Source organism: Kribbella hippodromi, from assembly GCF_039531045.1.
Lineage (GTDB): Bacteria > Actinomycetota > Actinomycetes > Propionibacteriales > Kribbellaceae > Kribbella > Kribbella hippodromi.
Genome location: NZ_BAAAPH010000007.1, coordinates 111,590 through 226,932 on the forward strand (window position 1 = coordinate 111,590; position 115,343 = coordinate 226,932).

Annotated in this window: 100 protein-coding genes and 1 tRNA gene (2 of these 101 running past the window's edge); 54 read left to right on the forward strand and 47 right to left on the reverse strand. The window is 68.2% G+C overall.

What is annotated here, in order from left to right:
- Positions 1–843, forward strand: the 3' portion of a protein-coding gene (locus ABD260_RS12890; protein ID WP_344233687.1) for a hypothetical protein. Its footprint begins 21 nt before the window's first position; the window shows 843 of its 864 coding nt (coding positions 22–864); the start codon falls outside the window, past its left edge; its stop codon occupies positions 841–843.
- A gap of 78 nt (positions 844–921) precedes the next feature.
- On the opposite strand, the gene ABD260_RS12895 is transcribed toward ABD260_RS12890, so the two are convergent.
- Positions 922–1,230, reverse strand: coding sequence for a hypothetical protein (locus tag ABD260_RS12895; protein ID WP_344233688.1), 309 nt, complete (start codon positions 1,228–1,230; stop codon positions 922–924).
- 117 nt (positions 1,231–1,347) lie between these two features.
- Positions 1,348–1,821, reverse strand: coding sequence for a methylated-DNA--[protein]-cysteine S-methyltransferase (locus ABD260_RS12900; RefSeq protein WP_344233689.1), 474 nt, complete (start codon positions 1,819–1,821; stop codon positions 1,348–1,350).
- Between the two features lie 109 nt (positions 1,822–1,930).
- On the opposite strand from ABD260_RS12900, the gene ABD260_RS12905 reads away from it, so the two are divergent.
- The 4 genes from ABD260_RS12905 (at position 1,931) to ABD260_RS12920 (ending at position 6,862) form a co-directional block, all read left to right on the forward strand.
- Positions 1,931–2,656, forward strand: coding sequence for a DUF4328 domain-containing protein (locus ABD260_RS12905; protein WP_344233690.1), 726 nt, complete (start codon positions 1,931–1,933; stop codon positions 2,654–2,656).
- A gap of 208 nt (positions 2,657–2,864) precedes the next feature.
- The gene (locus ABD260_RS12910) at positions 2,865–4,874 is read left to right on the forward strand and encodes a DUF4328 domain-containing protein (RefSeq protein ID WP_344233691.1); all 2,010 of its coding nucleotides are present in this window, start codon (positions 2,865–2,867) and stop codon (positions 4,872–4,874) included.
- Positions 4,875–4,886: 12 nt separating this feature from the next.
- Positions 4,887–5,669 (forward strand): sugar phosphate isomerase/epimerase family protein, encoded by a 783-nt coding sequence (locus tag ABD260_RS12915; RefSeq protein WP_344233692.1) that lies wholly within the window; start codon positions 4,887–4,889, stop codon positions 5,667–5,669.
- A 59-nt stretch (positions 5,670–5,728) separates the two neighbouring features.
- Complete coding sequence (locus ABD260_RS12920; RefSeq protein WP_344233693.1) at positions 5,729–6,862, forward strand: FAD-dependent oxidoreductase; 1,134 nt, start codon at positions 5,729–5,731, stop codon at positions 6,860–6,862.
- Here ABD260_RS12920 and ABD260_RS12925 read toward each other — a convergent pair.
- The gene (locus ABD260_RS12925; protein WP_344233694.1) at positions 6,859–7,854 is read right to left on the reverse strand and encodes a LacI family DNA-binding transcriptional regulator; all 996 of its coding nucleotides are present in this window, start codon (positions 7,852–7,854) and stop codon (positions 6,859–6,861) included. The two genes, ABD260_RS12920 and ABD260_RS12925, sit on opposite strands and share 4 nt — an antisense overlap.
- A gap of 229 nt (positions 7,855–8,083) precedes the next feature.
- Here ABD260_RS12925 and arfA point away from each other — a divergent pair, with 229 nt between their 5' ends.
- The 3 genes from arfA (at position 8,084) to ABD260_RS12945 (ending at position 13,715) form a co-directional block, all read left to right on the forward strand.
- Positions 8,084–9,571: an arabinosylfuranosidase ArfA gene (gene arfA, locus ABD260_RS12930; RefSeq protein WP_344233695.1), complete on the forward strand. Its 1,488-nt coding sequence runs from the start codon at positions 8,084–8,086 to the stop codon at positions 9,569–9,571.
- Between the two features lie 2,304 nt (positions 9,572–11,875).
- Entirely contained in the window at positions 11,876–12,766 is an 891-nt protein-coding gene (locus ABD260_RS12940; RefSeq protein WP_344233697.1) for a glycoside hydrolase family 43 protein, read from the forward strand.
- Positions 12,767–12,827: 61 nt separating this feature from the next.
- Positions 12,828–13,715, forward strand: coding sequence for a hypothetical protein (locus tag ABD260_RS12945; protein ID WP_344233698.1), 888 nt, complete (start codon positions 12,828–12,830; stop codon positions 13,713–13,715).
- Here ABD260_RS12945 and pdxR read toward each other — a convergent pair.
- Positions 13,702–15,069, reverse strand: a complete 1,368-nt coding sequence (gene pdxR, locus ABD260_RS12950) for a MocR-like pyridoxine biosynthesis transcription factor PdxR (RefSeq protein WP_344233699.1) — start codon at positions 15,067–15,069, stop codon at positions 13,702–13,704. The genes ABD260_RS12945 and pdxR overlap by 14 nt on opposite strands.
- A gap of 69 nt (positions 15,070–15,138) precedes the next feature.
- On the opposite strand from pdxR, the gene ABD260_RS12955 reads away from it, so the two are divergent.
- The gene (locus ABD260_RS12955) at positions 15,139–15,819 is read left to right on the forward strand and encodes a pyridoxamine 5'-phosphate oxidase family protein (RefSeq protein ID WP_344233700.1); all 681 of its coding nucleotides are present in this window, start codon (positions 15,139–15,141) and stop codon (positions 15,817–15,819) included.
- A gap of 6 nt (positions 15,820–15,825) precedes the next feature.
- Here ABD260_RS12955 and ABD260_RS12960 read toward each other — a convergent pair whose 3' ends face one another.
- The 4 genes from ABD260_RS12960 to ABD260_RS12975 all read right to left on the reverse strand — a co-directional run bounded on the left by ABD260_RS12960 (position 15,826) and on the right by ABD260_RS12975 (position 18,897).
- The gene (locus ABD260_RS12960) at positions 15,826–16,641 is read right to left on the reverse strand and encodes an ABC transporter permease (protein WP_344233701.1); all 816 of its coding nucleotides are present in this window, start codon (positions 16,639–16,641) and stop codon (positions 15,826–15,828) included.
- Positions 16,638–17,585: an ATP-binding cassette domain-containing protein gene (locus ABD260_RS12965; RefSeq protein WP_344233702.1), complete on the reverse strand. Its 948-nt coding sequence runs from the start codon at positions 17,583–17,585 to the stop codon at positions 16,638–16,640. The genes ABD260_RS12960 and ABD260_RS12965 overlap by 4 nt, the downstream gene beginning before the upstream one ends.
- A 152-nt stretch (positions 17,586–17,737) precedes the next feature.
- Positions 17,738–18,262, reverse strand: a complete 525-nt coding sequence (locus tag ABD260_RS12970) for an EXLDI protein (RefSeq protein WP_344233703.1) — start codon at positions 18,260–18,262, stop codon at positions 17,738–17,740.
- 368 nt (positions 18,263–18,630) lie between these two features.
- Positions 18,631–18,897: a cell division protein CrgA gene (locus ABD260_RS12975; RefSeq protein ID WP_184838736.1), complete on the reverse strand. Its 267-nt coding sequence runs from the start codon at positions 18,895–18,897 to the stop codon at positions 18,631–18,633.
- 100 nt (positions 18,898–18,997) lie between these two features.
- On the opposite strand from ABD260_RS12975, the gene ABD260_RS12980 reads away from it, so the two are divergent.
- Both ABD260_RS12980 and ABD260_RS12985 read left to right on the forward strand, forming a co-directional pair.
- Positions 18,998–19,768: a DUF881 domain-containing protein gene (locus ABD260_RS12980; RefSeq protein ID WP_344233704.1), complete on the forward strand. Its 771-nt coding sequence runs from the start codon at positions 18,998–19,000 to the stop codon at positions 19,766–19,768.
- 17 nt (positions 19,769–19,785) lie between these two features.
- Positions 19,786–20,415 carry an aminodeoxychorismate/anthranilate synthase component II gene (locus ABD260_RS12985; RefSeq protein WP_344233705.1) on the forward strand — a complete coding sequence of 210 codons (630 nt, stop codon included), beginning with the start codon at positions 19,786–19,788 and terminating at the stop codon, positions 20,413–20,415.
- A 128-nt stretch (positions 20,416–20,543) separates the two neighbouring features.
- Here ABD260_RS12985 and pknB read toward each other — a convergent pair whose 3' ends face one another.
- From pknB to ABD260_RS13015, 6 genes are all read right to left on the reverse strand, one after another.
- A complete protein-coding gene (gene pknB / locus ABD260_RS12990; protein WP_344233706.1) occupies positions 20,544–22,391 on the reverse strand; it encodes a Stk1 family PASTA domain-containing Ser/Thr kinase in 1,848 nt (615 codons plus the stop codon).
- A 138-nt stretch (positions 22,392–22,529) separates the two neighbouring features.
- Positions 22,530–23,984, reverse strand: coding sequence for a peptidoglycan D,D-transpeptidase FtsI family protein (locus tag ABD260_RS12995; RefSeq protein ID WP_344233707.1), 1,455 nt, complete (start codon positions 23,982–23,984; stop codon positions 22,530–22,532).
- Complete coding sequence (locus ABD260_RS13000; RefSeq protein ID WP_344233708.1) at positions 23,981–25,378, reverse strand: FtsW/RodA/SpoVE family cell cycle protein; 1,398 nt, start codon at positions 25,376–25,378, stop codon at positions 23,981–23,983. The genes ABD260_RS12995 and ABD260_RS13000 overlap by 4 nt, the downstream gene beginning before the upstream one ends.
- A complete protein-coding gene (locus ABD260_RS13005) occupies positions 25,375–26,781 on the reverse strand; it encodes a protein phosphatase 2C domain-containing protein (RefSeq protein ID WP_344233709.1) in 1,407 nt (468 codons plus the stop codon). The genes ABD260_RS13000 and ABD260_RS13005 overlap by 4 nt, the downstream gene beginning before the upstream one ends.
- A 10-nt stretch (positions 26,782–26,791) precedes the next feature.
- Positions 26,792–27,274, reverse strand: coding sequence for an FHA domain-containing protein FhaB/FipA (locus tag ABD260_RS13010; RefSeq protein WP_344233710.1), 483 nt, complete (start codon positions 27,272–27,274; stop codon positions 26,792–26,794).
- Positions 27,275–27,284: 10 nt separating this feature from the next.
- Positions 27,285–28,127 carry an FHA domain-containing protein gene (locus ABD260_RS13015; protein ID WP_319036585.1) on the reverse strand — a complete coding sequence of 281 codons (843 nt, stop codon included), beginning with the start codon at positions 28,125–28,127 and terminating at the stop codon, positions 27,285–27,287.
- A gap of 180 nt (positions 28,128–28,307) precedes the next feature.
- On the opposite strand from ABD260_RS13015, the gene ABD260_RS13020 reads away from it, so the two are divergent.
- From ABD260_RS13020 to ABD260_RS13055, 7 genes are all read left to right on the forward strand, one after another.
- A tRNA-Leu gene (locus tag ABD260_RS13020) sits at positions 28,308–28,391 on the forward strand.
- A 206-nt stretch (positions 28,392–28,597) separates the two neighbouring features.
- Positions 28,598–30,388 carry a bifunctional metallophosphatase/5'-nucleotidase gene (locus ABD260_RS13025; protein WP_344233711.1) on the forward strand — a complete coding sequence of 597 codons (1,791 nt, stop codon included), beginning with the start codon at positions 28,598–28,600 and terminating at the stop codon, positions 30,386–30,388.
- Positions 30,389–30,456: 68 nt separating this feature from the next.
- Positions 30,457–31,212 (forward strand): ABC transporter ATP-binding protein, encoded by a 756-nt coding sequence (locus tag ABD260_RS13030; RefSeq protein ID WP_344233712.1) that lies wholly within the window; start codon positions 30,457–30,459, stop codon positions 31,210–31,212.
- Positions 31,197–33,038 (forward strand): hypothetical protein, encoded by a 1,842-nt coding sequence (locus ABD260_RS13035; RefSeq protein ID WP_344233713.1) that lies wholly within the window; start codon positions 31,197–31,199, stop codon positions 33,036–33,038. The genes ABD260_RS13030 and ABD260_RS13035 overlap by 16 nt, the downstream gene beginning before the upstream one ends.
- Positions 33,039–33,375: 337 nt before the next feature.
- Positions 33,376–34,353, forward strand: a complete 978-nt coding sequence (locus ABD260_RS13040) for a helix-turn-helix domain-containing protein (RefSeq protein WP_344233714.1) — start codon at positions 33,376–33,378, stop codon at positions 34,351–34,353.
- Positions 34,354–38,147: 3,794 nt separating this feature from the next.
- On the forward strand, positions 38,148–38,927 hold the full coding sequence (locus ABD260_RS13050; protein WP_344233717.1) for a PrsW family intramembrane metalloprotease: 780 nt from the start codon (positions 38,148–38,150) through the stop codon (positions 38,925–38,927).
- Between the two features lie 352 nt (positions 38,928–39,279).
- Positions 39,280–40,407 (forward strand): endonuclease, encoded by a 1,128-nt coding sequence (locus tag ABD260_RS13055; RefSeq protein WP_344233718.1) that lies wholly within the window; start codon positions 39,280–39,282, stop codon positions 40,405–40,407.
- Positions 40,408–40,434: 27 nt separating this feature from the next.
- Here the strand turns inward: ABD260_RS13055 and ABD260_RS13060 are convergent, their stop codons facing one another.
- Positions 40,435–43,068, reverse strand: coding sequence for a hypothetical protein (locus tag ABD260_RS13060; protein WP_344233719.1), 2,634 nt, complete (start codon positions 43,066–43,068; stop codon positions 40,435–40,437).
- A 179-nt stretch (positions 43,069–43,247) separates the two neighbouring features.
- Between ABD260_RS13060 and ABD260_RS13065 the strand changes: the two genes are divergently transcribed.
- The 3 genes from ABD260_RS13065 to ABD260_RS13075 all read left to right on the forward strand — a co-directional run bounded on the left by ABD260_RS13065 (position 43,248) and on the right by ABD260_RS13075 (position 46,246).
- The gene (locus ABD260_RS13065; RefSeq protein ID WP_344233720.1) at positions 43,248–44,309 is read left to right on the forward strand and encodes a hypothetical protein; all 1,062 of its coding nucleotides are present in this window, start codon (positions 43,248–43,250) and stop codon (positions 44,307–44,309) included.
- Between the two features lie 2 nt (positions 44,310–44,311).
- The gene (locus ABD260_RS13070) at positions 44,312–45,349 is read left to right on the forward strand and encodes a hypothetical protein (protein ID WP_344233721.1); all 1,038 of its coding nucleotides are present in this window, start codon (positions 44,312–44,314) and stop codon (positions 45,347–45,349) included.
- A gap of 72 nt (positions 45,350–45,421) precedes the next feature.
- Positions 45,422–46,246 (forward strand): siderophore-interacting protein, encoded by an 825-nt coding sequence (locus ABD260_RS13075; RefSeq protein WP_344233722.1) that lies wholly within the window; start codon positions 45,422–45,424, stop codon positions 46,244–46,246.
- A 28-nt stretch (positions 46,247–46,274) separates the two neighbouring features.
- On the opposite strand, the gene ABD260_RS13080 is transcribed toward ABD260_RS13075, so the two are convergent.
- A complete protein-coding gene (locus tag ABD260_RS13080) occupies positions 46,275–46,985 on the reverse strand; it encodes a hypothetical protein (protein ID WP_344233723.1) in 711 nt (236 codons plus the stop codon).
- A 45-nt stretch (positions 46,986–47,030) separates the two neighbouring features.
- Here ABD260_RS13080 and ABD260_RS13085 point away from each other — a divergent pair, with 45 nt between their 5' ends.
- The 5 genes from ABD260_RS13085 (at position 47,031) to ABD260_RS13105 (ending at position 52,644) form a co-directional block, all read left to right on the forward strand.
- Positions 47,031–47,921, forward strand: coding sequence for an aminoglycoside phosphotransferase family protein (locus tag ABD260_RS13085; protein ID WP_344233724.1), 891 nt, complete (start codon positions 47,031–47,033; stop codon positions 47,919–47,921).
- 12 nt (positions 47,922–47,933) lie between these two features.
- On the forward strand, positions 47,934–48,395 hold the full coding sequence (locus ABD260_RS13090; RefSeq protein ID WP_344233725.1) for a group II truncated hemoglobin: 462 nt from the start codon (positions 47,934–47,936) through the stop codon (positions 48,393–48,395).
- Positions 48,396–48,653: 258 nt separating this feature from the next.
- Positions 48,654–49,724, forward strand: coding sequence for a quaternary amine ABC transporter ATP-binding protein (locus tag ABD260_RS13095; RefSeq protein WP_344233727.1), 1,071 nt, complete (start codon positions 48,654–48,656; stop codon positions 49,722–49,724).
- Entirely contained in the window at positions 49,724–51,694 is a 1,971-nt protein-coding gene (locus ABD260_RS13100) for an ABC transporter permease (protein ID WP_344233728.1), read from the forward strand. Before ABD260_RS13095 ends, ABD260_RS13100 begins: the two co-directional genes overlap by 1 nt.
- Positions 51,691–52,644 carry an ABC transporter substrate-binding protein gene (locus ABD260_RS13105; protein WP_344233729.1) on the forward strand — a complete coding sequence of 318 codons (954 nt, stop codon included), beginning with the start codon at positions 51,691–51,693 and terminating at the stop codon, positions 52,642–52,644. Before ABD260_RS13100 ends, ABD260_RS13105 begins: the two co-directional genes overlap by 4 nt.
- A 55-nt stretch (positions 52,645–52,699) precedes the next feature.
- Here the strand turns inward: ABD260_RS13105 and ABD260_RS13110 are convergent, their stop codons facing one another.
- Positions 52,700–55,534 (reverse strand): AfsR/SARP family transcriptional regulator, encoded by a 2,835-nt coding sequence (locus tag ABD260_RS13110; RefSeq protein WP_344233730.1) that lies wholly within the window; start codon positions 55,532–55,534, stop codon positions 52,700–52,702.
- A gap of 42 nt (positions 55,535–55,576) precedes the next feature.
- Here ABD260_RS13110 and ABD260_RS13115 point away from each other — a divergent pair, with 42 nt between their 5' ends.
- Positions 55,577–56,437 carry an imine reductase family protein gene (locus tag ABD260_RS13115; protein WP_344233731.1) on the forward strand — a complete coding sequence of 287 codons (861 nt, stop codon included), beginning with the start codon at positions 55,577–55,579 and terminating at the stop codon, positions 56,435–56,437.
- A gap of 12 nt (positions 56,438–56,449) precedes the next feature.
- On the opposite strand, the gene ABD260_RS13120 is transcribed toward ABD260_RS13115, so the two are convergent.
- Complete coding sequence (locus ABD260_RS13120; RefSeq protein WP_344233732.1) at positions 56,450–57,613, reverse strand: DUF4185 domain-containing protein; 1,164 nt, start codon at positions 57,611–57,613, stop codon at positions 56,450–56,452.
- Positions 57,614–57,759: 146 nt separating this feature from the next.
- On the opposite strand from ABD260_RS13120, the gene ABD260_RS13125 reads away from it, so the two are divergent.
- Entirely contained in the window at positions 57,760–58,356 is a 597-nt protein-coding gene (locus ABD260_RS13125) for a ParA family protein (protein WP_184838677.1), read from the forward strand.
- 119 nt (positions 58,357–58,475) lie between these two features.
- Here ABD260_RS13125 and ABD260_RS13130 read toward each other — a convergent pair whose 3' ends face one another.
- From ABD260_RS13130 to ABD260_RS13145, 4 genes are read right to left on the reverse strand one after another with little or no spacing between them, the layout of a single operon-like run.
- A complete protein-coding gene (locus tag ABD260_RS13130) occupies positions 58,476–59,675 on the reverse strand; it encodes an ROK family transcriptional regulator (RefSeq protein ID WP_344233733.1) in 1,200 nt (399 codons plus the stop codon).
- A gap of 9 nt (positions 59,676–59,684) precedes the next feature.
- A complete protein-coding gene (locus tag ABD260_RS13135; RefSeq protein ID WP_344233734.1) occupies positions 59,685–60,593 on the reverse strand; it encodes an oxygenase MpaB family protein in 909 nt (302 codons plus the stop codon).
- Between the two features lie 34 nt (positions 60,594–60,627).
- A complete protein-coding gene (locus ABD260_RS13140) occupies positions 60,628–61,161 on the reverse strand; it encodes a GNAT family N-acetyltransferase (protein WP_344233735.1) in 534 nt (177 codons plus the stop codon).
- A gap of 43 nt (positions 61,162–61,204) precedes the next feature.
- Positions 61,205–62,500, reverse strand: a complete 1,296-nt coding sequence (locus ABD260_RS13145; RefSeq protein ID WP_344233736.1) for an NsdA family TPR-like regulatory protein — start codon at positions 62,498–62,500, stop codon at positions 61,205–61,207.
- Positions 62,501–62,729: 229 nt separating this feature from the next.
- On the opposite strand from ABD260_RS13145, the gene ABD260_RS13150 reads away from it, so the two are divergent.
- Positions 62,730–62,903, forward strand: a complete 174-nt coding sequence (locus ABD260_RS13150) for a hypothetical protein (RefSeq protein ID WP_165549662.1) — start codon at positions 62,730–62,732, stop codon at positions 62,901–62,903.
- Between the two features lie 390 nt (positions 62,904–63,293).
- On the opposite strand, the gene ABD260_RS13155 is transcribed toward ABD260_RS13150, so the two are convergent.
- Positions 63,294–63,680, reverse strand: coding sequence for a MarR family winged helix-turn-helix transcriptional regulator (locus ABD260_RS13155; protein WP_344233737.1), 387 nt, complete (start codon positions 63,678–63,680; stop codon positions 63,294–63,296).
- Between the two features lie 34 nt (positions 63,681–63,714).
- Between ABD260_RS13155 and ABD260_RS13160 the strand changes: the two genes are divergently transcribed.
- Positions 63,715–64,155, forward strand: a complete 441-nt coding sequence (locus ABD260_RS13160) for a MarR family winged helix-turn-helix transcriptional regulator (RefSeq protein ID WP_344233738.1) — start codon at positions 63,715–63,717, stop codon at positions 64,153–64,155.
- On the opposite strand, the gene ABD260_RS13165 is transcribed toward ABD260_RS13160, so the two are convergent.
- From ABD260_RS13165 to ABD260_RS13175, 3 genes are all read right to left on the reverse strand, one after another.
- Positions 64,152–65,201, reverse strand: coding sequence for a GNAT family N-acetyltransferase (locus ABD260_RS13165; protein ID WP_344233739.1), 1,050 nt, complete (start codon positions 65,199–65,201; stop codon positions 64,152–64,154). The two genes, ABD260_RS13160 and ABD260_RS13165, sit on opposite strands and share 4 nt — an antisense overlap.
- Positions 65,202–65,220: 19 nt before the next feature.
- Positions 65,221–66,669: an MDR family MFS transporter gene (locus ABD260_RS13170; RefSeq protein ID WP_344233740.1), complete on the reverse strand. Its 1,449-nt coding sequence runs from the start codon at positions 66,667–66,669 to the stop codon at positions 65,221–65,223.
- A gap of 88 nt (positions 66,670–66,757) precedes the next feature.
- Complete coding sequence (locus tag ABD260_RS13175) at positions 66,758–67,882, reverse strand: MFS transporter (protein WP_344233741.1); 1,125 nt, start codon at positions 67,880–67,882, stop codon at positions 66,758–66,760.
- A gap of 54 nt (positions 67,883–67,936) precedes the next feature.
- Here ABD260_RS13175 and ABD260_RS13180 point away from each other — a divergent pair, with 54 nt between their 5' ends.
- Positions 67,937–68,674, forward strand: a complete 738-nt coding sequence (locus ABD260_RS13180) for an AraC family transcriptional regulator (protein WP_344233742.1) — start codon at positions 67,937–67,939, stop codon at positions 68,672–68,674.
- Here the strand turns inward: ABD260_RS13180 and ABD260_RS13185 are convergent.
- Genes ABD260_RS13185 through ABD260_RS13220 form a run of 8 tightly spaced genes read right to left on the reverse strand, consistent with a single transcriptional unit; the run spans position 68,647 to position 79,158 of the window.
- Positions 68,647–69,258, reverse strand: a complete 612-nt coding sequence (locus ABD260_RS13185) for a TetR/AcrR family transcriptional regulator (protein ID WP_344233743.1) — start codon at positions 69,256–69,258, stop codon at positions 68,647–68,649. The two genes, ABD260_RS13180 and ABD260_RS13185, sit on opposite strands and share 28 nt — an antisense overlap.
- 6 nt (positions 69,259–69,264) lie before the next feature.
- A complete protein-coding gene (locus ABD260_RS13190; protein WP_344233744.1) occupies positions 69,265–70,821 on the reverse strand; it encodes an AMP-binding protein in 1,557 nt (518 codons plus the stop codon).
- An 11-nt stretch (positions 70,822–70,832) separates the two neighbouring features.
- A complete protein-coding gene (locus ABD260_RS13195; RefSeq protein ID WP_344233745.1) occupies positions 70,833–71,990 on the reverse strand; it encodes an acyl-CoA dehydrogenase family protein in 1,158 nt (385 codons plus the stop codon).
- On the reverse strand, positions 71,987–73,894 hold the full coding sequence (locus ABD260_RS13200) for an acetyl/propionyl/methylcrotonyl-CoA carboxylase subunit alpha (RefSeq protein ID WP_344233746.1): 1,908 nt from the start codon (positions 73,892–73,894) through the stop codon (positions 71,987–71,989). The genes ABD260_RS13195 and ABD260_RS13200 overlap by 4 nt, the downstream gene beginning before the upstream one ends.
- Before the next feature lie 56 nt (positions 73,895–73,950).
- A complete protein-coding gene (locus tag ABD260_RS13205; RefSeq protein ID WP_344233747.1) occupies positions 73,951–75,504 on the reverse strand; it encodes an acyl-CoA carboxylase subunit beta in 1,554 nt (517 codons plus the stop codon).
- The gene (locus tag ABD260_RS13210) at positions 75,501–76,634 is read right to left on the reverse strand and encodes an acyl-CoA dehydrogenase family protein (RefSeq protein ID WP_344233748.1); all 1,134 of its coding nucleotides are present in this window, start codon (positions 76,632–76,634) and stop codon (positions 75,501–75,503) included. Before ABD260_RS13210 ends, ABD260_RS13205 begins: the two co-directional genes overlap by 4 nt.
- The gene (locus ABD260_RS13215; RefSeq protein WP_344233750.1) at positions 76,631–78,373 is read right to left on the reverse strand and encodes an acyclic terpene utilization AtuA family protein; all 1,743 of its coding nucleotides are present in this window, start codon (positions 78,371–78,373) and stop codon (positions 76,631–76,633) included. The genes ABD260_RS13210 and ABD260_RS13215 overlap by 4 nt, the downstream gene beginning before the upstream one ends.
- Positions 78,370–79,158 carry a TIGR03084 family metal-binding protein gene (locus ABD260_RS13220; RefSeq protein WP_344233751.1) on the reverse strand — a complete coding sequence of 263 codons (789 nt, stop codon included), beginning with the start codon at positions 79,156–79,158 and terminating at the stop codon, positions 78,370–78,372. Before ABD260_RS13220 ends, ABD260_RS13215 begins: the two co-directional genes overlap by 4 nt.
- 240 nt (positions 79,159–79,398) lie before the next feature.
- On the opposite strand from ABD260_RS13220, the gene ABD260_RS13225 reads away from it, so the two are divergent.
- Complete coding sequence (locus ABD260_RS13225) at positions 79,399–80,142, forward strand: GntR family transcriptional regulator (RefSeq protein WP_344233752.1); 744 nt, start codon at positions 79,399–79,401, stop codon at positions 80,140–80,142.
- A 3-nt stretch (positions 80,143–80,145) separates the two neighbouring features.
- On the opposite strand, the gene ABD260_RS13230 is transcribed toward ABD260_RS13225, so the two are convergent.
- Positions 80,146–81,186: a YncE family protein gene (locus tag ABD260_RS13230; RefSeq protein ID WP_344233753.1), complete on the reverse strand. Its 1,041-nt coding sequence runs from the start codon at positions 81,184–81,186 to the stop codon at positions 80,146–80,148.
- Between the two features lie 164 nt (positions 81,187–81,350).
- Positions 81,351–81,920: a polysaccharide deacetylase family protein gene (locus ABD260_RS13235; RefSeq protein WP_344233754.1), complete on the reverse strand. Its 570-nt coding sequence runs from the start codon at positions 81,918–81,920 to the stop codon at positions 81,351–81,353.
- Between the two features lie 22 nt (positions 81,921–81,942).
- Here ABD260_RS13235 and ABD260_RS13240 point away from each other — a divergent pair, with 22 nt between their 5' ends.
- The 3 genes from ABD260_RS13240 (at position 81,943) to ABD260_RS13250 (ending at position 85,631) form a co-directional block, all read left to right on the forward strand.
- The gene (locus tag ABD260_RS13240; RefSeq protein ID WP_344233755.1) at positions 81,943–82,170 is read left to right on the forward strand and encodes a hypothetical protein; all 228 of its coding nucleotides are present in this window, start codon (positions 81,943–81,945) and stop codon (positions 82,168–82,170) included.
- Between the two features lie 80 nt (positions 82,171–82,250).
- On the forward strand, positions 82,251–82,889 hold the full coding sequence (locus ABD260_RS13245) for a hypothetical protein (protein ID WP_344233756.1): 639 nt from the start codon (positions 82,251–82,253) through the stop codon (positions 82,887–82,889).
- 78 nt (positions 82,890–82,967) lie between these two features.
- A complete protein-coding gene (locus ABD260_RS13250; protein ID WP_344233757.1) occupies positions 82,968–85,631 on the forward strand; it encodes a hypothetical protein in 2,664 nt (887 codons plus the stop codon).
- Positions 85,632–85,650: 19 nt separating this feature from the next.
- On the opposite strand, the gene ABD260_RS13255 is transcribed toward ABD260_RS13250, so the two are convergent.
- Positions 85,651–86,847 (reverse strand): RNA-guided endonuclease InsQ/TnpB family protein, encoded by a 1,197-nt coding sequence (locus ABD260_RS13255; protein WP_344233758.1) that lies wholly within the window; start codon positions 86,845–86,847, stop codon positions 85,651–85,653.
- A gap of 101 nt (positions 86,848–86,948) precedes the next feature.
- On the opposite strand from ABD260_RS13255, the gene ABD260_RS13260 reads away from it, so the two are divergent.
- The 6 genes from ABD260_RS13260 to ABD260_RS13285 all read left to right on the forward strand — a co-directional run bounded on the left by ABD260_RS13260 (position 86,949) and on the right by ABD260_RS13285 (position 92,955).
- On the forward strand, positions 86,949–87,836 hold the full coding sequence (locus tag ABD260_RS13260) for an N-acetylglucosamine kinase (protein ID WP_344233759.1): 888 nt from the start codon (positions 86,949–86,951) through the stop codon (positions 87,834–87,836).
- The gene (locus tag ABD260_RS13265; protein WP_344233760.1) at positions 87,833–88,501 is read left to right on the forward strand and encodes an N-acetylmannosamine-6-phosphate 2-epimerase; all 669 of its coding nucleotides are present in this window, start codon (positions 87,833–87,835) and stop codon (positions 88,499–88,501) included. Before ABD260_RS13260 ends, ABD260_RS13265 begins: the two co-directional genes overlap by 4 nt.
- A gap of 114 nt (positions 88,502–88,615) precedes the next feature.
- On the forward strand, positions 88,616–89,986 hold the full coding sequence (gene ngcE / locus ABD260_RS13270) for an N-acetylglucosamine/diacetylchitobiose ABC transporter substrate-binding protein (protein ID WP_344233761.1): 1,371 nt from the start codon (positions 88,616–88,618) through the stop codon (positions 89,984–89,986).
- Positions 89,986–90,876 carry a carbohydrate ABC transporter permease gene (locus ABD260_RS13275; RefSeq protein WP_344233762.1) on the forward strand — a complete coding sequence of 297 codons (891 nt, stop codon included), beginning with the start codon at positions 89,986–89,988 and terminating at the stop codon, positions 90,874–90,876. The genes ngcE and ABD260_RS13275 overlap by 1 nt, the downstream gene beginning before the upstream one ends.
- A gap of 10 nt (positions 90,877–90,886) precedes the next feature.
- Complete coding sequence (locus ABD260_RS13280; RefSeq protein ID WP_344233763.1) at positions 90,887–91,717, forward strand: carbohydrate ABC transporter permease; 831 nt, start codon at positions 90,887–90,889, stop codon at positions 91,715–91,717.
- Positions 91,714–92,955 carry a hypothetical protein gene (locus ABD260_RS13285; RefSeq protein ID WP_344233764.1) on the forward strand — a complete coding sequence of 414 codons (1,242 nt, stop codon included), beginning with the start codon at positions 91,714–91,716 and terminating at the stop codon, positions 92,953–92,955. Before ABD260_RS13280 ends, ABD260_RS13285 begins: the two co-directional genes overlap by 4 nt.
- Before the next feature lie 204 nt (positions 92,956–93,159).
- Here the strand turns inward: ABD260_RS13285 and ABD260_RS13290 are convergent, their stop codons facing one another.
- Positions 93,160–93,831 (reverse strand): hypothetical protein, encoded by a 672-nt coding sequence (locus ABD260_RS13290; RefSeq protein ID WP_344233765.1) that lies wholly within the window; start codon positions 93,829–93,831, stop codon positions 93,160–93,162.
- A 122-nt stretch (positions 93,832–93,953) separates the two neighbouring features.
- Between ABD260_RS13290 and ABD260_RS13295 the strand changes: the two genes are divergently transcribed.
- Positions 93,954–94,994: a phosphotransferase gene (locus ABD260_RS13295; RefSeq protein ID WP_344233766.1), complete on the forward strand. Its 1,041-nt coding sequence runs from the start codon at positions 93,954–93,956 to the stop codon at positions 94,992–94,994.
- 328 nt (positions 94,995–95,322) lie between these two features.
- Here the strand turns inward: ABD260_RS13295 and ABD260_RS13300 are convergent, their stop codons facing one another.
- On the reverse strand, positions 95,323–96,261 hold the full coding sequence (locus ABD260_RS13300) for a LysR family transcriptional regulator (RefSeq protein WP_344233767.1): 939 nt from the start codon (positions 96,259–96,261) through the stop codon (positions 95,323–95,325).
- An 82-nt stretch (positions 96,262–96,343) separates the two neighbouring features.
- On the opposite strand from ABD260_RS13300, the gene ABD260_RS13305 reads away from it, so the two are divergent.
- A complete protein-coding gene (locus tag ABD260_RS13305; protein WP_344233768.1) occupies positions 96,344–97,213 on the forward strand; it encodes a DMT family transporter in 870 nt (289 codons plus the stop codon).
- A gap of 29 nt (positions 97,214–97,242) precedes the next feature.
- On the opposite strand, the gene ABD260_RS13310 is transcribed toward ABD260_RS13305, so the two are convergent.
- Positions 97,243–99,306, reverse strand: a complete 2,064-nt coding sequence (locus tag ABD260_RS13310; protein WP_344233769.1) for a YhgE/Pip family protein — start codon at positions 99,304–99,306, stop codon at positions 97,243–97,245.
- The gene (locus ABD260_RS13315) at positions 99,303–100,007 is read right to left on the reverse strand and encodes a P-loop NTPase family protein (RefSeq protein ID WP_344233770.1); all 705 of its coding nucleotides are present in this window, start codon (positions 100,005–100,007) and stop codon (positions 99,303–99,305) included. Before ABD260_RS13315 ends, ABD260_RS13310 begins: the two co-directional genes overlap by 4 nt.
- 56 nt (positions 100,008–100,063) lie before the next feature.
- Between ABD260_RS13315 and ABD260_RS13320 the strand changes: the two genes are divergently transcribed.
- Positions 100,064–100,693, forward strand: a complete 630-nt coding sequence (locus ABD260_RS13320) for a TetR/AcrR family transcriptional regulator (RefSeq protein ID WP_344233771.1) — start codon at positions 100,064–100,066, stop codon at positions 100,691–100,693.
- Here ABD260_RS13320 and ABD260_RS13325 read toward each other — a convergent pair.
- Entirely contained in the window at positions 100,674–102,206 is a 1,533-nt protein-coding gene (locus tag ABD260_RS13325) for a molybdopterin-dependent oxidoreductase (protein WP_344233772.1), read from the reverse strand. The genes ABD260_RS13320 and ABD260_RS13325 overlap by 20 nt on opposite strands.
- 92 nt (positions 102,207–102,298) lie before the next feature.
- Positions 102,299–102,850, reverse strand: a complete 552-nt coding sequence (locus ABD260_RS13330) for a MarR family winged helix-turn-helix transcriptional regulator (RefSeq protein WP_202887558.1) — start codon at positions 102,848–102,850, stop codon at positions 102,299–102,301.
- A 198-nt stretch (positions 102,851–103,048) separates the two neighbouring features.
- Between ABD260_RS13330 and ABD260_RS13335 the strand changes: the two genes are divergently transcribed.
- From ABD260_RS13335 to ABD260_RS13360, 6 genes are all read left to right on the forward strand, one after another.
- Positions 103,049–104,065, forward strand: a complete 1,017-nt coding sequence (locus ABD260_RS13335; protein ID WP_344233773.1) for an ABC transporter ATP-binding protein — start codon at positions 103,049–103,051, stop codon at positions 104,063–104,065.
- A complete protein-coding gene (locus tag ABD260_RS13340; RefSeq protein ID WP_344233774.1) occupies positions 104,062–104,859 on the forward strand; it encodes an ABC transporter permease in 798 nt (265 codons plus the stop codon). Before ABD260_RS13335 ends, ABD260_RS13340 begins: the two co-directional genes overlap by 4 nt.
- Positions 104,852–105,655, forward strand: a complete 804-nt coding sequence (locus ABD260_RS13345; RefSeq protein ID WP_344233775.1) for an ABC transporter permease — start codon at positions 104,852–104,854, stop codon at positions 105,653–105,655. Before ABD260_RS13340 ends, ABD260_RS13345 begins: the two co-directional genes overlap by 8 nt.
- 131 nt (positions 105,656–105,786) lie before the next feature.
- Positions 105,787–106,599, forward strand: a complete 813-nt coding sequence (locus ABD260_RS13350) for a DUF8175 domain-containg protein (RefSeq protein WP_344233776.1) — start codon at positions 105,787–105,789, stop codon at positions 106,597–106,599.
- On the forward strand, positions 106,599–108,071 hold the full coding sequence (locus ABD260_RS13355; protein WP_344233777.1) for a hypothetical protein: 1,473 nt from the start codon (positions 106,599–106,601) through the stop codon (positions 108,069–108,071). Before ABD260_RS13350 ends, ABD260_RS13355 begins: the two co-directional genes overlap by 1 nt.
- Positions 108,072–108,312: 241 nt before the next feature.
- Positions 108,313–109,104: a metallophosphoesterase family protein gene (locus tag ABD260_RS13360; RefSeq protein ID WP_344233778.1), complete on the forward strand. Its 792-nt coding sequence runs from the start codon at positions 108,313–108,315 to the stop codon at positions 109,102–109,104.
- Between the two features lie 104 nt (positions 109,105–109,208).
- On the opposite strand, the gene ABD260_RS13365 is transcribed toward ABD260_RS13360, so the two are convergent.
- Positions 109,209–109,853, reverse strand: a complete 645-nt coding sequence (locus ABD260_RS13365; RefSeq protein ID WP_344233779.1) for a GNAT family N-acetyltransferase — start codon at positions 109,851–109,853, stop codon at positions 109,209–109,211.
- 370 nt (positions 109,854–110,223) lie between these two features.
- Positions 110,224–110,901: a TetR/AcrR family transcriptional regulator gene (locus ABD260_RS13370; RefSeq protein ID WP_344233780.1), complete on the reverse strand. Its 678-nt coding sequence runs from the start codon at positions 110,899–110,901 to the stop codon at positions 110,224–110,226.
- A gap of 70 nt (positions 110,902–110,971) precedes the next feature.
- On the opposite strand from ABD260_RS13370, the gene ABD260_RS13375 reads away from it, so the two are divergent.
- Together ABD260_RS13375 and ABD260_RS13380 are read left to right on the forward strand one after the other, a co-directional pair.
- Positions 110,972–111,421: a pyridoxamine 5'-phosphate oxidase family protein gene (locus ABD260_RS13375; protein WP_344233781.1), complete on the forward strand. Its 450-nt coding sequence runs from the start codon at positions 110,972–110,974 to the stop codon at positions 111,419–111,421.
- 124 nt (positions 111,422–111,545) lie between these two features.
- On the forward strand, positions 111,546–112,472 hold the full coding sequence (locus ABD260_RS13380; RefSeq protein WP_344233782.1) for a hydroxymethylglutaryl-CoA lyase: 927 nt from the start codon (positions 111,546–111,548) through the stop codon (positions 112,470–112,472).
- Positions 112,473–112,495: 23 nt separating this feature from the next.
- Here ABD260_RS13380 and ABD260_RS13385 read toward each other — a convergent pair whose 3' ends face one another.
- Positions 112,496–113,191 carry an EcsC family protein gene (locus ABD260_RS13385; protein ID WP_344233783.1) on the reverse strand — a complete coding sequence of 232 codons (696 nt, stop codon included), beginning with the start codon at positions 113,189–113,191 and terminating at the stop codon, positions 112,496–112,498.
- Between the two features lie 206 nt (positions 113,192–113,397).
- Between ABD260_RS13385 and aat the strand changes: the two genes are divergently transcribed.
- Positions 113,398–114,063 (forward strand): leucyl/phenylalanyl-tRNA--protein transferase, encoded by a 666-nt coding sequence (gene aat, locus ABD260_RS13390; protein ID WP_344233784.1) that lies wholly within the window; start codon positions 113,398–113,400, stop codon positions 114,061–114,063.
- On the opposite strand, the gene ABD260_RS13395 is transcribed toward aat, so the two are convergent.
- On the reverse strand, positions 114,056–114,778 hold the full coding sequence (locus ABD260_RS13395) for a TetR/AcrR family transcriptional regulator (RefSeq protein ID WP_344233785.1): 723 nt from the start codon (positions 114,776–114,778) through the stop codon (positions 114,056–114,058). The genes aat and ABD260_RS13395 overlap by 8 nt on opposite strands.
- A gap of 226 nt (positions 114,779–115,004) precedes the next feature.
- Here ABD260_RS13395 and ABD260_RS13400 point away from each other — a divergent pair, with 226 nt between their 5' ends.
- Positions 115,005–115,343: the 5' portion of a nitroreductase family deazaflavin-dependent oxidoreductase gene (locus tag ABD260_RS13400; RefSeq protein ID WP_344233895.1), read on the forward strand. Its footprint extends 15 nt past the window's final position; 339 of the gene's 354 nt are visible here — the first part of the coding sequence; the start codon lies at positions 115,005–115,007; its stop codon lies off the right edge, out of view.

The following is a 115,343-nucleotide window of genomic DNA, read 5'->3' on the forward strand; positions in this document are numbered from 1 at the left end:
GGCCGGGTCGAGACCGCGAAGGGTCGGGTCCGGCCGCTTGCCGAGTCGGCGTCGGAGAAACTCGGACCGGCCGTCGGCCAGGTCCGGGAGCACCTCGCGCCGGCCGTGGGCACCGCACGGGAGAAGGTGTCGCCGTACGCCGAGAAGGCCGTCGAGCGGGGCGCGCACCTCGCCCACCAGGCGGTGGGGAAGGCCGGACCGGCGCTCGACGACGCGCTGGCTAAGGTCGGACCGGCCACCGAGCACGCGGCCGAGAAGGCCCGCGAGCGGCTGAACGACGACGTGCTGCCGAAGGTCACCGCGGCGCTGGCGACCCTCGCGGCCGCCGCCGAGCCGGTGGTCGAGGAGACCAGCCGCCGGGGCAAGGCCACCAAGGCCGCGCTCAAGGGTGAGCTGGAGGTGCCGAAGAAGAGCCACAAGCTCCGCAACGTGGTGCTGTTCCTGGGCCTCGGCGCGCTGGCCGCGGCCGCGGTGAAGAAGCTGCTCACCCCGCCGGAGCCGGCCTGGCAGTCGACGCCGACGAGTGGGCGGGACTACAGCTCCGCGCCGGCCTCGTCGACCCGGCCCGCCGACAGCACCGCTTCGTCGAACGGGACCACCACCCCGTCCGCCAACGGCAAGAGCGACGCCAAGCCGTCCGACGCGCCGAAGGCCCAGAGCTCGAATGACCAGAGCTCGAGTGACCAGAGCTCGAAGCCGGAGGCCCCGAAGGCCGACGCGCCCAAGGCCGAGGCCAAGCAGGACAGCGTGGCGGACGCCAAGGCGGCCTCGAACGGTGCCGCGAAGAAGACCACCACCAGGAAGCCGGCGAGCTCGGGCGAGTCCAAGCCCACCGATTCCTGATCTCACCGCAACGGCGAAGGTCCCGGACCCACAGTGGGTTCCGGGACCTTCGTCTGTCTCTGCTCTGAGCTGGTTGATCTAGTTCGCTTCCGGGTGGCCGGGCTTGGTGAGCTGGTAGCGGCCGGCGGACAGCAGCTGGGTGGCGTACCGGTGGGTGATGCACGGGTAGCTGCCGCCACAGCTCAGGCAGACGGCGTCGTTGCGGTGCAGCCACGGGACGACCTTGAACCGCTTGGTCCAGGTCATCGGCTCCCGGTCCGGTGCGTGCGTCCGGAGCGCGGCGCGGGCAGCGCTCTGGATCTCGGGGGCCGACCACTCGTCCGCGCTCTTGTTCATCAGGGCGCTCAGATCGGGGTCGTGGTGGTCAGAGGTGCTGGCATTGTTCATTTGTATGTCTTCCGGCAGGTGGGGAGGACGCTGAATCGCTCGCTTCAAACGGTAGTGCCCTGGTGACCCGCGGCGCGCCGGCGCATGCGCCGCCGAGTGTCAGATCTTCGTCAGGTCTCAGGTCCACAGCGTCTCGAGGCTGATCCGTGCCTCGAGCTCGAGCAGGTGCCGCTTGGTCGGGATGCCGCCGCCGAAGCCGACCATCTTGCCGCCGGCGCCGACCACCCGGTGGCAGGGCACCACGATCGCGATCGGGTTCCGGTTGCAGGCGGTCCCGACGGCGCGGGCGGCCCCGGCGTCGCCGACGATCTTCGCCACCTCGCCGTAGGTCTGCATCTCGCCGTACGGAATCCGGGTCAGCTGCTGCCAGACCGCGCGCTCGAAGGCCGATCCGGTACGGACCGACAGCGGCAGGGTGAACTCCTGCAGCTCGCCCGCGAAGTACGCCTTCAGCTGCTCGGCGGCGTCGGTCAGCAGCGGATCGGCCGCGAGCGCTTGCTCGGTGCCGCCGAAGTGCAGCCGGCAGAGCCCGGTCTCGTCGGCCGCGAGCGTGAGGTCACCGATCGGCGAGTCGACCACGGTCCAGCGCATATACCCATCCTGACCGGTCGCGCCGACAGTTTCTGGCGAAAATACGCCACGGACTGGTACTGACGGCATGTCCTCGCCTGGTCACGCCCAGTTGTGCTAAACGTGATCCATGCCGAGCCGGGCCCCGCAGGTACCGCTGGACCGCTGGTTCAGCTCCGAGCGGGCGATGGGCCTCGGCGCGTCGATCCTGATCGGACTGGTCACGGTCACCACCTGGGCCACCGCATGGTCCGACGGCTACTCGTACCACACGCTGAAGACGTACGGCGACGATCCGGGCCGGCTGGACCGGGCGGATCTGATCTCCGGCCTGCTCGGCATCATCTCCGCGCTCGCACTGCTCTCGGCCGCGGTGGTGTTCATCGTCTGGCTCTGGCGGGTGCGCTGGAACGCGGAGATGTTCTGCCGGGGCGAGCACCGGCACACCCGCGGCTGGGTGATCGGTTGCTGGCTCGTCCCGGTGGTGAACCTCTGGTACCCCAAGCAGGTCGTCGACGATCTGGTCGCGGCCAGCGATCCGCGCACCGATCCGCACACACCGGCCCTCAAGGACATCCCGGGTACGCGGCTGGTCTGGGCCTGGTGGCTGACCTGGGTGGCCGGCCTGGTGACCGGAAACATTGTCCAAAGAGGCGTCCTCGCCGGCGCGTCGCAGCTCGGTGACCTGCGCACGAACGTCATACTGTCCTCCGTCTCGGCGCTGTTCACCACCGGCGCGGCCGTGCTCGCGGTGATCCTGATCCAGCGTGTCGACGAGCTGCAGACCCAGCGTCCCTGGGTGCCGTGGTGGGCGGTCGGGGCACCGCACAACGGCCTCCAACCTCCTGCGCGGTAAACCAAACCGTCACGCGCCGTCCAGTTCTTCGTTACCTCTGGTGATGGGCGTACGAAAAGAACACGTTAAGTCGGCACCCTCCGTACTGGGGCCGGCTGCCCTGGCATACCTACTTCGTGGTATCAATGTGGCTCGGTCACGCGGGGGCAGGACCAGATCGAGACGCCGAACAGACGACGGAGTTCCAGCAACGCGAGGGACGCGACACGTGAGCCACCCGCAGGCATTGATGACTGCTGCCCCCGAGGAAGCCGAAGATTGGCAGCCGCACGCGGCTGAGGAGTTCCAGCAGGTCGGGACGGTCGGGAAGATCGCCATCGGACTACTGGGTGCGTCGACAGTCACGCACCTGCTGTCCACCTGGTCCGACTGGAACACGTACTCGGTGGTGCACCGCTATCTCGGCGGGTTGCCGAACGTCGAGAACGCCGACCTGAACCGGGCCGACGCGATCGCCAAGGTGACCGCGATCCCGAACGTGATCGTGTCGGTCGCCGCCGCGGTCGTCTTCGTCATCTGGCTGTGGCGGGTCCGGGTCAACTCCGAGGTCTTCTGCCAGGCCGACCATCGCCGTGGTCACGGCTGGGTGCTCGCCAGCTGGTTCGTCCCCGGACCGAACCTCTGGTACCCCAAACAGATTGTCGACGACATCTGGCTCGCCAGCGATCCCAAGACTCCCGTGTACAGCGATGACCTGCGCCGGTTCAGGCCGCCGCCCCTCACTTCCGTGTGGTGGGCAGCCTGGATCGGCGCTCTTGCGTTCGACGTGGTGGTCCGCCGGTTCCTGATGTGGATGGAGCCGACCGTCGGGTCGCTGCGCGGGATCGCGCTCGCGGGTCTGGCGTCGCTGCTGCTGACCGTGGTGTCCGCGGTCGCGGCGACGCTGGTGATCCGCAAGATCAACCACATGCAGACCAGCCGCGCGTGGGTGCCGTGGTGGGACCAGGCGCCGAAGCTGAGCGCGGTCCCGTCGTACGAGGTGACCCAGGTGCCGTCGTACGCGAACGACGACACCGACGAGCAGCCGGCCATCTCCGAGCCGATCGCGCCGTCGCTGGGTCTGGTCCGGGAGCCGCAGCTCCAGCTGGCCGGTGGCCCGCAGCAGCAGGCGCCGTCGGACAACCCGTTCGCCCCGCAAGCACCCGCGCCCTCGCCGTACGCTCCGGCCGCGCAGACCTCAGCGCCGTACGCTCCGTCCGCGCCGCAGGCTCCGGCCGCGTTCGCCGGGGACCCGGAGCCGGACGAGACGGCGAAGTGGAGCCCGTTCGCTCCGGTCGTGGACAGCTGGCGCGACGACGCCGCCGGTCCGGCGACCGAGCAGTTCAGCCCGATCCAGTCCTGGCAGGACGAGACGCCGGAGACCACGTACGAGGCGCCCCGGTCGAGCTGGGACGACTACCGTGGCACCGGCACCCAGGACCCCCTCGGCAGCACCGGCAGCTGGCTGGACGAGGCCGCGCCAATGACCGTCGTGCAGCCCGACCCCTACGCGTACCAGCCGCAGCCCGAGCCGGAGCCGAAGCAGCCGGCCGAGGAGCACTGGGCGGCGCGCTACTCCGAGCCCTACTCCTACGAGTCGGACTACCTCACCTCGACTGCCTCCCCCGTGGAGGCGCCACAGACCGCGCCCGAGCCTGAGCCCGCACCAGTTGCGCGTGCCGGTCGCCGGGCCGCTCGGGTCGCGGTCGACAGCCCGTCGGCGGTCCAGCCGACTGTGCCCAACCACTCCACCGGCTCGCACTCGGTCTACTCGCCTGACTCGGACCACACGGTCTACGGCCAGTCCGAGCACACGCAGCCGTCGTCGCACGTGTCTGCCTCGTCCGGGTACTACGAGCCCGCGCCGGCGCAGAGCCACGAGGGCCACGAACGCCACCAGGAGCACGACGACTTCCTGACTCCGTCGAAGCCGCTCCCGCCGGTTCCGTCGTACGGTCCGGAGCCGACGTCCTACTCCAACGACTACGGCTACAGCTCATCCACGGACTACGCAGCGTCGAACCAGCCGGACCAGTCGTACAACTCGGAGTACACGAGCTACACGTCGGAGTACAACTACGACAGCTACAGCTCGAAGTACTCGACCGAGTCGTACAACGGGCAGTACGAGCCGGAGCAGCCGGACCAGACGTCGTACCAGGCGCCGTACGAGCAGGAGCCGACCGACCCCGAGCAGCAGGCCCCGCGGACCCGGCCGCGCCGTGGCCGCTGGGTCTGATCAGATAGCTGTATGCGTTTAGGATTCGCCACCCTCGGTTGTCCCGGAGCTCCACTCGACGACGTAGTGGAGCTTGCCCAGAGCAACAACTTCACCGGTCTGGAGCTGCGCGCGGCGCCAGAAGAGTTCACCCATGTCGGCCTGACCGCGGCGGAGCGCCGGACGCTCCGGACCCGGATCGAGGACGCCGGCCTGGAAATCTTCGCGATCAGCAGCTACGTCCGGCTGTGCGCGGTCGAAGAGCAGCCGTTGGAGGCACACCTCGAGCTCGCCGCCGATCTCGGTGCCCGCGGCGTCCGGGTGTTCCCCGGTGACGATCCCGGGACGAGTACGGCGGACGCGCCGAGTGCCGGGGAGATCCGCGCGCTGGACCGGGTGACGTCGGTAGCGAAGGACGTGCCGATCCTGCTCGAAACGCACGACTCGCACTCCACCGCCCGCCAAGTGGCCGCATTCTGCGCCGTCCTGGACACCGATGCACTGGGCCACTCGGTGAAGGCGCTCTGGGACAGCTCGCATACCTGGTCCCACGGCGAGACTCTGGCCGAGTCGTACGCTTTGCTCCGCCCATGGCTGGAGGTCGTCCAGTTCAAGCAGGCCGACTCGCGGCAGGACTACCGCCCGGTCGCGCTCGACGCCGGGGACTTCCCGATCCGCGAGCTGGTCCACGTGCTCGACGGGACCGACTACCCGCTCTCGCTGGAGTGGGAGCTCAAGTGGCACCCGCACCTCCCGTCGCTGGCCGAAACCTTGCCGGCAGTTCACAACTGGCTCGCAACCGGCTCGACCAAGTAGCAACCAAGTAGCAACACCGCCTCGCGCTCGTACGATGAAGGCTCGAGGAGGTGACTCCGGTGACTGCAGCTGTCGTGGTGGTAGGGGCCGGTCCGGTCGGTCTCGCGGTGGCGGTCGGGTTGCGACTGCACGGGCACGAGATCGTGGTGGTCGATCGGCAGGCCGAGGGTGCGAACGCGTCGCGGGCCTGCGTGATCCATCCGCGGACGCCGGAGGTGCTGGAGCGGCTCGGCGTCACCAAGCGGCTGATCGAGCTCGGACTGGAACTGCAGGACTTCGCGGTCCGGGACGGTGACCGGAAGCTGATCCCGGTCAGCTTCGCGGACCTGCCGACGGACTATCCGTTCGTGACGATGATTCCGCAGCCGCTCACCGAGCAGGTGCTGCTCGAGCGGTTGCAGGAGCTTGGTGGTGCGGTGCGCCGTCCGTACGCCGCGACCGCTCTGAACCAGACCGCTGACGGCGTGGAGGTCACGCTCGACAGCGGTGAGGTCGTTCAGGCGCAGTACGTGGTGGCGGCCGATGGGATGAACAGTACGATCCGCGAGCTGGCCGGGCTCCGGATGCCGGGGAGTACGTTGCAGCTGTCGTGCAGCCTGGTCGATGTACGAGTGGATGGCGGGCTACCGACCGACGAGGTCGCGCTGTACTTCGCCGCCGCCGGGATGCTCGTGGTCGCGCCGCTGCCGGACGGGACCTTCCGGCTGGTGGCCGAGGTGCAGGACGCCCCTGAACATCCGGACGTCGCGTACGCGCAGCGGTTGCTCACCGATCGTGGGCCGCGGAAGGCGGACCCGAAGATTACCGAGGTGGTGTGGGGTTCGCGGTTCCGCATCCACGAGCGAGTCGCGGACACCTACCGGTCCGGCCGGGTGCTGCTGGCCGGGGACGCGGCGCACACGCACAGCCCGGCGGGTGGTCAGGGGATGAACCTCGGCTTGCGAGACGCGGTCAGCCTCGCGGACGCGTTGTCCGCCACTCTCGCCGGCGATGAGTCCCGGCTAGATGTGTACGCGGCGAGCAGTCGGGCGGAGGCGGTTCGGGTGATCGAGCTGTCTCACCGGCTCACGATGCTGGCCAACGCCCCGAAGCCGGTTCGCCCGGTACGCAACGCCGTACTCACCTTGGTCGGCCGGGTGAACAAGACCCAGAACGGCCTGGCCAAGCGGCTGGCCGGCTTCCCGGACCGTTAGCCGGCGGTCGACTCGCGGATCTCCAGGGTGTACGGGACGGTGAGGTCGCGGTGGGTGTCGTCGTTGCCGGCGATGCGATCCAGGAGGAGGGCGACCGCGTTGTCGGCGAGCCACTCCTTGTCCGGGGAGATCGTGGTCAACGTCGGCGAGTGATAGCGCCCGTCCTCGATGTCGTCGAAGCCGACGACCGCGACATCATCCGGTACGCGCAGGCCGGCGTCGGCGAGCGTACGGAGCGCGCCCAGCGCGAGCAGATCGTTGAAGCAGAAGACCGCATCCGGCGGTTCGGGAAGGGCGAGCAGCTCACGCATCGACGCGGCGCCGTCGGGGCGGTGGTATCCCGTACCCGCCAGCTCGAGCGCGGGGTCGTGGGGCAGTCCGGCGTCCTTGAGCGCCTTCCGGTAGCCCTTCCGCCGGACCGCGCCGGTACTGGTCCCGCCGACGCCGATCGCCGCGATCCGGTGCCGGCCGAGCGAGACGAGATGCGTGGTCGCGTCGTACGACGCCTGGACCGAATCGACCGCGACCCGGTCGAACTGCCCACCGGCCGGGCGTTCGCCGAGCAGGACCAGCGGCTTTCCGGTGTCGGCCGAGGTCAATTTCGCCGGGGCGGTGGCGAGCGGGGAGAAGATGATGCCGTCGATCAACTGCCCGCGCATCCCGTCCAGTACGAGCTGCTCGGCCGCCGGTTCGCCCTCGGTCTGGTCGATCAGCACCGTGATGCCACGGCGCTTCGCGGCCCGGGAGATCTCCGCGCCGAGCTCAGCGAAGTACGGCGAACCCATCTCCGGGAGGGCCAGTGCGATGAAGTCGGAGCGGCCCTTGCGCAGCGAGCGGGCGCTGACGTTCGGCCGGTAGCCGAGCGCGGCGATCGCGGCCTCGACCTTCTCCCGGGTCCGCGCGGTGATGTGCGGGTAGTCGTTGATCACGTTCGACACGGTCTTCACCGACACCCCGGCCCGCGCGGCCACATCACTCAGCCTGGTCGCCATCCGGACCCTCCTCTCCGCTTCCGTTCGCCCGAGTCTGCCACCCCCACCCCCCACCCCGCCCTCCGCACAACCCTCCCCCTGAGGGGTCAGCCCCGCACCCGCAGGGTTGCCCCCTGAAAATCCGAGGGGGCAACCCTCCATCCGAAGGGCCAAGCCGAGACCTTTACAGCGGAGGTCAATCGTTGTAGAAATCCACGTTAAACGTTGTAGAGGTGTCTGGGGAGGTCCCGTGGCGCGGCTCGTGGTGAATCCGGGGTTTGTGGTCGGCGAGCTCGACCGCAGGCTGTTCGGCTCGTTCGTCGAGCACATGGGGCGATGCGTGTACACCGGCATCTACGAGCCGGAGCATCCGAGCGCCGACCAGGACGGGTTCCGGCAGGACGTCCTCGAACTGGTCCGCGAGCTCGGCGTCACCGCGGTCCGCTACCCCGGCGGCAACTTCGTCTCGAACTATCACTGGGAGGACGGCGTCGGCCCGAAGGAGCAGCGGCCGCGGCGGCTGGACCTGGCCTGGCGAGCGATCGAGCCGAACCAGTTCGGCACCGACGAGTTCGTCGCCTGGTCGCGGAAGGCGGAGATCGAGCCGATCTGGGCGGTCAACCTCGGCACCGGTGGCATCCGGGATGCGGTCAACCTGCTCCAGTACTGCAACCTCCCGCCCGGCACTGCCCTGTCCGACCGACGGGTCGCGAACGGGAGCCCGGAACCGCACGACATCCGGATCTGGTGCCTGGGCAACGAGATGGACGGCCCCTGGCAGATCGGCCACAAGACCGCGGAGGAGTACGCGCGCCTGGCCGAGGAGACCGCGAACGCGATGCGCCGTGTCGAACCCGGCCTCGAACTGGTCGTGTGCGGGTCGAGCAACGCGAGCATGCCGACCTTCGGCGAATGGGAGCGCGTCGTCCTGGAGCGTACGTACGACCTGGTCGACCACATCAGCCTGCACGCGTACTACGAGCCGCATGACGGCGATCAGGCGAGCTTCTTGGCGGCGTCCGAGGAAATGGACCGGATGATCTCCTCGATCGTCGCGACCGCCGATCACGTGAAAGCGCTCAAACGCAACGACAAGCAGTTGACGCTGTCCTTCGACGAATGGAACGTCTGGTACCAGAAGAACTTCCCCGGCGAACTCGGTCTTGGCCTCCGCGAAGTCGGTCCACTGATCGAAGACACGTACACGGTCGACGACGCGGTGGTGGTCGGCAGCCTGCTGATCACGCTGCTCCGGCACGCCGATCGGGTGAAGATTGCTTGCCTTGCGCAACTGGTGAACGTGATCGGCCCGATCCGTACGGAGCCAGGTGGCCGCGCTTGGCGGCAGTCGATCTTCCACCCGTTCGCGCTGACCGCCCGGTTCGCGGGGCCGACTGTATTGCAGACCGCGGTCAGCGGCGGCCCGGAGATCGATACCGCCGCCTTCGGCCGGGTCCCCGCGCTCTGGAGCACCGCGACGTACGACGAGCGCACCGGTGAGCTGGCGATCTTCGTGGTGAACCGGAGTGAGAACGACAAGATCGACCTGGAGATTCCGGTGGCCGGAAACGTGATCCGGCACCTGGCCTTGTACGACGAGGACCGTTCGGCCGTGAACACGGCGGACGACCCGGACCGGGTCCAGCCCCGGGCCGTCGACGGCACCGAGGTCGTCGACGGGGTTTGCCGTGCCACCTTGCCACCGGCTTCGTGGCACTTGATCCAACTCAGCACCTGATCCAACTGAGCACCTGATCCAGCACAGCACCTGATCCAGCTCGGCAGTTGATCCAGTTCAGCAGTTGATTCGAGAGGGGACACCCGCCCGTGCCTTCGAAACGACTACTCGCCGCCGCCCTGACACTTGTCGCGGTCGCCGCCGGTACGACGGCCGCCCAGGCCGCGCCTGATCCGGTGGTCAAGACCACCAACCCGATCACGTCCAGCTTCGCCGACACGTTCGCCGATCCGTCCATCATCCAGGGCCGGGACGGCTACTGGTACGCGTACGCCACCTCCGATCCACTCGTGGCGAACGGCCCGTTCGGCCTGATGCACCTGGCCCGGACCAAGGACTTCAGCTCCTGGGAGTACTTGGGCACGGTCTTCAACGACCAGACCAAGCCGAAGTGGGCCGCGCCGGGCTCGTTCTTCTGGGCGCCGGACATCCGCTACTTCGACGGCAAGTACGTCATGTACTTCACCGTGACCGACACGCTCGCGAACCCCGGCGGCGATCCGGCGATCGGCGTCGCGACCGCGCCGACTCCGGCCGGTCCATGGACTGCTACGGACGGGCCGGTCGTCACGCCGAAGCCCGACGGCAACGGTGGCTACTACGGCACCATCGACCCGGCGATGCTGACCGCCGCCGACGGCAAGCGATACCTGTACTACGGCGGTTTCTACGGCGGCATCTCCGTCACCGAGCTCTCCCCCGACGGCATGCACGCGGTCGGTACGCCGACCCAGGTCACCATCGGCGACCGCTATGAAGGCTCGTACGTCGTGTACCGCGACGGCTGGTACTACTTCATGGGCTCGTCGATGAACTGCTGCGCCGGGCCGACCACCGGGTACTCGGTGTTCGCCGGCCGATCCCGCTCGCCGAAGGGACCGTTCTTGGATGCCGACGGCGCCGCGCTGACCGACTCGCGGGTCGGCGGCACGACGGTGATCACCCAGAACGGGAACAAGTGGATCGGGCCCGGGCACCACGCGTTCATGACGGACGCGGCCGGGCAGGACCACATCATCTATCACGCGATCGACCGCGGTACGCCGTGGCTGACCGATCCGTTCGGGATCAACCGGCGGCCGATGCTGATCGACAAGATCGACTGGATCGACGGCTGGCCGCGAACCCGCGCCGGTCTCGGGCCGTCCGAAGGGCCGGTGCCTGCGCCGGTGACGGGGTCGGCGCTCGGTATCGACTCGACCGATCCGGCTGGTGGGCTGGTCGGGGCGACGCGGCTGCCAGGTGATGCGGTGGGCGGCGCGTCGGCGAAGATCGCGGGTGCGGCTCAGACGCGTCAGGCAGCGCCGGGTGGTTCGCTGCGGGTGGAGGCCGATGTCCGGCTCGGTGGCTCGTTCACAACGGTTCTGGGTAATCAGGTTGTGGCTCGGGTCGCGGGCAATCAGCTGACGCTGGTGGCCGGTCGGCGTACGACGTCGGTGAAGCTGCCGGCGGATTTCGACCGTACGCAGTGGAACAAGCTGTCCGTCCAGGTGACCGAATCGTCCGTGACGGCGCGGCTGAACGATGCGGGGCTCGGCGATGTGTACGCGGAGGCTCAGCTCCCCGGTCTGCGGCTGGCTGCTGCACCGGTGCGGTGGGTTGGGTCGGCGGAGGTGGACAACCTGACCGTACGGTCCGTGGCGAAGCCGGTGACGAAGCCGGCCGACGTACCGCGGACCGGGAAGGTGCTGGCCGGCGACGACTTCGACGGCTCACTCGGCTCGGGCTGGTCGTGGGTACGCAAGGACGACAAGGCAGTTGTTGCCGATGGCAAGTTGTCGTGGCCGTTGGAGAATGCTGATCTGGTCGGTACGGGGAACAACGCCGGCTTGTTGCTGCATGATGCACCGGCTGGGGACAAGTGGATCGCGGAGACGAAACTGCATCTCGATACCGGGCAGGGGGACGTACGCAACTATCAGCAGGCGGGCATGATCGCGTACCTGAGCGACAACGACTTCGCGCGGTTGGGGAACGTGTCGATCTGGAAGACGCGGCAGACCGAGTACGGGCGTGAGCTGGTCGCGCGACCGTCCGATGGCGCGACCTCGTACGGCGCTGCCGCGATTGGGCGATCGGCTCAAGTCGGATCGTAGCCATGTCGTTCTGTGAGCCAAGGAGTTGGTCTTGTGAGTTGTCTTCCTAAGACCGCTTGGCCTCCGACTTGACGTGGGGTGCGGCCTGGGTGCTGCCTGCCGCGGCCCGGATCGGTCTTTACGCCCACGGTGAGTTCACCGGCGCGAACCCGCCGCCGGTCGCCACCTTCGACTACCTGAAGTTCTACGAGAGCAAGTAGAGGAACCCATGGGATTCTCCAACCCGGTCTACGACGGCAGCTTCGCGGACCCGCAGATCATTGCGGTAGGCAACAAGTACTACGCGTTCGCGACGAACGGCCCGCTGGGCAACGTACAGACGCTGCAATCGGCGGACCTGGTCACGTGGCAGCCGGTCGGCGACGCGCTGCCGTCGGTGCCGGGTTGGACTTCCCCCGGCCGGGTGTGGGCGCCGGAGGTCGCCGCGCACGCACCCGACCGGTACGTCATGTACTACACGTCCCGCGACGATGCCGCCGGCCGGCAAGCAGTCGGCGTCGCGGTGGCCGCCACGCCTGAAGGTCCATATGTCGACAAATCAACTCGGCCATTCATCAGCCAGGTCGACGAGGGTGGGTCGATCGACGCGTCGCCGTTCCAGGACTCGACCGGGCGGCGCTGGCTGTACTGGAAGAACGACGGCAACGCGATCGGTGCCGACACCTGGATCTACGTGTCCGAGCTGTCCGCGGACGGGCTCGCGCTGGTCGGTCCGGTGCAGCGGATGATCAAGCAGGACCTGCCGTGGGAGGGCGCGCTGGTCGAGGCGCCGTACATGGTGGAGCGGGCCGGCAAGTTCCATCTGTTCTACTCAGGCAATGCCTACGACCAGGCGGCGTACGCGGTTGGCCATGCGCTGTGTGAGTCGCCGACCGGTCCATGCACGAAGTCCGGCGACCCGGTCCTGACCAGCTCGCCCGACGCCGCGGGGCCGGGGCACAACATGGTGCTGGGCGACTGGTTCGTCTACCACGCGTGGAATCCGGAATCCGTGGGCGTCGATCCGAAGGGCCGTACGATGTGGCTCTCGCGGTTGTCCTGGGACGGTGACACCCCGGTCGTCCAACCGCCGCTGCGGGACAATCCGTTGGTACCGTAACCTTCGCCGCCGCTCCGGCATCAAGGTCTGTAGACACACAGATACCAATGGGGGCGAGAACATGAAGCGACGCAGGGTTGTGTACGGAGCGGTGGGCGCGGCATTGCTGGCAGCCGGCGTGGTGCCGGCCGCTCAGGCGAGTGAAAGCGGGGCACAGGCGGCCTGCAGCATGCTCGTAGGGTCGGTGACCCCGGCCGGTACGCAGACGACCGCGCAGGTGACCGCCGGTAAGCCGCCGACGATGTCCAAGCCGACGTCCGAGCCAGGCGTGTTTCCGGCCGGCGCGGTTCGGTTGAGTTCGACCTTCGAGAGCGAACCGAACATCGCGGGCAACGACTCCTCCGGGTACGTGGTCGAGGGCGACGCGCTGTACTACCGGATGTACAACTTCAACGCCGGCACCAACCTCACCCAGCGGATCGGTGGCGGCTGGTCCAAGTTCACCGCGCTCGAACTCGCGCACTACCAGCAGGGCAAGGCTGCCCACTGGATGGCGTACGGCCTGCGCAGCGACGGAACGCTCCTGCGCTGGACCGTCGGAAAGACCTGGAAGGCCTCCGGCTCAGCCACCGGTTTCGGTTCGATCAAGGCGATGGCCCTGATCAGCAAGACCGCCAAGTACGACACGTTCCTGGCGAACACCCGCAGCGGCGCGCTGTACACGATCCGCATCCCGATCACCGCACCGATGAAGCCGATCGTCACCAAGGTCCGCACCCGCACCTGGCAAGGCTTCGAATCCCTGGTCGCCGAAAAGTGCGGCAACTACGGCACCGTCCTCCTCGGCATCGACAAGGAGACCCAAACCGCCAACCTCTACGCCGTAGGCCACGCCAACGGCCTGTCCACCGTCATCAACAGCCTGGGCAAAGTCAAAGCCACCTACCCAGACCCAGTCCACTTCCGCTGGGGCCCCGTCTACTTCGAAGACACCCTCAACGGCGACTGAGGACGTTGGTGAGGATTGTCAGGGCGTGGTGGAGGTCGGGGGTTGTGGGGGTGGCGTAGCCGATGACCAGGCCTGGGGGGCCGGGGGTGGTGCGGCGGTATTCGGAGAGGGGGGCGATTACTACGCCGGCGGCGCGGGCCTGGGCGGCCAGAGCTTGGTCGTCGGTGTGGTTGGGGAGTAGGAGGGTGATGTGTAAGCCTGCGTCCTGGCCGATGATTTCGCCGTAGGGCGCGAGCACTGCGCAGGTATGGGTGCGGCGGTCGGCGTACAGGCGGCGGCCTCGGCGGACGATCTGGTCGAGGTAGCCGTCGCGGAGCATCGCCAGCAGGGCGGCCTGCATCGGCCAGGCGGGCCAGTCGCCGGCGTCGGCGCGGAACGCGGTGAGGCGGTCGATCATCGGCTCCGACGCCACCATCCAGCCGAGCCGGAGCGCGGGGCTGAGCATCTTGGACAGGGTGCCCAGGTGTACGACCCGGTCGAGGTCCAGTTGGGCGAGCGCGGGCAGCGGCGCGACGTCGTACCGGAACTCGCTGTCGTAGTCGTCCTCGATCAGCAACGCTCCGGTCCGGCGCGCCCAGCGGACCAGCTCATTGCGCCGCGCCACAGGCAGCCGAAAGCCCAGTGGGTACTGATGTGACGGCGTGACGTAGACAGCTTCGACATCATCAGTCAGCGCGTCGACCCGCAGACCGTCCTCGTCCACCGGCACATCGACGATCTCCAGCCGGTGATCCTGAGCTGCGATGACCGCGTTCAAATAGCCTGGGTCCTCGATCGCGATCCGGTCGCCCGGTTGGCTCGTCGCGGTCAGCAGCAGGCGGAGGCCGTGCACGGTCCCACTGGTGACGAGTACGTTCTCCGGACCGCAGGCGATCCCCCGTACCCGGCCGACATGCTCCGCAAGGGCGGTCCGCAGCGCGGGCAGGCCGGCCGCATCGTCGTACCCGCGCGGTGGTGCCTGCGTGGACACCTCGCGCCAGGCGCGCCGCCAGCCAGGGTCCGGAGTCGGAGCGATGTACGGAATGCCCGGCCGCAGCGTCAGCAACCGCTTGTCCGGGTCCTCAGGATGGGGCGTACGGCGTCGTACAGCCGGCTGCAACGGCACCACGTCCGTGACGAAAGTGCCCGCGCCCGTACGCCCCTCGATCCACCCTTCGGCGTGCAACTGGTCGTACGCGGCCTGGGTGACCGCCCGCGACACGGACAGCTGCCGCGCGAGATCACGAGTGGACGGGAGCCGATGACCGGCCTGCAACCGGCCGTCCAGTACGGCAGCCCGGAACTGCTCCGCGAGCTGGAGGTGCAGCGGGAGCGCGATCGTACGGTCGATGGTGAGCGGAAGTGAGGTCTCCACGAATGGACTACCTGATTCGTACGGGAATGGACCGTGCCAGCATGCCACTCCCACCCTGAACCTGGTTGTATGACCACCACTCCGCTGCAGCCGACCGCCCGTACGTCGCTCCGTCGTTCCAAGGAACGCGCCGCCACCGACCGCCAGGCGCTGTACGACGTACTGCTCGAGGGCATGTTCTGCCAGCTGGGCGTTGTGGTCGACGGCCATCCCCTCGTCCTGCCGACCGCGTACGGCATCGACCTGGACCACAGCGCCGACGGGATCATGTACCTGCACGGCTCGGTGGCCGCCCGCAGCGTGGTCGCGGCACCGGATCAGACGGTCTGCGTCACCGTCACGCACACCGACGGCCTGGTACTGGCCCGATCCGCCTTCCACCATTCGGTGAACTACCGGTCCGCGGTGATCTTCGGCGTACCGCGCCTCGTGATCGGCCCGGAGGAGAAGCTCCATGGCCTGAACCGGATCGTCGATCACCTGGTACCAGGCCGGTCCACCGCCGTACGCCCGCCGAACCGCAAGGAGCTGGCCAAGACTTCCGTACTCGCCCTGTCGCTGACGGAGGCGTCGGTGAAGACACGCTCCGGGCCCGCCAACGACGAGGAAGAGGACCTCGACCTGCCCTACTGGACTGGTGTGATCCCACTTCGCTCGGTCGCCGGCGAGCCCGAGAACAACCCTGACTGCGACCTGCTCGTGCCGGGCCACGTCCGCGCCCGCGCGAACCGCCTCGGCGCACCGTCCTGAGCCGGCTTAAGCCACGGTCCCCTTGTTGTAGTTCTTCTGCGCCCAGAAGTAGCCGACAACCGCGATCGCCAGGCACCAGGCGAGCGAGAGCCAGCCGTCACCGCTGTCCATCGGCGTCCCCAGCAGCAGGTGCCGCAGGGTGTTGATGACCGGAGTGAACGGCTGGTACTCGGCGAACCACCGGATACCGCTCGGCATCGACTGCAACGGGATGAAGGTGTTGCTGAGGAACGGCAGCAGCAGGCTGATCGGCAGCACGATGTTGCTCGCGCTCTCCGGCGTCTTGCTGGTCAGCCCCAACGCGATCGCGAACCAGGTCAGCGCGACCGTCACCGCGATCAGCAGCCCGGCCGCGAGCAGCCAGTCCCCGCCCGACGCGTTCGGCCGGAAGCCGATCAGGATCGCGAAACCGACGACCAGCCCGAGGCTGACGATGGTCAGCAGCACATTGCCGAGGACGTGCCCGGCGAGCACCGCCGGCCGGAAGATCGCCATCGTCCGGAACCGGGCCACGATCCCCTCGGTCATGTCCATGCAGACCGCGACCGCCGGCGACATCGTTCCGGCAGCGATCGACATCAGCAGGATGCCCGGGGTGAGGAAGTCGATGTACGCGCCGCGCCCGCCGCCTCCGCCGAGCCCGGCCGCGAACGTGTCGCCGAAGACCAGACCGAACAACAGGATCATGATCACCGGCGTCCCGAGGGCGCCGAGCGACAGGCCGGGGTAACGCTGTGCGTGCCGCAGGTTCCGGCGCAACATGGTGCCGATGTCGGCCAGCGGACGGCTGACCGGGGCGGACTGAAGTGTCGCAGTGCTCATTTCGTCGTCACCTTCTCCTGCTGAGTGGGCTGCCCGGTGACGGCGAAGAACACGTCATCCAGGTCGGGGGTGTGTACGGTCAGCTCGTCCACCTCGAGCGAGGCGTCGTCGATCCGGGCCAGCAGTGCGCGGAGCGCGTGCACGCTGCCGTCGTTCGGGACCTGCAGGACAAGCGATTCCTGGTTCGGTACGCCGGTCGGCAGCACCTGTCCGGCCAGCGCGAACTCCTCCGGCGAGGTGAACCGCAACCGGATGTGCCCGCCGGGCGCGAGCCGCTTCAGTTCCTCGGCCGTACCTTGCGCGACCAGGCGGCCGTGGTCGAGTACGGCGATCCGATCGGCGAGCTGGTCGGCTTCGTCCAGGTACTGCGTGGTGAGCAGGACCGTGACTCCACCGGCGACCAGCTCCCGGATCAGCATCCACATGCTGTGCCGGCTACGCGGGTCGAGACCGGTGGTCGGCTCGTCCAGGAAGATGATCCGCGGCCGGCCGACCAGCGTCATCGCCAGGTCGAGCCGGCGCTTCATACCGCCGGAGTACGTCATCGCCAGCTTCTTGCCGGCCTCGGCCAGGTCGAACTGCTCCAGCAGCTCGTCGGCCCGCTGCCGGGCCTGCCGCTTGCCGAGGTGGTACAGGTCGGCCATCAGGATCAGGTTCTCGCGGCCGGTCATCAGGCCGTCGACCGCGGAGAACTGACCGGTGACGCCGATCGCGGCCCGGACCGCCTCCGGCTGCTTGCGCAGGTCGTGACCGGCGACCCGGATCTCGCCGGCGTCGGCGGTGTTCAGCGTGGCCAGGATCTGCACGACCGTGGTCTTGCCCGCGCCGTTCGGGCCGAGCAGGGAAAAGATGGTGCCTTCGGCAACGTTCAGGTCGATGCCGTCGAGGACGAGTTTCTCGCCGTAGGACTTGCGTAGTCCGGTGACGTCGATCGCTGCTGACATGACGGGTCCTTGGGTGTTTTCGGGCAGGGGGAACCTGCCCCGGTGGCTGATGGGGTGATCAGGAGGAGGTTTCGGGCGTGTTCGCCCACCCGGCCGGCTCGGTGGCTACGGTCGGTGGTGATGCCGTGAGTTCAGTTGAGGTGCGAGTTCAGTCAGATGTCGAGGTCTTCGACCGCCGGCTGGTTGGCGGCCTCCTCGACCAGTGCGTAGAGGTCTTCAGGGATCAGCTCGCGGAGTTCGTCGACGGTCTCCACGACCTGCAGGGTGGCTTCGCCCTGCGCCATGCTCCAGGACTGGTCCGAGCTCCAGTTCCCGATCCAGGACCGCCAGCCGGTCAGGTACCGCTCGTCGTCGGCGTTGACGGTGAACTGGTTCCGCCGGTCCGCGTGCAGGACGAACTTCCCGGTCCGGCTGCGGTACACCTTGAAGGCTTCGTACCCGGTGTTGTTGGACCGGCCGCCCTCGGCCAGCAGCACGCCCGAGAACCGCTGCTTCCGGCCGGTGCCCCGGCCGACCCGGACGGTGATCTCGTCGTACCCCTCGAGCCGCCCTTCTTCCAGCTCGACGTACTTCCGCAGGGCGATCGAGATCGCCGAGGACAGATTGCCCGCGAGCTCCTGCGCCTTCTTGTACAGCGGCAGATCGTCATCGGACACATAAATCGTCTTGTTCGGCATCGGTGTCTCCTCCTCCGTAGAACTATACGCACAGCTCTCCGCATATGTCTACGTAGAGCTGTACGTAGATGTGGAAGCGCCGCCGGACGGCTGGTGAACGGTGTGGAAACCGGTCGGCTCAAACCTGAGTTATCCACAGATTTGAGGCAGTTTCGGGGGATTTGTGTGGAGAAGTAAGCGCCAGGCTGGGGATAAGTTCCCGGAATCGGTGTGCACACCTGGGGATACGGGTGTGGATAACTCGGCGAGTGCGGAGTCCGATTAAGGCAAGGCTGGCCTTAGATGAAAGCGCTCAGAGCTGAGCAAACCCCTGGACATGGTCACAGGGGTTTGGGTGCGGAGGGTTCGGCTGTGGGGTCAGCGGGGGGTCAGACCCACTGGGTGGAGACGACGAAGCCGACCGCGATCAGGCCCATGCCGATCAGCAGGTTCCAGTTGCCCAGGTCGTTCATCACCGGGATGTCCTGGCCGGCGACGTAGAAGACGACCAGCCAGGCCAGGCCGAGCAGCCAGCAGGCCAGCATCAGCGGCGCCACCCACACCCGGGACTGGGTGCGCGGCTTCTTCGGCGTCTTCTCGGCCTTGACCTTGACCTTCTCGGCCTTCTTCGTTTTGCGACTGCTCGACTCGGGCACGACTGGACTCCTTGTAAGGACGCATAAGCTACCGCTGCGGACCGTACCGGGTCCGCGGTCCCGGGTTAGCGTAGTGCAGAGTGCAATGTGGAGATCACTGGTGCGTAGGTTGAGGCGGATTTCGCTGTGGCGCGCGGTCGCGCCGCTGGCGTTGCTGTGTGCCGGCCTGCTGTTCGCGACCAGTGCCACGAACGCCCGCGGTACCGACCTGCGGCCCAGCCGTAACACTACGCTCGCGGGGCTGGTGGAGGAACAGAGCCGCCGCAGCGCCACCCTGGTCCGGCAGCACGCGGCGCTCACCCAGGACATCGAGAAGTTGCAGGCGCAGCAGGGTTCGATCGACCCGGCGCTGGCCAAGCAGCTCAAGGACCTGTCCGACGCGGTCGGCACCACGCCGGTCACCGGGCCGGGCCTGACCGTGACGCTGAAGGACGCGCCGCAGCAGGTGGTGAAGGACAACCCAGACGTGGACGCCGACTGGCTGGTGATCCACCAGCAGGACATCCAGGCCGTGGTGAACGCGCTCTGGGCCGGTGGCGCGGACGCGATCTCGATCCAGAACCACCGGGTCATCTCCACGACCGGGATCAAGTGCGTCGGCAACTCGGTGGTACTGCACGGCGTGCCGTACCTCCCGCCGTACAAGATCACCGCGATCGGCGACCGGCGGAAGCTGCAGCAGGCGCTCGACGACTCGCAGTACATCGACAACCTGCAGGATTACGTGGTGAAGTTCCAGCTCGGGTACGACGTGCAGAACGAGTCCTCGATCGCCATGCCCGCGTACGAGGGCACCCTGGACCTGCAAAGCGCCACCGTCCCCGGCTTCGACCGCACGCCCTCGGTCAGCCCCTCCGTCAGCGGTAGATAGCTGTCACAATGGTCTGCATGCCGCGGATCCTTGTCGTCGACAACTACGACTCCTTCGTCTACAACCTGGTTCAGTACCTGCAGCAGTTGCAGGCTGACACCACGGTGTTGCGCAACGACGAGGTGACCCCGGAGCAGGCCGGCGAGTACGACGGCGTGCTGCTCTCCCCCGGCCCAGGTACGCCCGAAGAGGCCGGTGCCTGCGTGGACATCGTCAAGGAGCAGGGCGGGAAGGTGCCGATCTTCGGCGTCTGCCTCGGTCTGCAGGCGATCGGCGTGGCGTACGGCGGGGTGGTCGGCCGCGCGGACGAGCTGCTCCACGGCAAGACCAGCCAGGTGTACCACGACGGCGCCGGCGTACTGGCCGGCCTGCCGTCCCCGTTCACCGCGACCAGGTACCACTCGCTCGCGATCACCCAGGACAGCGTGCCGAGCGAGCTGCAGGTGACGGCACGGACCGACAAGGGCGTGATCATGGCGGCGCGGCACCACGAGCTCGCGGTCGAGGGCGTGCAATTCCACCCGGAGTCCGTACTCACCGAAGGCGGCCACCGGATGCTCGCCAACTGGCTGACCCTCTGCGGCGACCCCGACGCGATCGCCCGCTCCGCCGGCCTGGCCCCGGTCGTCGGCCAACCAGTCGCCTAGCGCCGGCCAACTAACACGCCCCAAACCGGTTTGGGGCGCGTTATCCGCCCGAATTGGGCAGTCCGGCTCCCCAGTCACGGCGAAGGCCCTCCCCAAAGCGGTTTGGGGAGGGCCTTCGCTGGTGCTGGTCAGCCGCCGATCGTGATGCCAGGCGAGCTGGGCTCGCCGGTCGGCGGAGTGTTCGTGTCCGTCGGCTGGCTCGGCGGCGGGGACGTCTGCTGGTGGTTGTTGATGGTCAGCGTGACCAGAGTGTTCTTCGGCGCCTGGGTGCCGCCCTTCACGCTCTGGGCGACGACGGTCTGGTCCGGCTTGGACGGGTCGTCGACAGGAGCCGCGTAACCGACCCGGAAGCCGGCCGCCTTCAGCGCCGCCGCGGCGTCGTCGGCCGACTGCGTGACCACGTTCGGCACCTCGGCGTTCACCACGCCGCTGGACACCGTCAAGGTGAACTGGGTGCCCGGCGGGTACGAGCCGCCCGGGTCCGGGCTGACCTCGAGCACGGTGCCCTTCTTCTGGTCGCTGTCCTTCTCGACCGTCTTGTCGCTGACCGTGAACTGGCCCTTCGCGTTCTCCAGCGTCCGCTTCGCCTTCGACTCCGACATCCCGATCACGTCCGGCACCGGGAAGGCGCTCGGCCCGGCCGAGACCACCACGTTCACGGTCGAGCCCTGGTCGGCCTCGGTCCCGGACTCCGGTGTCTGGCTGATGATCGCGCCCTTGCCGACCGTGTCGCTCTTCTGCGACGTGGAGGTGAGCTTCAGGCCCTTGGCGTCGAGCAGCGCGGTCGCCTCGGCCACCGACTTGCCGCTGAGGTCCGGCACGGCGACCTTGGCCGGGGTCGAGGTGGTCGGACCACCACCGCCGGTGTTGGTGCTCTTGTTGTAGTGCGTGAACAGCGCGTACGCCCCAACGGCTACGGCGACGATCGCGAGCCCGAGCAGGAAGTAGGCGAGGCCACGGTTCCGCCGGGAGCGGTTGTCCTCGTCCTCTTCCAGGTCGTCCCCGCCCGGCGGCAGCAGGTCGTTGCCGCCGGTCTGCCGGAACGCCTGGGTCGCGGCCGGCGCGACCGCGGTCGCCGACAGCGCGCGGGTCTCCGCGATCGCCGCCATCGGCGCGGTCACCTGCTGGCCGGCCAGCACCCGGTGGATGTCGGCGCGCATCTCGGAGGCGCTCTGGTACCGCTCTTCGCGGTTCTTCGCCAGCGCCTTCAGGACGACCGCGTCGACCTCCGGCGGGATGTCCGGGTCGAAGGACGACGGCGGCAGCGGCTGCTCGCGGACATGCTGGTACGCGACCGAGACCGGTGATTCGCCGACGAAAGGCGGCCGGCCGGTGAGCAGTTCGTACAGCAGGCAACCGGTCGAGTACAGGTCGGAGCGGGCGTCGACGGTTTCGCCGCGGGCCTGCTCCGGGGACAGGTACTGCGCGGTGCCGATCACGGCCGCGGTCTGGGTCATCGTCGAGGACGTGTCGGCGACCGCGCGGGCGATGCCGAAGTCCATCACCTTGACCTGGCCCTGCGGGGTCAGCATCACGTTGCCGGGCTTGATGTCGCGGTGCACGATGCCGGCCCGGTGGCTGTAGTCGAGCGCCTCGAGCACGCCGGAGGTGATCTCCAGCGCCCGCTCCGGCATGATCTTGCGGCCTTCGCGGATCAGGTCGCGCAGCGTCTTGCCGGTGACGAGCTCCATCACGATGTACGGGATCGTGACGCCGGAACCGTTCGGATCCGGCTCCTCGCCGGTGTCGTACACCGAGACGATGGTCGGGTGGTTCAGCGACGCGGCCGACTGTGCCTCCCGGCGGAACCGGGCCTGGAAGGTGGCGTCACTGGCCAGGTCGACCCGCAGCCGCTTGATCGCGACACTCCGGCCGAGCCGGTTGTCGACGCCCCTGCGGACCTCGGCCATGCCGCCGCGGCCGAGCGGTTCGCCTTCTTCGTACCGGCCGCCGACGAGACGTGCCTGCGATGTCATGACTCAGCCTTCCAACCTGTCCGTGAACCACACACAAAAAACACACTCAATTTGCCCACCGTAGCGGCCGCCACACGTGGATCCCCGTTGGAAAGACGCACTGTCATCGAATCATTCCGTATGGTGCTCATCGGCTGTTCACTGGCCCAGCACCGCCTCCATCACGCTTTTCGCGATCGGCGCGGCCAGCTTGCCGCCGGCGATGTCGTCGCGCGGAATGTTCGCGGACTCGATCAGTACCGCGACCGCGACCTTCGGGTCGTCGGCCGGCGCGAACGCGGTGAACCAGGCGAACGGCGGGCGGTCCTTCGCGGTCTGCGCGGTCCCGGTCTTGCCGGCCACCTGGACGCCCTTGATCTGGCCCGGCTTGCCGGTGCCGTTGTTGACGACGTCCAGCATCATCGCGGTCAGCTGGGACGCGACCTCCGGGGTGACCGCCTGGTGCAGCGACTCCGGCTTGGTCTCCGAGACCGTCTTCAGGTCCGGGGTCTTCACGCTCTGGACCAGGTACGGCTTCATCACCTCGCCCTTGTTCGCGATCCCGGCCGCGACCATCGCCATCTGCAGCGGCGTGGCCTGGACGTCGAACTGGCCGATCGCGGACTGCGCGGTCTGCGGCTCGTTCGGGTCGGCCGGGAACTGGCTGGTGGCGACGGCCGGCAGCTCGGTCAGCGGCCGGGCACCGAAGCCGAACTTCGCCGCCTGCTCGCGGAGCGCGTCCGCGCCGAGGGCCATGCCGACCGTACCGAACGCGGTGTTGCACGAGTAGCGCAGCGCGACCGTCAGCGTCGCGGTGTTGCTGCCACCACAGTTCTTGCCGTCCTCGTTCACCAGCGGGACGGTGGTCTGCGGCAACGGCAGCTCGGCCGGCGAGCTCACCTTGCTGTCCGGCGTGTACTTCCCGCTGGACAGCGCGGCGGCCGCGGTCACCAGCTTGAACGTCGACCCCGGCGGGTACAGCTCCTGCACCGCCCGGTTGGACATCGGCTTTTCCTTCGCCGCGTTCAGGTTCTTCCAGGCCGTACCGACCTTGGTGTTGTCGTGCGAGGCGAGCTGGTTCGGGTCGTACGACGGGCGGCTGGCCATCGCCAGGATCTTGCCGGTCTTCGGCTCGATCGCGACCACCGCGCCGATCTTGCCGGACAGTCCGTTGTACGCCGCCTGCTGCGCCGCCGCGTTCAGCGTCAGGGCCACGCTGCCGCCCTGCTGCGGCCGGTTGCTGATCACGTCGATGATCCGCCGGAACGCCATCGACGGGTCCGAGCCGTTCAGCTCGGAGTTCATCGTCAGCTCGATCCCGCCGCGGCCGAACAGGTACGAGTAGAAGCCGGTCACCGGCGCGTACACCGGTCCGGACGGGTAGGTGCGCTGGTACTTGAACCGGTCGTTGGCCGGGTCGCTCTTCGCGATCGGGGTGTTGCCGATCAGGATCGGGCCGCGGTTCACCGAGAACTGCGAGTCCCGGACCCGGTTGTTGTCGTTGCGCCCGTTGATCTCGTTCGACCGGAAGGCCTGCAGGTACGTCGAGTTGGCCATCAGCGCGAGCATCAGGATCATCGCCGCGACGGCCAGTCGTCGGATCGCCGAATTCACTGCTTCTGCACCGCCATCGCGATCGTTTCGTCGGACACTGGAGCGGCCGGGGTCTGCGGCCGCCGGGCCTGGTCGCTGATTCGCAGCAGCAGCGCGATGATCGCCCAGTTCGCCACCAGGGAGGTACCACCGAGGGCCATGAACGGGGTGGCCAGACCGGTCAGCGGGATCAGGCCGGTGACGCCGCCGACGATCACGAACACCTGCAGCGCGAACGACATCGCCAGACCGGTCGCGACCAGCTTGCCGAAGATGTCCCGGCAGCCGAGCGCCGTGCGCAGGCCGCGCTCGATGATCAGCGTGAAGATCAGCAGGATCGCGATCAGACCGGTCAGCCCCAGCTCCTCGGCGAACGAGGAGATGATCATGTCGCTGTTCGCGTACATCGTCGCCTCGGGGTGACCCTGGCCGAGGCCGCGGCCGAGGATGCCGCCCCAGGCCTGGCCCATCAGGCCGAGCTTGATCTGGCCGCCGTCGATCGCCCACGGGTCCAGCCAGTCGGTGATCCGCTTGTGGACGTGGCCGAAGGTCATGTACGCGAAGTACGCGCCGCCGACGAACAGGACGCCGCCGATGATCAGCCAGCCGGCTCGTTCGGTCGCGACGTACAGCAGGAACAGGAAGAGACCGAAGAACAGCAGCGAGGAGCCGAGGTCGCTCTCGAACACCAGTACGCCCAGGCTGGCCAGCCAGGCGATCAGGATCGGCCCGAGGTCGCGGGCGCGGGGCAGGTCCAGCCCGAGGAAGCGGCGGCCGGCCAGGGTGAGTACGTCGCGTTTCACGACCAGGTAGCCGGAGAAGAAGATGACCAGCGCGACCTTGGCGAACTCACCGGGCTGGAACGACATGCCGAAGACGTGAATCCAGATCGGCGCACCGTTGACGTTCGCACCGATCCCGGGGACGAGCGGCAGCACCAGCAGCACCAGACCGCCCAGACCGAGCGTGTACGTGAACGCCTGCAGGCGCCGGTGGTCGCGGATCACCAGGATGACCACCAGGAACAGCACAATGCCGACCGCGGTCCAGGTGATCTGCTGCGGCGCCGCCGCCGGCAGCACTTTCTTGCCCTTCGCCTGCGCGACGATCGCGAGTCCGAGGTCGATCCGGTGGATCATCGCGACGCCGAGACCGTTCAGCAGCACCGCGCAGGGCAGCAGCACGGGGTCCGCGTACGGCGCCCGGTACCGCAGGACCAGGTGCGCGATCAGCGCGAGCAGTCCGATCCCGGCCGCGTAGTACCCGGTGCTGGCCGGTACGGAGTTCTGCACGGTGATGCCGATGTTCACGTACGCGCCGACCGAGACGGCGACCGCGATCACGAGCAGCAGCAACTCCACCCCGCGCCTGGTACGCGGGATGATCTGAATGACGGAAGTCGACGCGATACTCATCGGACTCCGTCACAGTCTTCGGGGTTGACCGACGGGCCGGTCGGGGTCGTACTGGCCTTCGTCGGTGCCGGGGTGGTCACCGGCGGCTTGGAAGCCGGCGGCGTCGACACAGGTGGCGTGCTCACCGGGGGCGTACCCGGCTTGGTGCTCGGCTTCGGGGTCGGCTTGACCTTGGCGCACTCGGCCGCGGTCTGCTGCAGCTCCGCCACGATCGACCGGGCGCCGGCCAGGTTCTCGGCCTGGATGTCGCCCTCGACCTGCTGGCGGCTGTACGTCGGCAGTTTGTCGACGAGCAGCGGCTGCCGTTCGTACACCGAGGACAGGGAGATCCCGGGGATCTCCGCGTCGACGCCCTTGTAGATCGCCACGTAGTCGCCGTCGGTACCCACGTAGTACTGCTTCTGGGTCCAGCTGTAGCCGAACCAGGCGCCACCACCGAGCAGCACCAGGATGACGACCAGGACCGTGATCCGCCGCAACCACGGGAACCGCTTGGGCGGGCGCGGCGCGTACCGCAACTCCTCCGGGTCGACCGCGGTGCCCTGACCAGCACCACCGGCGCCCCCGGAGCCATCAGGGCCGCCGGTACGGACCGCGACCGTCGGCTCACCACGACCGGTGCTGCCCTGGGCGAGCTCCGCGGCGGCGCCGACCAGCTGCGGCGTGACCCCGCTGGCCGGCTCGGTCTCGACGACATCGGCGACCACGCAGGTCACGTTGTCGTTCGAGCCCGCCTCCAGCGCGTGCGTGATCAGCTCGACGACGACCGAGTCCGGCGTACCGCTTGCCATCGACGCAGCGATCACGTCGTTGCTGACGTAGTCGGGCAGGCCGTCGCTGCACAGCATCAATCGGTCGCCGGCCTGGACGTCGAGCATCTCCAGGTCGGGGTCGGAGTCGGGACGGCCGTCCAGCACCCGGAGGATCAGGTTCCGGTGCGGGTGACTGAAGGCCTCCTCTTGCGAGATCCGGCCCTCGTCGACCAGGGACTGGACGAAAGTGTGGTCGTGGCTGAGCTGGAACAGCTGCCCGTCACGCATCCGGTACGCCCGGGAGTCGCCGAGGTGCGCGAGCCCGAGCTGCTTGCCGTCGAACATCAGCGCGGTCACGGTCGAACCCATGCCCTCGCGCTCGGGGTCCTCCTCGACCAGCTCCGAGAGCCGTTCGTTGGCCCGGTGCACCGCGCCGGCCAGGGCCTCGATCATGTCCTCGCCGCCGATGTCGGCGGTGTCCAGCCGCCGGATCACCTGGACCGCCGCCGCACTGGCCACCTCACCGGCCGCGGCGCCGCCCATTCCGTCGGCGAGCAGCAGCAGGTGCGGACCGGCATACGCCGAGTCCTCGTTGTTGCGGCGCACGCGTCCGACGTCGGACAGTGTGGCGTAGTCGAGCGACAGGGTCATCGAGGCAGGCCTACTTCGCGATGTTCAGCGTCGTCCGGCCGATTCGGATCGAACCGCCGATCTCGGCCGGGACCGGGCGGGTGACCCGCTGGCCGTCAAGGTACGTGCCGTTGGTGGAGCCGAGATCCTCGACCCACCACTGGCCCTCGGACAGGAACAACCGGGCGTGCCGGGTGGAGGAGTAGTCGTCGTCGAGCCGGATCTGGCAGTCCGAACCACGGCCGATGATCACCGGCTCGTCCGCCAGTGAGGCACCCACACCGGCCTGCGGACCGTCCGCGATCGTCACCGACGCGGGCAGGCCCTTGCGTTTCTTGGCCGGCTTGGTGGGTTTCGGCGTCCGGGTGACGGCCGGCGCGGCCGGTGCCGCGGCCTGGCTGTTCACCTTCGCGCCGAACAGGTCGGACCTGATCACGGACAGCACCGCGAGGACGAACATCCACAACAGGGCCAGGAACCCCAGTTTGATCAGGGTCAGGGTCAGTTCCGACATGGAAGGTCAGTCACCACCCGCTGCTCGGCGGCTGGGCCATCGGCTCGTCCGCGAGACGCAGCGTCATGGTCGTGTTGCCGATCCGCACGGTCGAGCCGTCGACCAGCTCGGCCTCCGCGCTCCGGCGGCCGTTCACCAGCGTGCCGTTGGTGGAACCGAGGTCGACCAGCACCACCCGGATACCGCCCGGGCCCTCCGGCATCAGCCGGATCTCGGCGTGCCGCCGGGACACGCCCGGGTCGTTGATCTGGATGTCCGCGTCGGTGCCCCGGCCGAGCACCACGCCCGGCGGGTTCACCGGGCGGCGGCGGCCGTTCACCTCCAGCATCACCTGGGGGTGGCCGCGGCGCGGCGAGGGCTGCTGGGGCGGCTGCTGGCGCGGAGGCGGGCTCTGCACGACCGGCTCGTTGGGCGGCACGTAGGGCTCCTGCTGGTAGGGCTGGGGCTCGGGCTGCTGGTAGCCGGCCGGCCGCCGCTGGGGCGTACCGACCGTCTCACTGACCACCCGGAACTTACCGGTCGGCAGCTCCTCGTGCTGGACCAGCTCGATGTCGATCGGCCCGGAGAAGGTGTACCGCTGGATGTCCGCGTGGTCGCGGAGCTCGTTCGCGAGCTCGTGGTTCAGCGTCCGGCCGTAGGCGTTCAGCCGCTCGAAATCGTCCGGACCGAGCTCGATGGTGAAGTGATTCGGCACCAGCCGCCGGTCCCTGGACAGGATCCGGGCAGTGTTGTCGATCTCACGCTTGAGTGCCGCGGCCAGCTCGATCGGCTCCACATCACCCTTGAAAGCGCGCGCGAAGACACCGCTCACGATGCCTTCCAGACGTCGCTCGAAGCGCTGCAGCGGTCGCACGCCTCCTCCTCCACAGTCGGTACGCCGTACTCGGTCCACCACATCCACCGGTCGTGGCGGACACACCGGGTACGACGATCGATCGTATCGGCAGGTTCGACCCAACCCGCAATGTGAAGCTCCGGGGAAACCCGTGCTACTGTTTCTCCTCGTCGCCAGGACAGCATGTCAGGCGGCAGCGCGCGGGTGGCGGAATAGGCAGACGCGCACGGTTCAGGTCCGTGTGCCCGAAAGGGCGTGGGGGTTCAACTCCCCCCTCGCGCACAAGCAAGTCCCGGTCGAAACCGACCGGGACTTTTGCGTTCCCCCCACATTTCCTCCTTTCGAACGAGATCGCGCCCGGCGACGGTCTGGGCCACGGCCGGCTGACCGGTGGGCGGATTGTTCGTAAATTTCTGTTTGTTTGGGTGTTGGAATGGGCAGAAAGTTGCATAGCGTCTGGGTCTTCGTGGATCGAGAGGGGTGGCGCTGTGGAGCGGTCGGTTGGGCGGCGGTCGGTGCTGGTGGGGGCGGGGGCCGCGGTGGCCTCCGTGGGGCTGGGGGTGCCGGCGTACGCGAGTGACGCGGCGCGGCGGCCGGGGGCGCCGGGGTTGATCGACGTGCAGTTGCTGAACATCACCGACTTTCACGGCAACAACCGGACGCCGACCGCGCAGGCGGACGGGTTTCTGCCGGGGCCGGACGGGCAGGTCAGTCTGCACGTGGGTGGCGCGGCGTACCTCGCGACGCACCTGAAGGCGATCCGGGCGCGGCGGAACTCCATCTTCTTCAGCGCCGGTGACAACTTCTGCGGTGGGCAGCCGCTGGACAACAAGATGCTGTCCGACGAGTCGACGATCGAGGTACTGAACGCGCTCGGGCTGCAGTTCTCGGCGCTCGGCAACCACGAGTTCGACTACGGCGTGGACTACCTGGTCGACCACCTGATGAAGGCCAAGCCGGTCGGTACGCCGGGTCGCGACTCCAGCTTTCCGGACTCGACCGGCCGGCGGTACCAGGGCATCAAGTTCGGGTACTACTCGGCCAACATCCTCTGGCGGAACACCCGGCGGCCGGTGTTCGCGCCGTACAACATCGAGTGGGTGACCGACGGGCGGCGCCGGTACCCGATCGGGTTCATCCACCTCACGGTCGCGAACACCCCGACCGGTTCGAGCTCGTACAACCCGAAGCTGGCCAGCATCGAGACCGCCGTGGCCGGCAACCAGGTCGCGGCGTACCTGAAGCGCCGTGGCGTGAACGCCCTGGTCGTGGTCGTGCACGACGGCGCGCAGCAGAACGACAACTGGCACGCCCCGGTCAACGGCGCGAACCTCGCCACCGGCCCGGCGATCCAGCTCGCCGCCGACCTGAGCCCGGACATCAGTGCGATCGTCACCGGTCACTGGCACTGGTGGTTCAACGCGATGCTCCCGGACCCGAACGGCGTACCGCGGCCGATGGTCGAAGCCGGGCACGCCGGTCAGATCATCAACGAGATCAACCTGAAGCTGGATCCGCGTACCGGCGCGGTCGTGCGCGATCTGACCGTCTCGACCAACCACCCGGTCACTCTCGACGTCACCCCCGACCCGCGAATCGCCCGGATCGTCGACTACTGGACCGCTTTCGGCGAACGCCGGTACGGGACCGTCGCCGGTCACCTGACCGCCGATTTCACCCCCGCCCTGTCCGCCTCCGGCGAGAGCAGCATGGGTGAGCTCGGCGCCGACCTCTGCTACTGGTCGGCCAAGCGCAACGGCCCGGTCGACTTCGCGCTCGTCGCGGCCAAGCCGATCACCGGATCGAACGCCGTCGCCGGGACGTTGCGGTACGCCAAGGGCAGCAACGCGTACGACTCCGACGGCGCGATTCTGTACGGCGAGGCGTACTCGCAACTGGGCTACGAGAACCCGATCCTCACCGTCACCCTGACCGGTCAGCAGATCCACGATGCGCTGGAGCAGCAGTGGCAAGCGGCCAAGTACGGCCCGCTGAACTTCTCCGCGAACGTCCGCGCCACGTTCGACACCCGGCGGCCGATCGGCGATCGGGTCGACCCGGACGGTTTCCGGATCGACGGCGCGGCGCTGGAGCTGACGAAGGAGTACCGGGTCGCGGGACTCGCGTACACACTGATCGGCGCCGACGGTTACAGCGCGCTGAGCGGATTCACCGACCCGTACCGGAACGGGCGGGATCACGAGGAGTTCATCGACTACCTGCGGGCCAACCCGGTGATCACCCCGTCCGGACTGGACCGGATCACCGTGCTGGCCTGATGGGTGATGCGGCGGGTCAGCCGGACGGGTGACGTCCGGGGAGGGTCTTCGATGACAGAGTTCTGGTCATGGACGACGCACTCGAGCTTGACGGACTGACCAAGGTTTTCGGGGCGCAGCGGGCGGTCGACGAGCTGAGCCTGAGCGTGCCGGCCGGGTCGTTCTTCGGGATGCTCGGGCCGAACGGGGCCGGCAAGACGACCTCGCTGTCGATGGCGGTCGGGTTGCTCCGGCCGGACGCGGGCACGGCGCGGATCTTCGGTGCCGACGTCTGGCGGGAGCCCACCAAGGCCAAGGCGCTGGTCGGCGTACTGCCGGACGGGCTCGGGATGCCAGAGCGGCTGACCGGCCGCGAGGTGCTGACGTACCTCGGCCTGCTGCGCGGGATTCCGGAGGCCGAGGTGAAGGCGCGGGCGGCCGAGCTGCTGGAGGTGCTGGAGCTCGACCACGAGGACGACAAGCAGGTCATTGGCTACTCGACCGGCATGCGGAAGAAGCTCGGGCTCGCGGTCGCGCTGCTGCACGCGCCGCGGCTGCTGGTGCTGGACGAGCCGTTCGAGGCGGTCGATCCGGTGTCGGCGGCAACCATCCGGACCATCCTGCACCGGTTCATCGCCGGTGGTGGTTCGGTGGTGATGTCGAGTCACGTGATGGCGCTGGTGGAGCAGCTCTGTGACCGGGTCGCGGTCGTCGCCGACGGGAAGGTCGTTGCCGCGGGCACCGTTGCCGAAGTGCGCGCCGGCGGCAGCCTGGAGGACGCGTTCGTGGCGCTGGTCGGTGCCTCGACGAGGGGCGCGGAGGGGCTGGCATGGCTCTCGCGCTGACGTACGAAACCTCGCACACGCTGGTCCGGATGCGGCTGGCGTCCTTCCGGCACGCGTGGCAGGACCAGCTCCGCCGGTCGTGGATCGTCACCGGCGCGTTCGTCGGCCTGGTACTCGCCGGTGGCACGATCTGGCTGGCCGCGCGGGGCGATCAGGACGTACTGGTCGTCGTGCTCGCGCTCTGGATGCTCGGCTGGGTGGTCGGCCCGTTGTTCGCGGGCGGTGGCGACGAGACGCTCAAGCCGGAGTACTTCACGATGCTCCCGCTGGCGCCACGTACGCTCTCCAGCGGTCTACTGGTGGCGGCGCTCGCCGGCGTCGCTCCGGTGATCAGCCTGATCGCACTGGTCAGTCTGGTGATCGCCGGCGGCCGGCTGAGCGTTGCCGCGGCGCTGGTTGCGGTGCCGGCCTTGCTGCTGCAGCTGTTCTGCTTCGTCCTGGCGTCCCGCCTGGCCGTTGCGGTGTACGGCGTACTGCTCCAGGCGCGCACCGGTGCGGTGATCGCGGCGCTGGTCAACGCGTTCATCCTCGCCTTCGCCGCGCAGGGCTGGGCGTTGATCGCGGCGTTCGTTTCGACCGATGTCCAAGGCACGATCGCGACGGCTGCCCGGATCGCACCGTCCGGCTGGGGTTTCACGGCCGTGGCGGCGGCCGGACGTGGCGACTGGCTCAAGGTCCTTGCCGCGCTTGCTGGGCTCGCGGTGTTCGCGGCGGTGATGCTGCTGGCGTGGTCCGCACTGATCGTACGCCGGACAACAGCCAACCGAGCCGGCCGGACACCCAAGCGACCGCTGACAGCAAGCACCGCACAGGGCGCCGCTGCCGCGAAGGAACTGCGCTCCTGGACCAGAGACCTGCTGTACGGGCACCGGGCCGTGTTCGCGGTCGCGTACGGGCTGTTCTTCTGCCTGATGCCCTTGGCCATCGGGATGAAGTCCATGCTCCCCTGGGCCGGCCCCGCGGCTCTCGTCATGGCCGGCTCGCAGAGCGCCAACCTGTACGGCGCGGACGGTACGGCCCTCTGGACGACTGTGATGACACCCGGTGCGAGCAAACCGGACGTACGCGCCCGGCAGCGAGCGTTCTTGCTGGCCTTCGGCCCAACCACGCTGGCGATCACGGTGGTCCTCACCTGGTGGTCAGGCGTCACCAGTGCCTGGCCGCTCGTACTGAGCGTGCTGCCCGCACTACTCGGCGGTGCGGCCGGTCTGATCGTGGCGTGCTCGGTGTACGCCGCGGTACCGACGACCGACGCGCACAAACGATCCGGGAACCCGCTGAACACCGGTGAGAACGAGGGCGAAACGATGGGCATCGTCTACATGATGCTCGTCGCGGTCGCGACCTGCTGCGCCCCGGCGCTGATCGTCGCGCTCTACACCGGCTGGTGGGGCGTACCGGTCGGGCTGCTCTCCGGCGCACTGTTCTGGTGGTACTTCGGCCGCGTCGCCGCCAAGCGACTCGAGCAGAAGGGTCCTGAGCTCCTCACCTTGCTCAGGCATGGCAGATCGCCCGCGGAGCAGGCCAAGAAGACCGCGGGGCTCGACACGTTGCCCAAGTGGCGGCGCACCCTCGCCGGCTTCTGCCTCGGGTTCGGGGCGATCCCGCTGTTCCCACAGTCCGTTGTGCCACTGATCATCAAGCTGACCGGCAGCCACAGCAGCAAGTCCTGGTTCCTGGCCTTCTACCAGGAGGGGGCGTGGCAGTGGGTGGTGATCGTCCTGATGGGCGCGCTCGGCCTGTCGATGTACGCGTTCGGCGGACTCACCTTCCACTACGCGAAGAAGCGCGCTCCGGGTGAGTCGGTCGCGGCAGCCGCAGCGTAGGTGAGCCGCGGTGCCGGGCGTTCGGGGCGGTTGTACGGGCGGCTGTACGGGCGATCGTGCGGTGGTTGCGCAGCATCCAGACGGCAACCGCGGCCGCGGCGATCAGGCCGGCGATGCCGGCGTAGTCGGTGACGCTCATCATCGGTTCTCTCTCCCGGGGCGGTGGGGCTTGCGTGGGTACAGGCGGCGGCGAGTTCCGCTGACGTTCGGTCGGGAAAGTGACGGGCACTCAGCCTTCCGGTGATGGCTGATTGGTGCCTTGGCTGATCAGTGCCAGTTGGAAAGCGCTCGCTTCCTGATCAGTAAGGCTGTTAGGTGGTGCCCGGAGGTGGGGCGGATGCAGGACGGCTTGTTGCTCGACGAGCGCGAGGAGCAGACCTACCGGCTGCTGGTCGGTCTGTCCGCCGCGCGGGCCGCGGAGCTCGCCGAGGTGGCCGAGTTGTCGCCGCACGAGGCCGCCGAGGTGCTGCAGCGGTTGCAGGCGAAAGGCCTGGTCACGGTTCAGCCGGCCGACGAGCCGGTGTTCCGGCCGCTGCCGCCGGACGTGGCCCTGGGCACCACGCTGCTGCGCCGGCAGGAGTCGCTGGAGGCGGCCCGGAAGACGGTCGCCGCGCTCAGTGAGGAGTTCCGGGCCAGCGCGAGCCGCCGCGACGCCCACCACCTGGTCGAGGTGATCGTCGGCGCCACCACGCTCCGCGAACGGCTCCGCGACCTGCAGAACGCGGCCCGCGAGGAGATCCTCTGGTTTTGCCGCGCGAACCCGATGGCGATGAAGGGTGCCGAGAACACCGAGGAGTACGGCGCCCTGTCGCGCGGCGTCCGCTACCGGGCGATCTACGAACGCGCGCTGGTCGAGACTCCCGGCGAACTGGACTCGATCGCCGAAGGAGTCAGCTGGGGCGAGGAGGCGCGGGTACTGCCGACGCTGCCGGTCCGGATCGCGATCGTCGACCGGTCGGTGGCGATCTGCCCGCTGGTCCGCGACGACGAACCGGAGCTCGGTGAGCCGTCCGCGGCGATCATCAGCCGTGGCCAGCTGCTCGACGCGTTGCTGGCGCTGTTCGAGAGCTACTGGGAGGCTGCGACACCAGTGCGGCTCCAGCAAGACCAGACACAGGCAGTGGAAGGACTGGACGACTCGGAGCGGTTGCTGCTGTCCCTACTGGTGGCTGGTGTTCCGGACAAGTCCATCGCCACCCAGTTGGGCATCAGTCGGCGTACGGTCCAACGGCGGCTGGACCGGTTGATGGCCTTGGCCGGTGTGGACACCCGCACCGGACTGGCCTTTCAAGCTGCCAAGCGCAGCTGGCTGTGAGTGGGCCGGCGCCGGAGCACCGGCCCACCTAGCTCAGCGAACGCCGTACGCGCGGATCACCGTCTGAGTGATGCTCGTGCTACCGCTCTTCGCCGTCACCTTCAGCGAGACGGTGTCATGTGCGTTGGGTACTACGGCCAGGTAATGCCCCAGCGCACCAACCACCGCCAACCGCTGCCAGGTCTTGCCCTCGTCGAACGACGCCCACGCCTGCAGTGAGGTCGCACGGGGCGACTCGAACCCGACAACATGCGTACGCGTGCTCACCCGGCCAGTCAGATCGACCGGCACCTTGTAGTCGAGCTGCTGCAGCGCCAGCGGTACGGCCTAAGTCGGATCGTAGCCATGTCGTTCTGTGAGCCAAGGAGTTGGTCTTGTGAGTTGTCTTCCTAAGACCGCTTGGCCTCCGACTTGTCGACAGGTCCAGCTTGTACGCCGCGTCGCCGCTGGACGTGATCACGTCCGCCCAGCCGTTCGGCATTTCCGCGACGACCTTGCCGTCGCGGGACAGCTTCGCCGAGGACGAGGTGGCCTCGCCGCGGGTGTAGTGCCCCGACGCGTCGACGAAGTTCGGGATCCGGAGCGACAACCGGTCACCAGTACGAGTGGACGGTACGCCCGGCGCGGCGGCCGGACGGACCACCGGCGCGAACCACGTCTCATCCGACTTCCCGGACCGGTAGCTGGTCGGTACGGACGTCATGCCACCGTTCAGTGGGTTCATCGTGTCCCACGTGTACAGGTGGTGCACCCGGTGCTGCCAGAGCGAGTCACCGGACGTCACCCACTCCTCACGGACCTTCGGGGTCTCGACGAACCGCTGCGAGTCGTTCCACGAGTACTCCTGCCACGGACGCCAGCCGAAGCGCTGCTCCTTCGCCCAGTTGAAGCCACCGTTGTCGGCGTACCGGGTGGTGATGCGCTGGCTGTTCGCCGCCGTCACCTTGTAGGTGATCTTCGGCGGGATGAACCCGGTGGAGACCTGCTGGACGTCGTACAGGTACGGGCTGGAGGTGGTCAGCGTCAGATCGATCGACGTCTTGCCACGCTTGACCCGATCGGTCAGCTTCTGACCGTCCTTGAAGGTGGTGACCATCGCGGGGATCGGCTCGCGGTCACCGACCGGTCGCCAGACCGTCCACGCGGTCCAGTCGGCCGGGCGGACCAGGATGACCCCTGCGGCACCGGCATCGGCGGCCGCCTTGATCTGCTCCTCTTCGTTGTCGGAGTCGAGTACGACGACCGCGCCCTTCGCCTGCTGCAGCGAGGTGACGAGCGGGAACCGCTTCTTGCCTTCGTACGACGGCGACCGGTGCAGCAAGTTGATGTCGAGCGGTCCGGACACCCCCGGAATCGACGCCTGCACCATCGGCGCAACGAGCTGCCAGCGGGACGAGAACTCGAAGCTGCCGTCCTTGACCGGCTTGGTCGGCGTCACGTTCACCTGCTGCACGGTGCTGAAGTGCATCACGCCGTGACTGATCGAGCGCCCATTGCCGTACACGCGGTGCACGTAGTAGCTCAAGACCGCCTGCTGCTCGGACGGTTTCGGCGTCTCGATGGTGATCGGCACCGCCTTGCGCGCATCGATCACGATCTCGGTGTCCTTGGTGATCTGGACGTTCGGATCGGTGAACAGGCTGGCCTGCTCGTTCTGCGGGTCGTTGTTCTCCACCAGCGAGTGCAGCAGGTACGTACCTTCCTCCACTTCGGCGGTGTACGAAGAACCGTCCCGAATCCAGGCGAGTACGTCGGAACGCGAGTTGTCGCCGTACAACGAGACGACCGGCGAACCGGTGGGCTTGCCGTCCAGGCCGATCGCGCGGAGCGTCACCTTGTGCATCGGACCGGACCGGAGCGCGCCGACCGCGGTGTGCGTGACGACACCATCGGGGCCGGTGGCAACAATCCAGCCGCTGTACTGGCCGCGGCCGAGTTTCGCCGGGTCCAGTGACAGCGCGACATCGGCGGTGCCGTTGGCCGGGACCGTGACGGTCGCGGGCAGGCCGAAGCCGGTGGCCGGCTTCTTGTCGTCCAGGTTCGTGACCTGGAGGGACAGGTTCAGCGTGACCGGGTTGCCGGAGTCGTTCCGGTAGGTGATGGTCCGCGTACCCGCCACTGCGGTCTGGCTGCCGAAGTCGGCTGTGCCGCTGGCGGTCACCTTCTGCGCAACCGCGCGGGTCAGGTCGACGCGGCCTGCACCTTGCGCGTACACCGTCTGGTCCGGCTGGGTCTTCGCCGTACTGACCAGCGCGTTCTTCAGCTGATCGGCCTTCCAGTCCGGGTGCTGCTGCGCGAGCAGGGCGGCCGCACCGGCCACATGCGGCGCGGCCATCGACGTACCGGACGCGGCGGTGTAGAGCTGGTCGACCGGGTCGCCCATGTCGGTACCGGCCGCGCGAGCCGCGATGATGTCCACGCCGGGCGCGGTGATCTCCGGCTTCAGTCCGGCGTCACCGAGGCGCGGGCCGCGGCTGGAGAAGTCGGCGAGCTTGTCCTGGCGGTCCACCGCGCCGACCGTCAGCGCCGAGGCCGCGGCGCCCGGCGTACCGACTGACTCGTCCCGGCCCTCGTTGCCGGCCGAGACGACGAACAGCGTGCCGGTCTGGGCGGTGATGTCGTTGACCGCCTGGCTGAGCGGGTCGGTGCCGTCGGTGGCGTCACCGCCGAGGCTCATGTTCACCACCTTGGCGCCTTCGGCGGCGGCCCACTCCATCCCGGCGATGATCCACGAGTCGTAGCCGTACCCGTCGTCGCCGAGCACCTTGCCGACCAGCAGGTCCGCCTTCGGTGCGACTCCCTTGCGGGTACCGCCGGCGCCCGCGCCGGTACCGGCGATCGTGGCGGCGACATGGGTGCCGTGACCGAAGTGGTCCTCGGTGCCGCTCGGGCTGCCGGAGAAGTCCTGGCTCTCCTTGACCTTGCCGGCCAGGTCCGGGTGCTTCGCGTCCACGCCGGTGTCGAGTACGGCGACGTCGACGCCCGTGCCTTCGTACCCGGCCTTCCACGCGTCCGGCGCGCCGATCTGCGGCACGCTCTTGTCCAGGACCGGACGGATCTTGCCGTCCAGCCAGATCTTGCTGATGCCGCTGCTCAGCGCGCTGACGCCGGAGCTGGGTCGCAGCGATTTCCACAGCTGCGGCAGTTGGTCCTTCGCCGCGTCGACGGCGCGCCCGTTGATGGACGGCAGTTGGCGCGTGGTGGTCGTCCCCGCAAGAGCCTGGGCGCTGTGTACGCCGGGGGTGTCCTTGACGATCAGTGGGAGTTGCCGGGCGGCCGAGTCGCCGTACCCGTCCGCGATCAGCTCATCGACGTCGAACAGGTTCACGTCCAGGACGCCGGTGGAGATGTACGGGACGGCGTCGCTCGGCAGCACCCGGAGGCCGCCGTCGGCCTCGACGGTGTGGAACGACACCCCTTCGCGGCCCGCCGCCGGGCGGACGGTGGCGGCCTTCTTGCCGCCGCCGGCGTCGGTCACCTCGACGACGTCGCCGGTGATCAGCGTGACCACGGACGAGGCGCCGGGGCTGCCGGCCGGCTGGGGTGGTGGCGCCGCGGCGGACGGGATCACCGTCGCCGCGCCGAGGGCAAGTACCGCCGCGGTGGTGAGCGCGACGATACGACGGGGGGAGGACATAGGCGGATTCTCCTTCGAGCGGCCGGGGCAAGCCTTGAGGGGACGTGTAGAGAGTTTGCAATCAAGTCACGAGATTGCCCCTTGTCCATCGCTGCCGTCCCTGCGACATGGCGCAACCGCGCCATACTGAGGAGCCCAGGCCAGGCTCGGAGGCACCATGACCCAGCAAGTACTGCGTAGGTGGGGCTGGATCGGCACGTTCCTGATCGGTGCGGGCCTGTACCTCGCCGTACTGGTGGTGCTGACCGACACCGGGAATCCGAACCTGTTCCCGACGATGATCCTGCTCGGCGCGCTGGTGGTTCCGCTGACGTTCGTGACCTTCGCGGCCGGCCGGTCCGGGCGGTGGCTGATCGACGGGCCGACGCTCGGCGGGTGCCTGCTCTTCGGCGGCGTCGTCGGGGTGGTCGTCGCGGGCCTGCTCGAGTACGACGCGATGCGCGGCCTCGGTACATTGCCGATGCTCGGGGTCGGACTGATAGAAGAGGCCGCCAAGCTGCTCGTACCGGCCGTCCTGGTGGTGTTCTTCGGGCACCGGTACCGGATGTCGGTCGGTCGCGGAATCGTGATCGGGATCGCGGTCGGCACCGGGTTCGCGGTGCTGGAAACGATGGGGTACGCGTTCGTCGCACTGCTCCAGTCCGGCGGAAACGTCGGCGCCGCCGAGCAGACGCTGTTCATCCGCGGCCTGCTCTCGCCGGCTGGGCATGCGGCCTGGACCGGGCTGACCTGCTGGGGTCTGTGGCGGTTCGTGATGCGGCCGACCGGGAAACGCTTCGCCGGCTTCCTCGGCATGTACGCGCTCGCCGTCGCCCTGCACACCACCTGGGACGGCATCGGCGGCCGGGTCACGTACGCGGTCGTCGGGGCGATCTCGATCGGCCTGTTGCTGATCGGCCTGCAACGCGCGCAACGCTCGGAAGTGCTGCGGGCCTGATCGGCTGTGCTGTCAAGCAGTGGTCTGGAAGGTGAGATGGGTTTGGTGACCCATGGACATTGCGTGCCGGAGTGAGTACGGTCCGTAAACGGCGTCCGCACCACGCCAGCTCGGTCGGTGAGGTGCTGCCCGCCAGTGGCACCTCGCTGGTGGGTGGGCAGAGCAGGCTGTGGCGACGCGTCATGGCCTGATGGGGGCCCATCCACCCAGGTGGGGCGATGAACGACACTCACTCGTTCACCGCCCCACCGGCTCAACTCTTCACGCGGTGTTCGCAATCCGGATGTTCGTCGGTCCGGCCTGCTGGGCAGACTGACGAGAGTCCGGTCCCCAACCGCCCCTGGGAGTACCCGTGTCCCGATTCTTCCGCCCCGCGTTGCTTGTCACCGCGGTGCTCGCACTGCTCGGCTTCGGCATCACGCCGTCGAGCGCTGCCACCTCAATCACGGTCGCGACCGCGATCGGCCGCCAGGACAGTTCGACCGCGTCCGTCACCGGCTACGTGGTCGGTCAGCCGACCGCCACCAGCACCGTTGTCCGGAGCAACTTCCCGAACGACTACGCGCTGGCGCTCGCCGATTCGGCCACCCAGACGAGTACGTCGTCGATGTTGTACGTACAGATCCCGACCGCCTTCCGCGCGGCGTACGGCCTGCAGAGCAACCCCGGTCTGCTCGGCAAGCAGATCACCGTCACCGGCACGCTGGCCGCGTACTTCACGCACCCCGGCCTGAAGAACGCGACCGCCTTCACCGGCGGAGGCGGCAGCACGGATCCTGGTGACCCGGGTGATCCCGGCGACTACTACGCCGCGGCCGCGGGCAAGGCCGGCGCTCAGCTGAAGGCGGCGCTGCACACGATCATCTCGCAGCAGACGAAGCTCACGTACGACCAGGTCTGGGACGCGCTCAAGGTCACCGACCAGGACCCGAACAACAGCAGCAACGTGATCGAGATCTACTCCGGCCGCTCGATCCCGAAGAGCAGCCAGGGCGGTGGCGTCGACGACTGGAACCGCGAGCATGTCTGGGCCAAGTCACACGGCGACTTCGGTACGGCGACCGGCCCGGGTACCGACGTACACCATCTCCGGCCCGAGGACGTGTCGGTCAACTCGGCGCGCGGCAACCTCGACTTCGACAACGGCGGTACGGCCGTTGCCCAGTGCACCGGTTGCACCGCGGACGCGGACTCGTTCGCGCCCCGCCCGGCGGTTCGTGGTGACGTCGCCCGGATGATCTTCTACATGGCCGTCCGGTACGAGGGCGGCGACGGCTTCGCGAACCTGGAACTGAACAACTCGGTCGGCAACGGCACCGCTCCGTACATCGGCAAACTGTCCGTCCTGAAGGCCTGGGCCGCGGGCGACCCGCCGGACGCCTTCGAGAAGAACCGCAACGAGGTCATCTACGCGCAGTTCCAGCACAACCGGAACCCGTTCATCGACCACCCCGAATGGATCAACTCCATCTGGCCCTGAACCCAGCCGCGGGTGGGATGGCGGGGGTCAGCGGTTGGTTTGGAGGTTGGCGGGTACGGCGGGATGTGCCGGGCGGCGATCGGCCGGCCGGGTGCTGGCCGTCTGGGCGGCGTGCGGTAGGCCGTGCTGGGTCGCCGACGGCCGGGCGGCGCCGGGGTGAGCGATGCCGGCCTGGGCGGTGTTGACGCCGAGGCGGGTTTGTACCCACTCGCGGAAGCCCGGGTCGGCGACCCGGATCTGGTGACCGGTGCGGGTCAGCAGACCGCGCGAGACCAGCTTCTGGGTCGCTTCGTCCAGCGACCACCGGTCGGGCGTCTCGGACCGAGCCGGAATCTCCATCCCGCGCGCACCATGTGACGCGGACCGGGCGAGGACCTGCTTCTGGGCCGCCGAGCAGTTGTACCAAGCCGCGTTGTAGAGCGCCTGGGACTGGGCGTTCAGCTTCGCGGTCGCCGCGACGGCGACGTCCACGGTGATGCCTTCGCGCGGGTCGGCCAGCTCAAGCGCCGCGCCGGCCAGCGTTCGCAGCCTGGTCGGAATGCCGTTCGCGGCCTCGATCAAGGACTCCACCGCCGCGGCCTCGTACCTGATCCCGGCCCGCTCCAGTGGATAGGTGAGCGCCTCCCGGAGCTGGTCCGCGCTCAGCGGCTGGAGCCGCCGGACGTCGAACTCGGTGACCTCGTCGGTTTCCGTCCCGTTGCGCCCACCGGAGGCCTCGAGCAGCCGGGAGGTCGCTTCCTCACCGCCGGCGGCGATCAGGAACATCGGCTGTCGCTCCTCGCGCAGGTTCGAGGACAACTCGGTGAGGGCGATCAGGTCGTCCGCCGAGGCGGCGTCCAGGTTGTCCACCATCATCAGGATCGGCTTTCCTTCCGGACCGGCCATCGCGCCGAACTGCCCGGCGACCTCATTCAGCGTGGTCCCCACGGAGTCCTTGGTGACGCCCTCCCAGGCGGTGTGCACGCCGACCTTCGGAAAGGGAGAGATACCGAGCCGGATCTGCGCGGTGTTCATCGAGTTCCTGGTCCGGATCGCCATCCGGGTCAGCTGCGTCTTCAGCTCTTTCACCTGGTCGTTCGGGAAGCGTCGCCTGATCGCGTCCATCTCGGACCGGACGGCACGGATCACCCGGGCCTCCAGCGACTCCCGCCGGGAAGCGTCCAGCCGGATGGTGATCCAGCCCTGCCGGTCGGCCAGCGCTTTGGTCCGGGCCAGTTCCTGGCTGGTCCCCATGCCGGGCGGACCGGTGAAGAGCACCGACGTACCGCCCGGCAGCCGCTGGTCGAGCGAGATGGGCCGGCCTTTCCGGTCGAGGCGGTCGACCTGGTGGACGAGCTGCCGCGAGGTACCGAACACCTGGTTCACCAGCGCCCGGTCGCCGGTCGGATGCGCCGGCGCGAGGGTGGGCTGTGCGCGGAGCTGTTCCAGCCGGCCCGGCACGACCTCCGTGATCGGTGTCTGCCCGAGGTAGTCGTTCAGCCAGTCCTGCAACCCCCGGTCGGGGATCGTGACGTATTGGCCGGGGTGGTCGCGGAGCAGGCCACGCGCGACCAACTGCTGACGCGCCTCGTCGATCGCCGGCCAGTGGTCGTCACCGGCGGCCGCCATCTCGGCCGGCATGTACAGCCCGTTCGGTCCCTGGGCCGCGACCCGGGCGAGCAGATCCTTCTGTGCGTGGCTGGTGTCCTTGTGGTCCCACGAGCCCTGGTACCACTCGGCGGCGTCGGCGTAGACCTGCGCGGCCGCCAGGGCGGCGGCGCTCTCGGTGATGCCGAGCGCCGGGTCACGGTATCCGAGCGCCGCTTCGGCGAGCGTCCGGAGCCGGGACGCGTCGCCGTTGGCCGCCTCGAGCAACTGCTCGACGGCAGCGTGCTGGTACGGGATGCCGGCCGCGGTGAGCGGCTCGGTCAACGCCGGCCGGAGCTCGTCGTCGGTGAGCGGCCCGAGCTCGCGGATGTCGAACTGGTTGCTGATCGTGGTCGCGATGCCGGACATCCGGCGGGACGCGGTCATCAGCGCGCTGATCGACATCGCGCCACCGGCCGCGACCAGCCAGACCGGGCGGTGCATCACCTCGATGTGGATCGCCAGCTCGTTCAGGCCGGCCTGGTCGTCCTCGGTCGCCCGGTCGACGTTGTCCACCAGCAGCAGGATCGGTTTGCCGTCCTCCTCGGTCAGCGCCGCGAGCTTGTCGGCGAAGTCGTTCAGCGTGGTACCGAGGTTGTCGTACGCGGTGGTGTCCTTCTCGCGCTTGGCGACGAACTCGACCGGAATGATGCCGCCGCCGACCCGCCCTTCCCAGCCCATCCGGGTGTCGCGGCCGCTGCGCGTCAGATCCCGGACCGTGGTGCTGAGATCCTTGACCGCGCTGCCCTTGTAGCGGGACCGGAGCAGATCGAGGTTCGCCCGGACCGCGGCGGTGAGCTGGTGCTCGATCGGGCGGACGGCGGACGCGTTCAGCCGGATCGCGGTCCAGCCCTGCCGCCGGGCCAGGTCCTCGGCCTGCATCAGCTCCGAGGTCTTCCCCATCCCGGGCGGGCCGGTGTAGAGGATTGCCCGGCTCTCGGGCAGCGTCTCGCCGAGGGAGATCGGAGTGCCGAGCTGGTCTCCCCGGCGCAGGAAGTACGCCGGGTGGCGGACCGTACCGAAGACCTGGCTCATTGGTCCAGAGTGCGGACCGTAGCCGTCCCCGACACGGGCTGTACATGACCGGCCGGTTAACAGTCGGGTCCTGGTAGTTGAATCGGCCGCCCGCAACTGGTCTATCCGGCGCGGCCCGATCGCGCAGACTTCGGCCGGAATGCTTGGCGGCGTAACGGGCCGCTGTCACGCTCAGTTGCATGCGAATGATGCGAGCCCTGCCGCCGCTGACCGCGGCGCTCCTCGCCGTACCACTGGCGGGGCTGTTGCCGTCCGGCGCCGCACAGGCCGCGCCGGACCCGAACCTGACGATCACTCAGGTCTCGCTGGACCGGACCTCGGTGGCCGTGTCCGGCCTGAACACGTACCCGATCAATGTCACCGTGAAGGGCGGCTACCGCTCCAGCGAGCCCGGTGACCAGAACCTGGTACTGAACGTCGTCCTCGACCGCACCGGCGGCGCGGGACCGCGGAAGGACATCGTGTCGGCGGACCTGAAGCGGACCAGCGGCACACTCGCGAACGGCACCTGGACCGGCCGGCTGAATGTCGCGTCGACCGCGAACGGCACCTTCAAGGTCGTCGGCGTGATGACCGGCCCGTACGGTGCGCCGGACCCGGGTACGCCGGTCGACCCGACGCCGTACGCCGGCCAGACGATCACCGTGAAGGGCACGAACCTGCCGCGGATCAGCGCGTCCGTGAATCCACGGGTCGTTCCGTTCGGCAAGCCGTACACGATCACCTGGGCGGTGACGAACACAGCCACCGGCAAGCCGTACGGGAGCCGGATCCCGATCGGTCTCGGAGTGGATGTGCCGTGTGCCGAAGGTGGCAGCCCGATGTACCGAACCGGCACGAACGGCGTGATCACCAAGGCGTACACGGCGAACGACGCCGGTGCACTGAACTGCGCGCACATCATGGCTGACCCGTACTACATCGCCGGCCAGTGGCTGTTCCCGGCGCGACCGACCGCCGTAGCGGCTGCGCCGTCGAAGGCCAGTGCCCCGGTCGGAACAGTTGTCCCGGTCAACGGTTCGGTCGCGTACATGACCGGCTCGTGTCCGGTGCAGTTGCAGCGGCTGTACGGGCGGACCGCGTGGCGCACTGTCAGCAACGGCAAGGTCAGGCAGTCCGGACGGTTCACTGTGAACGCACAGCCGTCGTACAAGGGCGTTCTCACGTACCGGGTGTACGTACCCGCGTGTCAGCCGTTCGTCGCAGGTGTCAGCAAGAGCTTCTCCATCCGAGGGACGTGACGATGAGAACCAGACGCGTACTGTCAGCGCTGCTCGCCGTGCCGATGCTGGGTATCGCCTTCGCTCCACTGGCGGCGTACGCGGATCCTGATCCGGATCTGCACATCACCTCCGTGACGCTGAACAAGACCACTGTCGCTGTGAGCGGACTGAACACGGCTCCGGTCACTGTGACGGTGAAGGGTTCGTTCGAGGTGGAACCCAACACCTCGGTGAACGTGTACCTCGAGCGGACCGGGGGCAGCGGGCAGGAGCGGACGCTGATCTCCACCAACCTGCCCCGGTTGAAGAACGGTACGTGGAGCGGCGTACTGAACGTGCCGTCGACGGCGAACGGTACGTTCAAGGTGACCGGGGTGATGACCGGTCCGTTCTTCCCGGGCAGTGGCAGCATGACCACGCCGACGCCGTACGCCGGTCCGTCGCTCGCGATCACCGGCACGCACCAGCCGAAGATCACCGCATCGGTGACACCGAAGTTCGTGCCGTACAACAAGCCGTACACGATCAAGTGGGCGGTCACGGACGCGCAGACCGGCAAGCCGTACGGCAGCCGGGTGCGGGTGGTACTCGGCATCGACAACACCTGCGCCGAGTATTTCGGCCCGGGCTACACCAACCTCACCGACACGAACGGCGTGGTGACCAAGGCGTACACCGCCGCCGACGCCAACGCGGTGAACTGCCTGCTGCTGCCCGGCAACCCGGCGTCCGTGGGCGGCCTCGGGCTGGTCGTGCTGCGGCCGTACATCAAGCCGACGGTGACCGCGGTGCCGTCGCGTACCAGTGCGCCGGTCGGAACCGTCGTACCGGTCAACGGGGCGGTGCACACCGTACGGGCCGGGTGCGCGGTCAACCTGCAGCGGCTGTACGGCGCATCGGCGTGGCGCAACGTCAGTACGGGCGCGGTCCGGTCATCCGGCCGGTACACCGTGAACGCGCAACCGGCGTACAAGGGCTCCATCCCGTACCGGGTGTACGTACCGGCCTGTGCGTCGATCGCGGCAGCCAGCAGGACGTTCTACATTCGCGGAACCTGATCGTCCTTGGGGCGGGTGAGTTAGGCTTACTTAGGTAGACCTAACTTTTCCGCCCGAGAGGACCGTGGTCGCGTGACCAGCCCCGCACCCCGCCGTAATCGCGTCTGCAAGCGCGCCGTCGTTCGCCGCACCGAGCGGATCACCCCGCACATGATCCGGGTGGTGCTGCACTCCGACGACTTCGCCGACAACGGTTTCAGCGACCACTACGTGAAGCTGCTGTTCGGCAAGGACGGCGTCGAGTACCCGGAGCCGCTGGATCTGGGCGTAGTCCGGGAGACGTACCCGGCGGAGCAGTGGCCGACCATGCGGACGTACACGGTCCGTAGCTGGGACGAAGCCGCGCGGGAGCTGACAATCGACTTCGTGCACCACGGCGACGAGGGCATTGCCGGGCCGTGGGCGGCTTCGGCGCAGCCCGGTGACGTGCTGTGGTTCAACGGACCGGGCGGCGCGTACACGCCGGACGCCGCGGCGGACTGGCATCTGCTGGTGGGCGACGAGAGCGCACTGCCGGCGATCGGTTCCGCGGTCGAGCAGTTGCCGCCTGGCGCGCGGGCGACCGTACTGCTCGAGGTGGCGGACGAGACCGAGGAGCAGAAGCTCGGAGACGTCGACGTGCGGTGGTTCCACCGGTCGAGCGCGTCCGGCGACCGTGGTGACGCCCTGGTCGCCGCGGTCGAGGCACTGGACTTCCCGGCCGGGACGCCGCACATCTTCGTCCACGGCGAGGCCGGTTTCGTCTTCCGGATCCGGAAGAACCTGTTCCAGCAGCGCGGTCTCTCCCGCGACCAGGTGTCCCTGTCCGGCTACTGGCGCCTCGGCAAGAACGAGGACGGCTGGCAGGCCGAGAAGGCCGACACCGCTCGCCGCGAACGCGAGTCCGCCGCGTCCTGACGCCGACCATCCGGCGCCGCGTTGTTGGCTATGCGGTGGACTGACGGCGGTTGAGTACGTCGATCAGCGTCTCGGCCTGATTGGTCGGCAGTACCCAGTCCTGTCCTTTGGCCTGCAGGATCACCGCTGGTCCCGGGCTGGCGGCCGCGTGGGTCACCGCGATCGGGAACTTCAGCCGCTCGGCCCCGGAGAGCGAGAACTCGTACGTGCCGGTGACGTCGCTCAACGGGTACGTCTGGAACTGATGCTCGGAGCGCGGCACCGGATGCGCCTGGATGGTCACGTTGTCCGCGCCGACCAGAACCGCGGCCAGTGGGATGCCCCGCAGCCGGAACACCAGCTCGTACGGCGTCTCGGCAAGCTCCGGGACGAACGGAACCAGCAGCGTCCGGTCCGCGAGCCGGGCCAGCGCCAGGCCGGCCACGATGCCGGCGATGAGCCCCGGCAAGGCCAGCACCGCCGGCCACCACACGCCAACCGCCAGCGGGAACAGCGTGATCATCAGCCCAGCCGCACCACCGAACAGCCCAGCCACCGCGTTCCACCACCGCGGCTGATACCGATGCCGCCGCAACAGCACCACGCCGGCCACCAGCATCGCCAGCGGCACCACACACCCGGCCCACGCCGCCACCGGCCCACTCGCCGCGATCAACGCGACCACCACCAGCAACCCCACCGGAATCCCGACGTACGTAACAGCCACAACCCGCTGCACCCGCCGATGTCTGCTCTCCACGGGAAAACCCAAGCACATGCCCGCGGAACCGCTTACTGTGCCGGTGTGATCGAGATCCCCGCGAAGCTGATCCGGAACCATCGGGAGAAGGGCGCGGAGTGGCTGGCCGGGCTGCCAGCGGCGGCGGAGCGGTACGTTCGCGAGTGGGAGCTGACCGTCGACGGCGCGCCGATCAGTGGCGAGGCCTCGCTGATCCTGCCGGTCGTCCGCCGGGACGGCGCGGCCGCGATGCTCAAGCTGCAGCCGGTCAATGACGAGACCGAGGCCGAGGCGCTCGCGCTCCGGACCTGGAACCGCGACGACGTGGTCGGCGTGCTCGAGGACGACCCGGAAACCTCGACCTTGCTGCTGGAACGCCTCCAGCCGCGTACGCTCGACGACCTGCCTGACCCTGTCGAGGCAACCCGCATCCTGGCCGAATTGCTGACTCACCTGAGCGCCGTGCCCGCACCGCAGGGCGTACGCCGCCTGGGGGATGTCGCCGCCCAGATGATCGAGGACGCACCCCGCTGGCTCCCCCGGCTCACCGACCCGGCGGAGCGGCAGCTGGTACGCCGGTTCGTTGATCAGGTACGCGAGGTGCTGCCCGAGTCCGGCGACCGCCTGCTGCATTGGGACCTGCACTACCTCAACGTGATGGCCGCTGACCGGCGTCCGTGGCTGGTGATCGACCCGAAGCCGCTGGCCGGCGATCCGGCGTTCGAGCTCTTCCCGGTGCTGTGGAACCGCTGGGACGATCTGGTCGAGACCGGTGACGTGGCGCAGGCGATCCGGGACCGGTTCGCGCTGATGCTCGACGTGACCGGGATCGACCGCGATCGCGCGCTGGCCTGGACCGCGGGCCGGATCCTGCAGAACGTGCTCTGGTTCGCCGAGGACGGCGCGACCCGGCTGGAGGACGAGCTCGCGGCGGTCGCGGATGCCCTCTTCGTGTGATTACATGATTACGTGACAACTCCGACGCTGTACGAGTGGGCCGGCGGCCACGATGCGCTTCGCCGGCTGACCGAGGTCTTCTACGATGCGGTGCTCGAGGACCCGGTCCTGGCGCCCGTCTTCGCGCACATGAGCGAGAACCATCGCGAGCATGTCGCGCTCTGGCTCGGCGAGGTCTTCCGCGGCCCGAGCACGTACACGGACGAGCTAGGCGGCTACCCGGCGATGCTCGCCCACCACCTGAACCTCGGGCTGACCGAGGAACAGCGGTCCCGCTGGGCCGCGCTGATCGTCCAGAGCGCGGACCCGGCCGGCCTCCCGGACGATCCCGAGTTCCGCTCGGCGTTCGTCGCCTACATCGAGTGGGGCACGCGGATCGCGCTGGCCAACTCCCAGCCCGGCGCGACCCCGCCCCCGCAGGCGCCGGTCCCGCACTGGGGCTGGGGCGAGGCACCGCCCTACCAGCCCAGCTGACACCCCGGCGGGAAGCCCTGGGACCGCGCGTTGGGTACAGTCGCGGTCAGCCAGTGCCCCGTAAGCGATGTAGCTTGACGCTATCGGCGCCCAGGCACGCACCTCGCGGCACTTGCCCAGCGCCCACGATGCTCCGCATCGAGGCCACTGACCAAGCACCCCGATGCACGCACCTGGACACCGCTATCGTTCAAGCTACATCGCTTACGGGACACTAGTACGCGCTGTATCCGCCGGCGGGGATGCGAGGGTTTACCTGTGACCGCTCAGCTCGAATACCCCGACGTGCAGGACGCCGATGCGCTGTTGTCCGTCCAGGGGCTGTGGAAAGTGTTCGGCCCGAAGGCCCAGCGCGTGCCGCGGCAGCCGGACCTGGCCGCGCTGGACCGGGCCGGCCTGTTCGCGAAGACCGGGTGTACGGCGGCCGTCCGCGACCTGAGTTTCGACGTCGCACCGGGTGAGGTCTTCGTCGTGATGGGCTTGTCCGGCTCGGGCAAGTCCACGCTGGTGCGCTGCCTGACCCGGCTGATCGAACCGACCGCGGGCAGTCTGTTGTTCGAGGGCGAGGACCTGCGCGCGGCCGACGAGAAGCGGCTGCGCGCGCTGCGCCGGAGCAAGTTCTCGATGGTCTTCCAGCATTTCGGCCTGCTCCCGCACCGCAAGGTGATCGACAACGTCTCGTACGGCCTGGAGATCCGCGGCGAGAGCAAGCCGGACCGGCGCCGCCGCGCCCAGGAGGTGATCGACCTGGTCGGCCTGGCCGGCAACGAGAACTTCTACCCGGAGCAGTTGTCCGGTGGCATGCAGCAACGGGTCGGCCTGGCGCGAGCGCTCGCGAACGACCCGGACGTGCTGCTGTTCGACGAGCCGTTCTCCGCGCTGGACCCGCTGATCCGGCGCGAGATGCAGACCGAGGTGGTGCGGCTGCACCGTGAGGTCGGCAAGACGATGGTGTTCATCACCCACGACCTGTCCGAGGCGCTCAAGCTGGGCGACCGGATTCTGCTGATGCGCGACGGCGCCGCGGTGCAGCTCGGCACCGGCGACGAGCTGGTCGGTGCGCCGGCCGATGACTACGTCCGCGAGTTCGTCAGCGAAGTACCGCGGGCCGACGTACTGACCCTGCGCTGGATCGTCCGCGACCCGCGCCCGGACGAGCCGCTGGACGGGCCGGAGCTCGACGCGGACGTGCTGGTCCGGGACGCGACCCGGCCGGTGCTGGAGGCGAGCCGCCCGGTCAAGGTCGTCGAGGGTGGCACGCTGCTCGGGGTGATCGGCGACGAGGAGATCCTCGCCGTGGTCGCGCCGCCGAACCACCAGCCCGCCTGATGACGGCGATCACCAGCGACGCCGAGATCGAGGTCCGGCGGCCGCGGCGAAGCGTGGTGGCCGGCGTCCTGCTGGTCGTCTGGGTCGCCGCGTACTTCCTGCTCCGCGGTATCGACACCCTCGCGCTCGGCGGTCAGGACACCACCGCGCTGCACCGCTGGCTGAACGATCATCGGTACGACCTCGGCCAGGGCAACGTGCTTTTCGGCGGGATCCGGATCGCCGTCGGCAACTTCGTCGTCCTGCTCCAGGACCTGATCTCGCAGCCGTCGTTCGACCGCCCGGTGCCGGTGATCGGCTGGCTCGGCGTGGTCGCGCTCGCGGCGTACTGCGCGTGGGCGTTCGGCAACTGGAAGGTCGCCGTCCTGACCGCGGCCGGCTTCGGGTTCATCGGTCTGCAAGGGCTGTGGCAGGAGAGCATGGACACGCTCTCGCTGACCATCGCCGCGGTGCTGCTGTCGTTGCTGGTGGCGATTCCGCTGGGCATCTGGGCCGGGCTGTCCGATCGCGCGTTCAAGGTCGCGACGCTCGTCCTCGACCTGATGCAGACCCTGCCGACGTTCGTGTACCTGGCGCCGCTGACCCTGTTCTTCGCGATCGGTCCGGCCGCCGCCACGATCGCCACGCTGATCTACGCGGCGCCGCCGGCCGTCCGGCTGACCGCGCACGCGATCCGCTCGGTTCCGCCGGAGAGCGTCGAGGCGGCGCGCTCGCTCGGATCGACGCGCGGGCAGACGCTGACCAAGGTGCTGCTGCCGATGTCGCGGTCGACCGTTGTCGTCGGCATCAACCAGACCATCATGGCGGCCTTGTCGATGGTGACCGTGGCCGCGCTGATCGACGCACCGGGCCTGGGCCAGACCGTACTGACGGCCCTGCGGACGCTCGATGTCGGTGTCGCGTTCAACTCCGGCCTGGCGATCGTCGTACTCGCGATCGTTCTCGACCGCGTCACCACCGCCGCGGGTGATCGCCCGTGGCGGACGGCGAACATCAGGCGGCGGATCCTGCTCGGCGTGGGAGCTGTCGGCGTACTGGTCGCGATCTGGTTCTCGCACACCTACGTCTGGGCGGCCGAGTTCCCGTCGGACGGTGTCCTCGGTGCGCGGATCGCCGCAATCACCACCAGCGTGTCGAACTGGGTGCAGGATGTCTTCGGCGGCTTCACCTACGGCGTACGCGACGCGGTGACGAACGCACTGCTCAACCCGTTCGAGGGCTTGCTCACCGGCTCGCCGTGGTGGCTGGTCGCAGCCGTCGTCGTCGCGCTGGCTGCCGTCCTCGGTGGCTGGCGGGCGGCCGTTCCGGCGGCGGTGTGTACCGGACTGCTGGTGGCGACCGGGTTGTGGCAGGACAGCATGGTCACCCTCGCGTCCACGCTGATCGCGACCGTCGTGGTGGTCGCGGCCGGGCTCGCGCTCGGAGTGTGGGCCGGGCGGAACCACCGCGTCGACGTCTGGATCCGGCCCTTACTCGACGCCGGCCAGACGATGCCGCCGTTCGTGTACCTGGTGCCCTTCCTCGCATTGTTCGGCAGCAGCCGGTTCACCGCGATCGCGGCCGCGGTGGTGTTCGCGGTCCCGGTCACCACCAAGATCGTTGCCGACGGCATCAAAGCGGTCCCGGTCGCCACCGTCGAGGCGGCGAACTCGGTCGGCTCCAGCAGCTGGCAGGTGATCAGCAAAGTACAGCTGCCGGTGGCCCGGCGGGCGATCACGCTGGCGATCAACCAAGGCCTGATCTACGTCCTCTCGATGGTCGTCGTCGGTGGCCTGGTCGGCGCCGGCGCGCTCGGGTACGACGTGTCCGCGGGCTTCGCGCAGAGCGACCTGTACGGCAAGGGATTGGCCGCGGGGCTGGCGATCGTGCTGCTCGGTGTGCTGCTCGACCGGGTGACGCAGGCGGCGGCTCGCCGGACCCAGAACTATCAAGGCTCCAATCGAATCAGAAGCAGGGGAGACAAGCGGTGAAGAGACTCCGGTACGCCGGTGTGCTGACGGCCGTCGCGCTCGCGCTGGCGGGCTGTGGTGGGCAGAAGATCGCCGACGACAAGCCGGCCGCCGGGGGCAAGGACTGCGGCACCTTCAACCTGACCGTCAGCCCGTGGGTCGGGTACGAGGCGAACGCGGCCGTGGTGTCGTACGTCGCGACCAAGGACCTCGGCTGCAAGGTGGTGAAGAAGAACCTCAAGGAGGAGATCGCCTGGCAGGGCTTCGCCACCGGCGAGGTGGACGTGAACCTGGAGAACTGGGGGCACGAGGACCTGAAGAAGAAGTACATCACCGAGGACAAGGTCGCGGTCGAGGCCGGTTCCACCGGAGTCAAGGGTGTGATCGGGTGGTACGTGCCGCCGTGGATGGCGGCGAAGTACCCGGACATCACCGACTGGAAGAACCTGAACAAGTACGCCGGGTTGTTCAAGACGTCGGAGTCCGGTGGCAAAGGGCAGTTGCTCGACGGCGATCCTTCGTACGTGACCAACGACGAGGCGCTGGTGAAGAACCTGTCGCTGAACTACAAGGTCGTGCAGAGCGGCAGTGAGACGGCGCTGATCCAGTCGTTCCGGGACGCGGAGAAGAACAAGCGGCCGCTGCTCGCGTACTTCTACGAGCCGCAGTGGTTCTTCAACGAGGTCAAGCTGGTGAAGGTCAACCTGCCGAAGTGGACGGCCGGCTGTGACGCCGTGCCGGCGAAGGTGGCCTGTGACTACCCGCCGTACGACCTGGACAAGATCGTGTCGAAGAAGTTCGCCGACTCGGGCAGCCCGGCGTACGACCTGGTCAAGCGGTTCAAGTGGACGAACGAGGACCAGAACGCGGTCGCGCGGATGATCGCGGTGGACAAGCTGACGCCGGACCAGGCGGCCGAGAAGTGGGTCAAGGACAACCAGCCGAAGGTCAACGCCTGGCTGGGTCGCTGACACCACTGCCTTCAGCCCGGCGACTCACCGATCAGCGCGGTGTTCGGCTGCGCGTTCAGGCTCGGCTTTCGGCGCGGCGGATGGCTCGGTCGACGTCGAAGCGTTCGGCCGGTGGGAGCGGGACGCCGACCTGCTCCCGGAGAGCGGCCGCTTCGGCGAGCAGGTCCAGGGCGCGACCGGGTTCCTCGGTCGCGCCGGCCAGCCCTTCGAGCGCGAGCGCGATCGCCCGTTCGTCACCGATCTGACGCGCAAGGTCGAGCCCGCGCTGGTGCAGCCGGCGGGCGGTCGCGAAGTCGCCGCGCTGCTCGGCGACGTACCCCAGCTGGTTGTTGATGAACCCGATCCCGGGCGTGCCACCGACCTGCTCCAGCCAGCGGAGCCACTTGGTGAAAAGCCGCTCGGCGTCGTCCAACCGTCCCTGCCAGCGCGCGGACAGCCCGAGGCCGATCTCGGCGTACTCCTCGGCGGACTTGTTCGACTGCTCGCTCGCCAGCAGGCGGGCCTGTTCGTGCAGCTCGTCGGCGCGCGCGTAGTCGCCGGTCAGCAAGGCGATCCGGCCCAGCCCGGCGGTCCGGAACGAGACCTCTGTCCACAGGCCCAGATCTTCCGCGTGCCGGATCGCCTCTTCGAGGTATGCGGTCGCGGTCTGGTAGTCGCCGGTGATCTCGGCGGCCACGATCAAGGTGTACGCCGCCTGCAGCCGGCCCCAGTCGTCGTCCAGCTCGTCGAAGAGCTCGAGACTGCGCAGGCTGTCCCGCCGCATCGCGTCCACGTCGGCGTGCACGATGTTGAGTTGCGCGCGGGTACTGAGTGCCGCCGCCACGCCCCATTGGTCGTCGCGGGCGGTGAAGCCGGCGATCGCTCGGTCGATGCGTTCCATCAGTACGACCGGGTCGCCGTACGCCCAGCGGGTCATGGTCAGGAACCACCACGCGTCCGGGTCGTCGCCGATCCCTTCCAGCGCCCGATCGCCCGCCGTGGCGACGTCCGTGGCGTCGGCGTCGGTCGCGGTCATCCCAGCCAGCCAAACCACTGCCCTGGTACGAAGAGCCGGCTGCTGCTCCGGTAGGGCGATCGCCGCCGCCAGAGCACGACGTGCTTCACCGTACCGGCCGCGGAGGTACCAGTACCAGGCGAGCGCGTTGACCAGCTCCAGCGATGGTGGGATGACCCGGAAGTTGGCCGCCTCCTGGTCGAGCCGGCGCAGCCAGACCCGCTGACCAGGTCCATGCAGCTCGGCCTGCTGAGCGAGTTGCAGGTAGTAGGTCGCGTGCTTCTCGCGGGTAGCAGCCACTTCACCGGCCTCGGTCAGCCGCTCCAGGCTGTACGCCGCCACGGACTCCAGCAGGTGGTAGCGGCCGGCTGTTGCTGCTACGAGCGACTTGTCCACAAGTGCGAGCAAGACGTGCTCCGGTAGCTCACTCACCTTGGCCGCAGCCTCCAGCGAGAACGTACCGGCATGGACTGCGAGTCTGCGGAGCATCTGCCGCTCCTCGTCGGTCAGTAGCTCCCAGCTCCAGTCGATGGTCGCTCGCAGCGTCCGTTGACGTTCCGGACCGGCTTTGCCGCCGGACAGCAACCGGAAACGGTCGTCCAGTCGTTCCACCAGTCCTTGCACACCCAATGCGCGTACGCGGGTTGCAGCCAGTTCGAGTGCGAGCGGGATGCCGTCCAGGCGGTCGCAGATCGCTGCTACGCCTTCGGTGACGCCGGAGCGTGCTTGGAACAGTTCTACCGCTGCGGAGCTCGTCAGGGGTGGTACGTCGAGTACCTGTTCACCGGTCAGGCCTAGCGGCTCTCGACTGGTTGCCAGAACGCGCAGACCGGGTGCCTTGGCGAGGAGGCTGGCGACGAGGTCTGCCAGGTCCAGGTGTTCGCAGTTGTCGATGATCAGCAGGAGCTGTCTGGTGCGGAGTGAGTTGAGCAGGCGTGGGAGGAGGTCAGTTGACTCGTCGCGGAGATCCAGCGCGGTCGCTAGCGCCTCCAGTACGTCGTCCTGGCGTAGTGGAGCGAGCTCCAGCAGGCGTACGTCGGTGGTGTGGTTGCGGCCGAGCTCCAGGGCCAGGCGGGTCTTGCCGACCCCACCTGGTCCAACCAGGGTGACTAGGCGGTTCTGGGCGAGCTGTTGTTGTGCAGCGGCTAGTGCGTCCGCTCGGCCGATCAGGTCGTTGAGTGGAGCGGGCAGCGCTGGGCCGCGCCGGAGCGACGGCTCGTGGCGGAGGATCGCCTGGTGTAGTTCAGCCAGTTCCGGTCCGGGGTCGGCGCCGAGTTCGTCTGCTAGGACGGTGCGCAGGTCTGCGTACGCCCGGAGCGCGTCGTGCTGGCGTCCCGCGCGGTAGAGCGCTCGGAGATGTACGGCGTGCAGGCGCTCGTCCAGTGGCCGCTGCTGAATCAGTGCGGTCGTTTCCGGGAGTACGTCCTCGCCACGACTGGACAGGTCCTCCAGCGCGGTCAGGTACAGGTTGTCCAGCCGGTCCCGTTCGGCGCGGGCGAACTCGTGGTCGGGCACATCCGCGTACGCCGGACCGCGCCACAACCCAAGGGCCTCGCGCAGCCGGCCAGTACGGACGTACTGCTCGAAGTTGTTGCTGTCGACAACACCAGCGGCCAGCGTGTACCCGGCGGGGCCGTGCTGGATCAGCGCACGGGCGCCCGGCTCGGCGCGGTTCAGTGTGGTACGCAGCTGGGAGACGCGGGCCTGCAGCGTGCCGGTCGCGCTGCGTGGCGGCCGGGTGCCCCACAGGTCGTCGATCAGCCGGTCCGCGCTGACCGGGCGGCCGTGGTTCGCCAGCAGGTCGAGCAGCAAAGTGCGGACCTTCGTGTCGGGTACGGCGACCGCATCGCCGGCATCCGTCCGTACCAGCAGCGGACCGAGCACCCCGAAGTACATACCCGTAGTAAACCCGTAGTGCGTTCGCCGAGCATCGGCCGCATGAGTTCACGAGAAGCAGTGACAGTGATCGGGCTGGGCTCGATGGGGTCGATGATGGCCCGGAAGTTCGTGGCGGCGGGGCATCCGACCACGGTGTGGAACCGGACGCCGGGCAAGGCGGACGGGTTGGGCGCGGTGGCGGCTCCGACCGCGGCCGAGGCGGTGGCGGCGAGTGAATTGGTGGTGATCAGTCAGGTCGACTACAAGTCGATGTTCGAGTCGCTGGCGGACGTGGACCTCACCGGGCGGGTCCTGGTGAACCTGAGCTCGGACAGCCCGGAGCGGTTGCGTGAGGCGAGCCAGTGGGTGGACGAGCGCGGTGGTGTCCTCGTCACCGGCGGCATCATGGTGCCGCCGCCCGGGATCGGGCAGCCGGGCGCGTACGTGTTCTATGCCGGGCCGAAGCAGGCGCTGACCGACCACCAGTCGACGCTCGAGGTACTGGGCCGCGCCGACCACATGGGTACCGACCCCGGCCTGGCGATGCTCTACTACCAGGCTATGCTGAACATCTTCTGGAGCACGCTGATCAGCTACTTCTACTCGGCCAGTCTGGTCGGCAGCGCCGAACAGCTCCGCCCGTACGTCAGCACCATGCTCAATGACCTGACCGAGGACGGCCCGATGGGCTTCCTCCGCATCCTGACCACGTCGATCGACACCGGCGACCACCCCGGCGGCGACAACAACCTGCACATGCAGGCGGTCGGTGCCGAACATGTCCGCCAGGCCTTCGCCGAAGCCTCCTTGGACACCACCGTCCCTGCTGCCGTCGCCGCCCTCTTCGCCCAAGCCGACGCGGCCGGCCACGGCCCCGCCGGCCTCAGCGCCCTGGTCGAACTGATCCGCAAACCGAGTTAGCCGGTGCCTGGCCTAGCGCTCGCGGCCGGTTTGTGGGCGTGGTGCGGTACGGCCGCGCCCACGAGGTGCCTCGGGCGTGCTGGGGGTTTCGGCTTCGAGCTCGACCCGGACGAATCGCGGGCGGTAGATGGAGGTGCCGCCCGCGCGGTACAAAGCCTGCGGATCCATGGTGTTGACGTTGTAGCTGATCAGGAGCGAGCCGTCGCTGCTCAGGTGCGGCTGAACGTGCGAGTTGTACGTGAAGACCTGTGGGTCCGTGCCCGTCTCCGGTGTCCGGTAGAGCTCGACCGGACTGCTGAACGGTCCCGTGGGGGCAGCCGCGGTGTAGCCGAGAATCCGGGGATTGAACGCCTCGCTGGTGTCGTGCGTGACCAGCAGGTAGCCGTCCTTCCAGGGCGTCACACTGTGTTCGTTCGCCACACCGCTCAACACCCGCGCGGAGGCTGCCTCCTCCCTCGACCAGTCGTCACCGGTCCAGTACTCCCATGGCTGCGCGGCCAGATCGGCACCAGGTACGCGGGCAATGTGCAGGTACTTGGCATCATCAGCTTCTTCCACCCCGTACACGTAGGTGGACTCCTGTTCTTCCAGCACCCAGGCGGACCATTGGATATTCGCATTGGACGGCAGCGGTATGAGCTCCTTCAGCGCCAACGTCTCGCTGTCGAAGCGCGCGAGGTTGTTGCCGGCCCACTGCCAGTCCCACTGCCCCTCGCCGGTGCGCTGGAGTCTGAGGGCCATCACGTCGAGGTTCTCACCGTTCAGCGTGCGGCCACCGAGCCAGTACCAGCCGTCGGCCGGGGAGGGGATCAGCGGGGCCGGCCACTCTTTCGTACCCCCGGTGACCGTGTGGATCGACGCGTCCGCCTCCTCGACGACGAAGGAGTTGCTGACGAACGCCGTCGTCGCGGGACGGGAGCCGTCGGCGTTGACCGGACCGACGAAGGTGTCGGAGAACGCCCAGAGGACGCGACCGTCCGGAAGCCGCTGGGCGTACGTGCTGTCGCCGCCGGTCCACCCTTGCCCGCTGTCGCTGTACGCGTTGAACACCGCCTCGGGCGCGGCATGCGGAATCGCCGCCACCCGCCAGGCTGCCGCGGCCTCGGCCCGGGCTGCCCGGTCCCGCTCACGACCGGGTTCAGCGCGGCCGGATGGGACATCGGCTGAGGTCGGCATGGTCCTACGGTCACACATTGCCGGGGCCGCGAGCAGACTGAAGTGGGCTTGAGCTTGTTCACATGGGCCGGGGGCAACTATCACAATGTGAATCGGCAACGCCGACGACACGCCGGAATTCGGGCTGGTCCGGGTAGATTCTTTCCATGATCATCGTGACAGCTGCACTGAAGGGCGGGGTCGGGAAGACAACCACGTCGGTGTACTTGGCCGCGCTGGCATCTTCCAACCGTCGCACATCCACCCTGGTCGACGCGGATCCGCAAGGCAGCGCCGCGGACTGGATCGCCGACTCCGACGACGAGCACCTGAACCGGATCGAGATCGCGGAGGCACCGACCGAACGGCTGCTGACCAAGGCGCTGGACAAGGTGCCGCCGGAGGGCATCGGCATCGTGGACATGCCGCCGTCCCACGAGCGCCTGCTGAACAAGGCGCTCGAACGGGCCCGGATCGTGATCATCCCGACCCGCGTCGGCGGCGTCGAGACGCCGCGGGTGAAGGCGGTGATGGAGCTGGTACCCGATCACGTGCCGGCCGGCCTGGTGATCTGCTCGGCGCGGACGTACACCCGCTCGTACCAGGAAGCCATGCAGCACTACGCGGCCGAGAGCATCCCGGTCTGGGGCACCATCCCGGAGCGCGTCTCGATCACTGCGGGCCCGACCGGCCCGCTCGCCACCGACGGCCTCGACTCGTACAAGAAGGTCTGGCGCAAAATCCTAGCCGCCGCCCGCACCTAACCCCGCCCCCGCCCAGCGCCCATTTGAGAGGTTCACCTCTCAGATGGACCCTTCACCTCCCGCATCCGGGAGGTGAAGGGTCAACCGGCGAGGTTCACCGCTGAAATGGCCCCAGTGGATCAGCGGGTCAGCGGGGGTTCGGCGCGGACGTAGGCGCGGATCACCGTCGCCGCCGCGCCGCGGGCCCAGTCGTCGAAGGTGTGCGAGCGGAGCATCAGCCGGCAGTTGCCCGCGGCGCCGAAAGCGTGGTCGGCGAAGGCGCGGCGCATCCGCTCCTCGTACAGCTCGTACTCGGCGACTCCTTCGCCCGCGATCACGACCACTTCGGGGCCGACCAGGTTCACCATCGCCGCCAGCGCCGCGCCGATCACCTCACCGGCGCGGTTGAACGCGGCACCGGCCTGCGGGTCGCCCGCGTGCGCAAGCTCGATCGCCCCGGCCAGCTCGAGGTCCTGCCGGCCGGTGGTGTCCCGAATCCTCGCCAGGATCGCATCCGACGACGCGACGGTCTCCACACAACCACGCCGGCCGCAGGTACACACCAGCTCGCCGGGCGCGAGCGGCAGATGGCCGAGCTCGCCGGACACTCCGTACGCACCCGACACCACCTCGCCGTTGATGTACAGGCCGCAGCCGATCCCGGAGCCGATGGTCACCAGCGCGAACGAGTCCGCGTCCACGCCGACGCCGAACCAGTGCTCCGCGACCGTCAGCGCGCGGACGTCGTTGGACACCACGATCGGCAGACTGACCCGATCGCCAAGCAGTTCCGCGACGGGCACGCCGCGCCAGCCCATCAGCGGCGAGTCGCGCACCACGCCGTTCGCCGCGTCGACATCGCCCGAGACCGCGATCCCGATCCCGGCCAGCGGGCCCGCCACCGCCGTACCCGACTTGAGTGCACCGATCAGGCCCTTCACATGCTCCGCGAGCCGGTCGATCACGGCTTCCGGGGCGGTGTCGTCGAGTTGCTCGTGCCGTACGTTCAGGATGCCCGCGGTGAAGTCGGTGGTCACGCCGATCAGACTGGCCGGCGTCAGCTTGATCCCGATCACCGAAACGCTGCTCGGTACGACGGTCAACGGACTCACCGGCCGCCCGAGGCCGACCTGGCTGTCCTCGTCCGCGGGCGCTGCCTGATCCGTCACGAACCCGGTCTCGATCAGCGGCGCCACCGCCTTGGTCACCGCCGCCTGCGACAGCCGCGTCCGGCGCGCGATCTCCACCCGCGGGATCGGGCCCTGCGTGAGGATTCGGGTCAACACCTCGACACCCGCCGGCGTGGCCAGCGGAAGCGGACGATGAGGACGCAGCGGCACAAGAACAACCTAGGGCACGGCGGGTGCCGCGGTGCGGCCTTCCAGGCTCGGTGAGGCAAGGGCCCAGCGGATGGTCTTGGTGAGGCCGTCGCCGGCCGCGCGGACTACAGTGCGCTCGGCCAGTGGAAGGTACGGAAGCCGGAGCGGCAGTCTGGTCCACCACGGGAGCAGTCCGACCGCAGCAGCAGTCAGTACGCCGTACGCCGGTCTGACCGCCCAAGGCACGGGCGGGTGAATCAGCATGAAGCGGGCGGCCTGGCGTGCTTCCGCTGTGCCGCGGAGCTCGGGCTGGTAGTCCTTCAACAGCTGCTGCAGCTCGACGACCGTGGTTGGTGGGTCGATGACACCTAGCTTGCGAGCTACTAGCGCAGCGTCCTCAACGTACAGGTCCTGCTCTTCAGCAGTCAGTGGATGCGCGCCGTACCGCTGGTGCGCCAGCAGGAAGCTGTCCACCTCCGCGACGTGCACCCACTTGAGCAAATGCGGGTCCGACGCCCTGTACTTCACCCCACCCGGACTAGTACCCCGGACACGTTCATGTACGGACCGGACGTGCGCGATCGCCTCCTCGGCATCCGGTACAGCACCGTACGTCGTGATGGCCAGGAAGTAGCTCGTACGACGCAACCGCCCCCACGGGTCACCGCGATACCCGGAGTGCGCCGCCACCGCGGCCATCGCGAGCGGATGCAGCGACTGCAGCAGCAGCGCGCGCAGTCCACCGGCGAACATCGACGCGTCGCCGTGCACGCGCCGGATCGGCCGGTCCGGCGCGAACCAGCGCGGCCCGGGCGTGTTGTGTACCCGGTCGCGCTCGGCGTACGGGTCCGGGCCGGCGACCTTCGTCAGGATCATCCGCGCGAGCCCGTCCCGCAACGGGTTCAGTGCAGTCAGCGGAGCAGAACTGGTGGCGGCCATGAATCCAGTCTCCCCAGCCCGCCAAGCGCCGCGATCAGGCGGGCGCGTACTCGGCTTCCAGCAGCGAGTACAGCAGCGAGTCCCGCCAGCCGCCGTTGGTGAAGACATGGTCGCGAAGCTGGCCCTCGTACGTGAACCCGAGCCGTTTCACGACCGCGATCGAGGCCTCGTTCTCGGGGCCGATCGCGGCGGTCACCCGGTGCCGGGCCAGGGTGCCGAAGGAGAACCGGAGCAGGGTCCGGGCCGCGTCGGTGGCGTACCCACGGCCCCACTGGTCGGCGTGGATCGCGTACCCGAGCTTCGCCGTCCAGGGTCCGCTCGGCGCGATCCGGGCGAACCCGACCACGCGGTCGTCGACCGGCCGGGTGACGGCGAGCATGTAGTCCGGCCGGTCCTGCTGCGCCGATCGTTCGATGATGCCGGCCAGGTTCTGCTCGGCCTTGGCCCGGTCGTAGCTGTCGAACGCCATCCAGGTGGTGACCCGGTCGTCACCGGCGATGGCCAGGTAATCGTCGAGGTCGGACGTCCGGAATTCCCGCAGTACTGTCAGCTCGCCGCTGAGCTCCATAGCTGTCTTGCCTTTCCCCCACCGCTCCGGTTTCGGGCAGAGACTACCGGGGGTACGTCTGCATCGGCGTCCGGGTGAAGGCCTCGATCTCTTCCTGCAGCTCGCGGGCGTCCTCGGCGCGGCCGGACTGCCGCAGCGCCTGGTGGACCCGGCGGGCCGAGTGCACGACACCGTTGATCCGGCGCTCGGTCGGCAGCGTCAGCACCGGGGCCAGCGCGTCCGCCGCGCCGTCCAGCTCACCGCTCGCGATCCGGGTGATCGCCATCGCGGCGTGACTGCCGGCGGCGTCACCGAAGGCCCACTCCGGGTGGTTCTGGTCGGTGTACGCGTCCACTGCCTGGCTGGAGTACCGCTGGGCCTGGTCGACTTCACCGGGCAGCCACGCCAGCGCGTCGGCGGCGTAGTACAGCTGGCGGTTGCGGCCGAACGTGCACAGGCCGCCCATCGCGTCCAGGTCGTCGTTCTCGACCGAGTCCCAGGCGTCCTCGGCGCGCTCGAGCGCGTGCCGGGCCGCTTCCGGGTTGCCGAGCGCGGCCCAGGCGCGGGCCTCGCTGACCGGGAGCCAGACGCTGGTGGTGCTGTTCGCCTGCTCCGCGTACCCGGCGCCGAGCTGCGCGTAGCGGACCGAGTCGTGCGGGTTGCCGGCCCAGTACGAGACCAGGGACTGCAGGCCGCGGACCCAGGCCCGGAGACCGTGGTGGTCGGCGTTGTCGGCGCAGAGGAACGCGGTCCGCGCCTGGGTCAGGGCGGCGTGCGGGTTGCCGAGGTCGTGCGAGGCCTTGGCCAGCAGACCGCCGGTCACCCCGGCCAGGAAGTACAGCTGGCGGTGGTGGTCCGGGCGCTGGCGGCTCTCCAGCAGACCGAAGACCAGGTCCTGCGTCTCGACCAGCTGGCCGAGGATTTCGGGCAGGGGGCGCTGCGGGTACGCCTGGGCGGCGTGGCGTACGTCGTCATACACCTGTTCCATGGCCTCGCTTCCGAGACCGGACTGGGCCGCGAGGGCAAACGCCCTCGCTCGGCTGGCAGCCATGTCGAGAACCTCCATCTCATTACCTGTCGTGATCCGTCCACTCGCGGCAGGTGCCGGCACCACCTGGGCAGCCGGTTCGGCCTGGTACGGCGCGAGGAGTTCCTCGACCGGCTTGCCGAACATGCGTTGCAGGGTGCGCCGGGTCTGAGGAGTGGTCCCTGCGCGCTCGCCCGATGCGAGCCGCCGCAGGTGCCGCTCGGTGATGGTTCCACCCAGCTCGACGAACTCGGCGACGATCTCGGAGTAGGTCTGGTTCCGGCGCTGGATCAGGTGCGCCAGGACCGTCTTTGGCGCGTACCTACTCGCCATCGTTCCTCCCGTTCACGTCAGCTAAGACGTTGTCTCGACTCATGCCCCACGACAAGGTGCTGTCCCCCAGATGTCCGCGAGAGGACCGGAAGAGGTCCGGCAAAGGTCCGGTCCAGGTCCTAGAGCGGTCACGTTGGGCTCGTGCACCATTACTGCCATGACAACCAGTAAGTCCAACTGGTTGCAAGGCCTGAGAGTTACGGGGTGAGAGGTAGTGAGCATCGCGGAAATGACGTCGAGACAGCACCGGCGCAGAGTCCGGGTCTGGTTCGGCGAGCACGTGATCGCACAGTACGTCGCGGAAGCGCCACTGGCCGCCCGCTACGAGCAGGCGATGCGGCGCCGTTTCGCCGGTCTGAAGGTCACCAACGACCTGCTCGGACCGCTCGACTCCACCGACTGAACCATCCACCGGAACACCTTTAGCACCCATCTGCGTCCGGGTCCTCCTCAGACCCGGTTGCTGCACCCTGGAGTCTCCTCACGTTCAGGGGCAGTTCGGAAGGTTCGGGGCACTCCTCAGTCCCGGACACCACACAGGTGCGGTCCGGGGCACTCCTCAGCCCCGGACCGCGCCGCCCACCGGCCCGGCTGGGCTTGGCGGCTGAGTTCCCTGTATCGCCGCCGCCCAGCCGTTCCAACCACCTCCTGGCCGACACCTCGGGCCAGGCAGGGCCGAGTGTCCTGGGCGGTAGGACACCGGAGGCTCCCGACACCTCACCGGGAACCTCCCCCTTGAGGTGGCTGGGCTCCGAGTGTGACCGCCGCGCCTGGGCGGTCACACTCGGAGCCTTCACTTCAGGTTGCCGGCCATCCGGCGCAGTACGCCGACGGTGGTCAGGTACTCCTGACCGGAAATGCCCGCCGTGACCTCGCGGCGGTGCGCCTGGACCTTGACCGTCAGGTCCGCCAGGGCACGCGACCCGGCCGCCGTCAGCTCGTCGCCGGTCAGCCACTCGCGCTCGACCAGCGGATTCGTCACCGCGGCGAGCCCGGCCGGGTCGTCGTCCAGGAACGGCGCCAGCGCCACCGCGATCGGCTGCCCATCCGCGGCCGCGTTCAGCGCCTGCCACTGCCGGCGGGTCAGCCCGTCCGCCGCGAGCACCCGCTCGAACGCCGCCTCCAGCCGCCGGTCCACCTCCTTCAGCCACCACCCGATAGGCTTATTGTCACCCGACATATACATGTCAACAAGCATATAGTTGGAAGTGGACATGGACAATACCGATCGGCCTGACCCGGTTGCGGCGGTTGAGGCGGCGATGGTTGCGATCCGGCGGCGGCAGACCCGGCGTACGTTCGCGGTGCAGGCGGGCGGACCGGATCCGGTTCAGGAGGTGTTGGATGCGGTTGAGGGGGCGGGGGATGAGGCGATCGGGGTGAATGGTGTCGCGGTTGCGCTTGGGGTTGATCAGCCGCGGGCCAGCAAGCTGGTTGCCGCCGCGGTCGCGGGTGGGCTGCTCCGGCGCGAGGCGGACCAGGCGGACGGCCGCCGTACGAACCTGGTCCTCACGTCAGCCGGCCACGACCAGCTGGCAACCGTCCACGCCTACCGTCAGTCCCGCTTCGCCGCCGCGATGGCCGACTGGACCCCCGGCGAACGAACCACCTTCGCCACCCTCCTGACCCGCTTCGTGACCACCCTGGACCGCTAGATGTCCGCTCCAGGTCCGCTCTTCGCGAAGTACACAGCGAAGGGGGCGTCCGGCAGGATCTGAGTGGCGTCGGTGGACCAGCCCTCTGCGTGGATCTCGCCGAGGTAGCGCATGCCCAGCCGCCGCATCACCGCCTGCGACGCGGTGTTGACCCGTTCGGTGAAGGCGACCACCGAGCGAGCGCCGAGGGTGTTGAAGGCGTAGTCCAACCCGGCTCGCCCAAGCTCGGTCGCCAACCCACGACCGCGAGCTGACTCAACCAGCGCCCAGCCGAGCTCCAGCCGGTCACTGGCCCAATCAGGTCCGGCGAGCGCGGTGATCGCCTCGGTGGTCGGCGAACTCGCGGGAAGGCGGGAGAGCCCGCCGCGTCCGGCCGCGACCTCGCCCTCGCCCCGCGCCACGGCTCCGCTGGTGCGCTCATACGCGACCCATTTGCCGGCCCCGTCGCGTTCCCAGTCCGACTGGTGCTTGAGAGCCTGTTCGGCTGCCTGGTCCGCGGTGAGCGACCCGTCGTACCACCGCGCCACCCACGGGTCGGCGAAGATGCGCTCCAGGTCCGGTGCATGTCCGGGGAGGACCCCGTTCGGTCCGGTGATCGGTTCAAGCCGGAGGTGTTCGGTGAACCTGGTGCGCACGGTGTGCGCGACCAGGTCCCGCAGCCGCCGATCGCCATCGGTGCGATTGACCATCAACAGTTCGAGGTCATCCGGTCCAGCCCAAGCAGATGCGTCGTGCTTCCCGGCCTCCAGCACCGGCCGGCTGAGGTCGCCGTCGACCGTGATCAGGAAGTCGAGCTCGCGGCGTACCCGCCCCTGCCACTCCCATTCCCAGTCCGCGACCGTCCAGACGATGTCGCGGACCATCCAGCCGGTCTCCTCCTCGACCTCGCGGACGAGCGCCTGCTCCGGCGTCTCCCCCGGCTCCAGATGACCACCGACGATGTCCCAGATCCCAGGCAGCAGCCGCCGGTCGGGCGTGCGCCGGTGCAGGTACACGCGCTGCCGCTCGTCCCGGATCAATGCACCAACACAGTCGACAGCACGCATGCGCATCAACCTAGTAGTACTAGCGCAGCGGCCGTTCGGTGATGCGGTTCGGCATGAACAGCACGGCCACCACCAGCAGTACGGCAGCCGCGGCCGCGCCGTAGTACACGTCATGCACGGCGGGAGCGAGTACGCCGGCCGGGACCTTCTCCAGGTCAGCGTGCTTGTCGCCAAGCCGAGATGCGACCACCGCGTTCGCCACCGCCCCGAACAGTGCAACCCCGACCGCACTGCCGACGGACCGCGAGAACATGTTCGCCCCGGTCACCACGCCTCGCGTCTGCCAGTCCACGGACGACTGCGCCGCCACAACCGACGGCGACGCGGAGAACCCGAGCCCGATACCGATCACAAAGCACGCGGCAGCCAGGTGCAGTACGGAGCTGTCCGGCCCAACCATCAACAACAGCCCAGACCCGAGTACGACGATCACCGCGCCGAGCGTCATCGTGGTCCGGAAGCCGACGCGCAGATAGATACGCCCCGCGAGCGACGCCGCGATCGGCCAGCCCAATGTCATCGCCGCCAACGCGAAGCCGGCGACCAGCGCTGACGTACCCAGCACGCTCTGCGCATACAGCGGCACGTACGTCGACAGTCCGATCATCAACAACCCGATCAGCACCGCCGCCGAGTTGGCCGAGTTCAGTACGCGCTGCCCGAGCACCCACAACGGCAGGATCGGCTCCGCGGCGCGACGCTCGACCAGTACGAACGCCACCAGCAGCACGACCGCCGCGGCCAGGATGACGATGCTCGTCGTCGAGCTCCAGTCCCACATCACGCCGCCCTCGAGCAGGCCGAGCAGCAACAGCGAGCCGCCGACCGCGAGCAGGATGGCGCCGGCGTAGTCGATCTGGTGCCGGGTCTTGTCGCCGATCTTCTCGTCGAACTTGCGCACCAGCACCCACGCGGCCGCGACGCCGAGCGGGATGTTCACGAAGAAGATCCACCGCCAGGAGATGTAGTCCGAGAACACGCCGCCGAGCGTCGGCCCGACGAACGACGAGATGCCCCAGACGCTGGCGAGGTAGCCCTGCACCTTGGCCCGCTCGGCCAGCGTGTAGATGTCACCGACGATGGTCATGCCGATCGGCTGGATCGCCCCCGCGCCGAGCCCTTGGATCAGCCGGAACGCGATCAGCGCCGGCATGCTCCAGGCGAACCCACAGAGCACCGACCCGAGCACGAACAGCCCGACGCCGAGCAGCATCAGCGGCTTCCGCCCGCGCTGGTCGGCGAGCTTGCCATAGATCGGCACCGACACCGCCTGCGCCAGCAGGTAGATCGAGAACAGCCACGGGAACTGGGTGAAGCCGCCGAGGTCGGCGACCACCGACGGGACGGCCGTCGCCAGGATCGTCGCATCGATCGCGACCAGCCCGACACTCAGCATCACGGCCAGCAGAATCGGCCCCCGCTCGGACCGGAGTCCCACTCCGGTCCGGTCGATTCGCGTAGTAGTCATATTACTGGTCAATGTATGTGAGGCGGCAACAATTCCCCACCGGGTTATCGCCTGCCGGACAGGGCCGGTTAGCGCCGGAGAGAGCCGCTCAGGCCGGTTCGGTGAGCGCGTACCCGAGCAGGCTGCCGCACAGCGCGAGCGCGATCAGCGTCGACAGCGCGACTCGCAGCGAGGTGTGCTCGGCGATCGTGCCGAGGACCGGGGTCGCGACGCCGCCGATGCTGACCGCGAGGCCGAGCGTCATGCCGCCGGCGGTGCCGACGCGGCCGGGCAGGAAGTCCTGACCGAGCGTGACATGCAGCGAGAACGGGATCGACAGCGCGATCGCGGTCAGCGCGAGGAACCCGAAGAACGCCGGGCCGGGTACGAACACCAGGCCCGCGAGCGCCGGCACCGCGCTCGCGTACGAGACGCGCAGCGTACGAACCCGCCCGTACCGGGTCGCGAACCGCCCGCCGAGCAACGTACCGAGCGCACCGGCCGCGAACAGGACGAACAACGCGACCCCGCCGGTGGCCGTCCCGCCGCCGACCCGCTGTCCCGCGTACAGCGCGATGAACGTCCCGAGGCCGACGAACACGATCGACCGGCAGACCATGATCACCGACAACCGCAGGAACGACGACCAATCGTCCGGTCCCTCCACCTGGGTACGAGCGGCCGCGCCCGTGACCCGGGAGCGGACCGCCCACGAAGTGATCGCCGCACCGAAGATCGCCGGGACGACGAGCACTGGCGTCAGCGCGAGACCGCCCGCGGCGATGATCGGCGTGACCAGGACCGGCGCCAGCGCGAAGCCGACGTTCCCGCCGACCGAGAACCAGCTCATCCCGACATGGCTGCCACCGCTCACCACCCGCGCCATCCGCGCCGCCTCCGGGTGGTACGCGGCCACGCCGAGCCCGGACAGCGCCGCGGCGAGCCAGCTGAGTAGGTAGCCGTCGCCGACGCCGATCAGCGCGATCCCGAGCCCGGCCGTGGTCATCGCGATCGGGATCAGCCAGGTCAGCGGCCGCCGATCGGTCAGTACGCCGAACAGCGGCTGCACCACCGATGACAGCAACGTGGCGGCCAAGGTGATCCCGGACACCGCCACGTACCCGAGCCCGCGCTCCGCGACCAGGAACGGCACCAACGCGGGTACGCAGCCCTGGTACACGTCCACGCAGGCGTGGCCCGTCGCCATCAATCCGATCGGTCGAAGTTTCCGCACCTGACGATCGTCGTCGCCACGACCCTTGTCCGGCTTCCGATAAAATGCCAATTGATGCCGGAAACCAGCCAACGGCCCGCAAACACCGGTCACCGCCCGATCCAGGCCGGTGGCGGGATCGAGGCGCACTGGCATGACCGGCACCAGATCGTGTACGCGGGCCGCGGCGTGCTGTCCGTGACGACCGATGCGGGCAGTTGGGTGGCGCCTGGGACCCGGGCGATCTGGATTCCGGCCGGCACGGTTCATCAGCACCGCGCGTACGGTGAAACCGCGCTGCACACGATCGGCCTCGAGGACAACCCGCTGAGCCTGGACGTCCCCTCGGCACTGGTAGTCAGCCCGCTGCTCCGCGAGCTGATCCTCACCTACACCTCAACCGAAGCGGATCAGACCGAGCCGGCCGAGCGGGCGCGGCTGCGTGCTGTGCTGCTGGACCAGCTGCGACGCTCCCCGCAGCGCCCCACCTATCTACCCACCGCCCGTGACCCGCGGCTCGCAGCAGCCTGTGCATTGCTTGTGGATAACCCGGCCGACGGCAGGACACTGACCCAGCTTGGTGCAGTAGTAGGTGCGAGCGAACGCACCCTGAGCCGCCTGTGCAAGACCGACCTCGGCATGACCTTCCCGCAGTGGCGCACGCAGCTCAGACTGCACGAAGGACTCCGGCTGCTGGCGGAAGGAGAGTCAGTGACCCGCGTGGCTCATGCCTGCGGCTGGGCGTCGACCAGTGCGTTCATCGACACCTTCCGCCGCGCGTTCGGTCACACACCGGGCTCCCGCAGAGCCTGATCCAGGATGCGGCTCCACTGGCGTACGATCCCGCGCCGTCGCGCACTGTCATCGGTCAACAGAGCAGCAAGCCCAAGTCCGCGCGCCATGTCCAGTACGCCCTGCACCGTCTCCCGTACGCCTGCAGTCCGTTCACTCACCTCTAGTACTTCCAGCAACGCCCGGTGCGCCTGGCGACCTACATGTGCTTCCAGCCGCACTATCTGTTGCCGGAGTGCCTCTTCAGTCGACGCAGCCACCCACAAGTGCAGCGCGGCGCGGAACAGCGGCCCGGTGTACACATCCGCCAGCATCCCCACGATCGCCTCAGTACGCCCCGCGCCGCTCGGCAGACCGGACGCCTGCGCGCGGATCTCCGCGAGCCGCACCTCGGTCATGTACTCGACCGCTGCCGCGAAGAGGTCCGCCCTGGTCGGGAAGTGATGCTGCGCCGCCCCACGCGATACGCCGGCCCGGGTCGCCACCACACTCACCGTCGTCGCCGCGTACCCGACCTCCGCGAGTGACTCCACGGCCGCCGCCAGCAACCGCTGCCGCGTCGCCCGCGACCGGTCCTGCTGCGGCGCCCGCAGCACCTCACTCACGGGACCTCATTCACGGCCCGCCTCGCGCGCCCGCAGTTCCCGTCGCAGGATCTTTCCGGACGCGGCCTTCGGTACCGCGTCGATGAACTCCACCTGCCGGATCTTCTTGTACGGCGCCACCCGCGCCGCCACGTACTCGATCACGTCCTCCTCGGTCAGCGGCACCCCGGGCATCGGTACCACGAACGCCTTCGGGATTTCGTTGCCGTCAGCATCGACCCCGATCACCGCCGCGTCCGCGATCCGCTCGTCCGTGAGCAGGACAGCCTCCAGCTCCGCGGGCGGCACCTGGTACCCGTGGTACTTGATCAGCTCCTTCACCCGATCCACGACGTACAGATAACCGCGCTCGTCCATCCGCCCAATGTCGCCGGTGTGCAGCCAGCCGTCCCGATCGACGGTGGCGTCGGTGTCGGCCGGCCGCCCGAGGTATCCCTTCATCACCTGCGGCCCGCGAATCCAGATCTCCCCCTCGTCGGTGTCGTTGCCATCAGCACCGACCAGCCGCATCTCGGTGGATGGGAAGAGCTTCCCGACCGCGCCCGGCGGCGGTTCCGGGTCGTCCTGCGGTACGGCGTGCGTGCCCGGCGACAGTTCGGTCATCCCGTACGCCTGCAGGACCGCGTGCAACCCGAGCCGCTTCGCGCACGCCTGCGCCAGCTCGCCGTCGAGCGGCGCCGCGGCCGACGTCACGTACTTCAACCGGGACAGGTCGTACCCGTCGACGGCAGGGTGCTTTGCCAGCGCGAGCACCACCGGCGGCGCCACGAATGCGCGCGTGATCCGCTGCTGATCGAGCGTGGTCAGGAACTGCTCCAGGTCGAACTTGGGCAGCACGACGACGGTGATGCCGAGCCGGAGCGGCAGGTTCATCAGCACCGACAGCCCGTAGATGTGGAAGAACGGCAGGATCGCGATCACCCGTTCGCCCGGAGCGATCCGGATCATCACCTCGGCCTGGGAGATGTTGGTCGCGATGTTCCGGTGGGTCAGCATCACGCCCTTCGCCGCACCGGTGGTCCCGCTGGAGTACGGCAGCACTGCCACATCGGACGCTGGATCGATCGTCACCGACGGCTCCGGCGCGGTGGACGCGAGCAGTTCCTGCACCGACCGGTACCCCTCGGCCTGGTCGCAGACGAAGATCTGCTCGACGCCAGTACCCTCGACCGCCGCGGACGCGATCGGCAGGAACAGCGAAATCGTCACCAGCAACTTCGCCTTCGAGTCGACCAGTTGCTTGTGCAGCTCGTCGGCGGTGTAGAGCGCGTTCACCGTGGTCACGGTCGCGCCGGCGCGGGTGGCGCCGTAGAACACGGCCGGGTACAGGATCGTGTTCGGGCTGTGCAGCGCGATCACATCACCGTGCCGGATGCCGAGCTCGGCCAGGCCCGCAGCGATTCGCCGGGTCATGTGGTCCAGTTGCGCGTAACTGAGCTCCTGGCCGGTGACACCGTCGACCATCGCGGGCCGGTCGCCGTACTCCTGCGCCCGGCCGAGGACGGCGTCGTGGATCGGGAGGTCGAGCACCTCGACGGGTGGAAACTCGCTGGTGATGATCATGCCGAGGCCTCTCAGTAGGACTTGGGCAATCCGAGACTGTGCTGGGCGACGAAGTTCAGGATCATCTCCCGGCTGACCGGGGCGATCCGGGTGGCGCGGGCGACCGCGACCAGGGCCGCGACGCCGTACTCGACCGTCATCCCGTTCCCGCCGAGTGACTGCACCGCCTGATCGGTGGCGCGAACAGCGACCTCACCGGCGGCGTACTTGGCCATGTTCGCGGCCTCGCCCGCGGCCAGGTCATCGCCCGCGTCGTACAGGGCCGCGGCCTTCTGCATCATCAGCCGCGCCAGCTCCAGCTCGATCTTGATCTGGGCCAGCGGGTGCGCGAGGCCCTGGTGCGCGCCGATCGGGGCCTTCCACACCGTGCGTTCCTTCACGTACGTGGTCGCCTTGCCGAGCGCGTGCCGCGCGATGCCGATCGCGAACGCCGACGCCATGATGCGCTCGGGGTTGAGCCCCGCGAACAACTGCATCAGGGCTGCGTCCTCGGATCCGACGAGTGCATCGGGCGGGAGTTGTACGTCGTCCAGGAACAGCGCGTACTGCTTGTCCGGGCTGATCAGGTCCATCTCGATCTGCCGGAACTCGACGCCCGGCGCGTCTATCGGGACGATGAACAACGCGGGCTTGAGCTTGCCGGTGCGGGCGTCCTCGGTCCGGCCGACGACCAGAACCGCCTTCGCGACGTCGAGACCGGAGATGAAGACCTTGCGCCCGGTCAGCGACCAGCCGTCGCCGGTGCGGCGCGCGGTGGTGGTGATCTGGTGTGAGTTCGAGCCGGCGTCCGGTTCGGTGATCGCGAACGCCATGATCGTGCTGCCGTCCGCGAGACCGGGCAGCCAGCGCTGCTTCTGGTCGCCGGTGCCGAAGCGCGAGATCACGGTGCCGCAGATCGACGGCGACACGACCATCATCAGCAATGGGCAGCCGGCCGCGCCGAGTTCCTCGAGGACGATCGAGAGGTCGGCCATCCCGCCGCCGCCACCGCCGTACTGCTCGGGGAGGTTGACGCCGAGGAAGCCGAGCTTGCCGGCTTCGCGCCACAGCTCGGCGGTCGACCCACCGGACCGCGCCTGCCGGTTGAACCACTCGTAGCCGTACTTCGCCCCGAGCTCCCCGACGACCTTCCGCAACTCCCGCCGTTCCTCGGACTCCACGAAATTCACGTTGCCTCCCCAACCACGGCAAGTACCGCACCGACCTCTACCTGTTGTCCAGCGTCCACCGGCAACTCGTTCACCACGCCGTCGGCCGGGGCGGCGATCGTGTGTTCCATCTTCATCGCCTCCAGCCAGAGCAGCGGTTGCCCATGCGTCACCTTGTCGCCGACCCGCACGCCGACGCGTACCACCGTCCCGGGCATTGGCGCCACCAACGACCCGGCCGCGACCTGCCCGGCCGGATCGACGAACCGCGGAACCGAGGTCAGGCTGACGCTGCCGAGCGCCGAGTCCACGCACACCAGCCCGTCGTACGCCGCGACCGCGAAGGACCTGCGGACACCATCGACTTCCAGCACCACCTGCTCCGGCGCCGACTCGATGAGCCGTACGTTGCCATCCGCAACCAATCCGTCGCGGGTCAACCGATACGCGACCTCGTGGACGGCATCGCCTACCTGGTAGCTCTTCCGCTGCGGTTGCGACGGCACATTGCGCCAGCCGCTCACGACGCGCACCGGCGTACGCGCCTGCCGCCCCGCCGCGTCCGCCAACGCCGCGGCCAAGGCGGACAGCCGTAGTACCGCTTCGTCCGGCGCCACACCCACGCCGTGCTGGTCGAAGAACGCCGTGTCGGTATCGCCCGCAAGAAAGGCCGGATGCCGCAAGATCCACGCCAGCAGTTCGCGATTCGTTCCTACACCGTGGATCGCCGCTCGGTCCAGTACGCCGGCAAGCCGCCGCGCCACCGCCGTACGGTCCGGCCCGGAGGCGATCACCTTCGCCAGCATCGCGTCGTAGTACGGCGAAACCTCCGAGCCGCCTTCTACGCCGGAGTCCACTCGTACGTCCGGCGACAGGTCGAAGCGGTGCAGTACGCCGGTCTGTGGTTGCCAGTCGCGGAGCGGGTCCTCGGCGTACAGGCGTACCTCGATGGCGTGACCAACGGTCGGCGGTGGTTCCGGTACGAGGTGCGCACCGCCCGCGATCGCGAACTGTAGTTCGACCAGGTCGAGTCCGGTCGTCTCCTCCGTGACCGGGTGCTCCACCTGAAGGCGGGTGTTCATCTCCAGGAAGTAGAACTCTCCGGCCTCGTCGGCGAGGAATTCGACGGTGCCCGCGCCGATGTAGCCGATCGCGGCAGCCGCGGTGCGGGCCGCGTCGAAGAGGCGCGGGCGCATGGATGGGATGCGTTCGACCAGCGGCGACGGGGCCTCTTCGACGACCTTCTGGTGGCGGCGCTGGATCGAGCACTCGCGCTCACCGACGGCCCAGCTCGTGCCGTGCTGGTCGGCCATGATCTGAACTTCGATGTGCCGCCCGCTCGCCAGGTAGCGCTCGCAGAAGACGGTGCCGTCGCCGAAGGCCGACAACGCCTCGGCTGATGCTGCCTCGATCTCGGTTGCCAGGTCTTCGAGGCGCGTTACGACCCGCATGCCGCGTCCGCCGCCGCCTGCTGATGCTTTCACCAGGACGGGGAGGTTTGCTGCGGATACTTCGGCGGGTGTCAGCTCGGTGAGGACTGGGACGCCGGCGGCGGCCATCAGCTTTTTGGCTTCGATTTTCGAGCCCATGGACGAGATTGCGTCGACTGGTGGGCCGATCCAGGTCAGGCCGGCGTCGATGACTGCCTGGGCGAAGGCGGCGTTTTCGGACAGGAAGCCGTAGCCAGGGTGGATCGCGTCGGCGCCCGCTCGCTTGGCTGCCTCGATGATCAGGTCGGCGCGTAGGTAGGTGTCGGCGGGTGTGTTGCCCGGGAGGTGTACGGCCGCGTCTGCTTCCTTCACAAACGGCATGGATGCGTCCGCGGTGGAGTGGACGGCGACCGTGGAGAGCCCGAGGGTGCGGGCGGTCCGGAAGATCCGCCGCGCGATCTCGCCGCGATTGGCGACCAGTACCGAGGTGATCACGCGAGCCTCCTCGGCGCGGTGAAGGGAAAAGCGGGTGGCGCGGTGGGCATCGTCGATCACATCCTGAAGACGCCGAAGGAGGTGGTGCCTTCGACTGGGGCGGAGTGGATGGCGGACAGGCAGATGGCCAGTACGGTCCGGGTGTCCCGCGGATCGATCACCCCGTCGTCGTACAACCGTCCGGACAGGAACATCGGCAGCGACTCCGCCTCGATCTGCCCCTCGACGTACGCGCGCAACTGCTTGTCGGCCGCCTCGTCGTACGGCTGCCCTTTCGCCTCGGCCGCCGCCCGCGCCACGATCGACAGCACGCCGGCCAACTGCTGCGGCCCCATCACCGCGGACTTCGCGGACGGCCACGCGAACAGGAAGCGCGGATCGAACGCGCGACCACACATCCCGTAGTGCCCGGCGCCGTACGAAGCACCCATCAGGATCGAGAGGTGCGGCACCTTCGAGTTGGACACCGCGTTGATCATCTGCGCGCCGTGCTTGATGATCCCGCCCTGCTCGTACTCCTGCCCGACCATGTAGCCGGTGGTGTTGTGCAGGAAGATCAACGGCGTGTCCGACCGGTTCGCCAGCTGGATGAACTGCGCCGCCTTCTGCGACTCCTCGCTGAACAGCACGCCGCGCGCATTCGCCAGGATGCCCACCGGGTACCCGTGCACCGACGCCCAACCGGTCGCGAGCGACGACCCGTACAGCGGCTTGAACTCGTCGAACACCGAGCCGTCCACCACCCGGGCGATCACGTCCCGCGGATCGAACGGGATGCGTAGGTCACCCGGCACGATGTCGAGCAGGTCATCCGCGGCGAGCAGCGGTTCGGCGTACGCGGGTGCCGGCGCCGGACCGCGCTTGCGCCAGTTCAGCCGGGAGACGATCTGCCGCCCGAGCCGGATCGCGTCCGGTTCGTCGACCGCGAAGTAGTCGGCCAGCCCGGACTGCCGCGCGTGCATCGCCGCGCCGCCGAGCGACTCGTCGTCGGCGTCCTCGCCGGTCGCCATCTTCACCAGCGGCGGCCCGGCCAGGAACACCTTCGCGCCGCCGTCGACCATCACCACGTAGTCGCTCATCCCTGGGATGTACGCGCCGCCCGCGGTCGAGTTGCCGAACACCAGCGCGATCGTCGGTATCCCTTCGGCCGACAGCCGGGTCAGATCCCGGAACATCGCGCCGCCCGGAATGAAGATCTCCTTCTGCGTCGGCAGATCCGCGCCGCCGGACTCGACCAGACTGATCACCGGCAGCCGGTTCGCCCGCGCGATCTCGTCGGCGCGCAACGCCTTGCGCAACGTCCACGGGTTGCTGGCGCCGCCCTTGACGGTCGGATCGTTCGCGGTGATCAGGCACTCGACCCCTTCGACCACGCCGATTCCGGTCACCAGGCTGGCGCCGACGGTGAAGTCCGAGCCCCAGCCGGCCAGCGGCGACAGCTCGAGGAAGTACGAGTCGGGGTCGAGCAGCAGCTCGATCCGCTCCCGCGCCAGCAGCTTGCCGCGCTGGTGATGCCTGGCGACATACTTCTCACCGCCGCCGGCGAGCGCCTTCGCATGCTCCTCGTCCAGCGCGGCGAGCTTCTCCAGCATCAGTTCGCGATTGCTCATCCAGTGAACCCCAGTCGTTTGGAGGCCAGGCCGGTCAGGATCTCGGTGGTCCCGCCGCCGATGGCGAGGATCTTCTGGTCGCGGTACTGACGTTCCACTTCGGCCTCTCGCATGTACCCGAGACCGCCGTGCAGCTGCACCGCCTGGTCGCAGACCCACTGCCCGGCTTCCACCGCCGTGTTCTTCGCGAAGCAGGTCTCGGCGATCACGTCCTCGCCGCGTACGGCGCGCTCGGCCACCGCGTGCACGTACACCCGCGCGACATCGATCCGCCGTGCCATCTCCGTCAGTGTGTGCTGCACCACCTGCCGGGAAATCAACGGCCGCCCGAACGTCTCCCGTTGCTTGCACCAGGCAACAGTCAGCTCCAGAGCACGCTGCGCCCCCGCGTACGCCTGCACCGCCAGCGTCAACCGTTCCGCGACGAAGTTCACCGCCAGCTGTACGAAGCCTGAGTCCTGTACGCCGACCAGATTCGCGACCGGGACGCGTACATCCGTGAACGACAACTCGGCGGTGTCCGAGCAGAGCCAACCCAGCTTCTCCAGCTTGCGCGACACCACGAAGCCCGGCGTGTCTCGCTCGATCACCAGCAAGCTGATCCCGTGCGCACCAGGTCCACCCGTACGCACAGCTGTCGTCACGAAGTCCGCCCGGCAGCCGGAGGTGATGTACGTCTTCGCACCGTTGACGACGAAGACATCACCAACGCGTCGGGCCGTCGTACGCACCGAGGCGACATCCGAGCCACCATCGGGTTCAGTGATCGCCAGCGCACCGATCAGCTCGCCGTCCAACGTTGGTCGTACCCACCGGTCGATCTGTTGTTCATTGCCAGCAGCAATGATGTGCGGCAGGGCGATGCCGCAGGTCAGCAACGAGGCGACCAGGCCGCCCGACCCGCCGGCGTAGTGCATCTCCTTGACCACCGCGATCGAGTCGAGCAGTGACCCACCGCCACCTCCAACCGCCTCCGGAAAGCCGACGCCCAGCAGGCCGAGCTGGCCGGCCTTCTTGTGCAGGTCACGCGGTAGTTCACCGGCTCGTTCCCAGTCGTCCAGCGACGGCAGGACCTCGGCCGCCATGAACCGCCGGACCGTGTCGCGTAGCGCGTCCCGCTCGGCTGTCATAGCAGCACTTCCGGCACGTCGACGTACCGCGACCGCAGCCACTCCCCGAGCGCCTTCGCCTGTGGGTCAAAGCGTGCCTGCGCGGCAACGCCTTCGCCGAGGAGGCCCTCGACCACGAAGTTGACGGCCCAGAGATTCGGCAGCAGATAGCGGTGAACGGTCAGCGGACGGGTTTCGGGGAGGAGCGTCTTGAAGAGCTCGGTGGTGAGGGAGTGTGCGAGCCAGCGCCAGGTCTTCTCGTCGCGGACCCACACGCCGACGTTCGCGTCGCCGCCCTTGTCGCCCGAGCGCGCACCGGCGATCCGCCCGAGCGGGACCTCGCGAGTACGCATCCGTCCGCTCGATGCCAGTTGTGGCAACGGCATCGGTGGCTGGATGTCCTCGACCGGTTCGAGCGACCTCGTCTCGGCCGCTGGTTCGATCACCTGGCGCGATCCGTCCGGGAGTACGACCACGTGCTCCACCTCGTGGATGTCGACGTACCCAGCGCGGAACACGCCGTACGGTGAGCCGTCGCCGGGCGGCGCGGTGACATGGAACCCGGGGTAGCTCGCCAGCGCCAACTCGACCGCGGCGCTGCTGAACGCGCGGCCGACCACCTTCGGGTCCGGGTCCTTCACCGCGCAGCGGAGGAAGACGCTGGCCTCCTGCTCGGACTCGGCGTTCGGCTTCTCGGTCCAGGCCAGCGTCCACTTCAGCTCGGCGGGACGCTTCGGCAGCGCCTGCTCCAGCTGGCGCTGGACCAGCTCGGCCTTCTGTTCCAATTGCAGCCCGGTCAGCACGAAGTCGACCTCGTTGCGGAAGCCGCCGACGCTGTTCAGCGAGACCTTGTACGTCGGCGGTGGTGCCTCGCCGCGAACACCGGAGATCCAGACCCGATCGGTGCCATCAGCAACCAGTTCGATCGTGTCCAGGCGGGTGGTGACGTCCGGACCCGCGTACCGGGCGCCGGTGATCTCGTACAGGAGCTGAGCCTTGACGGTGTCGATGGTGACCGCGCCGCCGGTGTGGTCGTGCTTGGTGATCACGCTGCTGCCGTCCGCGTGGATCTCCGCGATCGGGAACCCGGGGCGGCCGAAGTCGTGGAGCTCGGTGAAGAACGCGTAGTTGCCGCCGGTGGCCTGGCAGCCGCATTCGATCACGTGCCCGGCGACGACGGCGCCGGCAAGTTCGTCGTACTGGGTCCGCTTCCAGCCGTGGTGGGCGGCGGCCGGTCCGACGATGACCGAGGCGTCGGTGACGCGGCCGGTCACGACCACGTCCGCGCCGGCGCGGAGGGCTTCGGCGATACCCCAGGCGCCGAGGTACGCGTTGGCTGTCAGGGGTTTGCCGAGGTTCAGTTCGTCGCTGCGGGCGAGGAGGTCGTCGCCTTCGACGTACGCGATCTTGGGGTGCAGGCCGAGGTTGTCAGCCAGGTCGTGGATGGCTTGGGCCAGGCCGGCGGGGTTGAGGCCGCCGGCGTTGCTCACGATCTTGACGCCGCGGTCCAGGGCTTCGCCGAGGTTGGCTTCGAGCTGTTTGAGGAAGGTGCGCGCGTAGCCGAGGGACGGGTCCTTGAGGCGGTCGCGGCCGAGGATGAGCATGGTCAACTCGGCCAGGTAGTCGCCGGTCAACACATCCAGTGGCCCACCGGTCAGCATCTCCTGGACAGCACTGAACCGATCCCCGTAGAACCCGGACGCATTCCCGATCCGAACCACCGCCCCGGAGCCAGCTACCCCATCGGCCGTCCCGGTCATGCGAACTGTCCTGGGCGGCGGCCCTTGCCCGGGAGCCCCGCGAAGGCCTGGATGATCCCCAGCCACTCCTCCGCCTCGGCACCTTCCGCCCGCACCGCCACGTCATCCCGATGCCGCCGCTGCGTCGCCAGCAAACAAAAGTCCACCGCCGTCCCACTCACCCGTTGCGCGGCATCCTCCGGCCCCCACGTCCACACGTCCCCATCAGGCCCGCTGAGCTCCACGAAGAACTCGTCGCCTGGCGGAGTGCGGTTGTTGAGTACGTACGCGAAGTCCCGCGTACGCACCGCAAGATGCGCCACGTGCCGCAACCGGCTGCTCGGCTCCCGCCGGACCCCTAGCGCATCGAATACGTCTTGCCCGTGCGCCCACGTCTCCATCAGCCGCGCGGTAGCCATCGACGTCGGGCTCATCGGCGGCCCGTACCAGTGCATCTTCTCCCCGGCCGGCACCTTCTTCAGCGCCTCCGCGACCTCGGTCCGGGCCTCCCGCCAGTACGTGAGCAGCTGATCGGGCGGCAGCGCGGCAGTCTCGGCCGCACCGTCGTCGACGTACGTGGACGGATTCGCGGCCGCCACCCGCAACGACTCCTTGAACCCGTCCGGATCGGTCGCCGACAACCGCGCCGCCTCGTCGGTCCAGGCCAGGTGCGCGATCTGATGCGCGATCGTCCACCCCTCGGCCGGCGTCGGCGTCGCCCATTCATCGGCCGCCAGCCCACCGACCAGCCGGTCCAGCTCGGCACTCTCGGCCCACAGATCCGCCAGCACGTCATCCAGCCGCACGCCACACTCCCTCAGCAGGGGTTCGGTTCCCCGAGCGTCCCACTGCTGACAAAAAGAATCAACCGTGCTTGTTTTGGGAGATGATCGGCAGCTCGACAGGTAGTACACCCGCGATACGCCGTACGCACCGGCCACCTCACGCTCAAGTGCACTAGGCAGGTCTCGACACGTCCTGTCGAGCTGGCGACGATTGTGATGGAAAGGGTTTCGGAGTAGTCCACTTGGTGTTACTCAGGACCAATGCATGGTTCGCTGCCGGGGAAGGCCGCCGAGATCCGGGCGCTGCTGCTGAGTCTGATCGACACGCTGCCGGAGGGCGCCGCGCTGCCACCCGAGCGCGAGCTGGCCGCGCGCTGGAACGTCGCGCGGATGACGCTGCGCCGCGCGGTGGACGAGCTGGTGATCGAGGAACTGCTGGTCCGCCGGCACGGCAGCGGGACGTACACGACCCGCCCGAAGGTGGCGCGCTGGCTGGGCATGATCGGGTTCTCCGAGGACATCCGCCGCCGCGGGATGCGGCCGGGCAGCACGATGCTCGAGTTCCGGCACCAGAAGGCCGAGCGCGCGGCGGCACGGCGGCTGCGGATCCCGGTCGGCGACGCGATCATCGGGTTCACCCGGCTGCGGCTCGCCGACAACCATCCGATGGTGGTGGAGCGTACGACACTGCCGGCCGCGTATGTGCCCGGTCTGCAGGCCGATGATCTGAACGGCTCGCTGTACGACCTGCTCACCAGCCGGTACGGGATCGATGTCGTGAGCGGCACCTCGCGCCTCGAACCGGTGATGCCCGACGCGAAGACAGCCGGCTGGCTGGACATCCCCACCACGCAACCCTGTCTCGCCGTCCACGGCATCAGCTTCGACAGTCGCGATCGCGTCTTCGAGTACACGTCGGCCGTCTATCGCGGTGACCGCTACGCCTTCACCACCGAGCTACGGACGACCACTCCCAGCCCACGCGCGAACGCCAAAGGGCTGTAGGTCCTAACGGAAGATCCCGGTGTGGCCGAGCGAGTACCGGCCGGGCTGGGGGAAGACGGCCAAGCCGTGCGGCCCTTTGCCGACCGGGATGCGGGCCAAGAGCTTGCCGGTACTCAACCGGATCGCATACACGACCGAGTTGTACCGGCCGGACACCCACAGCACATTGCCGTCCGGCGACACCCCGCCCATGTCGGGACTGCCGCCGCCGGGGATCTTGATCTTCTTCACCACCTTCCGGGTGACGAAGTCGAACAGCGAAATCGAGCCCTCGCCCCGGTTGGTGATGATCAGGTCGCGCGAGTTGCGCGTGACGTACAGCCCGTGCGCGCCCTTGCCGGTCGGGATGAAGCCCTGGATCGCGACCGGCGGATGCGTCGAGACCACCCACATCCCGTTGCTCATCATGTCCGCGACGTAGTAGAACCGCCCGTCCGGCGACAGCTTCACATCCTGCGGCATCGGCGCGTGCATCCCGGCCATCCCGGCCATACTGGGCAGCTTCAGCACCTGCAGTACTTTCTCCGCGGCCGTGTCGACGAGCAGCAGCTGCCCGGAGAACTCACACGACACCAGGAACGTCTTGCCGTCGGCCGCGAAGTCTGCGTGGTTCACCCCGGCACACGGCACCGGCACGGTCTTCTGTACGGCCATCGTGTGCGGATCGCGGAAGACCAGCTGCTTGTCGTTCGACGCCATCACGACCGCGTGCTTGCCGTCCGGCGTGAAGTACAGGTTGTACGGATCGTGGACCGCGACCGGCTTGCCGGGCAGACCGGTGACCGGGTTGATCGGCGTCAGACTGTTGCCGAGGTCGTTGTTCACCCACAACGTCTTCAGATCCCAGGACGGTACGACGTGCTGCGGTTCCCGCCCGGTACGGAACGTGCGGATCACCTTGTACGTCCGCGGATCGATCTCGGTCACTGTGTTGCTGCCGCTGTTCGGTACGTAAATACGCAGCGGCACTCCGCGTACGGCCTTGGCGAACTGTCCCGGCCGGTCCGCGGCCCACACGTCAGTCGGCGAGAGCGGCCGCGGCATGCCGGGAAGGAAGGTAGGCGCCTGTTCGGCCGCTGGTTTGGTCTCTTCGCGTGGGGCGGTCGTCGAGGTCGGGGCGGAGGAAGCGGAAGAGGCGGCGGGGTGGCCGCTGCCGGAGCACGCGCTCGCGGTCAGTGCCACGAGCACGCTCAGAGCGACCAGTCGTTTCATTGCAGCAATTCGCTCAAGGTGACGGGGGCGAGGTGTTTGGCCGACAGACCGGACAGGATCTGCGGGAGTGCCTTGACCGTGACCGGATGGCCGAGATGCAGGCTGACGATCGAACCCGGACGAACTCCGTCCAGGACCGCCTTCACCACGGTCGCGGCAGGTGGGTCCTGCCAGTCGAGACCGTCGACGTCATAGGACACACACGCAGCGTAACCCGCGGCGGCGGCCGACGAGCGAATCAGTGGTGTCGTCTGCTGCGTACCCGAGGCGCGGAACCAGCGCCCTTGGCTGTTCGTGGCGCGGCGCAGAACCGCTGCGCAGTCGCCGATCTCGCGCCGTGCGTCGGCGGCGCCGAGTTTGCGCATCGGCTTGTGGTGCATGGTGTGGTTGCCGAGGTCATGGCCACCTTTCAGGACCCGGGTGGCCATCTCGGGATGAGCGACCAGCCAGGTGCCGACCGCGAGAACGCTGACCTTGGCGCCGGCCTTCTCGACCAGATCGAGTATTTCGGTCCCGAGGGCCGGATCGCCATTGCCGTGAAAGGTCAGCGCGACCTTTGGAACCATCCTCGGGCCGTGACCGATCTCGGTGGCTTCGCTTGGCGGGGCAGGTCGTGGACCGGCCGGTCTCTTCGCGGCCGGGTGCGTTGAGGACGGCGCGGACGCCGGCTGGGAGGCCGTGTCCGGCGGGGCGTTCTTCGCCTGGTTGTCGCTCGAGCAGGCAGCCACCGTTCCCGTACCTATCGCCAGCAGGGCAGACCTCAGTACGGTTCGTCGTTCCACAGCCATGACGGCGAACGTACGCAGCGCCGCCTGAGGGGACGCTGAACCTGGACGCGATGATTGAGGCGTCAAGGTGATTACCTGACGTGGCCGGTTGGTTACTAGGTTGACCAGATGGATCTCGGGAATCCGATCAGTACCGCAGTTCCGTCGCTGGACGGCCCGGTGCTGCAGGTGCTGGCCCGCGCCGACGAGGGCCTGTCCGGCCGGCAGATCCACAAGCTCGCCGGTTCGGGCAGCGTCGCGGGCGTACGCCTGGTGCTGCAGCGGCTGGCCGCGACCGGTCTCGTCCACGTCGACGACCTCGGCAACTCACTGCTCTACCGGCTCAACCGCAAACATCTCGTCGCGCCGATCGTCGAGCAACTCGCGGACCTCCGCAGTACGCTCGTCGCCCGCCTCACCGACGAATTCAGCCGCTGGCTTATCCCGCCCGTCCACGCCGGCGTGTACGGCGCGATCGCCCGCGCCGACGGCGATCTGGACAGCGATGTCGACCTGCTTTTGATCCGGCCGGACCAGCACGAGTTCGAGGACGCACGCTGGGAGGACCAGGTCACGCGCCTGATGCAAACCGTCGTCGACCTCACCGGCAACGCCGCCCACATCTTCGAACTCAGCCAGTCCGAGCTGGCCGATCACCTCGCCACCGAAGCCCCCATCCTGAACGACTGGACCAGCCCGAGCATCCACCTCACCGGCGCCCCGCTGGCCACCGTCCTCGCGGGCAGCCGCCAGCTCGCAATCCACTAGCCGGCGTCGTTCGGTCCGGTTCGAAGTGGTCTAGCCGGAGTGCTTTACCGGGTCGGGTTCGTCCGCGACAGTGAATCGGTGCCTGCATCGTCTGTTGCGTTGATCGGACCACCCGGCCCGGCGGCCGCCTTCACCGCTGCCCTCGACCAGGCCGGTCTCGCGTACGAAACGTACGATGAACTGCCCGTGGAGCTGGCCCGATACCGGGCGGTGGTTGTGCTCGCGGGCACGTATCCGGAGCCGGGGCGGATCGACAGTTCGCGATTGGCGGAGTACGTGCGCGCGGGCGGGTCGGTCTATGTCGAGTACACGCTCGACGACGGGTTCCTGCCGGCCGGTCCGGTACGGGACGCGCATATCGAACGGATCTTCACGCGGGAAGCGCTGGCCGGGATCGAGCCGCTGAGCATCCTCGACGAGCAGCTGTCCCGGGCGCAGGAGGTGATTGCGCCGGAAGGTTTGGTCGAGTTGCTGACGTACGGCTCGGTCGCCGGTACGCACAAGGCGGTGTTCGGTCCGCCCGAGCACACGTTCCCGGCTCTGCTCGACATCCCGGTCGGCGAAGGGCGGTTGCTGTACGCGACGACCGCGCTGAGCCATCACGTCCGCGGCCGCTACAAACCCGTACGCCGGTGGACGCGACTGCTCCAACTCATCGTCGCCGAACTCACGGGCACCGAAGCGCCCACCGACGTGGAAGTCTTCACCGAACCCCGCGTCTGGGTCGCATCCGGCGAACCGGTCAAGGTGGTGGTGCGGTCTGGGGCCAAGCCACCGGTCGCGGATGTCGAGCTGACTGAGGTCTCACCGGGCAGGTACGAGTCGGAGCCGACGGTGCTTCCCGATGGTGAGCACACGTTCGTTGTCGGCGAGCAGAGCGCGACGGTGACGGTCGGCTCGCGGGCCGAGCGGTATCGGCGGATGGTCGATCGGGGAATCGCCTGGTTCGACCGGGCCGGGATGTTCTACGACGCGCCGGACGGGTCGCGCGGCGTCGCGGAAGGGTTCTCGAACGAGATCGGGTTCGACGGGAAGCTGCCGTTCCGGCCGGTGCCGCGGGGCGATTGCTACACCCAGACCGCGCACGCGTTCCGGCTGTACGCCGACCTCGCCGACTTCCCGCGCGGTCATGCGATCGCGGCGAACTTGATGCGGCAGGTTGTGGACGAAGAGCAGCTCACCGATCGCAACCCGTTGTACGGCGCGTTCGAACCGCGCGGCTCGCGGACCGACCTGACCCGGACCAACAATCTGTTCGCCGACGACGGCGGCTGGATCTCGTTGTTCGCGTTGATCTCCGGTCACCTCGAAGCCGGGCTGCGCGGGGTCGAGTCGCTGATCCGGACCGCGAACACCGAGCTCGGGCTGCAGGTCGACCCGTGGCGTACGCCGTCCACGCTGATGGTGAAGGGCTGGGACGAGTTCGGCCGGAGCCCGATCGAGGACGGTCTGGATCTGACGTCGCATTGGCAGAGCTCGGCGTTGTGCGCGTACCTCTACGCGTACGGGATCACCGGCGAACCGTCGTACCTGGAGATCGCCGAGCGCGGGCTCGACCACATGGCGTCGCATCATCCGCGCGCGCGGTTGGAGACCAGCCGGACCTGTGAGGCAGGGCGGTTCCTGCTGCCGCTGGCCGGCGGGTACTTCTACACCCGCAAGCCCTTGTACCTGGAGACCTTGCTCGATTTGGCCGCGTACTTGAAGAGCCGCCAAGGTCCGGACGGTGGATTCGCCGAGTGGGACGGCAAGTGCCCGCCGAGCAACGAGGCGTACGGGGTGGACGAGGCCTCGATCTTCCAGGCGAACGGCGATCCGGTCACGGACCAGCTGTACGGCTCGCCGTTCGCGGCCTGGGCGCTGCCGATCGTCCACCAGATCACCGGCGAGCCGGTCTTCGCGGAGCTCGCCGAGGGGGTGCTTGATTATCTGAGCCGGATTCAGATCGACGATCCGGACGACGAGCAGTTGCACGGTACGTGGCAGCGCGCGTTCGACTTCGAGGCCTGGGAGTACTTCGGCTCGAACGCCGACATCGGCTGGGGCCCGTACTGCGTCGAAACCGGCTGGTCAGTCGCGCCGACCTTGATCGCCGCCATGCAGTACCTCCAGGGCAAACCCTTCTTCCCAGAGGTTGAAACCGCCGGAAGGAATGAGGTCGTTGCTTCGGTGCGCTCCGAGTTCGACTCGATCCTCGCCGGGGAACCAGCCGAGCCCACCTTCCACCTCCGCGCCGACGGCCGGATCATCCGCCGTCAAGGAGGCGTCCAGGCAATCCTCGGGGACCTAGAGGCAGCCGGCGAACCAGCCTGGGCCCGCAACGACCCGTGGAACTCCTACGAGATCTACGTCCGCGGCACCGACAACCACCTGCACCACACCTACCTCGACGACCGCGCCGGCCAAGGCCGCTGGCAGCAACTCGGCGACCTCGAACTCGCCGACGACCCAGTGGTCGCCTTCAACCCGGGCGCCGACGCCATCGAGGTCTACGTACTGGCCGCCGACCGCCGAATCCACCACTGCTCCATGATCGACGTCCGCGGCGGCCACACCCCATGGGAACCTGTGGGTACGCTGCACTTCACCGGTTCACCCGCCGTGATGTACGACGAGAACCTCGGCACCGTCCGCCTCACCGCGAACGACACCGCCGGCCAAGACCGCCGTACCCGCAAGGTGAACCGCTGGCACCTCCCCTGGCAGGACTACTCGCACTGGTTGACGTCCTCCCCATCATGACCGACAGGGATTCCAACTACTACGCGGAGGTAGTGCGTTGAGGTTCACGCTTCGACGAAACCACTGCTGGCGTTTCTCGGCGTGCTCTGACGGCCCGCCCGGCCGCGATATTGACTGCTGCGTTCACGTCTGCGTTGGCTCGGTGCCCGCAGGCGACGCACCGGAAGAGCGCTTGGCTCTCGCGATTCTCCGGTGCGCAGTGCCCACAGACACTGCAAGTCTGCGATGTGAAAGCGGGGCTGACTTTCTCCAGGCGTCCAGGTGCCTTGTCCTCCAAACGAACGATCAAGGCACCCCAGCCGCCGGCCAGAATGCCGCGATTGAGCGCAGCCTTGGCATCGCGCCGGTTCGGGAGGTACCTGCCGGGTCTCGCCGGATCGAGCTTTGCTTTCGGCTTTCGGACGAGTTGCTTGATGCGAAGATCCTCTACCCGGATGATATCGAACCGCCGAGCCAGGTCGGTGCTGGTCTTCTCCACCCAGTCCTTCCGGCGATCTGTGGCCCGGGCGAACATCTTGGCGATTGCCGCCTTTACCCGTCGCCGTCGCCTGGAACCCGGGCAGGAACGGGAGAGCCGTCGCTGCAGGTGTTTCAGTCGTACCTCTTCGGTTGCCGACAGCCCAGGACAGCTCAGTTGCTCCCCGGTCGACAACGTCGCCGAGACGACGACGCCGAGGTCCACTCCGATGACCCCACCGTTGCCAGGAGCGGGAATCTCCGGTGGAATGGCGGCAAAGGCGATGTACCAGCGGCCGGCGCGGTCCTGGACGATGCGGTACGACCTACTGGCCGGCACAGGGCGCGAAACCCGCAGGCGTATCCAACCGATCTTCGGCACCTGCACGACAGCCCATCGTCGATTCTTGCTGATCAGTCGCGAGGCTTGATGTGCGACGATCCGGAAGCCTTCGTGGACGCCGGCAGTCCGCCAGGTGGGGCGTCGATGAGTACCGCGGTAGAAGGACTGGACGGCTTGATCGAAGTCTCGCAACGCCTGCTGTTGGACGATCCGGGACCCGGCGCGGAGCCAACTGAACTCGGCTCGAGCCTCGGTCAGTTGCCGGTCCTGCGCGAAGTACGACGGTGTCGACCTCCGTCCCTTGGTCCACGTCAACCACTGCTCGAGTGCCAGGTTCCACACGTAGCGGGCATGCCGGCAGTGCTCTCGCAGCATCTGCTCCTGCCGCGGACTCGGATACAGCCGGAACCTGGACACAGCATCTACTCAATCAGTCAGCATGGACATTTCTTGAGCTCGGAAGGGAGGCGGTCGCGGCGCCGGTCAGCTGACCAGGAGTCCCTGCGACCACTACCTCAATGAATCGCATTGCTATTGATGGTGGTCAGTCTGCTCTTCGGCTTCGGGTGTTGCCTTCGGGGCGGACCGGCGTGGGGCCTGGATACACGCATGGGCCGGATGCGCTGGTGAGGATGCTCGACGCGATTCGGGCCGCGGCGGCTGAGGTTGAGTTGCGTGGGCCGGTTGAGGTGGTCGCGCTGGGGCTCACCGGTTATCCACAGGCTCCGGGGGTCGCGGAGCGGTTCGCCGGGCAGGTTGGTGAACTGCTGGATGCGGACGAGGTGCGGTTGACCCAGGACATGGTGACCGCGCACGCCGGGGCGTTGCCCGACGGGTACGGCGTGGTGGTTGCCGCAGGCACCGGGTTGGTGTGTCTCGCGGTCGACCGGGACGGGACGTGGCGGAAGCTGGACGGTCACGGGTACCTGTTCGGTGATGCGGGGAGTGCGTTCGCGATCGGCCGCGCGGGATTGGTCGCCGTACAGCGGGCGCGGGACGGACGCGGACCGGTGACGAAGCTGGCCGACACCGCGATCGACCCGGTGACGCTGTACCGATCGTCGACATTGGTCGACGACGTGGCCCGCTTCGCCCCGGAAGTACTTCGTTGTGCCGCGGAAGGTGATCCGGTTGCGCACGAGGTGCTCGTACACGCCGCTGGTGATATCGCTGAGACGATCGGCGCGGCAGTCGCGCAGCTTGCGGGCGAAGGACCGGTGCCGGTCGCCTGCGTCGGCGGGCTGTTCGCGGGCGCCGGTGAGCAACTACTGACCCCGGTCCGCGCGGCCCTGCCCGCCCGCGCTCGGCTCATCCCAGCCGCCGGCAACTCGCTCGACGGCGCCGAACGGCTCGCGACCGGTCCGACCGGGACGTACGCGGACCTGATCGTGACCTACCGTCGATGAGAGCGCTTGCACCCGGCACCCTGGTGGTGTCCTGTCAGGCAGGTCCCGAGAACCCGCTGTACGGTCCGGCCGGGATGGCGCTGATGGCCCAGGCCGCCGAGGCGGGCGGAGCCGGCGCGATCCGCGCGAACGGACCGGACGACATCGTCGCGATCCGGGCGGTCACCGAGCTGCCGATCATCGGCATCCACAAACTCGGCGATCCGAGCGGGGTATTCATCACCCCGACGTACCAGGCTGCCGCCGGCATCGTTGCCGCCGGAGCCGACCTCGTCGCGCTGGACGGGACGCTACGACCCCGCCCGGACGGCCGCCCGCTGGCCGATCAGATCGACCGCATCCACGCCGAGCTCGGCGTACCGGTGATGGCCGACGTGGACACCCTGGACGCCGGTCTGGCGGCCCGGGACGCGGGCGCCGACGTGGTCGCGACGACGCTGTCGGGCTATACCAATGGCCGTCCGCCGGCCGGACCTGATGTCGAACTGGTCCGGCGGCTCGCGGCGAAGCTGGACTGCCCGATCGTTGCCGAAGGCAGGATTCGGACCCCCGACGACGTCCGCAGGGTGTGCGATGCGGGCGCGTACGCGGTGGTGGTCGGGCACGCGATCACCAACCCGATGGACCTGACCGCGCGGCTGGTCGGTGCGATTCCGCTGCCGTAGAGCAGATCAGTGGTCTAGTCCATCTTGTCGATCGAGGTCGAATCCCCTTCCGCCCGGACGGCCGCCGGGCGTATCCATGTCCCAGCCCGTGCCCCAACGGCGAGAGGACGCACCATGATCGAGGTCGACCGTCGTACCCTGCTCCGCGCCGCGCTGGCCGGCTCCGCCGTCGCCACCCTCGCCGCCTGCGCGAAGCCGGTCCAGGACAAGACCGCGGCCGCCGGCACCGGGACCTCGGTGGACGGCAGCAAGCCGCTGGAGTTCTTCAACTTCGACGGCGGCTACGGCAAGGAATGGACCACGATGCCGCTGGATCTCTACCGCAAGGAGTTCCCGAAGGCGGACGTGAAGCTGACCAGCGGGCAGCAGCTCCAGCAGCAGCTGCAGCCGCGTTTCATCCAGGGCAACCCGCCCGACCTGATCGAGAACGTCGGCCTCGACGGTGCCACCCTGGCCGCGCAGAAGCAGGTCATGGACATCGGCCCGCTGCTGGACCTGGACGCGTACGACGAGCCCGGCAAGAAGGTCCGTGACACGCTGCTCCCCGGCGTCGCCGAAGCGGGGCGGTACGACGGCGTGAAGTACGAGATGCCGTACGTGTTCGGCGTCGGCGGGATCTGGTACAGCAAGCCGATGATGGACAAGCACGGTTGGGCGTACCCGAAGCACTGGGACGAAATGCTCGCGCTCTGTGCGGAGATCAAGAAGACGACGGACATCGCGCCGTGGACGTACCAGGGCAAGTTCCCCGGGTACCTGACCAACCCGATGCTGATGACCGCGTACAAGGCCGCCGGGCCGGACCTGAAGAAGAAGGTCGACAACCTGGAGCCGAACGCGTGGCGCGATCCGGCGCTGATCGCGGCCGCCGAGGGCTACCAGGAACTGGCCGCGAAGGGCTACCTGCTGGAGGGCTCGCAAGCGCTCTCACACACGCAGTCGCAGACGTACTGGGCGCAGGGCAAGGCGGTCTTCATCCCGTGCGGCGGCTGGCTGGAGAACGAGCTCGGCGCGATCGCACCGAAGGACCTCGGCATGACGATGGTCCCCGTACCGGGCATGTCGGCGGCGGACAAGGCGCCCTTCGAAACCGTCACCGGCGGACCCGGCGGCGCGCTGATCGTGCCGGCGAAGGCGAAGAACCCGCAAGGCGGGATGGAGCTGCTGCGGATCATCCTGTCCAAGCAATGCATGCGGAACTTCACCCAGGTGACCAAGTCACTGACCGTGGTCAAGGGCGCCAGCGACGGGGTCGAGCTGTCGTCGGCGAACAAGTCCATGCAGGCGGTGATCGAGGCAGCCGGGACGAACATGTTCGCTGACTGGCAGTTCCGGATCTGGTACAAGAAGCTGCTGGACAACTCGGACAAGGCGATGGCCGCGCTGATGAACCGCGAGGTCACGCCGGACGAGTGGAGCAAGCAGATGCAGAAGTACGCCGACGAGACCGCCAAGGACCCGTCGATCAAGAAGTTCCACGCCTGATGCACCACGGGAAGTACCGGTTCATCATCAGTCTGCTGGCGGTTCCGCTGGCCGTGTACGCGGTGTTCGTGGTGTCGCCGTACGTGCAGGCGTTCCCGATCGCGTTCACGAACTGGGAAGGACTTTCGGCGAGCTACCAGTACATCGGGTTCGGGAACTTCGTCACGCTGTTCCACGACTCGGTGTTCTGGGTGGCGCTGCGGCACAACCTGTTCCTGCTGGTGTCGCTGCCGGTCATCATCGTCACCCTGTCGCTGTTCTTCTCCGCGGCGCTCAACTACCAGGGCGGCGTACCGGGGTCGCGGATCTACAAGGTCGTGTACTTCTTCCCGGGCGTGCTGTCGATCGCGATCATCGGTGTGCTGTGGCAGTTCGTCTTCGAGCCGCGGAACGGGTTGCTGAACGGGTTCCTGCGGGCGATCGGCCTGGACGGGCTGGCGCGGTTGTGGCTCGGCGACGGCAAGACCGCGCTCGGGTCGATCATGGCCGTGGTGGTGTGGGGCGGTGTCGGGTTCTACGTCGTGCTGTTCACGGCCGCGATGTCGGCGATCCCGCGCGAGTTGTACGAGGCGGCGACGCTCGACGGAGCCGGCGCGGTGCAGTCGTTCCGGCGGGTGACGCTGCCGCTGATCTGGAACACGGTGCAGACCGCGCTCGCGTTCCAGGTGATCGGCGCGCTGGACCTGTTCGCCTTGGTGAAGATCCTGTCGGTCGGCCCGGGCGGTCCGGACGATGCGACCCAGGTGATCTCGCTGTACATGTACACGAACGCGTTCACGTACGGGAAATTCGGGTATGCGTCCGCGATCGGTGTCACGTTGTTCCTGATCAACATGATCCTGACCCTGCTCACGTTCCGGCTGACCCGGCGCGAGCGGGTCGAGTACTGAGGAGCGCTGGATGGTTCGCGGCCGGGTGCTGGGTGGCGTGTCGCAGGGGTTCCTGCTGGTGTGGGGCGCGATGGTGGTGTTCCCGTTGTTGTGGGCGGTGCTCAGCTCGTTCAAGTCCGATCAGGACATCTTCACCAGCCCGTGGAGCCTGCCGACGCGCTGGCGGTGGGACAACTTCTCGCGGGCGTGGAACGAGTCGCACATCGGCACGTACTTCTTCAACAGCGTGGTCGTCGTCCTCGGTGGTGTCGTACTGACGCTGCTGCTGTCGTCGGCGGTCGCGTACGTGCTGGCGCGGTTCGAGTTCCCGGGGTCGCGGGCGCTGTACTACGTGTTCGTCGCGGGGATGGTGTTTCCCGGGTTCCTGGCCTTGGTGCCGCTGTTCTTCGTGGTCCAGAACCTCGGGCTGCTGAACACGTACCTCGGGCTGATCCTGGTGTACGCGGCGCACGGGATGTCGTTCTCGGTGTTCTTCCTGACCGCCTTCTTCCGGACCCAGTCCAAGGAACTGGCTGAGGCGGGACTTGTGGACGGGTGTTCTCATTGGGGTGTGCTCTTTCGCATCATGCTGCCGCTCGCCAGGCCCGGTCTGGTCAGCATCGGCATCTTCCAGTTCCTCGGCATGTGGAACGAATACCTGCTGCCGCTGGTGCTCAACACCGACGAGAAGCGGTACCTGGTCACCCAGGGCCTGGCCAACATCGCGGTCACTCAGGGCTACCACAGCGACTTCTCCGGGCTGTTCGCCGGACTCACCATCTCGATAATTCCGGTCCTGGCCGTATATCTTGGATTCCATCGCCAGATCAGCGCCGGCATGACCGCGGGAGCCCTCAAATGACTGAACTCCTCCTGGCCGCGACCGCCCTCGACGTGACCCCACCGCCCGGCCACCGGCTCGACGGGTACGCCGCCCGCGCCGGCCTGTCCACCGGCACCGCCGACCCGCTCAACGCCACCCTGATCTGGCTGTCGACCGCCGACGATCCGGGCGTACTGTGGCTCACCCTCGACGCGATCGCCGCCGGCCATCAACTGTGCACCGAGCTGGCCGAGGCCGCCGGTGCCGCGGCCGGCATCCCGCCCTCCCACGTCGTCGTCTCCGCCTCACACACCCACTCCGGCCCGTCCGGCTGGACCGGCGAAATCCATCCGGTGATCCCGGCCGAGCGCGAGTCCGACCTGGTCGACTCGTTGATCGGCGCGGTCCGCGCGGCCCGGTTGGAGCGCCGGCCGGTCACTGCGTCGTGGCGTTCGATCGAGGTCATCGGCGTGGGTACCAACCGGCACCGGAAGAACGGCCCGCACGACAACACGGCCGGCATCCTCGCGCTGCATTCACCCTCCGGTTCGCTCGAGGCCGTACTGCTGGACTTCGCTTGTCATCCGACCACGTACGGTCCGGAGAACATGCAGTACTCGGCCGACTGGCCCGGCGCCGCCCGCGCCGCGCTCGCGCCTGCCGTCGTCGGCTTCCTTCAGGGCGCCGCGGGTGACGTCAGTCCGCGGTTCACCCGCCAGGGCCGTGGGGCGGCCGAGGTCACGCGGCTCGGTTCGCTGCTCGCCGGCCGGGTCCGCGAGGCGCTCGCCCAACCGGGCCTCGAGCTCCTACAATCAGCGCCGGCCATCCGCCGTACGACCCTCACCTTGCCGGTCCGCAGCATCCCACCGGCCGACGAATCGGAGAAACTCGTCAGCGCGGTCGAAACCCGCGTCAACGCCACCGACGACCCCTCCAGCCGCATCACCCAAACCCGCCTCGACGGAGCCCGCGGCCAGGCCCTGATGGCCGCCGCCAACCTCCCCCCGGCGCTGGACCTGTCGGTCAGCACAGTCACCTTCGGCGAGGTCTGCTGGATCAACCTCCCGGTAGAACTCTTCGCCGTCCACGGCGCCTGCCTCCAGTCCGACAGCACCCACCCCATCACCCGAGTCATCGGCTACACCGACGGCTACTACGGCTACGTAGTAGACCCCTCAGCAGCCGAAGCCGGCACCTACGAAGCCCTAATAACCTTCTTCGACCAACCCACCACAAACCAACTAATCAAAGAAGCCGCCGACTTCATGAACACCTGACCCACCCCCGCGTACTCCGAGCCTCAGTCAGACCTGAGATCACGGCGACAGCTACCCGGTCATGTGTGAAGAGCAGCACTTGGTGGACATCATTTGAACGTCCTAGTACTGTTTAAGACAGCAAAGACTTCGGCTTCTTGCCTTCGCGGTTCGTGAGCCAGGTTGGCCCTCGGTGTAGCTACGGCAGCCGGGGGTTTGCTGTTTCTAGGGCAGCTGTACGACATGAGTGCAGTTCTCGATGGTCTCGAACATCTCACCGCGCCGGAACACCGACTTCTGCCGGTAGGCGCTGCAGACCAAATCGGGCAGCCACAGCAAGTGCTCCGTACCCGGGGAGACAGCAAGGAAGGGCGCCGTCTCGGTGATCGCCCCGGACCGGATGAGTTGCGTACGGACGGAGCGATCGTAGTTGTTGATCCGCGCCGTCCGGTGTTCCTCGACAACGGTCAGTCCGACGGGCGGGTGACCGCCATGTTCGGCGTTGTGCAGGGCAACGAGGAGTCGTCCGAGAACCGCTCCACGGGCTTGGGTTCCATCAGTTTCCGTCGGCTCGATGGAGACCTTGTCGACGATGACGCAGGTCTCGTCCGGCACACGAAAGGCCTGAAGCAGCTCGCGTGCCTGCTCGCGGCCTTCCCTGGTCCTCAACTGATTGGTCGTGTGCCACCAGCCAGATGGAACGATTGAGTCCAGTTCGTTGCGGAGTGGGTCTCTGTCCTGTTCAAGAACGACGACCGCCGCCATCACATAGAAGCGCCGACGGCCGTCGTTCTCGACGTGGTACGTCTCGTCGAGATATGCGACCGGTTCGGTGCCGGCGCGCTCGTAGTGAACCTTCAGGACGTTGTGTTGCCCTGGTCCAGCGGGCGGTGTCATCTCGTGATCTTCGACGAATCGCCTACTACGCGCAAACTGAACTCCAGGCGGCAGATCTTGCACTTTGTGGGAGCACCACTACCCGTTCTTATGCACGGTGGCATTGCGCGTTACCTTCGTGGGTGAGTGCGTCGACGGCTGGTCTGGAGGGAAGCTTGTACACGCCGGCTGCGGATGAAGTCGCGGATGCGTTTGGGCTGGGTGTGCCTAGTGGTGAGCTTGTGCATGTCAGGCGTGGTGATACCGACACCTGGCGGGTCGACGCGGCGAATGGTAGGTACTTCGTGAAGGGGTACTTTCCGACAACCGGCGGTCAGTTTCAGGGTGAGCGGCTGATTGATCAGCTGGCGGTCGCGATGGAGTTCGAGCGGAAGGCGCTCGACGCGGGGATCGACATGCCGCGCCCGGTCAGGCCGGTGAACCCGCTGCTGGGCTGGGTGACCCGCATCAAGGATCGGCTGTTTCGCGTCCACGGATGGATCGAGCACCAATCGCCGCAGGCCGACGAAGATGTCGCGACCTGGCTCGGTCAGACGATGCTGCGAATCCATCAGCTGCAGCCGCTCGACGGTGTTGGGCTGCCGAGCTGGTGGCGGCATGCGATCCATTCGCCGGCGACGTGGGAAGCCTGGTTCGCCAAAGCCCGCCAGCGCGACGCACCTTGGGCGCAGCTGGGTCACGACATGATCCCGCACCTCCTCGCCGCCACCGAACGCATCTCGCAGCTCATCGACCTCGCCCCGGACGTGGTCACAACGCACGGCGACTTCAAAACCCACAACATCGTCAGGTCGCCCACCGGTCCCGTCCTGGTCGACTGGGACACCGTGCGTACTGACAGCGCAGCCCTCGAAGCCGGCCGGGTCGCGTACATCTTCGGAGCCGGCGAACCGGATCGAATCAAGCGCATCCTCGACGCGTACGCAACAGCCGGCGGCGAACTGACCTGGGCCGGACCGGATCTCTTCTTGAGCGTGATCCGGAACCACATCCAGGTACTCAGCGAGCACGTTCGCGTCGCACTGGACGAGTCACCGGCCGCGCGCTGGATGGGTACGCCGGAAACGATCGAAACCACCATCACCACCAGCCTGCGAACCCTCCCCACCAAGCTCACCCACCTGAACCACCTAACCGCCACCCTCACCCCGCGCCCCTCCTAACCACCACCAAACCGACAGCACGGGGGCTGACCCCTCAGATGGTGGGTTGCCCCCTCGAAATTCCAGGGGGCAACCCACCATCTCAGGGGCCAGCCCCTGAGATGGCACCGCCCGGCCGCGGGCCGATCCCGCGCGGGGCGCTAACCGCGCCACCTAACCGACAGCACGGGGGCTGACCCCTCAGGGGGAGGGTTGCCCCCTCGAAATTCCAGGGGGCAACCCACCATCTCAGGGGCCAGCCCCTGAGATGGCATCGTCCAGCCGCGGGCCGATTCCGCGCGGGGCGCTACCGGTCGCCGCCCGGCACCGGTCGGCGAGAAGGGCGTGCTCAGGGGGCGGTGGTGCGGATGGTGGTGGCGGCTTGGTGGAGGTGGGTGAGGGTGGTTTGGACGGCGCGGCGGGGGGTGTGTTCGGGGCGGTACAGGGCGTCGATGTGGCGGCGGGTGTGGACGCCGCGGAGGGGGCGGAGCGCGACGCGGGGGTGGCGGCGGGCGGTCCAGCGGGGGATGAGGGCGAGCCCGGCGCCAGCGGCGACGAGTTCGGTGACGACGGTGAATTCGTTGACGCGGTGGACCAGGTCCAGGCGGTGGTTCGCGGCCGCGCCGATCGCCTCGATCGTCGCCATCAGCGGGAACCCGTCGTGCACGGTGATCCACGGTTCACGGGCAACATCCCGCGGCGTCAGCATCCGCTTCGAGGCCAACGGATGGCCGACAGGGACAGCGACGTCGAGCGGTTCGCGCAGCAGCGGGGCGACGGCGACCGTACGCGGCCAACCGACGGCATGATCAAGGCGGTGCGCGAGCACGATGTCGTACTCGCGGGTGAGCGCCGGGAACTCGTCCTGCGGCACATCCTCGTCATGCAACCGCAGCCGAGGCCCCGCCTTTTCGCCGGCCAACCGGACTTGAGGACACACGTCCGCCGACCCTGCCTTGAGCAGTAGCGGAAAGAAGGCCGCTGCCGCACTGTGAAAGGCCGCGATCGACACCGAACCGTTGGGCTGGTCAATGAATTCGTCGACCGCATGCCGCGCCCGCGCGAGCGCCAGCTCCACGTCCGCCGCGGCACCAGCCAGCGCCTGACCGGCAGCGGTGAGTACGACCCGCCGCCCGTCGCGTTCGGTCAGCGGCACCGGGATCGACCGCTGCAACAGCCGCAACTGTTGCGAGATCGCCGACGGAGTGACGAAAAGTGCATCGGCCGCCGCCGTCACGCTGCCCAGCTCGCCGACTTCCCGCAGGACCCGAAGCTGCCGTTCGTCCATGAAGCACACTGTAGGCGTACTACAACCTCATTGAAGAACCTCGTTCTTGGCTACAACGTCGTGATCGGTCACCGTTGGACCCGTGCCCGTTTCCCGTCGTATCGACCTTGTCCTGCTGATGGTCGCCATCGTCTGGGGATCGAGCTACCTGGCAGCGAAAACCGCGACCGCCACCCTGCCGGTACTGACGGTCCTGTTCCTCCGCTACGCCATCTCAGCGATCGCGCTGCTGTTCGCGGTCCGCCGCATCACCCGCGCCGAACTCCGGTTCGGGATCGTACTCGGCCTGACCCAAGCCACGGTCCTGGTGATCGAAACGTACGGCGTCACCCACACCAGCGCCGCGAACGCCGGTCTGATCATCAGCCTGACACTCGTCCTCACCCCACTCCTCGACCGCCGTACGCTGCCACCGCGCTTCTATCTCGCCGCCGCGACCTGCGTACTCGCTGTCGGCCTGCTGATGGCCGGCAACGGCCTGCACCGCCCCGGCCTCGGCGATCTGTTGATGCTCGCGGCGGCCGTCGTCCGCGCGGGTCACGTCGCGCTCGTCGGCCGGCTCGCGACCGGTCTCCGGCCGACACCGCTGACTGCAGTCCAGACCCTCGTGGGTACGGCCCTCTTCGCCGCGCCCGCGATCACCCACCTGCCCAGCTTGCACGCCACAACCACGTGGCTCCAGGTGACCTACCTCGCCTTGTTCTGCAGCGTGTTCGCGTTCTTGGCGCAGACCTGGGCCGTGCAGCGTACGTCGGCCAGCCGCGCCAGCCTGCTCCTCGGCACCGAACCGGTCTGGGCCGTTGCCATCGGCATCGGTCTTGGCAACGAGCACCTGACGGTACCGGCGGCGATCGGCGCCGTACTCATGCTGGCCGGAACCACCTGGGGCCAATCCATCGAACGAACCCACCGGGAGTCGACGTCCAAACCGCTGACACCTACCCCCACTTGATCAGCCTTCTGGACACCCCCGGCTTCCGGCTACAGAGCCAGCTCCGGCGCGAGCTTCTTGGCCGGCCAGACGCGTTGCTTGCGGGCCGCGAGCGTCGAGGCGGCGATGGCGACGACGAACCAGGCACCCAGCGCGAGCAGGTCCTTGCCCAGTGATGCGCCGGGCCCGCCGTACATCAGGTGGCGTACGCCGTCGATTGCGTAACTCATCGGGAGTGCGTGATGGAAGAAGTACAACGGTGCCGGGATCGTCTGCCACGGGAACGTACCGCCCGCGCTGACCAGCTGCACCACCATCAGCACCAGGCCGAGGAACTTGCCCACGGCACCGAACCACGCCGACAGCGCATGCAGGATCGCGACAAACGTGAACGAAGTCAGGATCAGGAACCCAACTGTCAGCCACGGATGCGCCGCGTTGATGCCCAGCCCGAGGACAACCGCGACGAATACCAGCGTGGCCTGCACCGCACCGAAGAGGGCCGGAGTCAACCAGCCGCCCAGCGCCACCCGGAACGGCGACTGCAGCGCGGCCAGTGCACGGGGTGACAGCGGACGAACCAGCAAGAACAGCACGTAAGCACCGATCCAACAGGCAAGGCTTAGGAAGAACGGAGCCAGACCGGCGCCGTAGCTGTCGGCAGTAGCCTGCGAGACGTTCTGCAATGTCACCGGCGCACCCAGCGTCTCCGCGACTGCCTTGCGCTGGTCAGCGGTCGGGTTCGGGATCTGCTTCACCCCGTTGGCCAGACCGGTGTTCAACTGGGTCGCACCGTTCTTCAGCTGGGTGACTCCGGTGGAAAGACTGTTCACGCCAGTCAGGAGCTGACCCTGCCCGGTGACCGCCTGCTTCTCGCCGGCAGCCAGCTGCGTCGCACCGGTGTTCAGCGTACCCAGACCGGTCTTCAGCTTCGCCGCACCCGTGTTCAGCTGATGTGCACCGCTGGACGCCGAACTGATCCCGTTCGTCAATGCCGGCGTCGCCTTGGCGAGTGCGGACGCGCCGTCCGACACCTTCCGCGCACCGGTGGCCAGCTGGTTGAGCTGCTTGGACGTCGACTGGATCTTGGTGTTCGCGCGTACGACAGGCGCGCGCAACTTCGCCGTCTCGGTCAGTACGACGTGGATCTGGTGCTGACTCAGCCCCTCCGCCTTCAGCCGAGCCGCGAGTTGCTTGTCGAACGTGCTCAGATCAGAAACCAACGTGCCGGAGGCCGTAGCGACCTGTCGACCGACGCCGGCGATCTTCTCGTTGCCGTCAGCCACCTGGTCAGCGCCGTTGGCCAACTGCTTCGTCTGCCGCGGCAGTGTCGCCGTCTTGTCCTTCAGCGTGGCCAGCCCACTGTCCAGCTGGGACGCACCAGCCGCAAGAGACGAGGCACCTTGAGAGGCCTGCCCAGCTCCGGACGCCAGCTGGGTCGCACCGGCGGACAGCTGCTTCTGTGCAGTGTTGAGCTGCGTCGCGCCAGTCTGCAGCTTCGTCACGCCGGTAGCGGCTGATGTCAGGCCGGTCTGCAGCTGAGCCGCACCAGCCGCTGCAGAGCTCACCTGCTTGTGGATGGTGTTGTAGCCGGCCAGTAGCTGTGAGGCGGCCGTTTCACTGACCTGCGACGCCACCGTCTTCGTCACCTGCGCCACCACCTGGTTGGCGATGGTGTGCGCGATGTAGTTGTTGGCGTCGTTGGTCAGCAGTTCCAGCTCCGCCTGGCGCGGTTTGAAGTCCGCACTGGACGCCAGGTCCGAGGAGAACGTCTTCGGCAAGACCAGTGCGAACTCGTACGTCCCGTCCGACACCCCCGACGTCGCATCCGCACGGTTCACCTGATGCCAGTCGAAGCTCTTCGACTTCACCAGTTCATCAGCGACCTGCGGTCCGACATTGAGCTTCTCGCCGGTCGCCAGCGTCGTACCCGCATCCTCTACGACAACCGCGGTGGGGATCTTGTTCAGTCGGCCGTACGGGTCGTGGTTCGCGTACAAGTACAGGCCGCCGTACAACACCGGGACCAGCAATAGGGCCACCACGGCCAGTTTGGGCAGCCGCCCAGCCGTGAGGCGCCGCAACTCACTCAAGGCCATCCGCAGCGCGGTCACGCCTCTTTCTCCACTTCGTCTTCTTCGTCAATAGGGGTGACAGGCTCAACCGGAGCCACTGGCTCGACCTGGATTGGATCCGGCTGATCTGTTGAGCCCAGCTGAGCCGCTTTGAGGTCGAGCAACCGTGCCGATGCATCAGCACAGGTGATGATCACGCCGTACCCGTCTGCCGCCAGCGAACGCCCCAGCTCGTACCAACCGTGCGGATCGCCACCATGTCGATCCGGCATGGTCAGAATGACCACCTGTACGTCAGGGCGCGCCACCGTCAACTCAGTGAGCAGCCTGGTGCGTACGGCAACCGGCAGGTGCTCGAACCGTTTGTCGGCATGCTCAGCCGCGTCATGTTCGTCCAGCCACTCCAGCACGGCCTTGCGACCCGCCTTACGACCGGCGATCGCCAGCTCTTCACCCACCACGGTTTGCACCGGCAGCGCATCGTCCGGCTCGGTGATACCGGGTGCGTCGACCACTGCGACCCGGCGGCGCAGCGCGGCCAGATCATCCAGTCCGTCGATCCGGACCGACCCGGTGTCGGGCTTGAGCCGCCCGGACAGCGCGAGCGAGGCCGCAACGTGCCCAGCGCCCGGATAGCCGGTCAGCAGCACCAACTGATGGTCCGCGACCAGCAAAGACGTGGCATGCAGCATCGGTGCGTGCGGCCCGCGCACACTGATCCTGACGGCCCTGAGCTCCATCCTGCGTCCCCGTTCAATACGGTTGTGTATTTAATACAGAACTGTATCCTACTCCTATGGAACCGACCAGGCGGCTCGAACCGGCCAAGCGCCGCCGCTCGAACACGCGGGCCCGGCTGCTCGCGGGGGCCCTCGAGGTGTTCGCCGAGCGTGGGTTCCACGGCGCGTCGGTGGAGGACATCTGCGAGCGGGCCGGATTCACCCGCGGCGCCTTCTACTCGAACTTCGGCTCCAAGGACGAGCTGGTCCTGGCGCTCTTCCAGGCCACCACGGACCGCTTGCTGGAGCAGATCGAGGCGCTGCTCCCAGACCTGGCCAGCCAGCCCGGCACGCTGCTCGACGCCGTCCTGAGCCTGCTCGACGAGACCGCGCCGGACCAGCGGCAGTGGCACCTGATCTCCGCCGAGTTCACCCTGCACGCGCTCCGCGACCCGGACGCGGCCGAGGCGCTGAACAAGCAGCGCACGATGTTCCGCGAGAGTCTGACCAGATTGGTCGAGCAGATCACCGAGACCAGCGGGACCACGCTGACCGTTCCGGCGGAGCAGTTCGTCCGGATGGTGATCGCCGTCCACGAAGGAGCCCGGTCGCAGAGCCTGCTCGAGCCGGGCGAGGTTCCGGCCGGCTCGCTGGAGCACACGTTCCTGCCGATGGTGCTGGAAGCGGTCAGCCGACCTTCACGCTGACGGTGTGCAGGCCGGTCGCGCCGTTGGGGGCGGGCGGCGCCGACGACTCCACCTGTGCATTGCCCTTGTCGTCGAACGCGCGCACCTGCAGTACATGCGTACCCTGCGACGCCTGCCAGGTCCAATGCCACTGCCGCCAGGTTTCTATCGACGCATCCGCCGCGAGCGTCGCCTGTTGCCAAGGGCCACCATCAACGCGTACCTCGACCTTGGACACGCCGACGTTCTGGTCCCAGGACACGCCGGCGACCGTCACCGGGCCCGGGGCGACCTTCTTGCCTCCCGGTACGTCGATCCGCGACGACAGCTTGATCGGACCGAGCTCCGACCAGCCGCGCGGCGTCCAGTACCCCTGGAACTGGTCGAACCGTGTCACCTCGATGTCCACCAGCCACTTCGTCGCGGACACGTACCCATACAAGCCGGGTACGACGATCCGTACCGGGAAGCCGTGCTCCACCGGCAGCGGCTGCCCGTTCATCGCGTACGCGAGCATCGCCTGCCGATCGTCGAGCAGCGTCGGCAGCGGCGTACCCGCGGTGAAACCGTCCTTCGAGGTCGACTGGATCGCGTCCGCGTTCTTCGACGGACCGACCTCCTGGAGCAGGTCCTTCAGGAGTACGCCGGACCACAACGCGTTGCCGATCAGATTGCCGCCGACCTCATTGCTGACACAAGTGAGCGTCACCCACTTGTGGACAACTTGGCGTTTGAGCAGATCGTCGAAGGTCAGCTCGAGCTCGCGATCGACCATCCCGTGGATGCGCAGCTTCCAGTCCGACGGCACGATCTGTGGCACCGTGAGCGCGGTGTCGATCCGGTAGAAGTCCGCGTTCGCCGTCGCCCACGGGACCGCACCGTCGGCCTGCACACCGGCCGGCGGGGCGAGGCTCGGCGGTTGCGGCAGCCGGAGGGCTGCCCGCGCGTCGGCGACCGCGGCGCGGCTCCCGTTCGCGACCCGGCCGAGCAGACCGACCGCGGCGCTGCCGAGCGCGACCCCGGCCGAGAGCTGCAGGAACCCACGGCGACTGACACCGTCGTCCGGGGTATCGACCAGCGGCTCCAGCCGACGACTGAACAGGCGCAGCACGAGTAGCGCGGTCGCCCCGGCGAGCAAGGACGGCAGGAATCCGGTCTGCCCGGAGTCCGCACGGGTGATTGCCGCGGCGACGGCCACAGCGGTGAGGGCGACCGTGATCAGAGCACCGGCCCAGTACCGCCGTACGGCCAGGATGCCGCCGACTGCCGCGAGGACGCCGACAACGAGCAGGATGCCGGCCCGGAGCGCGGTCTTGTCGTGCGTACCGAACCAGGAAATCGCCAGGTCCTTCAGCCACGGCGGCACCCGGTCGATGAAGGCCGAGCCGATCGCCACCACCGGCGTCTGCGTCGTACCCAGGAATCCGGCCACGACACTGCCGACCGCGAGCCCGGCCAGCGCCGCGAGGACACCGCCGACGGCGCCGCGCCACTTGGTTCCACCAGGGGCCTTCGGATCGGCTTGTTGCTTCACTTCTCAACAATTGCGCGACAGGGCGCCCAGCACCAGCCGGGCGCCCCATCCGTTAGTCACGGGTAATGCGAGATGGTTGTCGGGCTCGTCGGTCAGATCCGGTCGGGCGTGATCGGCCCCAATCCCGGCCGGCCGTTCGGCCAGCGGCGGGCGTTGTCCCGGACCCGTCGGAGCCTGCCGAGGACGGCGTCGCGGTCGTCCGCCAACTGGGACATCCAGAGGCTGTCGATCTCGAGCAGGTGGTCCGGCAACGCTTCGCGGAGCCGGCGCTTTCCCTCCTCGGTCAGGACGGCGAACGAGCCGCGGGCATCGTCAGGGCAGGGCTCCCGGCGAACCAGGCCGAGGTTCTCGGCGCGGTCGACCAGCCGGGTGATGCCGCCAGTGGTGACGGTCAGCTCCCGGGCGAGCGAGGTGAGACGCTGCTTCTCCCCGTGGCTGCGGGCAAGCCGCAGCAACAGTTCGAACATTGCCATTTGCAGTCCACTGCGCTTCAGAGAATGGCGCATCAGGTGATCCAGCTCGGCTGCTGCTTCTCGCAGCAGGCCGTAGGCCGTCAGCACGTCGCTTTCCCAGGGTTCGGCGGCGCGAGTGGGTTCTGCATCGGCGAGCGCTAGGGGCGAGCAAAGCGAAGGCGCGATGGTCATGCGCGGACTCTATTAGCTGACTAGGTCACTTCGCTACACGGGGTGACCTTTCGGCTACAGATCGACCCAGAACCGCAAGGAAGTCTGAGCCTAGCGGACCCGGTCCGGGCGATCCGGTCTAGTACGGTCAGAATTTGACCTGCGGGCCGGCCGGAACGGTGGCACGATGACTGTTCGCGCTCGCTGGGGAGGGTACGCATGGCGGTGATCGAGGCGGCCGATCTGGTCAAGGAGTTCAGCCGGCCGGCGGTGCTCCCCGGGCGGTTGCCGCGGCTCCGCGGCCTGTTCAGCACCAAACGCGACATCACCCGCGCGGTCAGCGGCGTGAACTTCCAGGTCGAGCCGGGCGAGCTGGTCGGGTACCTCGGGCCGAACGGCGCGGGGAAATCGACCACGATCAAGATGCTGACCGGCATCCTCACGCCGACGTCCGGGGTGTGCCGGGTGGCCGGGCTGGAGCCGTCCCGGGACCGGGCGCGGAACGCCCGCAACATCGGCGTGGTCTTCGGCCAGCGCACCCAGCTCTGGTACGACCTGCCGCTGCGTGATTCGTTCGAGGTGCTCGGAGATCTCTACAACCTCGACCGGACGACGTACCGCGACCGCGTCGGTCTGTTCACCGAGCTGCTCGACCTGTCGGACTTTCTCGACACACCGGTCCGCTCGTTGTCACTTGGCCAGCGGATGCGGGGCGATCTGGTCGCGGCGATGCTGCATGCGCCGTCGATCCTGTTCCTGGATGAGCCGACCGTTGGTCTGGACGTGGTCGCGAAGGCCCGGCTGACCGAGTTCATCGCCGAAACGAACCGTACGTCGGGGACCACGGTCGTCCTGACCACGCACGACATGGAGGACGTCGAGCGGTTGTGCCAGCGGATCATCGTGATCGACTCCGGCACGGTGCTGTACGACGGTGACCTGGCGAAACTCAAAGAACGTTTCATGCCGTACCGGTTCCTTGTCCTCACTCTTGCTGAGCGAAGTGTTCCTCAGCTTGTGGAGATCCCGTTCGCCACCGAGGTTGATGCGGCGGAGGCCGGTGCGATGGTGGCGTACCCGGACCGTACTGTCGTACTGCGTTTCGACCCGCGGGAGATCGCTACCCCGGCGTTGATCGCGCAGGCGTCGCAGGTGTACCAGGTTGACGAGCTGTCGATAGTGGACCCGCGGCTGACCGATGTGATCGCGCAGCTGTACGACGGCGTACTCACATGAGTGCAGTGCGTGCCTTCCGGGGCATGACGCGCGCGGGTACGCGGTCCGTACTGATCTATCGCGGTGATCTGGTCACTGGTGCGATCACGCTGATCATCCAGGTCGTGCTGGCGATCGCGGTCTGGCGCATTGTGTACGCGGGACGTGCTCCGGTGAACGGGGTGGACGGCACCACGGCGGTGTCGTACGCGGCGATCGCGGCGTGCTTGCAGGCGGTGCTGCTGCCCTGGCAGTTCTCGTCGTTGCCGGAGCGGATCCGGAACGGTCAGATCGCGACTGACCTGACCAGGCCGCTCGGTCTGATGTGGCAGGTGCTCGGGCAGAACCTCGGTGTCCTGGTCGGGCGGTTGCCGCTTGGTGTGGTCGGGCTGGTGGCTGCGGCCTTGCTGGGAGCGCTGACCGGACCACCAGGCCTTGGTGCATTGGTGCTGACTGCAGTGGCGACCGTGGGCGGTGTGGCGGTGGCGATGCTGTGCAACCTGATCGTGTCGATGGTGACGTTCTGGACGTTCGAGGTCAGCGGTCCGCTGATCGTGTACCGGTTCGGCAGCGCGTTCTTGTCCGGGTCGCTGATCCCGCTGTGGTTCATGCCGGGGTGGCTGCGGTCGTCTGTTGAATGGCTGCCGTTCCAGGCGCAGGTGTACACGCCGGTGTCGATCTACCTCGGTCAGACACGTGGTGGTGAAGCGCTGGCGCTGGTGTGCGTCCAGCTGGCATGGGTGGTCGTGCTGACGCTGCTGCTCGAGCTGATCTGGCGCCGCGCTCGTCACAAGGTGGTGGTGCAAGGTGGCTGAGCTGATGCGCCAGTACGTGGTCCTCCAACGCGCTGCATTGCGAGCCCAGCTGCAGTACCGGGTGAACTTCTGGACCACGCTGATGGGCGGCGTCGCGTACCAGGGGACGCAACTGCTCTTCCTGGGCGTGCTGCTCGGGAAGTTCGGTCTGATCGCCGGGTGGGGGTTTCGCGAGGTCGCATTCGTGTTCGCGATGCGGCTCGCGTCGCACGCGCTGTACGTCGTACCGTTCGGGTCCTTGCGGTTGACGGATCTGATCGTGCGGGACGGTGACTTCGACCGCGTACTGCTGCGGCCGGTGAATCCGTTCTTGCAGCTGATCACACGGCAGTTTCCGTTGATGTCGATCGGCGATGCGTTGCTGGGGTTCGGGGCGCTGATCGTGTTCGGGATGCAGGCGCCGGTTGACTGGAGCCTGGCGAAGGTCGGGTATCTGGTGCTCGCGGTGATCGGTGGTGGGCTGGTCGAGACCGGGATTCAGACGTTCTTCTGCGGGCTGTCGTTCGTTGCCGCGTCGACGTTCTCGCTGCGGATCTTCGCGGACAACTCGATCACGCAGTTCTCCGGGTACCCGCTGACGATGTTCGGGCGCGGGGTGTTCTACGGGTTCTGCAATGTGTTTCCGATGGCGTTCATCTCCTTTCTCCCGGCAACCGTCCTGCTGAACCGCACCTCCGACGTCCCGCTCCCCAGCTGGCTTATCGCCGCCTCGCCCCTCGCCGGCATCCTGATCCTCCTGCTCGGCTACACCTTCTTCACCAAGATGATGCCGAGATACGCGAGCCCAGGAAGCTAGCGCTCAGCCTCCTGCTCCCGCGCCTGAACCGTGGCGCCCCGCTCCGGGCCTGTGGATAACTTCCGCGGCGGTCCGGCGATTTTTGCCACCCTTGATCCACACGGTTTTCCGCCTTGGATCGGGGAGTTCAGATGAGCGGCACCAACGAGCAGCAGTCACCGTTCGGCCGCGGTTTCCTCGCGGCCTGCATCGTCGTCGGTGCCGTCATCCTGTGCGCCGCGACTCTGCTGATAGCCAACCTGACCTCCGCCGAACCAACCGCCGTGGAAACCACCCCAGCGACGCCTGCAGACCCTGTGACGCCTGCAGACCCTGTGACGCCCGTGGCCGCCGCGACGCCCGTGGACCCCGCGACGCCTGTGGACCCCGCGGCGTCCACCGGTTCCGCGCAGTCCCGTCAACCGTCTGCTGGCTGCCACCTCCCGGGCGGCGATCAATCGATCCCTTCCAAGGCCCCGATCCCGGACAGCTGGGAGGTGAGCCGGCGAATCGTCGTCCCCCGCTCCACCACCTACGGCCCGGCCGGCACCGACTCGGACGGCTTCCGCAGGTGCTTCGCCCACTCCCCGACCGGCGCCGTGTACGCCGCCTACAGCGCGTACGCCGCGATCGCCGACCAATCCGTCATCGTCAGCACCGCCCGCAAACTCATGCTCCCCGGGCCGGCCACCGATGCCCTGATCCGCAAAGTACAAGCGCAGTCGTCCACCAGCGGGTACACGACTCCGCAACTCGGCGGCTACCGCATCATCGACGCCGGCCCGGATCGCGTCACTCTGATGCTCGCGATGCCGGTCGAGTCCGCGTACATGAGCCTGAACTTCACGCTCGTCTGGCACGACAATGATTGGCGCCTCCAACCACCATCGGGCGACGAGCCGGTCGGCGCCCCGTACGCCCAGCACCGTGACCTGTCCGGCTTCGTCACCTGGAGCGGTGTCTGATGTGCGGCCCACTCGAGGTCAGTTGCCAGGTCAAGGAGGGTTTCCAGGCGGTCGCGGTGAACGTACTGGACCAGCTCCGGCAGGAAACCACCCACGCCGCGCTGAACACGCTGCAGTCAGCCAGCTTCTGGATTCGCCCCGACACCACCCGCCTGGCCGAGGAGCACGGCAACACCTGGACCAACAACCCGGCGATCGAGTTCATGCACAGCGGTCTGCTGCCGGTGACGGCCGGGGTGTTCACGGTCGCGGTGATCATCGCCGGCATCCGGATCGCCTGGGAGCAACGCGCGCAACCGGCCCAAGAACTGCTGAAGGCGATGCTCACCTTCGTCGTGGTCGCCGGGGCCGGAACAGCGACGATGCAGTTGCTGGCGGAGTGGTCGGACCAGTTCGCGGTCTCGATCATCCACAAAGCCGCCAAGGATCTCTCGCTGGCCGCCGCTTTCGGTGGTCCGGTCTCGGCCGACGGCAAAGTCACGGACCTGGTCGCGGACACCATGCCGAACCTGCTCGCGATGGCGATCGGCGTCTCCGTCATCATCGCGTCCCTGGTCCAGCTGGTCCTGATGCTGATCCGCTCCGCGATGCTCGTACTCCTCGCCGGCGCCTTCCCCCTCGCCGCCGCCGCAACCAACACCGAAATCGGCCGAAACTGGCTGAAGAAGTTCTGCGGCTGGTCGTTGGCCTTCATCGCGTACAAGCCCGCCGCCGCCCTCGTCTACGCAGCCGCGATCATGATGTCCAAGAGCGCCCCCGGCAGCACCGACGCCGTCATGCAGGCGATGACCGGCATGATGATGCTCTTACTCTCGATCTTCGCCCTCCCCGCCCTGCTCCGCTTCATGGTCCCCTTAACCGCCGCCGCGGCAGGCGGCAACTCAGCCATGGGCACCGCCGCCGCCGACCCCGGCGGCCTAGCCACCGGCGCCCTAAACATCGCCACCTCCCGCCTAGGCGCCACCTCCCGAGCCAGCTCACCCCTAGCCTCACCCCACTCCACCGGCCCCTCCGGCGCCTCCCTAGGCACCCCCTCCCACTCCACCGGCGCCTCCACCGCCCCACCCTCCGCCGCAGGCTCCACCGGCCCCACCCACACCGGCCCCACCACCTCGGCCTCACCCTCAACCGGCCCACCCAACTCCAGCTCCGCTTCAACCGGCTCCGCTTCAACCGGACCACCCACCTCTGGCGCAGGTTCAGCTGGCTCGGCCGGCTCGGGTTCGACTGGTTCAGCTCACTCCGGTTCAGGCTTCGGCGGTTCAGCAGGCGGTGGCGGCGCATCGGGCGCCGCCTCCAGCGCCGCCGCCCTGGGCCTAGCCGCCACCCGCAAAACCGCCGGCGGCCTAGCCGGCGCAGCCGCCCACTCAGCCGGCGAACCATCCGGCGGCGCCACCACCCCACCCACCGCCGGCCCCATGTCCCACCGCCCCCGCCCCCACACCCCCACCGGCCCCTCCGGCAACTGGTGACCCCACCACCCCACCGTCAACGACCGGCCTCTCCCACAACCGTCAGCCCACCTCCAAACCCGCCCCTCCACACCCGCCCGGCCAACCCGCCCGGCCGAACCCGCTCGCCCGCCGGCTTCGGTCGACTCAGCCTCACAGGTCCGCGGGGGTTGACCCCCGAACGGTGGGGTTGCCCCCTCAGATTCTCAGGGGGCAACCCCACACCTGAAGAGCCAACCCAACCGGATGAAAGGCTGGGCGCATGGATCGGATCGCGCTCATCTCCGACGTGCACGGGAACCTGACCGCGCTGGAGGCGGTGCTGGACGACATCGCCGCCCGGGGAATCCAGCGGATCTTCAACCTCGGCGACTACGTCGGCAAAGGCCCGCGCGGCCGGGCGGTTGTGGATAAGTGCCGCGAGGTCTGCGAAGTAAACCTCCTAGGCAACTGGGACGACTCCCTGCCCGACCCGAACCGCACCGACGACCGCGAGGCCCTGCGCTGGTGGAAGAACGAGCTGCGCGAGGAGCAGTGGACCTGGCTGCGCGCCCTCCCCTTCGCACACGATTTCCGGATGAGCGGCCACAACGTACGCCTGTTCCACGCCTCGTCGACGGACGTCCATCGCCGCATCCTCTACGACCACGACGAAGCCGAGTTCTCGAGCTTCTTCGACAACACCCCCGCGACCGGCGACGGCCCCGTACCCACAGTCGTCGGGTACGCCGACACCCACGACCCGTTCTACGAGTCCGACCGCGGCCGAACCCTGTTCAACACCGGCTCAGTCGGCAACAGCCTGGGCGATCCGACTCCCGTGTACGTGATCCTCGAAGGCGTGATGGACTCGACGGAGCCGGCGCCCTTCTCGATCCAGTTCGTCCGGGTGCCGTACGACGCGCACGCCGAACTGGCCGTCGCGCGCGAACTAGCGATGCCGGAGTGCGACGGATACGAGTCGGAGCTCATCCACGGCCTGTACCGGACGAACCTCTACACCGGCATCCCCCGCGCCTACCACGGCCGCCGCACCCCAACCATTCCAAGCTGAAACCATCCACTGTCCCCAGGTTTATCCACAGCTGTGAATTGGGGGCTGTCAGCAACTATCCAACACCTGTTCAACTCCCAGCCCCCTGACCAGCCGCCTCCCAGTCACTTGACCAGGAGCGCCTCGGACCCGACCGGCTGGTACCCGGCGGCGAGGAACGTCCGCAGCGACGCCGCATTCCCCGGCGTGATCTGCGCCCAGACCGACGCCCCCGCTGGGATCAACGCACGCGCCGCGCGGGCCAACCGCCGTCCGTGCCCGCGACCCCACACCTCGTCCGGCAACTCGATCGCGCACTCCAGCCGCCCGGCGACTCCACGTCCGGTGACCACAACCCCGCCGTGTACGTCGCCGTACGCCTGCACGTCATCGCGATAGTCGAGCGCCCGCCGCACCCGCGGATGATCGAGATCCGTCAGCCGAGTCAGCCCCTCCACCGCGCCCGCGCGTTCGTCCGGGTCGGTGACCGCCGGCGCCAGCAGCATCGCGTCGTTCGAGCTCACCCGTTTCCCGGTCGCCTCGGCGAGCGCACTCAGGAACGGCGGGTTGGTCGGCGCGGCCAGATCATCCACAGGCACCCGCGCGGCCACCCACTCCGGCGTCACGTCAGCCGCCACCACGATGTGCCCGGTGAACGCCACCACCGCCGACTCCCGCTCAGAAGGCGCCGGCACCACGCTGACCCCAAGATCCACAACCGGAAAAACCCCATGCTCAACCGCACCAAAGATGTCCCCAAGAGTCGTCACCCACCCATTCTCACGGACCCACCCGTCGCGCCGCCTCAACCACCTGATCAAGCAGCCGGCGGCCCGCATTACGACAGGTAGTGCACCACCGAGACGGTGTACACAAAGCCAAACCCACGCTCAGGTGCACTAGTACCTGACCGACACGTCCTGTCCTTACGACCAGAAGCCGCGGATCGGCTCAGCCACGGTTGAGCGTCTATTTGGTCCGGCGCAGGTAGTTCTTGTAGGGCACACGCCGTTCCGCCCCAGGTTCGTCGAGATCCGGCGTCTCGTTCTCACCCACAGGTACCGAAGGACGGGTAGTGGTACCGGTCCGACGCCCACCCCAAGCGGGGCCAGAGCCACCCGACCACAAATCACCCCACCACTACCCGTCCTTCGGTCCAACCTGCACCCCGCCCGACCGGCCCAACCAGCGGGCGGCGAGCTCGGTCTGCGGCTCACCTGGGTTGCAGCTCACCACGACCTGGTGGTTGCCGGTGGCGATGGTGATGACGAGGTCGGCGGCGCAGGTGGTCAGCGCGGTGCGGTCGTCCAGGTTGGTGCCGGCGTGGATCTGCAGCGCGACGCCATCCAGTACCGACGTGATCAGCCGCGCCCGCATCGCAACCTCATCGTCGCCCAGTCCGCCCGCGACCCGCCGGATCAGTACCCCGAGCTCCCCGTAGAACGTCGTGTAGATCTCGTGATTCAGCCGCCGGAACCGTTCATGGTGATACGCGAGCAGCGACATCGTGCCGAAGACGCTGCCGGCTCCACTGGTCCAGTTTCCGACCAGTGCGCCCGCGGCGTCCTTCAAGCCGTCGATCGTCGCAGCTCGCCGGACCGCAGCCAGATCGTGCTCGAACTCGGCCTGGATCACTGCCTCGAGCAGATCGTCGCGGGTCGCGAAGTAGTACTGCAGATTCCCCAGCGTCATCCCAGTCTTCGCCGCGACCCGCCGCAGTACGAACCGGTCGAACCCCTCCTCGACCAGCAGTTCGCGCGCCGCCGCCAGTACGACCCCCCGCCGCGCCTGGCCGCGCGTACTCAGCGAGCTGCTCATGACCTTCAATATACGCGCTTTAGGTCGATGACCTATTATGGGTCACTGACCTAAACGAAAGGATCTCCTGATGCCAACCCGTCTGAGCCGGTCCGAGCGGGACGCCTTCCTGTCGGACGTCCGCGTCGGCGTACTCTCCGTCGCCTCGAACGATCCCGATCGCGCACCGGTCAGCGCGCCGGTCTGGTACACCTACAGCCCCGAAGCCGGCGTAACCGTGATCATGAACGGCAAGTCCCGCAAGGGCGTTGCCATCGAAACCGCCAGGCGCTTCAGCCTGGTAGTCCAGTCCGAATCGGTCCCGTACCGCTATGTCGCAGTCGAAGGCCCCGTTGTAGGCATCCGTCCCGCCGACGGCCCCACCGATGTACTACCACTGGCGATCCGCTACCTGGGCGAAGACCCCGGCGCCGCGTACACAAAGGGCTGGACCGAAGCCGGCGCGGCCGAAACCGACCTCGTCTACACCATGAAACCGACCCACTGGAACACCGCCGACTTCACCCACGACCTGGCCTGACCCCAAATGCCGACCTGTCCCAAGGCCCGCGGTGGCAGCTGAGTGTCTGCCTAGGATTGAACCGGCCGTGCGATGATCCCGTCAGCCGGACCGATCTCAAGCGAGCAGTAGGCGGAGGCGAGTGATGCGGAAACCGCAGCTGGTGCAGGGTGAGGGTTTGCCCGAGCGCGTCACGATCTACGAGGTCGGGCCGCGGGACGGCTTGCAGAACGAGTCGGCGATCGTCGACCTGGCGGTGAAAGCAGAGTTCATCCGGCGCTTGATCGACGCCGGGCTGACCACCGTCGAGACGACGAGTTTCGTCCACCCGAAGTGGGTTCCGCAGCTCGCCGACGCCGCCGAACTGCTGGCCGGCCTGGACCTGCCCGCCGGCGTACGTGCCCCCGTCCTGGTACCGAACGAGCGGGGCCTCGACCGCGCTCTCGAAGCCGGCGTGCGGGAGATCGCGATCTTCGCCAGCGCGACCGAAACCTTTGCGGCGAAGAACCTCAACTCCACGCTCGACGATCAGTTCGCGATGTTCACGCCGACGGTGCAGCGGGCGCTCGGCGAAGGTCTGGCGGTGCGCGGGTACGTCTCCATGTGTTACGGCGACCCGTGGGAGGGCGACGTACCGATCGATCAAGTGGTCAAGGTCGGTGCGCGGCTGGTTGAGCTCGGGTGTCATGAGCTCTCGCTGGGCGACACGATCGGGGTCGCGACGCCAGGGCAGGTGCGCGCGTTGATCGCCGCGTTCGGGGCGGCTGGGGTCGGGGTGGAGAAGCTGGCGGTGCATTTCCACGACACATACGGGCAGGCGCTGGCGAACACGCTGACCGCACTGCGCGAGGGTGTCACTACGGTGGACAGCTCGGCCGGCGGATTGGGTGGGTGTCCGTACGCGGAGAGCGCGACCGGCAACCTCGCCACCGAGGACCTGCTCTGGCAGCTGGACGGCCTCGGCATCGAGACCGGCGTCGACCTGGAAAAGCTGGTCGCCACCAGCGCCTGGATGGCAACCCAGCTAGGCAAACCATCCGCAAGCCGCGTAGTACAAGCCCTCGCCGGGTAGGTGCGGGGCGTGGCCGGGCGGCGTCAGGGTTCGATCGGGCGGGGGATTCGGCGTACGAGGCTTTGGTCGGCGTACTGGCCGACGCGATACGTGGACCAGCCGTCAACGCCAGCACCGACCGCGCCGCCGAGCAGCGGTATCCGTCGGGTGACGGTCAGCGCCATCCGCTTGCCGCTGATTCGTGCGATCAGCTCCGCGACCACCTCGCCGGCGACCTGACGATCCAGCGCCGGATCGAACACCGGTGCGGTGGCGATCGCCAACGGTGACGTCACCAAACTCGACTTTCGCAGCCGGTCCGCGACTCCGTCCTCGCCGAGCAAGCACGTGATCACGGCGGTCCGTACCCGAGGATCGTCCAAGTCGTACCCGCGCAGATGTGCGATCGCCGCCACCATCCGCGCCTGCACCACGGCGAGACCGGTCAGGTTGGCCGGCAACGCGACCGGCAGCGTGACCAGCCCGCCGATGCTCGTGACGAACCCTTGCACGCCGGCCAGCCGAATGTGCTGGTCGATGACTGCCTCGACGGCGAGCTGGGCGTCGCCGCCGCACCGGGCCAGCTTGTTGTCGGCGATCCGCTCGGCGCCGGGGAAGCGCTGGTACCCGTCGATCGCGATCTCGAGGACCTGTCGGAGCGCACCCGCCGCGGCAGTCGGGGCGAAGCGCTGCGCGGCGGGCGCGAGGCTGCTGGCGACGAACCTGGTTACTCCGGCCACGGTGCTCCTTCCCGCCCGGCCGAGTCGGAGCCTGGACGTGCTTCAACTGTACGTGGCTCCCCGGCCCCCGCCACCCGGGACAACCCCGAGGGTGTCCCCCGGATCTCCAGGCCATCACAATCACGCCCCGCCCAGGACCTGAGCGTGACTCGCCGTGAGTCGGGGGCATTGTGATGGCCTGGCGATCCGGGGTTCAGGATGGTGCTGTGCCTGTTGAGCCTGACGCGTCTGTCTGGGAGTTCCCGCCGGTCGGGGTGGCCGGGGCGAGTGATGTCGTCGCGGGTGGTGCGGATCTGGCGCCCGGGACGGTGCTGGCCGCGTACCGCCGTGGGCTGTTCCCGATGCCGGACCACCGCGGTTCGGTGCTGTGGTGGTCGCCGGTCGATCGTGGCGTGATCGAGATCGCCGGGCATCAGCCGTCGCGTACGTTGCGGCGCGCGCGGGCGAAGTTCGAGATCCGGGTCAACACGGCGTTCGACCAGGTGATCCGCGCTTGTGCCGATCCGCGCCGGCCGGGGGCCTGGATCGATCGCGACATCATCGCCGCGTACACGGAGCTGCACCGGATGGGCTGGGTGCATTCCGTCGAGGCGTGGGACGGTGACGAACTCGCCGGCGGTTTGTACGGGGTCGCGATCGGCGGACTGTTCGCCGGTGAGTCGATGTTCCATCACAAGACCGATGGTTCGAAGGCGGCTGTCGCCGGGACGATCGAGCTGCTCGACGACGAGTACGCGGCCGATCGCGTGTTCGACATCCAGTGGGTCACCGATCATCTGGCCACCCTCGGCGCGGTGTCGATTCCGCGCGAGACCTACGTACGCCGACTCGCCCGGGCGGCCGACGTACCGTTGCCGAAGGCCTTCACCTGAGCCCTACGAACGCCGCCATCTGCCGCGCGGCCGACTCGAAGAACTCGTCTGCCGGGTCCATCGAACCGACCAGCTGACCGAACAGCTCGAAGCTGATCATCCCGAACAGCTGCGTCCACACGATCACTGTCCGTACGAGCACCGCTGGTGGCACGTCCGGTGCCAGTGCGACCAGTACGTCGGTCTGCTTTGCGAGCGCGCCGGTCGGCTCAGGGGCGTCGACGGGTGTTTCGAGGCGGCCGGCGGTTTGTGCTCGTTGGAGCAGGCCGAGCAGTACGAGCGGGACGCGGGCCGCGGGCTCGACGGTCGTCTGCGGTGCCTCGTATCCGCTGATCGGGGAGCCGTAAATCAACGCGTACTCCTGTGGATAAGTCCGCGCCCAACCCCGGACCGCCGTGTAGACCGCCAGCCACTCGTCGAGCGGATCCCCGTCCGCCGAGGCGGAGCCTGAAGCAGCCTCTGCTGCCGAGCCCGAGGCTGCCTCGGCTGCCGAGCCGAGGGCGTTGTACGCGTCGATGATCAACGCGGTCAGCAACTCGTCGCGGCTGGCGAAGTACCGGTAGAGCGCCGACGACACCATTCCCAGCTCGCGGGAGATCGCCCGCAGCGACAACGCCTCCGCGCCGACCGTCGCCAGCTGCTCGCGCGCGGTGCTCTTGATCTCCTCGGTCAGCTCGGCCCGGGCACGTTCACGGGCGGTACGTCCGGCGTTCATGCGGTCAGTCTGCCACAAAACCGAGAGCAGTGCTCTTGACAGTGAGCGGCGATCTGGTGTTCACTGATCACAACAGAGAGCACCGCTCTCGCGAATCAGAGAGATCGCCGCCATGACCGAGTACAAGCAGACCTACGACAGCAAGCGCGTCATCACCGCGTCCGAGGGCAGCATGCGGGTCTTCAACCGGATCGTCGCCCGGCTGACGAAGCTCGGTGTGAGCCTGATGGGCAGCCGGGTGCTGTCGGTCCAGGGTCGCAAGTCCGGCGAGTGGCGGAGTACGCCGGTGAACCTGCTGGTCATCGACGGCCAGCGTTACCTGGTCGCCCCGCGCGGCCACACCCAGTGGGTGAAGAACCTGCGCGCCAGCGGCGTCGCCCGCCTCCAGCTCGGCCGCAGCACCGAGACCTTCCGCGCCGAGGAACTCGCCGACGCCGACAAAGTCCCCGCCCTCCGCCTCTACCTGAAGAAGTGGGCCTGGGAAGTCGGCACCTTCTTCAGCGGCGACGTCACCAAGGACTCCCCCGACGAGGTCCTCCACCACATCGCCCCCGGCGTCCCCGTC

Bases quoted from the DNA above. Each gene is read 5' to 3' on its own strand.
- ABD260_RS12895 (WP_344233688.1), bottom strand. From the start codon at position 1,230: ATGAACAATGCCAGCACCTCTGACCACCACGACCCCGATCTGAGCGCC.
- ABD260_RS12900 (WP_344233689.1), bottom strand. From the start codon at position 1,821: ATGCGCTGGACCGTGGTCGACTCGCCGATCGGTGACCTCACGCTCGCG.
- ABD260_RS12905 (WP_344233690.1), top strand. From the start codon at position 1,931: ATGCCGAGCCGGGCCCCGCAGGTACCGCTGGACCGCTGGTTCAGCTCC.
- ABD260_RS12915 (WP_344233692.1), top strand. From the start codon at position 4,887: ATGCGTTTAGGATTCGCCACCCTCGGTTGTCCCGGAGCTCCACTCGAC.
- ABD260_RS12925 (WP_344233694.1), bottom strand. From the start codon at position 7,854: ATGGCGACCAGGCTGAGTGATGTGGCCGCGCGGGCCGGGGTGTCGGTG.
- ABD260_RS12940 (WP_344233697.1), top strand. From the start codon at position 11,876: ATGGGATTCTCCAACCCGGTCTACGACGGCAGCTTCGCGGACCCGCAG.
- ABD260_RS12945 (WP_344233698.1), top strand. From the start codon at position 12,828: ATGAAGCGACGCAGGGTTGTGTACGGAGCGGTGGGCGCGGCATTGCTG.
- ABD260_RS12955 (WP_344233700.1), top strand. From the start codon at position 15,139: ATGACCACCACTCCGCTGCAGCCGACCGCCCGTACGTCGCTCCGTCGT.
- ABD260_RS12960 (WP_344233701.1), bottom strand. From the start codon at position 16,641: ATGAGCACTGCGACACTTCAGTCCGCCCCGGTCAGCCGTCCGCTGGCC.
- ABD260_RS12965 (WP_344233702.1), bottom strand. From the start codon at position 17,585: ATGTCAGCAGCGATCGACGTCACCGGACTACGCAAGTCCTACGGCGAG.
- ABD260_RS12970 (WP_344233703.1), bottom strand. From the start codon at position 18,262: ATGCCGAACAAGACGATTTATGTGTCCGATGACGATCTGCCGCTGTAC.
- ABD260_RS12985 (WP_344233705.1), top strand. From the start codon at position 19,786: ATGCCGCGGATCCTTGTCGTCGACAACTACGACTCCTTCGTCTACAAC.
- pknB (WP_344233706.1), bottom strand. From the start codon at position 22,391: ATGACATCGCAGGCACGTCTCGTCGGCGGCCGGTACGAAGAAGGCGAA.
- ABD260_RS13000 (WP_344233708.1), bottom strand. From the start codon at position 25,378: ATGAGTATCGCGTCGACTTCCGTCATTCAGATCATCCCGCGTACCAGG.
- ABD260_RS13005 (WP_344233709.1), bottom strand. From the start codon at position 26,781: ATGACCCTGTCGCTCGACTACGCCACACTGTCCGACGTCGGACGCGTG.
- ABD260_RS13010 (WP_344233710.1), bottom strand. From the start codon at position 27,274: ATGTCGGAACTGACCCTGACCCTGATCAAACTGGGGTTCCTGGCCCTG.
- ABD260_RS13030 (WP_344233712.1), top strand. From the start codon at position 30,457: ATGGACGACGCACTCGAGCTTGACGGACTGACCAAGGTTTTCGGGGCG.
- ABD260_RS13035 (WP_344233713.1), top strand. From the start codon at position 31,197: ATGGCTCTCGCGCTGACGTACGAAACCTCGCACACGCTGGTCCGGATG.
- ABD260_RS13040 (WP_344233714.1), top strand. From the start codon at position 33,376: ATGCAGGACGGCTTGTTGCTCGACGAGCGCGAGGAGCAGACCTACCGG.
- ABD260_RS13050 (WP_344233717.1), top strand. From the start codon at position 38,148: ATGACCCAGCAAGTACTGCGTAGGTGGGGCTGGATCGGCACGTTCCTG.
- ABD260_RS13060 (WP_344233719.1), bottom strand. From the start codon at position 43,068: ATGAGCCAGGTCTTCGGTACGGTCCGCCACCCGGCGTACTTCCTGCGC.
- ABD260_RS13065 (WP_344233720.1), top strand. From the start codon at position 43,248: ATGCGAATGATGCGAGCCCTGCCGCCGCTGACCGCGGCGCTCCTCGCC.
- ABD260_RS13070 (WP_344233721.1), top strand. From the start codon at position 44,312: ATGAGAACCAGACGCGTACTGTCAGCGCTGCTCGCCGTGCCGATGCTG.
- ABD260_RS13100 (WP_344233728.1), top strand. From the start codon at position 49,724: ATGACGGCGATCACCAGCGACGCCGAGATCGAGGTCCGGCGGCCGCGG.
- ABD260_RS13110 (WP_344233730.1), bottom strand. From the start codon at position 55,534: ATGTACTTCGGGGTGCTCGGTCCGCTGCTGGTACGGACGGATGCCGGC.
- ABD260_RS13115 (WP_344233731.1), top strand. From the start codon at position 55,577: ATGAGTTCACGAGAAGCAGTGACAGTGATCGGGCTGGGCTCGATGGGG.
- ABD260_RS13120 (WP_344233732.1), bottom strand. From the start codon at position 57,613: ATGCCGACCTCAGCCGATGTCCCATCCGGCCGCGCTGAACCCGGTCGT.
- ABD260_RS13125 (WP_184838677.1), top strand. From the start codon at position 57,760: ATGATCATCGTGACAGCTGCACTGAAGGGCGGGGTCGGGAAGACAACC.
- ABD260_RS13135 (WP_344233734.1), bottom strand. From the start codon at position 60,593: ATGGCCGCCACCAGTTCTGCTCCGCTGACTGCACTGAACCCGTTGCGG.
- ABD260_RS13140 (WP_344233735.1), bottom strand. From the start codon at position 61,161: ATGGAGCTCAGCGGCGAGCTGACAGTACTGCGGGAATTCCGGACGTCC.
- ABD260_RS13145 (WP_344233736.1), bottom strand. From the start codon at position 62,500: ATGGCGAGTAGGTACGCGCCAAAGACGGTCCTGGCGCACCTGATCCAG.
- ABD260_RS13150 (WP_165549662.1), top strand. From the start codon at position 62,730: ATGACGTCGAGACAGCACCGGCGCAGAGTCCGGGTCTGGTTCGGCGAG.
- ABD260_RS13155 (WP_344233737.1), bottom strand. From the start codon at position 63,680: ATGTCGGGTGACAATAAGCCTATCGGGTGGTGGCTGAAGGAGGTGGAC.
- ABD260_RS13160 (WP_344233738.1), top strand. From the start codon at position 63,715: ATGGACAATACCGATCGGCCTGACCCGGTTGCGGCGGTTGAGGCGGCG.
- ABD260_RS13165 (WP_344233739.1), bottom strand. From the start codon at position 65,201: ATGCGTGCTGTCGACTGTGTTGGTGCATTGATCCGGGACGAGCGGCAG.
- ABD260_RS13170 (WP_344233740.1), bottom strand. From the start codon at position 66,669: ATGACTACTACGCGAATCGACCGGACCGGAGTGGGACTCCGGTCCGAG.
- ABD260_RS13180 (WP_344233742.1), top strand. From the start codon at position 67,937: ATGCCGGAAACCAGCCAACGGCCCGCAAACACCGGTCACCGCCCGATC.
- ABD260_RS13190 (WP_344233744.1), bottom strand. From the start codon at position 70,821: ATGATCATCACCAGCGAGTTTCCACCCGTCGAGGTGCTCGACCTCCCG.
- ABD260_RS13205 (WP_344233747.1), bottom strand. From the start codon at position 75,504: ATGAGCAATCGCGAACTGATGCTGGAGAAGCTCGCCGCGCTGGACGAG.
- ABD260_RS13210 (WP_344233748.1), bottom strand. From the start codon at position 76,634: ATGACAGCCGAGCGGGACGCGCTACGCGACACGGTCCGGCGGTTCATG.
- ABD260_RS13215 (WP_344233750.1), bottom strand. From the start codon at position 78,373: ATGACCGGGACGGCCGATGGGGTAGCTGGCTCCGGGGCGGTGGTTCGG.
- ABD260_RS13225 (WP_344233752.1), top strand. From the start codon at position 79,399: ATGCATGGTTCGCTGCCGGGGAAGGCCGCCGAGATCCGGGCGCTGCTG.
- ABD260_RS13230 (WP_344233753.1), bottom strand. From the start codon at position 81,186: ATGCCGCGGCCGCTCTCGCCGACTGACGTGTGGGCCGCGGACCGGCCG.
- ABD260_RS13235 (WP_344233754.1), bottom strand. From the start codon at position 81,920: ATGGTTCCAAAGGTCGCGCTGACCTTTCACGGCAATGGCGATCCGGCC.
- ABD260_RS13245 (WP_344233756.1), top strand. From the start codon at position 82,251: ATGGATCTCGGGAATCCGATCAGTACCGCAGTTCCGTCGCTGGACGGC.
- ABD260_RS13260 (WP_344233759.1), top strand. From the start codon at position 86,949: ATGAATCGCATTGCTATTGATGGTGGTCAGTCTGCTCTTCGGCTTCGG.
- ABD260_RS13265 (WP_344233760.1), top strand. From the start codon at position 87,833: ATGAGAGCGCTTGCACCCGGCACCCTGGTGGTGTCCTGTCAGGCAGGT.
- ngcE (WP_344233761.1), top strand. From the start codon at position 88,616: ATGATCGAGGTCGACCGTCGTACCCTGCTCCGCGCCGCGCTGGCCGGC.
- ABD260_RS13275 (WP_344233762.1), top strand. From the start codon at position 89,986: ATGCACCACGGGAAGTACCGGTTCATCATCAGTCTGCTGGCGGTTCCG.
- ABD260_RS13280 (WP_344233763.1), top strand. From the start codon at position 90,887: ATGGTTCGCGGCCGGGTGCTGGGTGGCGTGTCGCAGGGGTTCCTGCTG.
- ABD260_RS13285 (WP_344233764.1), top strand. From the start codon at position 91,714: ATGACTGAACTCCTCCTGGCCGCGACCGCCCTCGACGTGACCCCACCG.
- ABD260_RS13290 (WP_344233765.1), bottom strand. From the start codon at position 93,831: ATGACACCGCCCGCTGGACCAGGGCAACACAACGTCCTGAAGGTTCAC.
- ABD260_RS13300 (WP_344233767.1), bottom strand. From the start codon at position 96,261: ATGGACGAACGGCAGCTTCGGGTCCTGCGGGAAGTCGGCGAGCTGGGC.
- ABD260_RS13315 (WP_344233770.1), bottom strand. From the start codon at position 100,007: ATGGAGCTCAGGGCCGTCAGGATCAGTGTGCGCGGGCCGCACGCACCG.
- ABD260_RS13320 (WP_344233771.1), top strand. From the start codon at position 100,064: ATGGAACCGACCAGGCGGCTCGAACCGGCCAAGCGCCGCCGCTCGAAC.
- ABD260_RS13330 (WP_202887558.1), bottom strand. From the start codon at position 102,850: ATGACCATCGCGCCTTCGCTTTGCTCGCCCCTAGCGCTCGCCGATGCA.
- ABD260_RS13335 (WP_344233773.1), top strand. From the start codon at position 103,049: ATGGCGGTGATCGAGGCGGCCGATCTGGTCAAGGAGTTCAGCCGGCCG.
- ABD260_RS13340 (WP_344233774.1), top strand. From the start codon at position 104,062: ATGAGTGCAGTGCGTGCCTTCCGGGGCATGACGCGCGCGGGTACGCGG.
- ABD260_RS13350 (WP_344233776.1), top strand. From the start codon at position 105,787: ATGAGCGGCACCAACGAGCAGCAGTCACCGTTCGGCCGCGGTTTCCTC.
- ABD260_RS13355 (WP_344233777.1), top strand. From the start codon at position 106,599: ATGTGCGGCCCACTCGAGGTCAGTTGCCAGGTCAAGGAGGGTTTCCAG.
- ABD260_RS13360 (WP_344233778.1), top strand. From the start codon at position 108,313: ATGGATCGGATCGCGCTCATCTCCGACGTGCACGGGAACCTGACCGCG.
- ABD260_RS13370 (WP_344233780.1), bottom strand. From the start codon at position 110,901: ATGAGCAGCTCGCTGAGTACGCGCGGCCAGGCGCGGCGGGGGGTCGTA.
- ABD260_RS13375 (WP_344233781.1), top strand. From the start codon at position 110,972: ATGCCAACCCGTCTGAGCCGGTCCGAGCGGGACGCCTTCCTGTCGGAC.
- ABD260_RS13380 (WP_344233782.1), top strand. From the start codon at position 111,546: ATGCGGAAACCGCAGCTGGTGCAGGGTGAGGGTTTGCCCGAGCGCGTC.
- ABD260_RS13395 (WP_344233785.1), bottom strand. From the start codon at position 114,778: ATGAACGCCGGACGTACCGCCCGTGAACGTGCCCGGGCCGAGCTGACC.